Raw genomic sequence first — 115,343 nt, 5'->3', positions numbered from 1 at the left:
AACGTTGAAAAGAAAGAACTGAAAATAAAAGCAAACGGTAAGGAAATCATCCTGCCTATGCTGATCATCCCGGGTATGCACCCGGAAGTGATCGCGATCGCTGTAGGTTACGGACGTGGTAAAAACGTTGGTAGAGCTGCTGCCGGTATCGGTCAGAACGCTTATCCGCTGGTAAGCTTCAACGGTCAGACTTTCGACTACTTTGCTGCTGATGCTTCTGTAGAAGCTACCGGTAACAAATACCCTGTTGCTTTAACACAAACTCACAATAGCTACGAAGGTCGTCCTATCATCAAGGAAACTACCCTCGAAGAGTTCAAACATAATCCGAAAGAGGTTAACGAAGACAGACGCGAACTGGATAAATTCGGTAAGGATTTCCGCTCAGACGCTACCCTGTATTCCAGCCACCCTTACCCTGGTATCAAATGGGGTATGTCTATCGACCTGAACTCCTGCTTCGGTTGTGGTGCTTGTACCATTGCCTGCCAGGCGGAAAACAACGTTTCCGTAGTAGGTAAAGACGAAGTAGCAAAAGCGCACGAAATGCACTGGATCCGCATCGACCGTTACTTCAGCGGTGATGAGAACAATCCGGAAGTAGTGTTCCAGCCTATGCTGTGCCAGCACTGCGATAACGCGCCTTGCGAAAACGTTTGTCCGGTAGGTGCTACCAACCACAGCTCTGAAGGTATCAACCAGATGGCTTACAACCGTTGTATCGGTACCCGTTACTGCGCTAACAACTGTCCTTATAAAGTTCGTCGCCTCAACTGGAGAGACTGGAATGGTGCGGACAGCTTCGAAAACAACCTGTACGACGTAGCAGATATGAACGACAGCCTCACCCGCATGGTACTGAACCCAGACGTAGTGGTTCGTAGCCGTGGTGTGATGGAAAAATGCTCCTTCTGCGTTCAGCGTTTACAGGAAGCCAAACTGGATGCTAAAAAAGCTGGTCATCCGCTGAAAGATGGTGCTGCTAAAACAGCCTGTCAGCAAGCTTGCGGCGCCGATGCGATCGTATTCGGTAACGTAAACGACAAAAACAGCGAAATCTATAAGATCCGTAACGAAGAACAAACAGACAGGCTGTACTACGTGCTCGAAGAAACACACGTACTGCCTTCTATCAACTACCTGGCTAAGATCAGAAACAAGGATGCCGCTCCTAAAGCAGAAAAAGAATCTGCTCACAAAGAAGAAGCGCATCACGCATAAGATCTTTTAACAGGTAACGTTAAGGGAAAAAAATAGAAAGAAGTTACAGAATCTGAGATCATAACAAAAGACAAAGGGCTAGTAGCTAGAAGCTAGCAGCTAAAAGCTTATAGAATATGAGTTTAAAATACGAATCCACACTGAGAGAACCTTTAGTTGACGGGGTTAAGGATTATCACCAGGTAACGGAAGATATCATTAGTCCCATTGAAGGGAAGCCTGGTAAATTGTGGTATGTAGGCTTTTTTATATCACTGTTACTGTTGGGCTTCGGCGCATTTTCAGTGTTTTGGCAGATTTATTTCGGTGTGGGTGTTTGGAATCTGAACAAAACCATCGGTTGGGGTTGGGACATCACCAACTTCGTATGGTGGGTAGGGATTGGTCACGCCGGTACCCTGATTTCTGCGATCCTCCTGCTGTTCCGTCAGGGATGGCGTACAGGGGTGAACCGTGCTGCGGAAGCGATGACCATCTTCGCGGTAATGTGCGCCGGTCAGTTCCCGATTATTCACATGGGTCGTGTATGGATGGCGTTCTTCATCCTGCCTTACCCTAACACCCGCGGTCCGGTATGGGTTAACTTTAACTCCCCACTGCTGTGGGACGTATTCGCGATCTCCACTTATTTCACCGTTTCCCTGTTGTTCTGGTACTCCGGTCTGATTCCGGATTTCGCTACCATCCGCGACAGAGCTAAAACCAAACTGCGTAAACTGCTGTATGGTGTAGCTTCTTTCGGCTGGACTGGTTCTACCAAACACTGGCAACGTCATGAAGCACTGTCACTGGTACTGGCAGGTCTGTCCACTCCGCTGGTACTGTCTGTACACACCATCGTATCCTTTGACTTTGCTACTTCCGTAATTCCTGGTTGGCACACTACCATCTTCCCTCCTTACTTCGTGGCGGGTGCGATCTTCTCCGGATTCGCGATGGTACAAACACTGCTGATCATCACCCGTAAAATATTACACCTGGAAGAATACATTACCCTGGGCCACATGGAAGCCATGAACAAGGTAATTGTACTGACCGGTTCCGTAGTAGGTTGCGCTTACCTTACTGAGCTCTTCATGGCATGGTACGGTGCTAACCCTTACGAGTTTGCTACTTTCTTCAAATACCGTGCTGCTGGTCCGCTGGGCTGGTCCTACTGGATCATGATGACCTGCAACGTTATCTCTCCGCAGGTATTCTGGTTCCGTAAAATGAGAAGAAGCGTAGCGGTGACTTTCGTAATGTCTATCATTGTAAACATCGGTATGTGGTTCGAACGTTTCGTGATCATCTGTACTTCCCTGTACCGTGACTATCTGCCATCCAGCTGGTCTTACTATCGTCCATCCTGGCCGGAAGTTGGTTTCTACATGGGTACATTCGGTCTGTTCTTTACCTGCTACTTCCTGTTTGCTAAATACTTCCCTGTAATCGCGGTAGCTGAGATCAAGTCTATCCTGAAAACTTCAGGTGAGAACTTCAAGGAAGGCATGGAGAAATACGAAGGCAAAACTGCAGAAGAGTTTTCTCACGCTGTTCATCACGAACACGCTCACTAATAGATGAATTGACAGAATTAATTAATTGGAATTTGAATTTTTAAATATATGGCTGTTAAAAATTTTGTTGTAGGCTTGTTTGATGATGAGGCAGTGTTATTCCCTGCGGTGAAGAAAGTACGTAATGCGGGCTACAAGTTGCACGATGTATATACTCCTTTTCCTGTTCACGGCCTGGATCATGCAATGGGTTTAAGAGAAACCAGTCTGCACACAGCCGGTTTCATATATGGTATCACTGGTACCACCACGGCTTTGGGTTTCATGAGCTGGGTTTTTAACGTAGACTGGCCGCTGAACATCGGTGGTAAGCCTCACTTCCCATTACCAGCATTCATACCTATCACTTTCGAGCTGACGGTATTATTCGCAGCCGTAGGGATGGTAATGACATTCTGCTACCTGTGCCAGTTAATGCCAGGCGTAAAGAAACATATCTTCCACCCAAGACAAACTGATGATAAGTTTGTAATGGCGATCGAACTGACTGAAAAAACCAACGCGGAAGAAGTAAAACGCTTCCTGAAAGATGCCGGCGCTCATGATATCAATGAGCAGAGAGCAGAAGCTGGCTGGTGGTATGGCAGATTCGATAAAGATGATGCGGATATCCACGCTTATCCGGCTAACGCTTAATAACATTAACAGCTAAAAAATACAGTTGCAACATTAGGATCTGGCAAGCAAAAGAACTAATGAAAGCTAGAATAAATAATTTCTGATGAAAAGGACTTCCAACATATTGATTGTAGCCGCATTGGCAACTGGAGCTTTCCTGGCAGCCTGTAACAAAGGGGAGCACAACAGAAAGCCCGGCAGGATTTATATGCCCGACATGTATGAATCCCGTGCGTATGAATTTTACAGTGCTCGTTTGTCAGGCCTGAAGCCAGTGGAAGGAACAGTAAAAAGAGGTGAACTTTTGCCTTACCATCTGAAAGAAGCAGATACGGCGCTGGCAAATCTGGTGAAGAATCCGCTGACCATCACACCTGAAGATCTGAAAGAAGGAGAACGTTTGTTTAATATCTACTGCGGTATCTGCCATGGTACTGCTCTGGATGGTAATGGTCCGCTGTATAAAGGAGGCGAAGGTCCTTACTCTGCAGCACCAGCCAACCTGGTTGCCGGTGCAAAAGCCGGTTATACCGAAGGCCGCCTGTTTCACGTAATGACCTATGGTTATAACATGATGGGTAGCTACGCCAGCCAGCTCGACAGAGCACAACGCTGGAAAATAGCCGCTTATATCAAGAGCAAACAGCCTGGTTCCGCCAAGCCCGCCGCTGAAGCCGCGCCTGCTAAAGACAGTGCAAAGGCTAAATAAGTGTAAGAAGAGTTAAAAAACAGCATTTCAAAAAGTATTTTAATATACAGTAATGAAAGACCAATTTGTAGTACCGGCAAGATTAAAAAAGACCAGCTTCGTGTTAATGGGCGTGGGCTTGCTGACTTTATTGATCGGATTAATTGCGTTTCAAGGTGAGAGCGCGACACGGTTCTGGGCCGGTCTGTTGCAAAACAGCAGCTTCTTTTTGCTGATTACATTGGCCAGCACCTTTTTTATTGCAGCCACAACACTGGCACACGGTGGTTGGCAGATCGCCTTCCGTCGCGTACCGGAGGCTATTTCAATGGCGGTAATGCCATTGGCTGCTATTTTGTTCATCATTGTAATGATTCTCGTTTTCGGTGGTAAAGAACACATCTACCACTGGGTAAACGCTCACCACGTAGCAGAAGATAAAGTCCTCACCTGGAAATCCGCTTTCCTGAACAAAGGATTTTATACTACTGCCACCATCCTGACACTCGGTCTGTGGATTTTCTTTACACGGAAACTCCGCAACATGTCTATAGAAGAAGACAGCTGGACCATGAATCCTGAAACCAGTCGTAAACTGATCTGGAGAAATACCGTTTGGTGCGGTGGCTTCCTGGTGATTTACGCCCTCAGCGTTGGCTCCACTACTCCATGGGTTTGGCTGATGAGCATCGATGCTCACTGGTTCTCTACCATGTACAGCTGGTACACTTTCGCCAGCAGCTGGGTATCCGGCCTCTCCCTGATCGCTCTGTTCGTAGTTTACCTGAAAAAGAACGGTTATCTGACTTATGTAAATGAAGAGCACCTGCACGATCTGGGTAAATTTATCTTTGCTTTCAGCATCTTCTGGACTTACCTCTGGTTCTCCCAGTACATGCTGATCTGGTACGCTAACATGCCGGAAGAAACTGAATACTTCCAGCCACGCGTATGGGGCGAATGGAGACCTATCTTCTTCCTGAACCTCCTGATCAACTTTATTACTCCGTTGTTGTTCCTGATGAAACGGGACACTAAACGTAACTATACTGCGGTAGCATTCATCGCTGTAGTGGTGATCTGTGGCCACTGGCTGGATTTCTGGCAGATGGTAGGCCCCGGTACTTACAAACACCTGGTATTCCCTTGGTATGAACTGGGTCTGGGAGTTGGTTTCGTAGGTCTGATCATTTTCCTGGTTGCCAACCAACTTGCTAAAGTTCCGCTGGTACCTAAAAATCATCCTTACCTGAAAGAAAGTATTGTTCACCACACCTAATATGGGTGATAACGGAGATTAAGCAATAGAAAAGCATTAGATAACTTAATTATTTCATATAGCAATGTCAGGATTTTTAGCAGTCTTAGTTATTGTTCTCATATTCATAGTCATCTTCCAGATTGCGAAGGCGAGCGAATATGTGTCCATATTGAAGGGAGAAAAGAAAGCGCGCCAGCAAAGTAACCGTATCAATGGTTTCCTGCTGATAGCATTCCTGGTGCTGGGGCTCATCGGCGTGTATTACTGTAATAATCTGCTGAAAGGCAAGATCCTGGGCGAATCTGCATCTGTGCAGGGTGAAGGTGTAGATACCCTCATCTATGTAACCCTGGCCATCACCGGTGTTGTATTTATCGGTACCCAGATCCTCCTGTTCTGGTTCGCATTTAAATACCAGGAAAAAGAAGGCCGTAAGGCATTTTATTTCCCGCATAATAATAAACTGGAAGTGATCTGGACCGTTATCCCGGCCATCGCACTGACAGTACTGGTGGCTTTCGGTCTGAAACACTGGTTCCAACTGACTTCCGACGCTCCAAAAGATGCGGCGATAGTGGAAATCACTGGTAAACAATTCAACTGGCTCATCCGTTACCCAGGTAAAGATGGTCAGCTCGGCCGTCGCGACTTCAAGAAAATTGATGAAGCTGCCAGCAACCCGCTGGGTATGGATTGGGAAGATCAACTGGGCAAAGACGACTTCATGGCAACAGAAGTTCACCTGGTGGTAGGTAAACCCGTAAAATTCATAATCGGTTCCCGTGATGTTATTCACGACGTAGGTTTACCTCAGTTCCGTATGAAAATGGATGCTGTACCTGGTATTCCTACTACCCTGTGGTTCACTCCTAAGTTTACCACTAAACAAATGAAGGAAAAAACCGGTAACCCGGACTTCACCTACGAAATTTCCTGCGATCAGATGTGTGGTTCCGGTCACTACTCTATGAGAGGTGTGATTGTTGTGGAAACACAGGAAGAATACGATGCCTGGGTAGCTAAACAGCCATTACAGTATAGCCTGGCTCACCCTGCGGCCGCTCCTGCTGAAGCGCCAAAGGCTGATAGCACGCAAAAAACTGTGGCTGCGAATATCCGGTAAGCCGTAATTTTGTGAAGAAGAATTTTTTGACGCAGAACTTAAAAAACTAAAAAAGACAAACTGACAAACGAAGATACTTCCCGGGCGTTAGTTTATTAATAAACCGAACCGATTATGAGTAACGAAGCAACATTGCACAGTCAACAGGAGGTAATGCACGGAGCGCATGATCATCACGATCATGAGCACCATCATGAAGACAATTTCATCTCGAAATATGTGTTCAGCCTGGATCATAAAATGATCGCCAAACAATTCCTGATCACTGGTATCGTTTGGGCTATCATTGGTGCTTTCTTTTCTGTGGTGTTCCGTTTGCAACTGGGTTTTCCCGATGCTACTTTCCCCTGGCTGGAAAGCATTATGGGTCACTGGGCAAAAGGTGGCCGTATCTCTCCTGAAGCTTACTATGCATTGGTAACAATGCACGGTACTATCCTCGTATTCTTTGTATTGACCGCTGGTTTAAGTGGTACCTTCTCCAACCTGCTCATTCCGCTGCAGGTAGGTGCCCGCGATATGGCTTCTCCTTTCATGAACTGCCTCAGCTACTGGTTCTTCTTCCTGGCCAGCCTCGTAATGATGGCTTCCCTGTTTGTTCAAACAGGCCCGGCTTCCGGAGGTTGGACAATGTATCCTCCGCTGAGCGCCCTCGGAGATGCTTCCATCGGTTCTAAAATAGGTGTTGACCTGTGGTTGACCAGCATGGCACTGTTCGTTGTTTCTCAGCTGCTCGGTGGTCTGAACTACATCTCTACCCTCCTGAACATGCGTACCAAAGGTATGAGCATGACCAAAATGCCTTTAACCATCTGGTCATTCTTCTTTACCGCTGTACTGGGCGTACTGTCTTTCCCTGTACTGCTGTCCGGCTTCATCCTCCTGCTGATGGACCGTCACGCTGGTACCAGCTTCTATCTCTCTGATATCTTCATCGCAGGTAAAGCCCTGGCTAACGAAGGTGGTAGCGCCATCCTCTACCAGCACTTGTTCTGGTTCCTCGGTCACCCTGAAGTATATATCATTATCCTCCCTGCCATGGGTATGGTATCTGAAGTACTGGCAGTTAGCTCCCGTAAACCTATCTTCGGTTATCTGGCCATGATCGGTTCTCTGTTCGCTATCTGTATCCTGGCCTTCCTGGTATGGGCTCACCACATGTTCGTAACTGGTCTGAACCCATTCCTCGGCGCCTTCTTCGTACTCCTGACACTGCTCATCGCGGTTCCATCTGCCATCAAGGTGTTTAACTGGCTTACCACCATCTGGAAAGGTAACATCCGCTTTACACCGGCTTCCCTGTTCTCTATCGGTTTCGTGAGCACCTTTATCTCCGGTGGTCTGACTGGTATCTGGCTGGGTAACTCCTCTATCGACATTCACCTGCATGATACCTACTTTGTAATCGCACACTTCCACATTGTAATGGGTGTGTCCGCATTCTTCGGTATGTTTGCCGGTATCTACCACTGGTTCCCTAAAATGTATGGCCGTTTCATGAACAATACTATCGGCTATATCCACTTCTGGGTAACCCTGATCGGTGCTTATCTGATCTTCTGGCCAATGCACTACGAAGGTATGGCCGGTATGCCAAGAAGATATTTCGACTACTCCAGCTGGACTTCCTTTAACCAGTTTGGTGGTCTGAACCAGTTCATCAGCATCGTGGTAATCCTCGTATTTGCTACTCAGCTGCTGTTCGTGTTCAACTTCTTCTATAGCATCTTCAAAGGAAGAAAACTCACCGAACAGAACCCTTGGAAAGCTACTTCCCTGGAATGGACTACTCCAATCAATCCTGGTCACGGCAACTGGCCTGGTGAAATTCCTGAAGTACACCGCTGGGCTTACGACTACAGCAAGGATGGAAGAGATTTCATCCCGCAAACCGAGCCCATCGGCCCTAACGAGTCAGCTCACTAATGTAATAAAGAGATTCCGGAGGGCAGAAAATAACTGCTTTCCGGAATCTTGTTCACCGTGATGTTTGTAAATTTGTTCCGGATTTAAATACCGGAATGTGGAAAGAAATAAAATGTTGCAAGAAAACTCCATAAAATTGTCGTCGTCGTATGCAGTAGCGAGCAAGGTGAAGGATTATTCTCAGCTGATGAAGTTTAATCTCACCTTCATGGTGGTATTTTCATCAGTGGTAGCTTATCTGCTGGTACCGGGCGTGGAGTTTAATCTCATCAAAGTTCTTTTGTTATTTGCTGGTGGTTTGCTGGTTTCCGGATCAGCCAATACCATCAACCAGATATGGGAAAAAAATACGGACAAACTGATGGCCCGTACCGCTACCCGTCCCCTGCCCTCCGGCAGGATGAGTGAAGGGGAAGCGATCACCGTAGCCATCGTAACCGGGGTAGCAGGTTTCCTGATCATGGGATACTGCTTTAACTGGCTGAGTGCTGCATTGAGCCTCTTCTCCCTGGTGATGTACGGATTTGTATATACTCCCTGGAAAAAATGGAATTCACTGGCCGTACTGGTAGGTGGAATTCCAGGAGCAATGCCGCTGCTCATAGGCTGGGCTGCAGGTGCCAATAACCTCTCCGAAGGTGGCTGGTCACTGTTTGCTATCCAGTTCCTGTGGCAGTTTCCGCACTTCTGGGCTATCGCCTGGATTGCGCACAAAGACTATACCCGTGCTGGGTTTAAACTGCTGCCGGCTAACGGCGAGCCCAACCGGTTTACCGCCCTGCAGGCTGTTATGTACACCCTGCTGCTGATTCCCGCAGGTGTAATACCTTACCTGCTGAAAATCACCGGTGGTATTTCCGCAATCGTGGCTATCGTAGCAGGCTTGTTTTTCCTGTACCGTGCCATTAACCTGTATAGAAAAAATGATGTCCCTGCAGCACGTAAACTGATGTTCGGTTCATACATTTACCTGACCATTGTTCAGCTGGCACAACTGCTGGACAAGGCCTAAAAGCAATAGGAGGAGTGATGCATACAATGAGCATACAACGTAAGAAAATTCATCCGCACAAGTACTCCCTATGGATAGCAATGGGTAGCATTACCATGATGTTCATCGGATTTACCAGTGCTTACGTTGTGAAGAGATCGCAGGCCAACTGGCTGGCATTTGAACTGCCGCATATTTTCTGGTTATCCACTGCTTTGATTTTACTCAGCAGTCTGACCATCCACCTGGCACTGAAACAGTTCAGGGAAAGAAATATGCTGCGCTATAAACAGCTGATCACCGTTACCGCCGTATTAGGCGTAGCTTTCGCTGCCTGTCAGTGGATTGGCTTTTCTCAGATGAAAAACAGCGGACTCCCCCTCAGCGGGCCCGTTTCCGCTTCCTTTATTTATGTTATTGTAGGCGTGCACATGCTGCACGTACTGGGTGGTGTGGTAGCACTGCTCGTAATGTTTGCCAGGGCCTACCGGACCCGCATTCGTACCTACTCCGCAGTACCAATCGAAGTTGCCGCCACTTACTGGCATTTCGTAGACGTTTTGTGGATCTACCTGTTGATTTTTTTAAGTATCGCGAGATAAACTTTGTAAAATTTTATAAAACAAACAATGGACACAGCAGTTACAGCGAAGAAAAAATGGTGGGCCGGCGGACATTCTCCCTTTAATGTGAGCTATGGCAAGTTGATGATGTGGTACTTCCTGGTATCAGATGCCTTCACTTTCGGTGCATTACTGATATCATACGGAACTATCCGCTTTTCCAGCACATCCTGGCCTGATCCGAATGAGGTTTTCCGTTCTTTCCCGGGTATGGGACATGCCAACTTACCGCTGGTATTCGTGAGCTTGATGACCTTCATCCTCATCATGAGTTCTGTAACCATGGTACTGGCCGTTCACGCCGGTCACATGAGAGATAAAAAAGCTGTCGCCAAATGGCTGACCTGGACTATCATCGGAGGTATCTGCTTCCTGAGCTGCCAGGCATGGGAATGGACACACCTGTTCCACGAAGGTGCATGGTGGGGTCGCAATCCTTTCCACAACGTTGATGGCACAATGGCGTCTACCAACTTCACCAACTTCTTCTTTACCATCACCGGTTTCCACGGCTTGCACGTAACTTCCGGCGTTGTACTGAACATCGTAATCCTCGCTAACGTACTGAAAGGTACCTACGAAGAAAGAGGTCACTACGAAATGGTGGAAAAAGTAGGTCTCTACTGGCACTTTGTAGATCTGGTTTGGGTATTCGTATTCACCTGCTTCTACCTGCTCTAAGCATCAAAAGCAATCAAAAACGAATACAAGGTTTGTAATTTGATTAATAGAATCTGATATTAAGAACTTATTCAATTTAAATAGGAATGGAGCATACGCATACTGCAGAAGGACATGAACATGCACACGATTCATCTACCAAAAAGATCTGGAGAACATTCTGGATCCTCCTGGGTGTAACCATGGTAGAAGTTGGTCTGGCGTTTTTACACCTCGAAACAGGTGTTCCCAACAGGGTACTGCTGAACGCCGTGTTCATCGGTCTGACCGTAGTGAAGGCATTTTATATCGTAGCTGAATTTATGCACCTCGGCAGCGAAATCAAAAACCTGATCTACACCATCCTGCTTCCGTTACTGTTCTTCGTTTGGTTCATCATCGCTTTCCTCTATGAAGGTAACTCCTGGAAAAACCTGAACAAGGATCTGAGACCAGGAACTCCTGTAGAAGCGGTAAAAGCTGCACCAGCTGAAGGTCACGGAGCACATCACTAATTTTTTGATCATTTAAATTTCAGCGTCATTTCTCGCAGGGCTTTATTAGGAGTTGCATTGGCTATATTGGTACCGCTGACTGGTTACCTGATTGTAGATCACTATGGGAAAAATGTAGTACCCATTCCAAAGTACTATATTCCCGAAGGTGTAGACACCATCGTTCATAACGGAAAAGTTACCTACGATACTGTCTACCACCAGATCAAGGACTTTCAGATGACCAACCAGCTGGGACAGAAAGTGAGCCTGAAAGACATGGAAGGTAAAGTTATCCTGGTAGATTTCTTTTTCACTTCCTGCCCTTCTATATGCCCTACGTTGACAAAGAACCTGAGAAAGATCCAGCAGGCTTACGGTAAAACAGATACCCTGCTCCAGATCCTTTCATTTTCGGTAGACCCTGTCAGAGATTCAGTAGCCAGATTACGGAAATACGGATACGATTATCAGGTAAATCCGGACAACTGGTGGCTCCTGACCGGCGATAAAAAGGAAATCTACGATCTCGCCAGACACCAATTCTTCGTTTCGGTGACAGAAGGTGACGGCGGACCAGACGATTTCGTTCATACCGAAAAACTGGTACTGATCGATAAAAACAGACATATCAGAGGATATTACAACGGGCTCGATTCCAGCGCCATCAAACAATGTGCTACCGACATCGCTACCCTGTACCTCGAAAAAGACAGGCATCGCCCGGGATTCTGGCAGTTCCTGAAAGGTTTGTTCAAGAATCTGAGCTGATCAATTAAAAAATAATTTTCACGGAAGGTGGATAAAGGAAAGGACTTAACTTTCTTTTTCCACCTTTCCCATATACGGAACATATTATGGAACTAAAAAATAAAAATCTTAACACACCTATCGCCATCGTTTCTGTAGTTATCCCGGTACTGGTGGCACTGTTGTTTTTCCTTCCCAAGCCCGACTTCCATCCCGGCTTCGATGTCAGGATTCTTCCGCTGTTCCATGCCATCCTCAACTCTGCTACTGCTGTACTGCTGGTTACCAGTCTGTACTTCATCAAAAACAAGCAGGTAAAGGCGCATAAGATCACTAACCTGATAGCTGTTGGGCTGTCTGTTGTTTTCCTGTTGTCTTACGTTACTTATCACGCTTTGGCGCCGGAAACACGTTTTGGTGACTTAGACCACAACGGTATGCTGGATGCTGCTGAAAAAGCTGCGCTGGGTGGTATCCGTTATGTATATTATTTCCTGTTGCTCACCCACATCGTGCTGGCCGGTATCATTGTACCACTGGTCCTTTTCACGCTGCTGCGCGGCTTCCAGTATGATATTCCCCGTCACCGTAAAATAGCTCGTATCACCTGGCCTATCTGGTTCTATGTGGCTGTTACCGGGGTGATTGTGTATATTATGATTTCCCCATATTACCATTGATATATTTTCGGGAGATTTTTTTGGGGTAGATGACCTAATTTTGCTGGATCAAAATAGATTGAAATGAATAAGCTGTGTTTGTTTTTGCTGACAATAATGCTGACGATGATGAGTGCTCCTTTGATGGCGCAGTGTTCTCTTTGTACAAAAACAGCACAGCAGCTGGGTGAAGGCCCTGCTAAAGGATTGAACAATGGTATCCTGATGCTGGCATTTACCCCGCTGTTAATCATCGGCCTCCTTGCTTTCCGCTGGTGGAAGAGCAACCGGGAAGCCTCCTGAGCCCCTGTTTTTTAACCCTTTATTATGATAACCTATAGAAAAGCGGATATCCCTGATATTCCACAGGTTGTCAGGTTACGTCTGCAGTTTCTGAAAGAAGTGTACCCCCAGGCAGATGTTTCCCGCGATGACCTGCTATCCAAGCAGATTGCCCGCTACCTCACAGAACACCTTTCCAAAGGAGACTTTGTAAACCTCTTCGCCGAACATCATGGAAATGTAGTTGCCAGCGTTGGTATTGTTTTTTATAACCAGCCGCCGCTCTATCACAATCTGGATGGCAAAGTGGCTTATATACTGAATGTATATACGCTTCCGGCCTACCGCCGGCAGGGAATTGCACAGATACTGATGGAAAAACTGATTGGGGAAGCAAAGGAACGGAATACCGGTAAATTGAGTCTGCATGCCAGTTTGGAAGGACGCCGGTTATATGAAAGGCTGGGATTTGCTGCAGGAGATAACGAAATGACATTACAACTTCCGCGTATGCAACCCTGACAGGCTCCGGAGGAGCGTTTTGCGGGAATAGCAAAAAAGGAAAGTTACCTTCCCTGAACATTCGACAAAACACTCACACCGGACAATCTGTAAAAAGATGTAGCCTAGTCTTCCCTTGTTTCAAACGAGGGGCAGTCTACCCGCAGGTTGGCCTGCTTCAACGAGATCTTGAGCAGGGTGCAGTAATTACCTTTCTTTTCGGTGTAATGCTGGCAATTAAAGCACATCGGTTGGTGAGTAATCACCTCCTCCTGGTTCAGCTGGTAAATCAGCTGCATCAGCTGATCCAGCAGCACGCCCTGTTCTTTCAGGGGGCTGGTGGCCACTGCATCCTGTAGTGGAGCAGCAAAATGCTCTACTTTTTTAGCGATGGCACGACCTTCCTTCAGCAAATGCAGGGAATGGCTCCTGGTGTCCGTTTCGCTCGGTTTTCTCACCAGGTAATTTTTTTGTTCCAGCGATTTCACAGCGTCGCTGATGGTGGCTTTTGTCATGTTGAAATACAACGCTAACGAGGTCACTGTACGTTTTTCTTCCGGGTAATGGAGTAAAAAAGTCAGCACCTGAATTTGTATGGGACTCAACCCATATTGTGTGGCCTCCTGCCAAAGGAGTACCCTGAAAGCCTCTGATAAGCGCTCAAGAGCAACCACGATTTTGCTCGATGTGTTTTCTGCCTGCTGCGCGGGGCTGAATGTGGAAACTTTCCCCATATTTACTACTGTCCTTAATTAGCGGGGCAAGGTACAATAATAAAGCCTGCTTGTAAATAGCATATTAGTGACATCCTTGTGATTCGTGTATATAGTAACCTTGTTGGGCTATCTTCATCTCCCAGCGGGGAATGATCTCCGTTGTATAACAAAAGCGACAGTCTTTCCGTGTTACGGACTGATCTTCCTGCAGCCGGCCCAGTAAAAATTCGCTTCCGAAGGCTAACACGGCTGTGAAAGCTGTTTCCTGGGGGACAATAATATCAAAGTGTAGGAAACCTCCTGCTTTCTTTTTCGCATATGCCTTATACACGGCTACTTCCATAAACATATTTTGAGGGTGGAAAATGAATATCAGAACGGGGCTGTTTGTCCTCCGGGGTAAACCCACAACAGGGCACTGAGGCTGACGGCTTTGAACCAGGCCTGATGCATGGCTTCTATTTCTTCCGGACTATATCCGGTATCATTGAGAAAATGGCGGCCGGCTTCACTCACTGGAAAAACAAAAGTGGTCATATACCGCAGAAACACTGGTGACAGCGGATGCAAATCATCCAGCGGCACTTTCCTTAATTGCAGCTGTCGTGCAATCTTCTCTTCAAATTCCCACCAACGGCTGCTTTCACTGCGCCTGCACAAACCGGTGATCCATTCCCGGAAGTGCGGACGAATGGAATGCAGGTACGACAGGTCCGGCGCACCACTACTGGTGAAATAATGCGCCAGATAATTGTTTTTCACAATACGCTCGTACCAGCGATTTAAAATTTCTTCTGCATGCGGTGCCAGGATCTCCCCTGCCAGGGTCAGGTATTGCTCATCTTCGTGCGTAAAAAGCATCATGCGTTTGATCTTTATCAACACCTGTGCATCAATGGGAGTGGTTTTGGGTTCAGGAATCATAGATGACCGCTCTGCTGCGTTAATCATATCATATATACGTTTTGAGCTGCTGCAATTAGAAAATGGTCATGTGCAAATATAGTAAGGAATCCTATTCATTTGCAACTTGTTGTAAAAGCAATACCACTTTTATTAAATGTTCCCTTTTCTGAATTGACGAGATATGCTACTTTGAATTAATTTGAGATTTTCGGATGAACTGTATAGTTTTGATTTCCTGTTAACCAGGTCTTTAGTTACAATAATGAAGAACATACAGCCACTTTTATATAGAAACGGTCTTGGTATCCACTCTGTACTATCCGAAGACAAAGAAAATTTTAAAATCGCTCTCCGCGAGGGGCATTTGCGACGTACATTTTACCTGTCGGCGCTGGGCGCCGGAGCTGGGTTGCTTACGGTGGGCGCCGGAATGCTGCTCTCATGGCTGGTCCGGATGCTGACAGGCCTGGCTTTTTTCGGAAAGCTGAGCACGGATGCGGGTATACCCGCCGATAGCGAAGCCGGCATTTGGCTTTTGCTGATCCCGGTAGCCGGAGCGTTTGTATCGCTGTTTCTCTTCGGGTCCCGTTATCCTACCTGGAAACTGCCAGCCCTGGCCATCTGTATTGGCACCGGTGCACCTGTTGGTACGGAAGGGCCCGTGATGGTGGCCGCTGGGGCATTTGTATTGCAGGACCGCCAACGGCTGCGTATTTCGGAAGCGGAAGCGCGCCTGCTACTGGTGGCCGGTGCAGCTGCCGGCGTGGCCTGGTATTTCGGAGCACCAGTATCGGCATTGGTGCTGGCACTGGAATTATGGCTGGGTACCTGGTCTTTGATATTGTTGTTGCCGGTGTTGTCTGGTGTGATAGTCGGTGGCGTAGCTCATTATTGTCTGTCTGACATGAATCCTTTTTTTACGATGGAGAGTAGTCCGGCATTGAATGCTGGTGCTCTGCTGGTTTATATTGTTTTGGGGCTGATTATCGGGCTGATAGCGGCCCTGATGATAAGAGCCTCCCGCGGCCTTGCCCGGTTATTTAACCGGCTGAAATACCATAGTCCCTGGTGGCTGCTGCTGGCGGCCGTACCTGTGGGCATTGCGGGCTACCTGGCCCCCGAAAGCCTGGGTAGTGGCGAAGTATATGGCAACAACCTGCTGCAGGCGCATGTAACGTTGCAATTAGTATTTGTAGTGGGAGTGGTGAAGCTGATCACCTGGTTGTTTTTTACTTCGGGTTACAATACGGGTACTACCATAACACCGCTTCTGATGATAGGTGGAGCACTGGGACTGTTGCTGGCAGTAGTGGCGCAGTTCGTATGTCCTTCTATTGTGATTAATCCGGCGGTGGCAGCACTGATAGGGATGAGCGCTATGTTTGCCGGAATTAGCCGGGCATGGTTGACAGCTATTATACTGGCACTGGAGCTAACACATTGCCTGCCTGCTGTATTGCCCGTGGCCTGTGCGGCCATTGCTGCATTTGTTATCTCTTTCCCGCTTATCAAAACAAAACAGCATACGGCAGAAAACAAGGTGCAGAACTGATGTTCTGCACCTTGCAAAAAAATTATTCTCCGCCGGAAACGGCTTTCAGGCCAGCAATAGAGCCAATCAGCATAATCAGAAAGAAGATCCTCCACATGGCCGCCGGTTCTTTAAAGAAGATCATACCTGCAATGGCAGTGCCGGCAGCACCGATACCAGTCCATACAGCATAGGAGGTGCCGATTGGCAGCCCGCTGTTGATAGCCTTGTTCAGAAAAAGGAAACTGAGCGTAATACAGATAAAAAAGCTGACAGAAGGCCACAGCTTTGAAAAGTTCTCAGAATACTTCAGCGAAATAGTAAAGCCCACTTCAAATAGTCCGCCAATAAGCAGGAATAACCAAGCCATAATAACCAGATTTATTAGTGAAAAATAAGATTTGAATTGAAATATAGGTCTGGGCATGAGAAGCCCGCAGCCTGTGGATCAGAGGCCGTAATTAAACACTGCGTAAGCGATGGATATGCCAAATGAGGTAGTACGCATGCCGCAAAGATACTAAAATTTAGCGACCTGCTTTATCGGCTACGTAACGGTAGAGGTTAAATGATTGTTGCGAGATGTGTTCCTGTATTTCCGTCTGAAGATTTTTTTTGCTGATATCATGCATGCGCCGGTGTTGTATCAGCTGGTAGGCTTTTTCTGCAAGTAACAGCGATCTGCGCTGATGCTGGTGCATAATGGATTCCTGATGCCGGCCAATGGCGGTTGCAATTTCGTGTATGCCTTCCTGTTGGGTAGCCACTGATTTGATGACGGGAATTTCCCAGGATGCCTGTTGTTTGCTGTGGGCCAGCAGTCGCAGGTTTTTTACGAAGATGTCTGCATTATCGCGGTCGGCCTTATTGACTACAAAAATATCGGCGATCTCCATCAATCCGGCTTTCATGGTCTGTATTTCATCGCCTGCTTCCGGTACTACCACTACGATGGTGGTATCTGCAATGCCGGCAATCTCTACTTCGCTTTGCCCTACTCCTACTGTTTCGATAAAGAGATAATCGAAGCCGGCAGCTTTGATAAGGTCACTCACCTCGATGATTTTCGGACTGAGACCTCCCAATGCGCCACGGCTGGCCATAGACCGGATAAACACGCCGGGATGCCCGAAATGTTGTCCCATACGGATACGGTCGCCCAGTAAAGCGCCGAAATTAAACGGTGAAGAGGGATCTACGGCAATGATGGCTACTTTTTTATCTTCTGCCAGCAGGTGGGTGATCAGGGCGTTAACCAGGGTACTTTTGCCCGCTCCGGGAGGACCGGTGATACCTACTACACGGGTAGGACTGTTGGCCGGTAACTGTTCCAGCAAGGAGGTATAACCAGATGCTTCATTTTCAACCAGAGAAATACACCGGGCCAGCGCTTTTATTTCTCCCCGCAGAAGCCCCTCCAAATATTGCTGGTACATGTACAAAATATTAGTTGATCAGGTATTCCAGTATGCCCTTGTCTGCTTTGATTTTTTTGCTGCTCACAGCGGCTTTTACAAGGATACTGTTTTCCTGGTGCTTGCCACGGGAGTTCTCACGATGGTAAAGGTGGAAAGCCACGCCTCCCATTTTAATGAATTTTTTCTGAACGCCGGCATTCAGCAGTCTTACAGCGATATCATTGTCTTCCATCCCCCAGCCGGTAAAATTTTCATCATAACCATTAACGGTAAGAAGATCTTTTTTCCAGAAAGACATATTACAGCCTTTTACATAGTATTTGTGACGGCCACCTATCTTGTATCGTTTGGAAAGGAAGCGGCTTAATGATGGAAAACGTAACGCATTCAGAATGTGGCTGAAAGGGGTAGACCGGAAATCCACATTAATATCGTGGGCCTGTAAAAGTTTATTGGAGATACGGGAAGATAACAGAGCCCGGCTGCCAGTGATAAAATAGCCCGGTTCCGCCAGGCGCATATGATCTTCTACAAAGTGTTTATCCAGGATCAGGTCTCCGTCTATCTGGATAATATAGTCGGACGTAGACTGAGCGATCCCCTTGTTTCTGATTTGTGCAAGCCTGAAACCTTTATCCTCCTGCCATACATGAATAAGCGGTACAGGGAAATCTTTCCGGATACTGTTGATCAGTTCCCGGGTATCTTCCCTGGAGCCGTCGTCGGCGATGATGACTTCTGTTGGTAAGATAGTTTGTGATTTAATACTATTCAGGCATAAGGCTAGAGCTGCAGGCCAGTTATATGTAGAAATCAACAACGATATCGTGGATGTGGTTGCTAGCATGTTTGCGAATGAGTAATAATGTTAATTATAAAGGTATTCCTTTTATTTAATATATACATTAGAGTGAGCTTAATTAGCAGATTCTGCGCCCCTTATGCGGGGCGTTTTTTTTACCTTTAGCCTAAACACTGATCATTAAGATGACAAATTTTATTTCCATATTTCCGCTTGGTATTGTGGTGTATCCGGGAGAACAACTAAATCTCCACGTTTTTGAGCCCAGGTATAAACAACTGGCCCGGGAATGCGTGGCCGAAAATAAGCCTTTTGGCATTCCTGCGGTAATTGACAAAAAAATAATGGAATATGGAACATTGGTAACCATAGAAAAAGTAGAAAAATTATACGATAACGGTGAGATGGATATCATCACCCGGGGAGCCAGTGTATTCCGTACACTGGAACGTATCAACGTGATCCCGGATAAGTTATATGCCGGCGCTATTGTCAATTATCCTGAAAACCATGAAGCCAGCAATGTCCGTCTGTTGGATGAGGTGTTGCATGGTATCCGGGAGCTGCATGCCATCCTCCAGGTACATAAAAGTTTCAGGAAGGAAGATGGCCGGCTCACTGCTTACGACCTGGCCCACCACGCCGGATTATCGCTGGAGGAAGAGTATGAAGTGCTACATCTTTTTTATGAGGTGCAACGACTGGAATATCTCAAACGGCATCTGCATAAAGTAATACCGATGATGGCCGAAATGGAAAGACTGAAAGAAAGAGTGAAACTCAACGGTCATTTCAGAAATCTCTCTGCCGGTGATCTGTAAATTTTTAAACTGGATATTTTCCGCTGAAGATATTGCCGAAAAAACATATTTTTGAGGTGAAATGGTTGTCTGGCAAGGATTTCAGCTTTCGGGAATGTCAACTTTAACGCGCTTTTAACAGGGCCGAATTTGGTTTTTTTTGCTTCCCGCCTTAAAAAGTAGATATTTGCAGACCCATAATTTTCACTGGACAAGGGTTTAAACTCAATTCTGATACGAAATGCATTGGACTAAAGTCAGTATTCTTTGCTTCCTGGTTGGACTGTTCCTGGTGGCAAATAATGCTACAGCACAGGATAATTCACCCTATTCACGATATGGATTAGGCGATCTGAATAACAACCAGAATACGGTAAATCGCGGTATGGGTGGCGTGTCCCAGGCATACGGGGATCCACAATCCGTTAACTTCTTAAATCCGGCCAGCTATTCCAACCTTATGCTCACCACTTTTGATGTGGGCATAGAAGGAGGCTCCCGGTCTATCACCGACAAAACTGCCAGCTTCAACTCTGGCTTTGGTACCCTTTCTTATCTGCAGATTGGTATTCCCATCAAGAAGAAATGGGGGCTCAACCTGGGTTTGCGTCCGGTGACCAGAGTTTCCTACAACATCCAGGAATCTAAAGACCAGATCTTTTATGATACCCTGAAGATGCCGGTGGCCAACCGCTACCAGGGCAGTGGTGGTCTATACCAGCTGTATGCAGGTACCGGTGTTGGTATTGGCAACTTCAGCATTGGTGTCAACGTGGGTTATCTCTTCGGTAATATTGAAAACAATACCCGTGTGATCTATCCGGTGAGTGATATCAACGCTTCCCGGCATATGACCCGTATCAGCTACGGCAGCTTCTTTTATAAATTAGGGGTACAGTACAGGGCCAAACTGAACAAGGAAATGGACCTGACACTGGGTGCTTCCGGAAGCCTGCAGCAGAATATGACGGTTCGCCAGGAAACCCTGAGCGAGACGCTCATGTATAACTCGTCTACCAACGACTTTACTTCCCTCGACACTGTTCAGTATGCAAAAGGACCTAAAGGAACTGTTGTGTATCCTCAGGACTTCGGCGCCGGCTTTATGCTGCGTAAACTGGACAAATGGATGGTAGGTATGGATTTTAATACTACTCAGTGGAGTAAGTTCTCCAAATTTGGTCAGGCAGATTCTCTCCAGAACAGCTGGAAGGTGTCGCTGGGTGGCCAGTTTGTACCGAATGCTATGGCACTCAGTGGTTACTGGAACAGGGTGGCTTACCGCCTTGGCGCCTACTATGGACTGGATTACCTGAAGCTGAACGACCAGAATATGAACACGCTGGGCTTTACAGTAGGTGCAGGATTACCGGTACGCCGTATGCCTTACTCCAACCAGTATAGTATGGTCAACGTTGCCTTTGATGTGGCACATCGTGGCAATAACAATACTGCCCTGAAAGAAAATGTTTACCGGGTATCACTTGGTTTCACGCTGAGTGACAGATGGTTTATTAAGAAGAAATACGATTAAGGCCTGGCCAGGATGATCAGGAAAAAACTCATATATCTGTTGATTGCGCTGACAGCGGTCGCCTGTGAAAATGATATACAGGCGGTGATGGAATTTGATTCCAAAAAAGCTGCTGTGGAAAATGGAACGGATATCCTGCTTATCTATAGTCAGGGAGGCAGGGTAAACGCCAAACTGACCGCGCCTACCATGGAAAGAAGTCTCGACAAGCCTTCTTATGTGAAGTTCAAACAAGGCCTTAAACTGCTGATGTTTAACGATACCCTGGGCCTGGAAAGTACACTTGTTGCCGACACTGGCCGTTATCTGGAAGACGAAGGAGCAGTGTTCCTTTCCAAAAACGTAGTGGTAGTGAATAAAAGAGGCGACCGGCTCAATACCGATGAACTGAACTGGGACCCTAAAAGGAAAGTTTTCTACTCTACCAAAGAGGTCTTCATTAAAACCCCCACCGATTCCTTACATGGCTGGGGCCTGATCGCCAATGAAGATTTTACCGACAGAAAGATTATTAATGTAAGCGGGCCTATCACCATGCAGGACAGCCTGTCTATGCAATAAGCTCCGTTATAAACGCATAAACGAAAGAACCCCACCTCTGCAGGTGGGGTTCTTTCGCTTTAACCTATTTTTTAACCTAAAATTTGTAATATTAAAAACAATAACTATGCCAGTTTGGGCATAATAAATTTATTTCAACACATTCCCTGACCGTTCTTCACAAAGTATGATCCGGCTGTTGCTTATTTGCCGCAAGACCTTTATATTTAGTAAAACGACTGAAATGGAATTGATCAACTGGCAGGATTTTGAAAAAATTGAAATGAGAACAGGGACTATTATTGAAGCCAATGATTTTCCTAAGGCCCGTAACCCGGCTTACCAGCTTACAATTGACTTTGGGCCTGAATTGGGAATTAAACGTTCTTCCGCCCAAATTACCCGTTTGTATCAGAAAGAAGAACTGGTGGGCAAACAAATAATTGCAGTCGTCAATTTCCCTCCCAAACAAATCGCCAATTTTATATCCGAGTGCCTGGTGCTGGGCGTATTAGGGGAGGATAAGGAGGTGACATTGCTGCAACCCGGACAATCCGTAAAAAACGGGCAACGTATTGCATAAAATGTAATGTGAAAATTAAAGGCCCAACGTCAGGATAAAGACGGGGAACGTGCTTTTTGGGACGGTTATCGCAGGAACTTATCAGGTTCATCTCTTCCCAAACCACAAAAAAAATTAATTAATAAGCATTAAATCTTCATTTCTTATTGATTATAAATATGCTATGTATATTTATAATCAATAATTCTATATATTTATAATATTGCAAATTATCTAATATAATAAGATATTTACCATTATCCTCTTTTCACGAACAATATTAAAGCGTTCACGGAAATGGGGCCCTATGACTAAAAACCTAAGTATATCTTTGTTTTAGGTTTTTCATAGGATATGGTTAAAATTATTACAAGGGCGGTATTCTTACCACCCTTTTTTATTTTTTGTACCCTTTAATCGTTTTCATTTACCCCCTGTTTTACTACGTTCACCTGCAATAATATCTCAGTGAGCCAGACTTATCAGATCCTTACAGGACAACAAAACGGTCAGTTTTTTAGCCTATTGTACTGATAATCAATTTTATATGTTGAAAAACAACATATTGTTGATTAATATAAAATGTTTAGATGCTATATACGTTCACCGTCCCTTTTGCCGCGTTCCCCGAATAAAATGCATCGTTCACAAAAATGGAATAACACCTAATGAGAAAAACGCCCACCTTTGGGATAGGTTTTTCAATAAAGATATGGTTAAAATTTTTCGGGGCTGTAGTCTTGCAGCCCTGTTTTTTTTCTCCCTAAACCAATCATCTCCCACTTATTTATTTCCTTTTACCTGATAATCAATTAATTACATCCCTTGTGTAAGGTTTTTTGGTCCTATTTTACCTGGTCCTGTTTATTCCTTATCACCTGTGTGTGATGATTGTTTACGCTCCTACTATTGATTTTCAAATACTTATAGTTATAAAAACGAACGAGTCCCGGAAAAATACCTGTTGGTACTTCTCCGGGACTCATTTATTAAGATCGGGTATGTTGTTTATTTATTGGTGAACATAGCTGGAAACGGTTTGTCCAGCAGGTTGTTATAAATAAACCTGGACATCTCCTGGCTGGCATGTGCGTTTTTAGACCTCCATCCATGGCGCTCGCCGGGATAAAGGATAAACTCAAAGTGTTTGTTCAGGTTTTCGAATTTATCGATCAGCTGAATAGAGTTCTGCATATGCACATTATCATCCATAGTGCCATGCGCAATGCGAAGCAGGCCTTTATATTTATCGGCATAGGTCATCACGGAAGTGATTTTATAACCTTCCGGATTTTCAGCCGGTGTATCCATGTAGCGTTCAGTATAGTGGCTGTCATACAGTTGCCAGTCAGTAACGGCAAAATTGGCCATCCCATATGTAAATACATCCGCGCCATAAGTGAGGGCCATACAGGTCATATAACCTCCAAAACTGCCGCCTGTCATACATATTTTAGCAGGATCGGCCCAGGGTTGGGAGCGTAACCAGGTGGCTGCGTCCATATAGTCTTCAATTTCATATTTACCCAGCTGGCGATGGATATAATTCATCCCCGTTTTACCCAGCTGTCCGCTGCTGCGGTTGTCGATAGTTACGAGCACCACTCCTTCCTGTGCCCACCATTGGTTCCCAGGATCAGCTTTCCAGGTGTCGTATACAGTACCGGCATTAGGACCGCCATAGATACTGATGAGTATCGGATATTTTTTACCAGGCTGCATATGCACCGGCATGGTGATGGTCATAGGCAGTACAAGGCCGTCGCGGGTTTTGTAGGTGGTCAGTGTCGGTTTGGCCAGGTTATACTGGTCAAACTTGCTGCCTTTGCTATCTCCCAGCTCGCGGATGATCTTACCGTTGTTGTCCAGCAGCGCCATTTTGGAAGGCGTTTGCAGGTTGGAATAAGTGGTAATGAAGTATTTACCGTCTGGCGACATACTGATGTTGTGATTGTAGTTGCCGAAGGTGAGGCGGGTGATAACGCCTGTTTTCATATGCACTTTATAGAGATCGAAACGGGTAGACGCTTCTTTACGGGCAGTGAAATAGATAACCTGGTTTTTTTCGTCTGTCAGGATTACATCTTTTACGGTCCAGTTACCGCTGGTCAGCTGTTTTTTCAGAGAGCCGTCCATGTTATGGAGGTAAAGATGTGACCAGCCGGTTTTATCGCTGTGCAGGAGGAAGCCCTGATTATTTTGCAGGAAAGGCACGGCATCAAACCAGCTGACCCAGGTTTTTTGTACCTCATTGTAGATCTCTTTTTTGGTGCCGGTCTGTGGGTTGATGCTGTATATTTTCAGGTTGTCCTGGCTGCGGGGCATCCATTGTATCCACAGCTGTTTGCTATCGGCTGACCAGAAAGGGGTACCGAAGTATTGATCGTCTTGTTCATTGAAGTCGGCCCAAACGGTATTACCACCGCCAACGGGCACTACTCCTACTTTTACAGTAGGGTTAGGATCGCCGGCTTTGGGATAACGGGTGTTTTCCAGGTAGCCATGTTGTCCTTTTTCGCTGTAGATGGGGAATACCGGCACTTTGCGGTCGTCAAAGTGCATATAGGCGATCTGTTTACTGTCGGGGCTCCACCAGAAGGCGCGGTAGCGGGTAGGGCGGCCAAGGATTTCTTCATAATATACCCAGGAAGCCCATCCGTTGTAGATGACATCTGTACCGTCGTTGGTGTAGCGTGTTTCCTTTTTGGTGGCCACTTCTACACTGTACAGGTCGTTTTTGCGGGTAAAGGCCACTACTTTGCCATCGGGCGACAGGGTGGGGTTCTTTTCCTCCAGGGTGTCGTTGGTCAAGCGAATGCTGTTGCCTTCAGCACTTTTATAATAAATATCGTTGTCACGTACTTCTACGCTGGGACCATCTACCGGTGCAGTATATATTTCCGCTTTCCCGGTGCGGGCATCCACTTTCATGGCTTGTACATGACCAGTGGCGGCATCAGGGCGCATTTCCAGATAGTGTTCTGCATCTGCCCAGCCTTTTAGTACAGGCAAAGGTTTGCTGATATCAGTTGGTTTGCCTCTGAAGGCCTGTTCAAATGTAATGTCCTGCTTTTCCTGGGCCTGCACACGGGGCATGGCAGCCAGTAAAAGGGCGGTTCCGCCCAGGCAGGCTGGTTTCAACCATTGTAAGCTTCTCATAAAAATGTGTAAATCAGTGAGTTTTTGCTGTATAGCTGGCGAAAATAAGCATAACTAAAAAATAGCCCCAACAAATTCCATAAGCGGGCAGCAAAGGTCCGCCAGCCACCAGCTGAAAGGTGCCAGTTACCCGATAAATTAAGGCATTCACGAAGTCTGGCTATATATAGCAGTGGAAGCGCCTACCTTTAACGCGGTTTTCATAGGATATGGTCAAAAAATAAGAGGGCTGTAGTCTTGCAGCCCTTTTACATAAGATTCTCCCCATAATCAGTTATTTTTGCACTCCAATTGGCATTTACAAATAATCACATGACACAATTATCTGAGCAAGAGATTATACGCCGGGAGAAATTACAGGAGCTGCATAAACTGGGCATCGACCCCTACCCTGCGGCAGAGTACCCGGTTAATGATACTTCCGTTAACATAAAAACCAACTTTTCGGAAGCCACCAAAGAGCAATTCCAGGATGTATGCCTGGCAGGTCGTATTATGAGTGTCCGCGATATGGGCAAGGCTGCTTTTGTGGAACTGCAGGACAAGGCTGGCCGTATCCAGCTGTATGTACGTCGCGACGATATCTGTCCCGGTGAGGATAAGTCTGCCTACGACACCGTCTTCAAAAAACTGATGGACATCGGTGATATCATCGGCGTAAAAGGCTATGCGTTCATTACCAAAACAGGCGCTACCTCCATCCACACCAGGGAACTGACTATGCTGTCTAAAGCCCTGCGCCCGCTGCCAATCGTGAAATCCGTTGAAGGACAGGTATTTGACGAAGTAACCGATGCGGAATTCAAATACCGCCAACGGTATGTTGACCTGGTAATCAACCCGGAAGTGAAAGATGTGTTTGTAAAACGTACCAAAATACTCCAGACCATCCGCGACTTTTATAATAACCTGGGCTATCTGGAAGTGGAAACACCCATCCTCCAGCCTATCCCCGGTGGCGCCACCGCCCGTCCGTTCGTTACACACCATAATGCGCTGGACATTCCGTTATACCTCCGTATTGCCAACGAGCTTTACCTGAAACGCCTGATCGTAGGTGGTTTTGAAGGGGTTTACGAATTTGCGAAAGACTTCCGCAACGAAGGCATGGACCGTACCCACAACCCGGAATTTACCGTGATGGAAATGTACGCCGCCTACAAGGATTATGAGTGGATGATGAACACCACCGAAACCCTGCTCGAAAAAGTAGCCCTGGCCCTCCATGGCACTACACAGGTACAGGTAGGTGATAAAACCATCGACTTCAAAGCTCCTTTCCGCCGTGTACCCATGTACGAAGCCATCCAGGAACATACCGGCTTCGATATCTCCGGTATGGACGAGGCACAGCTCCGCGATGTGTGCAAACAGCTGGGCATTCACGTAGATGCCAAATTCGGTAAAGCCAAACTGATCGACGAAATCTTCGGCGAAAAATGCGAAGGCCACTACGTTCAGCCTACCTTTATCACCGATTATCCGGTGGAAATGAGCCCGCTGACCAAAAAACACCGCAGCAAACCCGGACTGGTAGAGCGTTTTGAACTGATCGTTAACGGTAAGGAAATCGCCAACGCCTATAGTGAGCTGAACGATCCTATCGATCAGCGCGAACGTTTCGAAGATCAGGTAAAACTGATGGAACGCGGCGATGATGAAGCCATGTACATCGATTACGACTTCCTCCGTGCCCTGGAATACGGTATGCCTCCTACTTCCGGTATCGGAATCGGTATAGACCGCCTCACCATGCTGATGACCAACCAGCCTTCTATTCAGGATGTGTTGTTCTTCCCGCAGATGAGACCAGAACATTAACCGCTGATTAATTCTGATGCCGCTGATACTCCTGATAAACGGAGATATAAGCGAATATAAAAGCAAAGGGCTTTTTGATATTATGTCAAAGAGCCCTTTGCTTTTATCGCTATAAAAAAATGATCACCAAAACTCTTCCCTCGCTCTTATCTCCCCTATCAGAAGCATCAGTAATATCAAAATAAATCAGGGTTGGCATTATATTTTCTATATCCTCCCGGAAGCGCTCATATACCGTTTCCAATCGTAACTTTAAGTAATACTTCCAGTATCACTTTCTGTATCCTAAAATTAGTCATATGAAAACTATACTCGTACCTACTGATTTTTCTGATACCGCCTACAATGCTGCTACCTATGCGCTTGCGCTGGCCGGACAACTGGGTGCGGACCGCATTGTGTTGTATCATGCATATGAACTGATTGTACCCATACCGGATGTGCCTACCTCTATTCCGATGGTCAATCCTGACGACCTGAGGATCGCAGCTGTGGAAGGATTGGAAAAGATGCAGAAAGAATTAACCGTTGTGGCCGGAACTGATGTCAGCATTGTGACACGCGCTGATAATACCCTGCTGGCCGCTACTATCAACGATGTGGTAAAACAAGAAGAAGCAACGCTTATTGTGATGGGTATTACCGGAGGCAGCAAGATGGAGGAAATCTTTGTAGGCTCTAATACCATCGATGTAGTAAAACATACCACCTGTCCGGTGTTGATCATTCCCGGTGAGGCAAAATTCAAGGGGATACAAAAAGTGGTTTTTGCCTGCGACCTCTGTAAAGTAGCAGACACAACACCTATAGCACCATTGAAGAAGCTGCTGACCGTGTTTAAGGCTGAACTGCATGTGATCAATATCGACCATGAAAATAAGCGCTTTACCACCGATACGCCTTTTGAAACCTTGATGCTGGATACTTTGCTGGAAGGCTTTCAGCCACAGTACCACTTCATTGATAATCCAAATATTATACAGGGGATTGTGACTTTTTCAGAGAGTATTCAAGCCGACCTGGTGATCACTATTCCTAAAAAGCACGGGTTGTTTGACAGTATCTTCAAACGGAGCAATACCGCCAAACTAGCCTACCGGACACATATTCCGCTTTTAGCGATACACGAATAAATTTTTATATTTGAAACATTAATACTTATCATCACAACATTATGCTGAAAAAAACACTGTTAGTATTGCTGGGCGTTTGCAGCCTGCAAGCCAGCCAGGCACAATTACTGAACAAACTTAAAAAACTCAGTAAGTCCAACACCTCCACTACAACCACCACCAGCAACACTACCGGCACTACAGGCGCCAGCGTAACGGAATCCGAAGCTGGTTCCGCTATCAAGGAAGCACTCCTGAAAGGCGTGACCAACGGTATTGCCAATCTGAATAAAACAGACGGTTTCTTCGGCAACGAACTGTATAAACTGCTCCTGCCTCCCGATGCTGTTAAAATTGGTAATACGCTGAGAGCTATCGGCCTTGGCCCACAGGTAGACCAGGCTATCCTCCAGATCAACCGCTCTGCGGAAAAGGCAGTAGGATTTGCCGCTCCGATCTTTGTAAACGCAGTGAAACAAATGACACTCACGGATGCACTTAATCTGATCAAAGGAGGTAACAACTCCGCTACTGAGTATTTCAAAGGCAAAACCACTGATCAGCTGAAATCCGCTTTCTCTCCGGTGATAAAAAAATCACTGGATAGCACCAGCGCCACCCGCTTTTATGGTGATATCGTTAATTCATACAATAAACTGCCTACTACTTTCAATAAAGTAAATCCTGACTTACAGGACTACGTGACCACTATGGCCGTGAATGCCCTGTTTGACCAGATCGGTAAGGAAGAAGCAGCCATCCGTGCTAATCCTGCCGCCAGAACAACTGACCTTCTGAAGAAAGTGTTCGGAAACGTTTTGAAATAATATCAATAGCAATAAAGAAAAAGGCGCAAAGGAATTGATAAAATCCTTTGCGCCTTTTGTTATTGGATAAGCTTTGTTATGCACTCAGCAACACTTGCCAGGCTTCCTTAACTTTGTCTGCTTCCAGCAGCTTTTTAGCATACTGGTGCAGTTCCCGTTCCATCTCCTCTGGTGTAATGCTGTAATACTGGATGATGTTTTTGAGATGATCATCTTCGAAGGCAGCATCTACAAAAGGCATTTCATGCACATTGCCCAGTTTGCCAAGGTCGTTACCACTCAGAATACGGCTGTTTCGTATACCTAACGGTAACGCATCTACGCCTATCCCAAGTTGTGTGTTGGGTTTGGGTACTTCGAATACGGCGCTGCCGGAGGCACGGCAATAATAGTCGCCGCCCATGCGGGCTACCAGATCTATTTTATGTGGATCTATTTTGCCTTTGGCATCGAGGATACGCTCATTGATATGGATCAGTACGGGCTCACAGATAATGAGGTTGCCGGCGCCGCCCTGGGTACCGGTTTCAATGATCTGTTTTACCACACATTCCATTTGTACAGGGCTTTCCTTTACACGGAGTGGTTTTACCCTTTCGGAAGGCTCAGGTGTGAAACCGGCTTTCACAAATTCATCTACTCCTTCGGGATATTCGCAACTGGCCAGGGAGGCTTGTTGTACCATGTCGTAGGTGACTACGTTGATCACTACTTCCCGGGTGATGTAAATATTCTCCAGTGTATGTTTGGTTGTGTTGTCCCTGACCCTTCGTGATGGTGAAAATATCAGCGTAGGTGGATTGGTTCCGAAGACGTTAAAAAAGCTGAAGGGCGAAAGATTGGGACGTCCGTCCACATCGACGGTGCTGGCAAAGCAGATGGGCCGTGGCGCCACAGCTCCCTGTAAATAAGCCTGCAGCTCAGTTGTCTTTATTTCAGCAGGAATAACCTTCATGACTATACGTTTTTCTTGAGTGCCAGTATAGAGAAATCGGTATCTTCCTGAACGATCGTATTGGTAAGGGTTCCCAGTCCATCGATCTCCATTTCCACGACGTCGCCGGGTTGCAGCCACTGTTCGGTATAGTTGGGATCGTTGAGTTTACCGGTGCCATTGAGCTCCAGGAAACAGCCGGTGCCAACAGTACCGCTGCCGATGATATCACCAGGCAGGATATTGACGCCATAGGCGCAGCGTTCCACGATCTCAGCAAAGGTCCAGTCCATATCGCCCATATTACCTTCACTCACCTGGATACCATTTACTTTACAGGTCATTTTCAGGTTGTAGTTGTTGCCGGTATGACCTGGTTTAGCGGGGATCAGGAACGATTCCAGTTCATCGGGTGTAACCAGCATAGGGCCTACTACAGTGCTGAAGTCTTTTCCTTTGGCGGGGCCGAGGTTAAGCTTCATCTCTTCCATCTGCAGGGTGCGGGCGCTCATATCGTTCATGATCATAAAACCGCCGATATAATCATCGGCTTCCGCTGCGGTAATATTGCGGCCTGCTTTACAGATTACGATGGCTGCTTCGAGTTCGAAATCGAGTTTATCGAAGTGATCAGGCATACAGTGGATATCACCAGGGCCTTGTATGGCGTTGTGGTTGGTAAAATAGAAAATAGGATACTGATCGAATTCAGGTATCATATCTACTTTACGGTTTCTTCTGGCAGCGGCCACATGCTGACGGAAGGCGTAACCATCACGGCAGGACGTTGGAAATGGTACAGGTGACAGCAGCTGTACACTTTCTACGGATATGCCTTTGGCACTACCGGGATGTTTGCCTGCTTTCAGGTCGGCATCTGCCTTTATGGCTATATCGATTACATCTTCCCACATCATCAGAAACATACCCATATTATTGGGCAGGTCAGGATGCAGTTCCTGTGTGTTGTACAACTGCCCTTCTACGAGTATGGCCAGCTGGTCGGATTCTTCCCTTAAATAACTAACGAGTTTCATGATTTGTATTGTTCTGGTTGTATGAATGGCCAAATATAAGGATGCTCCTGCTGTTTTTTACATAAATTAGGTAGATTAAAAAACCCTTTGCATGAGATCCCTGCTCCTGCCCTTTTTAGCGCTGCTGGCCATGCCGGTGAGTGTTGCTGCACAGTATTCCCGTTTTACCGTTTCCCCGCTGGCTGTACTGCCGGCAGATAGTCTGCTGAAAACAAGAATGTTGGTAAGTTTGGATGGTTTCCTCAGAGACAAAAATCATCCGGAGCAACCTTCCCTTTATACCGACAGTGCGTACCTGAAGCACTATGCGATGGGTTTTGATGAAATTGTACAGATAGAGAACAGTAAAAAATACAGCGACAGCAACTTTTTCCGGCCTCAGTTGCTGAATGTGATCCGGCTGAAGCAGCCAGGTGAATACCTGATAAAGCTGGGATTCATGGGGATGGTCAACGGGCAACCTATTATCCGGAAAATATACAGCATGGTAGGCAAAGACAGGCAGGACAAGATCGTCTTTTATCCGGCTATTGATTGGGTAGTCCGCGATTGGAACCGGCAGCAGGTGGGCAATATTCACTACGTATATCCACATACGCTGGATATGGGTGCTGCCAGGCGTTTTGATCGCTTTAATACGGAACTGGCCGGCTGGTTTGGTATGAAGCCGGTCGAACTGCTGTATTATGATTGCAGTAATGCGCAGGAGTTACTGCGTATCAAGGGTGTAGACTATGATGCCAGTGCTAACTATCTGCGCCGGGGTGACTCGGATGAGGACAATAATATTTTTATGAGTGGTGTGGGCAGTTCCTGGTATGCGCACGACCTGGTACATTTTTACTGTGCTAAATTTCTTCCAAGGCCTGTGAACAGAGCTGCAGAAGAAGGATTGGCCTATTATGCTGATGGCGCCTGGGGAGAGTCTTTTGAAGCCTGTCTGGTAGTGCTGAAGAAATATGTGGCGGATCATCCCGGAGAGGATTTATATCAGACTTTTAAAAAAGCAGTCATGGTAGGTGATATCAGCCTGAAGTATACTATTAACGCCTTGTTGCTGAAGGATAAGATCCGTCGGGAGGGCATCCGGCAGGCGCTGGAGGTGCTTAAAACCGAAAATACCGACGAGGGATTGGATAAGTCTTTACAGACACATTTTGGCCTTACATCAGGCAACTTTAACGAAAAGATCAGAAAGCTCTTAGCAGCCAGCTGATAATTTTATATTTTGGTGATCAGAACCACTATTGACTATGCGAAATTGTTTGCTGATGCTGCTTTGTTGCTGCAGTCTGTTTGTTGTGCAGGCGCAGCCCCGTACCGATACCTTACTGAAGAATATGTTTGATCGCCAGGCTACGCCTTCCTTGCGGCATATCCTGCAGTACCCTGACTCCTTCCGGTATCAGTTGATCTATACACAGATTGACCGGGATGCAAACAACAAGCCTCATTTTAAAAACTACTATCTGGAGGTAGATGCCAACCAGTACTTTAATCCGGCCAGCACGGTGAAGCTGCCTATTGCAGTGCTGGCGCTGGAAAAGCTGCGGGAGCTGAAAGTACGTGGCCTGGATGGTAATACGCCTATGCTGACAGACAGCAGCTGGAGCGGACAGGTGACTGTACATACAGATAGTTCCGCTGCTAATGGCCTTCCTTCCATCCATCACTATATCAAAAAGATTTTTCTGGTGAGTGACAACGATGCATACAATCGTCTCTATGAGTTCATCGGTCAGCAGTCTATCCATGAAAGGCTGTGGAAAAAAGGATATAGCCGTGCCCGTATAGTGCGCCGTTTTATGCCGCTGTCTGAAGAAGAAAACAGACATACCAATGCTATTCGTTTTGTGGATAACGGCAAGACGCTATACGAACAAGCGCCCGCAGTCAGTAAACTGCAGTATGATTTCGGTAAAACCGTGAAAATTGGCCATGGATATATGGATAAGAACGATAACGTAGTGCCGGAGCCGATGGATTTTACCCGACATAACAATCTTCCGCTTGAAGATCTTCAGCGGATGTTGCAGACTGTTATATTTCCGCAGTCAGTGCCTGCTTCACAACGTTTCAGGCTGATCCCGCAGGATTATCGGTTCCTGTACCGTTATATGTCTCAGTATCCTTCTGAAACGGATTACCCGGCTTATGACACATCGGAATACTTTGACAGTTATACGAAGTTTTTTCTTTTTAAGGGGGCGGGGCATAGCATTCCGTCTAATATACGTGTATTCAATAAGACGGGATGGTCGTACGGTTTCCTGACGGACGCCGCTTATATCGTTGATTTTGAGCATAATGTAGAATTCATGTTGACGGGTACGATCTATGTAAACCGCGATGGTATTTTGAATGACAATAAATATGAATATGAAGAGGATGGCTATCCATTCTTCCGTGATGCCGGAAAAATCATTTATGATTACGAATTGCAGCGAAAGCGTGCATACCAGCCGGATTTACAGGATTTCCGGATCGATTACAAACAACGGTAGTGTTACGGCTGAAAATTTTTTGACGGATAAATAAAAGATTCCAATTAATACGAAGGTTGTACTTTTGTACCTGAAATCGGCGGGACACAGAACGTAATCCACCGGTTTATAAGAGTGGTTTTAATTCATTTTCCCGTAACTGTTGCGCGTTAAAACTGGGATTCATGAAATTTGAAAAGATTAAGAACAAAGGACAGGCAAGATTATTTGAAAGCCAGTACCTGGAGATGCTGACGAAAACGCATCCTCTGGTTATCTGGGGAATGTATTTGCCCATCATCGGCTATATGCTTTATTATAGCCACGACACACTTGGTTTTAAAGTGGGAACGGTTGCCCTGATATTCTTCGGAGCTATGTTATTTTGGTCGTTTTTTGAGTATATCATGCACCGGTTTATGTTCCACTTTGCCAGCGATAGCCCCAGGGTGCAGCGTTTTATCTATGTGATGCATGGTAACCATCACGAGTATCCGCGAGACAAACAACGTTTATTTATGCCTCCGGTGCCGAGTCTGATCCTCGCTTCCGCGATTTTCGGTTCGCAGTATATTTTTCTGCGGCAGTATACATTTATGTTTTTCCCTGGTTTCTTGTTGGGTTACCTGATATATGGCAGTATGCACTACGCCATCCATGCCTGGAACCCACCGTTTAGGTTTATGAAACCATTGTGGCGCAATCACCATTTGCATCACTATAAGAGCGAAGAAAAAGGGTTTGGTGTAAGTTCTGCTTTCTGGGACAGGGTATTCGGTACTTTCTTCGATCTGGAGAAAGAAAAGGAAGACAAGGAGAAAGTGAAGGAACTGATGTTCTGATGTGTGTATCTTCAACCATAAAAAAGCAGCAGGGATTTTATCTCTGCTGCTTTTTTATGTAGGTATCCCGGTGTTTACCATCTCTCTTCATCATCCGGCAGATGATCCTGCCGGAAAGCTTCGCGGGATGCTATTTTTTGTAGTTGTCTTTCAATGATCAGTGCAGCGATGGGACGATAAGGGTCTAAGCCTGTTGCGGCGGCGGCTTCCAGGATTAGTTTTACTTTTTTCTCGGCCACGTCTATACGATACAGCAAGAAGATGAACTGCTGGAAGTCATTACTGATCAGATATTCCAGTCTTCTGCCCAGCATTTCCTCCAGTTGTTCGTAGCTGATATTTCCCGGGGGCAGGCTTACCGCGAAGGTTTGCTGCGCCCAGGCAACTGTTTCCTGTAGATATGGAGCAGGGACGGGATGCATTATTTCATTTGTTTTATTTTATAGGAAGCGTTGGTAACTACTTTCACCGGTACTTTCAGATCGTGTTTGATGCGTTTGGCTTTATTGACCTTATAGGTGTAGTTACCGTTCATTTCGGTGGTTTGCACGCAGATGCTGGGCAGGCCGCTGCTGCGCGCTATCAGGTAATTGGAAGAGGTAGAGCCGCTGATTTCGGCAGTGGCTTTTATATCATCTTCCAGGGTGAGGGTTTGAACCTTGTCTGTTTGTATTTTGGCAGTCCCACCGATTTTAGCGGTTTGGGAGTCCCAGGTCTGGAGGTTCCAGTAGAGGTCTACACGACCTACCAGGCCACCGCGAAGGGGAACGCTTTCCTCCCATTGGGTGCCGGTTTTGATGCCGTGTACCGGATACATGATCAGCAGTTGTTCGAGCCAGCTGCGGAAGGCATCAGTACCAAACTGGTCTTTCATTAGTTTTTTATAGGCTTCCTGTTCATCTTTTTTGAGGTTGCTGAAAGCTGCAGCAGCGTTGTCGAGCAGGTTATCCAAACCATCTATTTTAGTGATAATGCCAGTGCTTTGTAATTCCACGGTGAAAGGCTGGTTCAGCAATTTTTTGAGGCCTTCCTGGAAGGGTTCGTCCGGTTTGCTGACCTTGGCATCCACAAAGATGTTCTGGTTTTTAGCGTTGAAATTGAATTTCAGCTCTTTGTAACGGAAGGTCAGCTGGGCTCTGCCAGGTTGTACATCTGTTATTTCGATGCTGATGATGTTGTTGTAGTCGCGGGTGGTGCGTTGTACTACTTCGTTTACGGTCATGTAAGTTTCACTGCGGCTTTTCTGCTCCAGTTCAAATAATTCCCCTTTGTTGAAGTTGTAGTTTACTGACATGTAATCCTGCGCGTTGGCGGAGATGGACAGTGTCAGCATAGCTGTAATGGCGCCCAATAATCTTTTCATTACCGTAATTTATTTTAATCAAACATATTTTTCGATTACCCCCAGTCCAAACAGGGCGAAGTCGAATTTGGCCGGGTCTTCGGGGTCCAGCTTTTTGAGCTCGTGGGTGAGCGCTACTGCTGTTTTCCAGTCTGACTTCGCATCTGATATAAGTCCCAGTCTGGCAGCCACGCGGCTTACATGAACATCCATGGGGCATATCAGTTGTGATGGTGATATGTTTTGCCATAGCCCAAAATCCACGCCATTTTCATCTTTCCTGACCATCCAGCGCAAATACATGTTCAATCGTTTGCATGCAGAATGTTTGGCCGGGGTGGAAATATGTTTTTCCGTTCGGGTAGGATGTTCCAGTGAGAAAAACATTTTATGGAAGCCGATGAGTGCTTTTTCGATATTGTCGTCCTGTGGGCTAAGATGGCCACTGAAAGCAAATTCGAGGGAGGTGATATTGGTATAGTAATGTTGGAGGAACTCCACGAAATACATCAGGTCCAGTCCATTGAAGGTACGGTGACAGAAGGCCATGAGTTTCATGCGCTCTCTGGGCTCGTGGTGCCGGATATAGTCATAGGGGGCATTGTCCATATGGCGCATGAGCTCCGTGCATTTGTTGATAATGCTGGTACGGTTGCCCCAGGCCAGTATAGCAGCAAAGAGGCCGGCTATTTCTATGTCCTGTAATTCGGAGAAGCGGTGCGGAATGCAAATGGGGTCATTTGCAATAAAGTCCGGATGATTGTAATATGCCGCTTTCGTATTCAGGAAGTCCCTCAGTTGTTGGATCTTCATAGTTTGTCACATGTACATCTGCAGCCGGCAAAGGCCATAACCACCTGCAGCAGTACCGCAGGTACCGTTGCAGGTGGTTAATTCATCCAGTGTGGATAAAGGCTGTGGATATGGTTCTGGTAAAATAATATACCAGGTAAAGATAATTTTTACCCCGAAAGAATTAAAATCTGATTGATGAGCGCGTTATCCGATGGCTTTGTTCAGGTCTTCTATCAGGTCGGTGGCGTCTTCGATGCCTACGCTAAGGCGTATCAGGGAGTCTGCCAGTCCGTTTTTTATTCTTTCTTCCCGGGGGATGGAGGCATGGGTCATGCTGGCGGGATGGCCTATCAGTGACTCTACGCCGCCCAGTGATTCGGCCAGGGAGAACAGATGGGTGTTGCTCAGTACGCGGTTGGCTGCTTCTATGTTATCATCCTTCAGCGTAAAGGACATCATCCCACCAAAGCCGCGCATCTGTTGTTTAGCGATGTCATGATTGGGATGATCGGTAAATCCGGGCCAGTATACCTTGTCCACTTTAGAGTGGTTACGCAGGAAATGGGCGATGGTTTCACCGTTTTCACAGTGACGCTGCATACGTACATGTAAGGTTTTGATGCCGCGTAATACCAGGAAACAGTCTTGCGGACCAGGAACGGCACCGCAGCTGTTTTGAATGAAATACAGCTGTTTGGCCAGCTCCTCGTTTTTAACGATCACAGCACCATGTACCACGTCGCTATGGCCGCCGAGGTATTTGGTGGCAGAATGTAATACGATATCAGCGCCCAGGTCCAGCGGATTTTGCAGGTAAGGAGAAGCAAACGTATTATCTACGCATAATAATACATTGTTCTTTTGGGCGATGCGGGCTACGGCTGCTATATCAATGATGTTCAGGAGCGGATTGGTGGGCGTTTCCAGCCATATCATCCTGGTTTTGGGAGTAATGTGTGCTGCAATGCTTTCAGCGTCGCGCATGCTTACAAAAGAGAATTTAATGCCGTAGCGCTCGAAAACCTTTGTGAAGATACGGTAGGTGCCACCATAAAGATCGTTGGTAGCCACTACTTCGTCGCCAGGTGACAGCAGTTTCATGACCCCGTCAGTAGCTGCAAGGCCGCTGCCAAAGGAAATACCGTGTGTCCCGTTTTCGATGGCTGCCAGGGCATTTTGCAAGGCATCGCGGGTGGGGTTCTGGGTACGGGCATATTCGTACCCTTTATGTACACCTGGCGCGCTCTGCACATAGGTGGAAGTTTGAAAGATAGGAGTCATAATGGCTCCGGTGGAAGGATCGGGAGCTACACCTGCGTGTATGAGTTTTGTACCCAGCTTCATGTCTTAATATTTTATAATGAACAATTTTTGGTGGTTTTTCCAAATATACTTCAGTTTTTGCGATTGGAACCGCCTGACAGGCCCTACAATAATTTGTCCATTTTAGCTTTTTTTATTTTACTGAAGTAAATATTTAGCACGCTCACGAACATTTTTATATCATTCACCAAATGAACCCTAACGGGTACGGATATTCGATATACATTCGTTCAGGTTTTTCATAGGATATGGTTAAAATTTTTAAGGCGGTATTCTTACCGCTTTTTTTATTGTGATGAGTTTTGATACTACTGTAACTGTGATGAATGCTGATGTTGTTGATGCTCCTGATGAGCGAAGATGACAGATGATTTGATCGAAGGATGTGATAATCAGTAGAATCATTCAAAATAAATAAAAAGGAATCGCCCATTGATAATAGTATCAATGGGCGATTCCTTTTTATCTTTCTGTTATCAAAACTGATCCCGCTTTAATCTATCACCTGTTCATCTTCACTCATCAGGAACATCAGTAGAATCAGTATTCATCACCGTTACCAGCGGATCGGCAGACTTACACTTACCTTATCCCAGGCGATGATCAGGTTGGCACCGGGCTCCCCTTTTTCAAATACCATAGTGAAGGCATCTATGGGGGTGTCGAGTGCTACTACCGGAAGCGCTGTTCTCACAACGTCTTTACGCTGATCGTATTTAAAAGCGCCCCAGATATCTGTTTCTTTATTGATGATGATGGTCCATGTTTTTTCTGTTGGGATGGCGTACATGGTGTAACGGCCTTTCGGAATACTTTTTCCGGCGATGGTCACAGGTCTGAAGAATTCTATTTCAGTGGCTTCGTTGGCGCCGAGTCGCCATATTTTTCCGTATTCTTCCAGGTTACCGAAGATTTCTCTTCCTTTTGTTTGCGGACGGCTATATATCACCCTGGCAACGAGGGTGCCGGGTTCTCCTTTTACTTTTACCACATAAGGGTACATGGGAGGGTAATAAGCCATGTCCATTGGGCTGGCATCCAGTGGCGGCAGTTTTTTATCCTGTGCTCCTGCGTTGGCGGCAAATAATCCCAGTGCAAAGGCAAAGATGATTGCTTTTTTAAACATCCTTTGATACTTTATTTTCTTTTAAAACAGATAAATTGCGGCCCCAAACCTAGCCTTTTTTATGGAATCAGGAAAGTGGGTGGCAAGGCTTTAACATGCTGTTAGCGGTTTTCGTTTTGTAACAAATTTTCCACATAAGCCTGCAGCTCAGGGAAAAAAGCCTGATAACAACCACGTAATGCTTCATAGTGTTCCAGGAAAACTGCAAATACAATGGCAGGGCTGCTTTTCAGATGTTGAGCCCTTGAGCTGAGTCCGCGGAATGCTCTTTCGATACCGTCGTTGTGTCTATAATTAAATAACCAGTTGAATTCCTTCATATAAGAAAACATCCGCAGAAAATCTGCCGGCAATGTATCACTCTGACCGGTAATCACATCATATACTTCTGCTGCAAAATCGTACAGGCTGTCTTCTGAAAAGCGGGTTGTGTCGGTCGCCAGAAAATGGTCGTAGACAACGTCTGTGAACACGCCGCTGTAAAGACCGCAGGAAGCACGGAAAAAAGTCTTGGCCTGACTGGTGACAGGGTGCTGATCGGTAAAGGCGTCAATAGCCCGGTGTATCCGGATACCCTGTTGTATACCCGGACTGTATTGTTCCAGTTGATGTTGTCCTTTCACATAATCAGCGATCAGATTGCCAGTGATCAGTTCTGGCTGATGAAACGACAAATATGCATGTGCCAGATAATTCATTGAATAAAGCCTCCCGGTTAATGTTTTGAATAACAAATGTAACAATCGTTTTAACCACTGATGTAGGAGCTCATGCCAGTTTTCACGTTGAACCATATTTCTCATCCACTTTAACAGAACCTTAACACACGCTCATGCAACATTGGCAAGGTGGCACCAACAGACAGGCCAGGGCTGCGGAAGATGCCCCGTTGTCCGCCACCGGTCAGGCGGACGTCCGTTAGCGGATACCTGAACTTATCATGTACCTCCATCAGTAAAGTATGCCTTGACCGATGGTCCATTCCCGCCGTAGCTTTGACTCATCGAAAACAAAAAACCAACTCAAAAAAATTATTAACACCATAAAATTTTTACGACATGAAAAAGTTTTTCTTCTTAATGAGCGCTGCCTTCCTGCTGAGTACCGGAGCCCTCTTAGCTAACACATACGAAACTACTGTTAGTAACAAAATCCAGCACAATTTCACCGAAGCTTTCGCTGGAGCCAGTGAAGTAAAATGGTATACAGACGATAACAAAACGTTCACTGCCAAATTCACTATGAGCAACTCCAAAGTGACTGCCTTCTTCGATGATGCTGGTACCCTGCTGGCCACTTCCCGCTACCTGCAGCCCGAACAGCTGCCGCTGCCCCTGGCCACACGGATCAACAAAAGATATCCGAAAGACAGTATTTTCTGTGTGGTAGAATATTCCTCTAATGAAAATGTGGTGTATTTTGTTACGCTCGAAGGAAAGGACACCTGGACAGTATTAAAGGCCGATGGCACTGGCTCCACAACTGTTTATAGCCACCTCAAAAAAGCTTAGTTTTTAGTTGTGCTACCTTTTGATTGAATGAAGGCCGACCATTCCCTGGTTGGCCTTTTTTATTATTATCCATCTCACTGTTCCCCCTTGGAAAATTATCTTAACTTTGCCAGCTGTTAAGGCTTTATGAGCCAGGCTGTTAATGTATAAATGATTAAATGACATGAACAAGGGACCCGTTTCTCAATTTATCCAGCACCATTACCGCCACTTTAATGCCGCTGCATTGGTGGATGCTGCCAAAGGATATGAAACACATTTACTGGAAGGTGGTAAAATGATGGTGACATTGGCCGGTGCGATGAGTACGGCTGAGCTGGGCATTTCTTTCGCGGAAATGATCCGTCAGGGTAAAGTGGATATTATCTCCTGTACTGGTGCTAACCTGGAAGAAGATATCATGAATCTGGTTGCGCATACTCATTACAAAAGAGTTCCCAACTACCGCGACCTGAGCCCACAGGAAGAATGGGACCTGCTGGAACAAGGCTTTAACCGTGTAACTGACACCTGTATCCCGGAAGAAGAAGCTTTCCGCCGTATCCAGCAACATATCTACAAATTATGGAAAGATGCTGATGATAAAGGCGAACGCTATTTCCCGCACGAGTATATGTACAAACTGCTGCTGAGCGGTGTAATGAAAGAAAATTACGAGATCGATCCAAAAAACAGCTGGATGATCGCCGCCGCAGAAAGAAATATTCCGATCATCGTACCAGGATGGGAAGACAGCACTATGGGCAACATCTTCGCTTCCTACTGCATCAAAGGAGATCTGAAAACTTCTACCATGAAAAGTGGTATCGAGTACATGATCTTCCTGTCTGAGTGGTACCGCAGCAACTCCGCTGGTAAAGGCGTTGGCTTCTTCCAGATTGGTGGTGGTATCGCCGGCGACTTCCCTATCTGCGTTGTACCGATGATGTACCAGGATCTGGAATGGACAGATGTTCCTTTCTGGAGCTATTTCTGCCAGATCTCCGACTCTACTACTTCTTATGGCTCCTATTCCGGTGCTGTTCCCAACGAGAAAATCACCTGGGGCAAACTGGATATCCATACACCGAAGTTCATCGTAGAATCAGACGCGACTATCGTAGCGCCACTGATCTTCGCTTATGTGCTGGGTTGGTAATATCTTTTTACATTGAATTATTAGTAAGAAAGGAGATCACTTGTGTGATCTCCTTTCTTTTTTATAGAAAGCGATGTGACGCTTTTATAATAAAAACAGCTCTGCTGCAATTCCATCTGCAAACAATCTGCCGGCCCTGGTGAGCCGCAGATACTTACCTTCCTGTATCATCCAGCCTTTGCTGATAAACTGCCGGCTTTCCTTCTCCAGATGTTGCATACTGGCGGCATCAAATTTTCCGCTTACCCATTCCAGGTCACATCCTGCGGAGGTGCGCAGGGAAGTCATGATGTATTCATTGAACTGCATGGCTGTGGTAAGGTTTTCTATTTCTGCCGGTATCTGGCCGGCAGCAATGCTTTTCATGTAGATCGCATTGTTGGCCACATTCCATTGCCGGGAATGGCCGTTAAAGGAATGGGCGGAGGGCCCCAGACCAAGATAGGAACGGCCCTGCCAGTAGCTGCTGTTGTGCCGGGAATACCAGCCAGGCAGTGCGAAATTGGATATCTCGTAATGCTCATAGCCGGCTGCTTCCAGCCATTGCATCAGCTGCTCAAAATGACGGGCTGCCTTATCCGGATCGGTGGCAGCCATTTTTTTCTTGCGGATGAAATGGTCCAGTGCCGTTCCGGGTTCTACCGTCAGCGCATAACAAGACAGGTGTGGGACGCCCAGTGCAATGGCCTGCCGTACGTTTTGTTCCCAGCCTTCATCGCTGAGGGTAGGACCGCCATAGATCAGGTCTATCGTAATATTCCGGAAACCCAGCTGCTGGGCATTGGTGATACATTCCAGCGCCTGCTGACTGTTGTGGGCCCGGTTCATCCAGCGAAGATCAGTTTCGTGGAAGGACTGCACACCAATGCTGAGGCGGTTGATACCGGCATCCCGAAGTGCCTCCAGTTTAGGAATATCGAGGTCGTCAGGATTGGCTTCCAGTGTGATTTCCGCATCAGGAGCCACTTCAAATGTGTTATACAGGTGGGATAACAGTTGCTTCAGCTCTGCTGTACTGAGCAGGCTGGGGGTGCCTCCGCCAAAATAAATGGTCTGTACCTGCTCACCGGAGAGGTAGTTACGCTGCAGGTCGATTTCCTGCAAAAGGCTCTCCACCATCTTTTCTTTTCCGGCCAGGGAAGTAGAGAAATAGAAGTTGCAGTAATAACAAGCCTGCTTACAAAAGGGAATATGTAAATAAATTCCAGCCATTCGTGTTTTTTATAATAGCCTGCTGTTGCCGTTTTACCGGCCAACTATGGACTATTTTAATATCTTTGCAAACAGCAAAATTACGTTTCAGTTTTGTTATGTGAGCAGGACACTGTTAATTGCCCTCTGGTTGGTGTGATGAGGGCAAACGTTGAAATTGGAAAACCGATTATAAAGACATTGCAAAATATTTTCCTGGTGCGCAACTGGTTATTGTTTCTATTAATTTTCAGCTACTTACCGCTTATGGCGCAAACAGCAGACAGTACTGCTGCGCCTGCTCCCGTTGTTAAAAAGAAGAAGCCTGCTGCTACGCATGTGGTGGCGGATTCACTTCGTCCCAAACCACGGCCTGCTACGGTGGCTGTCAGGAAGGATACAGCCCGGATTGCCGTTAGAAAAGATACAGCAGGTATCGCTGTAAGAAGGGATACAGCTGGCAAAGCGGCCCTGCCCGTTACATTCCTGCCGGTAGACACCAGTGCACATAAAACAGACAGTAGCGCTGTGGCAGCGGCTCCCAAGCCTCAGCCGGTATCAGCATATGATCTGTACCTGAAAAAGCTGGCGGCTGAGAATATTTTGCTGAAACCAGGAAGACCGGTATTTTATGATACCAACCCATTGCGGCCCTACCGTAACCTGGACTGGCTGGTATATGTGGTGGCTGGTATTGTGTTGTTGCTGAGTATTATCCGGCTGTCTTATACCAAGTATTTTACAGACCTTTTCCGGGCATTTCTTAATCCCACGCTGAGTCAGCGGCAGCTGAAAGATCAGCTGTCTCAGGCGCCGTTCCCGAATATGCTGCTCAATGTATTTTTTGCGATATCGCTGGGAGTATATCTGTATCTGGTATTGTACCGGCAACAGGTGTTTCCGCAGGCAGAACCCTGGTTGTTGATTCCGGGGCTGGTTGTTCTGGTGGCGGTTGTATACGGTATTAAATATGTAATGCTGCGCTTCTGTGGGTGGTTGTTTGGTAATAGCGAGCTGGCTGATGCCTACATCTTTATCTTATATCTGATCAACAAGATATTGGGGGTATTATTGGTGCCTTTTCTGGTCGTGTTAGCTTTTTGTGATGCAGAAATTGCCCGTACTTTCCTATATATTTCAATATTCTTCATTTCATTACTTGTTGTATATCGGTATATTAGATCTTATTCTCTAGTAAAGCAGTACCTATCCTTCAGTAAATTGCATTTTTTTCTTTACCTTTGCGCATTCGAAGTAGCGCCGGTACTAATATTGACAAAGGTGTTACTGAATATCTGGTTAACTGGTAATCCCTGATTACTGCCTATTGTTAACACAAGAGCAAAATAAAGTATGATTAAAGGCGGGCCAAAAAAAGATTTGCAAGGTAAACAAATTCAGTCAATCCTAATTTCTCAACCTAAGCCTGAAACAGAAAAGTCTCCCTATTTTGATCTGGCAAAGAAGTTCAATGTAAAACTGGACTTTTATCCATTCATCAGGGTGGAAGGCTTACCCGCTAAGGAGTTTCGGAAACAGAAAATTGATATACTGACTTTTACGGCGGTTATTTTCACCAGTCGCAATGCAGTGGATCACTTCTTCCGGATCTGTGAGGAAATGAAGATTAAAGTATCGCAGGACTGCAAGTACTTTTGTATTACAGAAGCAGTTGCTTTATATCTGCAGAAGTTTATCCTCTATCGTAAGCGGAAAGTGTTTTACGGAGCTGACGGTTCTACCAAAGGTGTGCTGGAAGTGATGAACAAACACCGGGATAATGAGAAGTTTCTCTTTCCCAGCTCAGACAGTCAGAAAAAGGATATCGAAGAATGGTTGAAAGCGAACAAATGTGAGTATGCTACTGCTACCCTTTACAAAACCGTTTCCAACGATGTAAAGGAGATACTGGCAAAGACAAGCTACGACATGATCGTTTTCTTCAGTCCTTCCGGTGTGAAATCACTGTTTGAGAACGTACCATCTTTTGAACAGAATGGTACCCGTATCGGGGCCTTCGGGCCTACTACTTCCGCAGCAGTGGAAGAGGCGGGATTAAGACTGGATGTCAAGGCTCCTGCTCCACAGGCTCCCTCCATGGCGGCCGCATTGGACCAGTACCTGGCAACTGTTAACAAGAAATAAGCGAATAGTGTCGCATAAATAGTTTTCCAGGGATGGCATTTGCCATCCCTGGTTTTTTTACTGCAGAGCCAGCGCAGTAGGGCCTCATCTACTATCATTGGCCTTCTCTCCTCCCCTCCCTTTCTCATCAATTCCCTGAAAAATCTTTCCGCCGGTAAAGGAAATCTGTCAAAATCTTTTTTAATCTTGGCCAAAAATAAATTTCTTTGTACCGTATATTTTAGCAAATCAACTGTTCCAATTCAACCATTTAAGCGGATTCCATGAATAAACTTGCAGGTGAAACCAGTCCCTATCTATTGCAGCATGCGCATAACCCTGTGGAATGGTATCCGTGGGGAGAAGAGGCACTGGAACGAGCCAGGGCAGAAGACAAACCTATCCTGGTGAGCATTGGGTACGCCGCCTGTCACTGGTGTCATGTGATGGAGCGGGAAAGTTTTGAGGATGCGGCTACCGCCGGCATCATGAACCAACATTTTATCAATATCAAGATTGATCGGGAAGAAAGGCCCGATCTGGATCATATTTATATGGATGCCGTGCAGGCGATGACCGGCGCAGGAGGATGGCCCCTCAACGTGTTTCTCACCCCTGATAAAAAACCTTTTTATGGCGGTACTTATTTCCCACCGGTAAAAGCCTATAACCGGCCTTCCTGGCAGGATGTACTGCTGGCGCTGGCCGATGCGTTTGCCAACAAAAGGGAAGAGATCGAAACACAGGCCGACAATCTCACCCAGCATATAGACCAGTCGAGCCAGTTTGGCCAGCAATCCGGCATTAATATCAATATTCCCCGCGAAGAGCTGTTTACCCGTCAGCAGTGTGATACCATTTGTGAAAATATCCTGAAGCAGGCAGATACAGTATGGGGTGGCTTTGGGAGGGCTCCCAAGTTTCCGCAGACTTTTACCATTGGCTGGCTGCTGCGTTATCACCATGCTTTCAGGCATCCTGCTGCGTTGCAACAGGCGCTGCTGTCGCTCGACAAAATGTTGCAAGGAGGCCTCTATGACCAGCTGGGCGGTGGTTTTGCCCGTTATTCCACTGATGAAAAATGGCTGGCCCCGCACTTTGAGAAGATGTTGTACGACAATGCCTTGCTGATAGATGTGTTGTGTGATGCCTGGCAGTTGACCCGTAATAACGTTTACGCACAAACGGTGAAAGATACCCTGACCTTCATCACCCGAGAGATGACAGCTCCGGAAGGTGGCTTTTATGCCGCGCTGGATGCGGACTCTGAAGGAGTGGAAGGTAAATTTTATACCTGGAGCAAGGGAGAGATACATCATATTCTGGGAGAACAGGCTGGTCCTTTCTGTGAGTTTTATGATGTGACTGAACATGGTAATTGGGAAGAACAGAATATATTATGGATACAGCCGCCGCTGGAGCAGTTTGCCGCTGAAAAGGGCTATGATCCGGCAGTGCTGGGCGCCATGCTGAAAGGCTGCCGGGAAAAACTGCTGGCAGTGCGGGATAGCAGGGTGCGTCCGGGGCTGGACGATAAGATACTGTTGGGCTGGAATGCCATGATGGTACATGCCTGTTGCAGGGCTTATGCTGCGCTGGGGGATGAATCCTACCGGGAGATGGCTGTCCGCAATATGGATTTTCTGCTGACGAATTTCCGCCAGCAGGATGGTTCGCAGGCGTTTTATCATACCTGGAAAAACGGCCAGGCCAAGTATCCTGCTTTCCTCGACGATTATGCTTGCCTGATACGGGCTTTGATTGCGCTGCAGGAGGTGACCGGTGATACCCGTTACCTGCACCAGGCGCATGATATCACGGCTTTTGTAAACGATCATTTTGGTGATGGTGGTCATCTTTTTTACTATACTATTGAAGGACAGGACGATGTGATTGTGCGTAAAAAAGAAGTGTATGATGGGGCTGTACCCAGTGGCAATGCACTGATGGCGCAAAACCTTTGGTACCTTTCCGTTGTTTTCGATAATAAAGACTGGGGAAATAAAGCGGTAGCCGCGTTATCCGGTATTTCCCAGACGATTGTAAGATATCCAACCTCCTTCGGCGTGTGGGCGAGCCAGTTACTCCAGTTTGTAAAAGGGACCCCGGAAATAGCAGTTGTAGGAAAAGATTTCAAGGCCAGAATGAATGAGGCGGGTAACTGGTTTATCCCGTTCAGAATTTTAATCGGATCTGAAAAAGATCAGCCGGATATTCCGCTCTTACAGGATAGATACCGGGAAAACGACACATTAGTTTATTTATGCAAGGATTATCATTGTATTAAGCCGGTTTTTTATATACAAGAAATTATTAATTTAATAGAATAATTATGTAACTTGCCCGTTATAAGGGTAGGTAAAGGGAAATAAATGTTGGACCGGTGATATAATAAAATGTTAAAAAATACGTTTAAATTAGTTACCGAACCAAGGTATGTGGAATTGAAAAAGTTGGATAAAAAGTGACTACAAATTAAATTTTATTATTACATTTGCTATCTTTCATATAAACAAAGCGGGTGATAGTATGAGAAATGTGTTCCCTTGCATTCAGGCAAAAAGCACCAGGCTGGTTAATAGAAAAACATATTCTGATGAAAGCTACCCTTATGAAGCTTAACTATTTAAGAGGTCTGTTGGCAGTTCTGCTGGTTTCCCTGCTGGCCAGCTGTGGCGGTAGTAAAGGCCCCAAAAACGCACAAGGGCAACTGATCGGCGTAAGCCCCAGACCAAAGTACACCCCCCCTGTACCTTACGGGATGGTCTATGTTCCCGCGGGAACTTTTCACATGGGCCCCAGCGATGAGGATGTGAACTATGCCTACACAGCGCGTAACAAGTCTATTTCAATTTCCGGCTTCTACATGGACGCCACGGAGATTACAAATAACGAGTACCGCCAGTTTGTACAATGGGTTCAGGATTCTATTGCGCACATTCTGCTTGGCCACGTAAAGCATGACGACGGGCAGGATATCATTGACTGGAAACAGAAGATCAACTGGCGCGATAAAGCGACTGTAGAGAAACTGGACGCGATGATCTATTCTGAAGCCGACAGGCTGTACGGCCGTAAAGACGTAGACGTTGGAAAACTGATCTACCACCAGGAAACCTTTAACTGGGACAAGGCCAAACTGAGGGAAAACTTCGGCAAGCCCCGTTCTACGTTTATCGTAAAGAAAGACGTTCCCATCTATCCGGACACCCTGTGCTGGATCAGAGACTTCTCATACGCCTACAACGAGCCGATGACCCGTATGTACTTCTGGCACCCGGCTTTCGACAACTATCCGGTGGTTGGGGTTAACTGGCACCAGGCTACTGCCTTCTGCGAATGGAGAAGTAAATTCTGGGAAGATTACAGAAACTCTAAAAAATTATTCACGGAAGACAAATTCCAGCTGCCTTCAGAAGCACAGTGGGAATATGCCGCCCGTGGCGGAAGAGAGCAAACACCTTATCCCTGGGGTGGTTATTATATCCGCAATAAAAAAGGCTGTCTGCTGGCCAACTTCAAACCTGGCCGCGGTAACTATCCGGAAGACGGCGGTTTCTATACCGTACGCGCAGATGCTTACTGGCCTAATGACTACGGTCTTTACTGTATGGCAGGTAACGTTGCTGAATGGACTGCCGACATCTTCTATGAAAACGCCTATTCCTTTACCTCTGATATGAACCCTTATCTGAGAATGGATGTTCCTGATGATGCTCCGTTGAAAATGAAACGTAAAGCCATCAGAGGCGGTTCCTGGAAAGACGTAGGATACTTCCTGCAGACAGGTACCAGAACTTATGAATACCAGGATAGTGCAAAATCATATGTTGGTTTCCGTTGTACGATAGCGCTGAGCAGAAGAAACAAACACAAATAGTAATAGCTGATAACCGGTATTGTTTAACCAGTAAAGCCATTATTTATGCACACCGTAAGCAAATCAGTGAGTAATAACTATTCCATACAGAGAACTTTAACACTAAACACTTTAACCAGTAAATTTTAACCTATGGCTATGAATCCTAACAAAGCTAAATGGCTGAACTTTTTCGTATGTATTGCGGCTTCCGTTGTAATTATCGGAGCATTATTTAAACTGCAACACTGGAGGGGTGCTGATATCGCTTTGATCTTAGGTCTGAGCACAGAAGCGCTCATCTTTTTCGTATACGCATTTGTACCTGATTCCGGTGCCTCCCATGCAGAAGGCCAGGTAGTAGCGGTTGCAGGTAGCCCCGCAGTAGCCGGCCTCGACAAAATGCTGCAGGAAGCAGACATCACTCCTGCTAATCTGCAACGCCTCAGCGAAAACTTCCAGAAACTGGGAACTACCGTTGATAAAATGAGAGATATCAGCGACGTAGTAGCTGCTACCGGTGACTACACTCAGAAAACAAGAGAAGCTGCTGCTGCAATCGGTAACGTAGCTAACGCCTACACTACTGCTGCTTCCGCTGTATCTTCCTTCAATAGTGCATCTGAGTCTACCAGAAGTTTCCACGAGCAAATGCAGGGCATGACCAAAAATCTGGCTTCCCTGAATACCATCTACGAGCTCGAACTGCAGGATACCAACAACCACCTCAAACAGATGAACGCTTTCTACAGCAACCTGTCAAAAGCTTCTTCTGCAATGAGCGGCAGCATCGAAGATGCAAAGAAAACTCAGGAACAAATTACCCTGCTGGCAAAAAATCTGAGCAACCTCAATGCTATCTATGGCAACATGTTGACTGCCATGCACGGAAACAGATAATGTACTGCTTATAGTTTAACCAATCATCAATTAAATCTGAAAGAAAACTATGGCACTACCTAAAGATCCTAGGCAGAAGATGATCAACATCATGTACCTGGTCTTAACGGCCATGCTTGCGTTGAACGTCTCTGCTGAAATATTGAACGCTTTTAACATCGTCAATAACTCTATCGTTACTTCCAACGGTTCCCTTACCGATAAAAACAACCTGATTTATCAGCAGTTTGCGGAACAGATGAAGGATAACGCTGAGAAAGTGGCTCCCCTGAAAGCAAAAGCTGAACAGGTGAAAAAACTCTCTGACGATGCTTATAAATACATTGAGTCACTGAAAGACCTCATCATCACTGAAAGCGGTGGTAAGGACGAACACGGTGATATCAAAGACAAAGCTGGTCTGGACGCTCCTACCCGCGTGATGGAGAACATGAAAAAAGGTCCTGAACTGGAAGCTAAACTGGTTGCCCTGCGTGGCCAGCTGCTCGCCTTCGTTGAAGCTAAAGACAAAGCGAAATTTGAAAAAACTTTACCACTGAAAATTGAAGTGGGTAAATCCACCGGTGACGATCATACCGGTGCTGGTCCTAAAACATGGACTACTTACCACTTCAACATGGTACCTACCATTGCTGCGGTTACCATCCTGGGTAAATTCCAGAATGATATCAAAAACTCTGAGTCTGCTATTATCGATGACCTCTATCGCCAGATTGATGCGAAGAACTTCAAATTCGATAAAATCAGACCCTTTATCTCCCTTAATTCTAAAAACCTGATGGCTGGACAGACCCTCACTGCTCAAATCGCAGTAGGTGCTTACAGCAGCACGGTTAATCCAACTATCACCGTTAATGGTCAGAGCATTACCGCTTCTGAAGGTTTAGCTACCTACTCCCTCCCTGTGAGTGGCCTGGGTGAAAAAACCATCTCCGGTACTATCTCTCTGCCTAACCCAACTGGTGGTGATCCTATCACTCAGTCTTTCACAGAAACTTACAACGTAGGTGCTTCTACCACCTCCATTTCTGCCGATAAGATGAACGTGCTCTATATCGGTCTGCAGAACCCAATCTCTATCTCTGCTGCCGGTGTACCTGCTGAAGCCGTTTCTGCTTCCATCAATGGTGGAAACATTACCAAACGCGGCTCCGGTGAATACACTGTAACCGTTAGCCAGCCTGGTAAAGCGGTGATCAACGTAGTAGCCAACATCGACGGTAAAGTGAAAAGCCTGGGTCAGAAAGAATTCCGCGTAAAAAGAGTACCGGATCCGGTGCTGAAAGTGGGATTCAACAAAGGTGGCAGCATGAAAGCAGCTGACTTTAAAGTTCAGATGGGTCTTGCTGCTGCACTGGAAGACTTCGAATTTGAAGGCGTAAAATACGACGTAGTAGGTTACCGTATCGGTGTATCTGCTAAAGGTAAGGACTACCTGGAAGGTGAAGCTAACTCCGCTTATTTCCCAAGCAACGTTGCTGCTTCCATTCGTTCCCTGCGTCCGGGTGATGAAGTTTACTTCGAAAACGTAAAAGTAAAAGGCCCGGATGGTGTTGTTCGTACAATGCCAAGCACAATATTTAAATTAAATTAACAGGTCATAATTTACTGAAATATGCGAGCAGTAATATTTAACAGAATCGGTTGGTGCACCATGTTGCTGGTGATGATGGCAACAGCTGCAGAGGCGCAAAGACGTGGCGGTACAACCCGTCGCAGAACTGCTTCAGAAGCAACTCAGCAAGACCCGAATGCGCCGGTAGTAAACCCCGCAACAGGTAATGCAGTTGCGCCACCTCCTGCTCAGCCTGCATCTCAACGGCCGGATGGTATCACTGCCCCGGTAGTAGACACTCCACGCAAATCACTGCGTGTCGACGGTGTAGTGGAAAGAAACCTTGCCAGAGAACGCGTTCCCATCGTATACGACTATATCCGCGAGGATGACCGTTTCTGGGAAAAAAGAGTATGGCAGGTGATCGACGTAAGGGAGAAAATAAACCTCCCCTTCCAATACAACGTTGACGATGAGAGTGGTAACAACCAGCTGTTTATCAATATTCTGCTGACCGCTATCAAAAATAAAGAGATAGAGGCCTTCAACCCTATCGATGACCGTTTCACCACTGTAATGCCTTATTCTGAGATCCTTACCAAGATCTCCGGTGAAGAAAGGACCGTACGCAGTATCGACCCGGTAACCGGCGAAGAAAAAATGGTGACCACCCGCGACGACTTCGATCCACGTACCATCAAACAGTACAAAATCAAAGAAGTATGGGTATTCGACAAAGAAGCTTCTGCCCTTAAAGTCCGTATCCTCGGTATTGCTCCCATGGTATCCCGTATGAACGAAGATGGTAGCGTCCGCGCTTCTATCCCCCTGTTCTGGGCTTATTATCCTGACCTGCGTCCTACCCTGGCCAAATACGATGTATATAACCAGAATAACGATGCTTCCACTATTAGCTGGGAAGACCTTTTCGAAATGCGCTTCTTCGGTAGTTACATAGTGAAGGAAAATAACACCTACAACCGCGAGATCAAAGACTACATTAAAGACGGTGTGATGAGACTCCTCGAAGGACAATCCATCAAAGACCGTATCTTTAACAAAGAACAGGATCTCTGGCAATACTAATATCATTACAAACACATAATAGCACGAAGGTCTGGGTGATTACCACCCGGACCTTCGTGCTTTATTCGTATTTTGTATACAGCATATGATTTCTTCCGCACTGCATAAAACCGCCTTCAGCATCATGCCACTTCCCGATATCGAATGGGAAGCACTCGCAGCCTGCTGGACTCCGGTGAAGTATAAACGAAAAGATATGATCACCGCCGCGGGTGAAGTGGAGAAGTATATCTATTTCGTGGAAGACGGTGTACAACGATTGTTCAGCCTCGAGGGAGACAAGGAAGTGACCATTCTTTTTTCTTATACCGGCTCCTTTTCCGGTGTGGTAGACTCGTTTCAGTTGCAGAAACCTTCACCCTGGTACCTGGAAGCGCTGACACCCAGCCGTATGCTGCGGTTATCATGGACAGACTTCGACCGCCTTACACGCCAGTATCCGCTGATTGACAGATGGGTACGGATTGGTACTGCGGCTGCGCTGGCCGGCATCCTCGAAAGACATAAGGAAATACTCTCCTATAGCGCAGAACAGAAGTTCAGGACCCTGCTCACCCGCAGCCCGCATGTATTACAGCTGATACCCCAGAAATACCTGGCCTCCTACCTGGGCATAGACCCGGCCACTTTCAGCAAACTCCTGCGATCTGTAAAATTGTAAAATCTTGATCTGCACCAACATTTTCTGTGGGCACTATAGGTAGTTTTGTGGTAAATCTTATGGATATGACCCCCGTCAACACAATAGCATTACTGCAAGACCTGCGCAAACAGATAGTCGCGGCGCAATACAAGGCTGAAAGCCGCTTTGGTGAAAAGTCTTCAGCCATGCTGCAGCATCAGCCCCAGCCCGGTAAATGGAGCGCACTGCAATGTCTGGAACATCTGAATACTTACGGCCGTTTTTACCTGCCGGCACTCGACAAAGCCATCACTGAAGCAGAACAGAAAGGCAGTCAGCCAACACCTGTTTTCCGCAGCAGTTGGCTGGGCGCCTGGTTTACGAAACAAATGCAACCCCAGCCTGACGGACAATTGCGCTCCCGCATGAAGTCTCCCAAAGGACATCTGCCCGCTGTACAACCTGATGAGGAAACAGTCATCAATGAGTTTGTTCAGCAACAACAAATGATGGAAGCCCTGATGTTGAGAGCGGAAAAAATCAATCTGCAGCAGGCTAAAGTCGCCACCTCACTGTCCCGGTTTATTCGCCTCTCAGTAGGGGATACTTTCGGTTTTATGACAGCACATATCAACCGGCATGTGCTGCAGGCCGAAAAGGCGATCAGCACCTGTCAGCAACAGGTGAAAAAAACGGTATAGATCAGCTTTTCTGATGGAAATGGTTCCACACCAGCTTTGCCTTGGCGGCGCCTACTTCATTGGTAAGATCTTCTTCGGAAAGCTGTTTGATTTTGGCTACAGATCTGAATGTTTTTAACAGCTGGGTAGCCGTTTGCTGCCCTATGCCCTTAATGTTTTCCAGCTCATTTTTAAAGGTGCCCTTGCTGCGTTTCTGCCGGTGGAAGGTAATACCAAAGCGGTGCACTTCATCACGAACACGACGTATGAGTTTCAGGCTTTCACTGTTGAAGGGCAATTTGATACTTTCTGAATCGCCGGGGAAAAATATTTCTTCTTCATTTTTGGCCAGACCTACCACGGTCATACTGCCTATGAGGCCCAGCTCGCGGATACTCTCCATGGCCGACCCGAGCTGGCCTTTACCACCGTCGATGATCACCAGCTGTGGCAATGGCTGCTGCTCTGCCAGCAAACGGGCATAACGACGGTATACCACTTCCTTCATAGAAGCAAAGTCGTTGATACCCTCTACAGTTTTGATGTTAAAGTGACGGTAATCTTTTTTGGATGCTACGCCGTCTTTAAACACCACACAGGCGGATACAGGATAACTGCCCTGGAAGTTGGAGTTATCGAAACACTCAATATGTTCAGGTAAGGCTGGCAGCTCAAGATCGGCCTGGAGCTGGTACAGTACCTGTTTTCTTTCCATATCGCTTTTGCCTTCCAGGTGGAGTATTTTCTTGCGGTATAATTCGTCCTTGAAGTAATTGACGTTTTTCTCGGACAGTTCCAGCAGTTTCTTTTTGTCTCCTCCTTTGGGTACGGTAATAGTCACATTGCTTTCCGGGTATTCTAACGGGAAAGGCACTACGATTTCTGTAGTGATACTTTTAAACACATCCCTCAGATAGGCGATGGCGTAGGTGAGTACTTCTTCATCTCCTTCTTCCAGTTGTTTCTCCAGTGTTACGGTTTTGGTATCGGAGATGGTGCCATTCAGGATCCGGAGGTAGTTTACGTAAGCGTGGTTGCCATCACTGATGATAGAGAAGACATCCACATTGCCCATGCGGGTATTGACGATAGTGGATTTAGCGGAATAGTTTTCCAGGCTTTCGATCTTTTTGCGCATGATCTCGGCCTTTTCAAACTCCATAGCAGCGGCGTACTGCATCATTTGTTCCTTGAAGAGGTTGACCACCGGTGCGAGGTTGCCTTTCAACACGTTTTTAACCTGCATCAGTCCTTCGCGGTAATCTTCTTCGGTCTGCAGTCCTTCGCAGGGGCCTTTACAGTTGCCCAGATGGTATTCGAGGCATACCTTGAACTTACCTTTTTTGATGTTCTGATCAGACAGGTTCAGGTTGCACGTACGCAGGGGGATATTGTATTTGATCACTTCCAGTATTTCCCGGACGCGGCCAACAGAGGTGAAGGGGCCGAGGTAATCGGAACCGTCTTTTATCACATTGCGCGTAAAAAACACGCGTGGAAAAGGTTCATGTTTGATAACGATATACGGGTAGGTCTTATCGTCTTTCAGGTTGATATTGTACCGTGGCTGGAATTGTTTGATGAGGGAGTTTTCCAGCAGAAAGGCGTCCTGTTCTGAATCCACGATGGTAAACTCGATGTGGTGGATATGTTCCACCAGTTTACGGGTTTTGAAGCTGTCGTGATATTTAACAAAATAGGAACTTACCCGTTTACGCAGGCTTTTGGCCTTGCCTACATAGAGTAGGGTGCCTGCCTGGTCGTAGTATTTGTAGATACCGGCATCGAGCGGTATGGTATGTGATATTTGTTGAAACTCGGCTGCTGTCATGTGTTTACATCCTGTTTTTAGGGGTGATCGCTACGCTGACTTCCGTTTCTTTCGGTGTCAGAAAAGCTATCTTCTGGAAGGTAGCGATCCTAATGGTTTTATCCTGCTGGTAAAACAGGTCCTGCCGGTACTCATACACCATATTGCTGGTGTAGGAGTGGATGTTCACCTGTTGTATATTCCCATTCTTATCGAGTTCCATTGTGATTTCAGACGGGAAGGTTTGTTTCCCTTTTGACTGATAGATGATGGATCTCCGGCCGGAGAAGGGATCATACAGACTGGAGGTATCATATTCATCCCGGAGGGAAGGTTTGTTAAGATCTATGTCAGTGAAAGGTTTAAGCAGATCCTGAACGGCAGTGCTGTCTGTTCCGGAGATGTTGGTGGTTATTTTGGCACCGTTGAGCATGACAGTTTTCTGCAGGTTAAAATTGCCGGCACGGATGCGTGCTTTTTCTCCGTTGAAGTAAGCTGGCAGTGGCTCAAATTTGGCCCCGGAGGCCGTTTTTGTTGTTATATTATCCTGGTGGCAGGCTATAAAACCGAATATGGTCAATAGTACCGTTGCGTAGCGGTAGTGTTTCATACAACAAAATTAGCACTTAAATATGGGTCAGAAAAAATGCGCCGTAAAAACGGCGCATCGATGCATGAGCAAATCTGTCGAGAGCACTAAAAATATGAAAATCAGTCAGTCAGACTGAGATTATGTCAAAACGGTTTTAGTTAAACGGGAGAAGTGAACGAAAAGTTACATGACGGGGATATTTTTTTTCACACAAAGATGTGAAAGCGGGAAGATGTAGAATGACAAAGGCGCCGGGCGGGAAAAAATTTTTCTTCCTGTTGCCCGGCGCCTTTGCGTGAATTTTTTATGTCGATCCTATACCAGCAGATTGCCTGTCATTTCCTTCGGAATGGGCAGACCCATGAAGTGTAGGATGGTAGGTGCGATATCGCCCAGTTTACCATCTTTTACTTTACCCTGGAAGTCGTTGCTGATGATAAAGAAAGGAACGAGGTTGAGGGTGTGAGCAGTGTTGGGAGTACCATCTGCATTGATCATGTAGTCAGCGTTGCCATGATCTGCAGTGAGAAACACGGTGTAGTTGCTGGCCAGAGCGGCGGTTACCACTTTGCTTACACAATGGTCTACTGTTTCCACGGCTTTCACTGCGGCGGAGAATACACCGGTATGGCCAACCATGTCGGCATTGGCGAAGTTGAGGCAGACAAAGTCGGCGGATTTCTCCTGCAGTACAGGCACGATGACATCCGTTACTTCATTTGCGCTCATTTCCGGTTTGAGATCATAGGTCGCTACTTTAGGAGAAGGAACGATGATCCTGCGTTCACCATCAAATTCTTTTTCTCTTCCGCCGGAGAAGAAGAAAGATACGTGCGGATATTTTTCAGTTTCCGCGATGCGCACCTGTGTACAGTTTTCCTGCGCCAGTACTTCACCGATGGTCATGTTCAGGTTATCGTTTTCGAAGATAACATGAACGTTTTTATAGGTCTTGTCGTATTCTGTCATGGTGGTGAAGTACAGCTGCAGCGGCTTCATACCGAAATCAGGGAATGCTTCCTGGGTGAGTACCTGGGAGATTTCGCGGCAACGGTCGGTGCGGAAGTTAAAGCAGAGTACTGCATCACCTTCCTGGATGGTGGCCAGGGGGTTGTTCTGCTCATCCTGAACGATGATCGGTTTAATGAATTCATCTGTTACGCCTTCTGCATAGGATGCTTTGATGGCGGTAAGCAGATCGTGGGTACCGGTACCGATGCCATTTACCATGGCGTCGTAGGCCAGTTTCACGCGTTCCCAGCGTTTATCTCTGTCCATGGCATAATACCGGCCGGTAACGGAGGCTATTTTACCTGTTGCCTGCTGCAGGTGGGCCTGGAGGTCTTCCAGGAAGCCCAATCCGCTTTTAGGGTCGGTATCACGGCCATCGGTGAAGGCATGTATATATACTTTTTCCAGGCCATTGGCTTTGGCGATGGAGGTAATTGCTTTCAGGTGTTCGATATGGGAGTGTACGCCGCCATTGCTTACGAGGCCCAGCAGGTGTAGGGCTTTGTTGTTGTTTTTGGCGTGGGCCATGGTTTCCAGCAGTACAGGATTGCTGGCCAGTTCTCCTTCGCGGACAGCTACGTTGATTCTCTGCAGCTCCTGATAAACGATCCTTCCGGCGCCGATGTTGAGGTGGCCTACTTCAGAGTTGCCCATTTGCCCATCCGGCAGCCCTACTGCTTCTCCGCAGGTTACGAGGTGGCTGTGTGGGTATTTGTTATATAAGCTGCTTACAAAAGGTGTCTGTGCTTGTGCAATGGCATCGGCCGTAGGAACTTTACCTTCGCCCCATCCGTCCATAATTACGAGAATGGCTCTTTTCTTTTCCATACCTGTCTGGTTAAGGTTAATACTATTAATTCAAGGGAGGTGAAAGTACTGATAATGATGCTGAATACTTTCTAAATTTTTTACAAAAATAAAGTTAATCGAAAAATTATCTATACCTCTTAATCTGATTACATTTTGATAACCAGTTATTCGAATATATTTACATATTAAATTGCTGTTATGATTTAATGCTTCATTGCTACCACGATGGTGTGATTTTATTGATTTGCAGTGGGTTTGGCATAGTTTTCGCATTTAATTTGTGTTGATTTAAAGTTACTTTCTAATAAAAAAACTGACAATGAAGAAGCTATTGATTGTGCTGGTGGTGTTGTTGGGAGGAATTATTTCGGCATTTGCGCTGTCGGCAAACTCACATGAAGATAATTCGGTAGCCGGACCATTTGAAGATGTAGTGGGCGCTATCAAACAAGGTGATGTAAGTGGTTTATCCCGTTACCTGGACAACAATGTGGAAATCAATATTGGCGGTAAAGCCAATTCCTATAGTAAAGCACAGGCAGAAATCATTCTAAAGGATTTCTTTTCTAAAAACCAGGTGAAGTCATTTGAGCTGGTACATCAGGGAGGTGAAACCTCCAGGTTTGGTATTGGTAATCTGGCCACCTCCGGCGGAAATTACAGGCTTTCCTTCTTCCTCCAAAAGAAAGGAGGATCAATGGTCCTGAATGAGCTGAGATTCGAAAGTAAGTAAAATAAGACCACATAAATTGATTGAAAAGGCCTGTGCCCCGCGATTAATTGCGGGGCACTTTTTATTTTTGCAGCGGTTTTACGGAAAGAAACAATGGAGGCAATAATACAAAGACACTGCAGACTTTGTTTCTTACGGGTATCATTCATTGTAAAGGTATGGGGCAGCAATTTGCTACCTTTATTCTTTGCGAGCTAAAATTCACGCACATATGTTAGATGAAACAGCGCTGAACGCGTTTATCAGGAGTGCCCTGGCAGAAGATATCGGAAATGGCGACCACTCTACGTTGGCTTGTATCCCTCCTACTGCCAAAGGAAAAGCTTTGCTGAAGATCAAGGAAAACGGTATCCTGGCAGGTATGGAAGTGGCAGAAGCCATATTTAAATGGCTGGATATGTATGCGGTGTTCAAGCCGTTAAAAAAAGATGGTGATGCGATGGTGGCCGGTGAGGCTGCTTTTGAAATAGAGGCAGCCGTACATACGCTGCTGATGGGTGAAAGACTGGTGCTCAACTGTATGCAGCGCATGAGTGGCATCGCTACCCTCACCCGTCAATACGTAGACAGGCTGCAGGGATATCATACCCGCATCCTCGATACCCGCAAAACCACACCCAACTTCCGTATGCTGGAAAAAGAAGCCGTTCGTATAGGCGGTGGCGTTAATCACCGGATGGGGCTTTATGATATGGTGATGCTGAAAGATAATCATATCGATTTTGTCGGTGGTATTACTGCTGCGGTCAACAAAACCGTGGACTACCTCGCAGAAAAAAAACTGCCACTGAAAATAGAGGTGGAAACGCGTAACCTCGACGATGTTAAGGAAGCGCTGGCTGTGGGACATGTAGATCGTATCATGCTGGACAACTTCACCCCTGAACAAATTACAGCCGCCATGGCGATCATCAACGGAAAGGTGGAAACAGAAGCCTCCGGCGGGATCACCATCGATACTTTACAGGATTATGCAAAAACGGGCGTAGACTTTATCTCCGTTGGTGCTATCATACATCATGCTGTAAGCCTGGACCTGAGCCTGAAAGCGATTATACCTTAAAACAGTTTTTTTGAAGAAGATCCTTTTTATCATAAACCGCAAGGCGGGCACTGATCGTGAAAAACGGCTGGAAGGTGCTATTAACAGGCATTTCCCTGCAAGCAAGTACGATGTGCATATCACGCATCTTGCTTATCTGGGTCACGGCGCCGACCTGGCCCGGGAAGCTGTTGTCAACGGCGTAGATACTGTTGTGGCTGTTGGTGGCGATGGCTCCATTAATGAGATCGCCCAGGGGCTCGTAGACTCAAACACGGCAATGGCGATACTGCCACTAGGCAGCGGCAACGGCCTGGCCCGTGCGCTTAAAATACCACTCGATGTAGACAAAGCATTGCGCCTGATCGTAGCCAACAAACAACGTCCTATCGATGTCGGATATGCAAATGAACATCTGTTCCTCAGTAATGCCGGTGTAGGTTTCGATGCGCTGATAGCTGAACAGTTCAAGCATACCAAAAAACGCGGGTTGCTGGGATATGCTAAACTGGTATTAAAAAGTTTCAGCAGCTACAATCCGGAAGCTTATCATATCAGCATCGATGGCCGCAAGCTCGACGAAAAGGCATTCCTGCTGACAGTAGCCAATGGCAACCAGTTTGGTTATGAATTCAAACTGGCGCCTGGCGCCAGCGTATTCGACGGGCAACTGGACCTCTGTATCATGCCTCCGGTACGCTTTTATCACCTGTTGCCGGTAAGCATCTATTCCTTACTGGGCAATATCGATAAAACACGCTATCTTAAACATCTCACCGGTAAAGAAATCATCATCCACAGCAATTCCCTGCAATATCTGCAGGTAGACGGTGATGCAGTACCAGTAGGTGGTGATGGCAGCGTAAAGCTTACCATAAAACCCGCCGCCATCAAGGTAGTAGTGAATGAATAAACATTAAATGATTTGAGTTATGTCCAAGAAGAAAAATACCTCCGGCGGGATTGTGTATTCTACTGATCCCAACTTCTCCCTCGAACCGGAACATACAGAAGAACAGGAAACCCTCGCCCCTGCCATGCAACAGCTGAGGGTGAAACTGGATACCAAACAGAGAGCCGGTAAAGTGGTAACGCTGATAGATGGCTTTGTTGGAAAAGAAGAAGACGTCGAAAAACTGGGCAAGGAACTGAAAACCAAATGCGGTACCGGCGGTAGCGTGAAAGATGGTCAAATCCTTATCCAGGGTGATTATAAAGAGAAAGTGATAAAGTGGCTGCTCGATTGGGGCTATAAGAAAACGAAATAAATTAAATAGCCATCAGTCGATGATGCCCGTATCGTCGACTGATGGCTATTAATGAAATCCTCCGTATTAGCGGTTCACCAGTTTCAGGGCTCCTTCTGAATACCGGGCGCCGGCAACGGTGCCAGCTTTGAGGATGGCATCTATTTTTTCAAGATCTGCGCTGTTCAGTTGTACATCTGCTGCTGCAGCGTTTTCCTGCAGATATTTTCTGCGTTTGGTGCCTGGTATTGGCACGATATCTTCTCCCTGCGCCAGCAACCATGCGAGTGACAGCTGTGCGGTAGTAATACCTTTTTCCTTCGCAAAATTTTCCAAAGCTGTAACCGTCTGCAGATTTTGTTCAAAGTTACCTTCCTGAAAGCGGGGCAGAGTTCTGCGGAAATCATCATTGCTCAGTGTAGCCGCATCCGTTATAGCACCGGTAGTCAGTCCTCTTCCCAGCGGGCTATAGGCCACCAGTGACATACCCAGTTCACGGGTGGTTTTCAGGATCTCGCCTTCCACATCCCTGGTAAACAAAGAATATTCACTTTGCAGGGCAGCGATAGGATGTACTGCGTTCGCTTTCCGGATAGAAGCTGCGCTGGCTTCAGACAGTCCGAGGTATCGCACCTTTCCTTCCTTTACCAGTTCGGCCATAGCGCCTACTGTATCTTCGATGGGCACGTTCTCGTCTACACGATGTGCGTAGTAGAGGTCAATCACATCTACCTTCAGTCTTTTCAGGCTGGCTTCACAGGCCTGTTTCAGATATTTGGGAGATCCATCGAAAAAGTAAGAACCATCTTCCTTGAATTTGAAACCGAATTTGGTGGCCAGGAAGATTTTGTCTCTTTTGGTAGCCAGTATTTTGGAGAGCAGGATTTCATTGGCGCCCTGCCCATACATGTCTGCTGTGTCCAGGAAGTTGATACCCAGTTCGAGTGCCAGCTCCAGTGTGTTGAGCGATTCCGCTTCGTTGAAGTCGGTAGCATTACCATAGGCAAATGACATACCCATGCAACCCAGTCCTATTGCGGAAATTGATTCCCCTGTTTTTCCAAGTTTTCTGTACTGCATATAGTTAAATTTTTAGAGTATCAAAATTAACCAGCGATGTAGGGATAACAATTGTAGCAGGCAAAGTATTAATTGTAATTATCAAAGATTACTGTAAACGATAGATATGTGGAGACTGCCCGCTATGATTTTTAAAGAAATGGGTGAAGTTGCCCGGATCTTCAAAGCCAAGACACCACGCGATCTCAGCGATCTGCCAGTCGGTATGGATGAGTAACAGCCGGGCTTCCAGCAGGAGCCGCATCCTTATATGCTCACTCACGGTGCGGCCTGTTGTCTGTTTTACGCAGGCGTTAAGATGATTGGGATGTGTGTTGAGCTGAACGGCAAATTCCTTGGCTGTTTTCAGTTTTACCTGATGGTGGTTGTATTCTATCGGGAACTGTTTTTCCAGCATGTCGGTGAAGCGGTGAGCCAGTATCTGTGCTGCCGTTTGTGCACGCTGCGGTGTATGAGCCTCTGAGGCCAGTCTTCTGCCTTCCAGCATGAGCAACCTCAGGTAGATCAGTATCGCTTCCTGTTTGAAAGCGGCATTTTCGTGATACTCCCTTAGCAGCTGCCGAAAAATGGATTCCAGATAATCACTTTGTTGTTGTGTCAGTTTGAATATAGCTCTGGCGCCAGGTTGCAGTAAAGGATGCTGCAGGATGTCTTCATGTGCTGCATGTATGGAGTCGAACAGCAGGTCTGTGAACAAACAGAAATAACCTTCCTGAATTTCTGAAGTGGCCCGCCAGGTTTTAATTTCATGAGGGTTGAGAAAGAATAATGTCGGTCCATCTATCTCATATCGGTCTTCTCCCATGGTGAATATACCCTGGCCGCGGCTGAAGAAACTGATCTTGTAATAGTCACGTCTGCTGGCTGTTACCTCATCCTGACATGGATAATCCGATCTGGAGTGTACCGCAAAGCTACCTTTGAGAGGAGCTTTGGGAACCATGATGTTGGATGAGTACAGTAACACTTTGTCAGTGAAATCCTCCATCCGTTGCAATTTGATGGTGGGGGTTTTGTGAATAGGCATAAACCAAATGTAGTTATTTCAGGATTAAATTATACCGCAGAGGTAACGCATTCATGTTAAGTTTTAGCGGGCAGTGATCGAATGAAATACGCTCCCATGGCGTATAATTTCATTTAATGCAACTGTGTTGCAAATTCATTTTTGATTTATTTCAGAAAATTTCACAATTTGTTAACGCCTTTATCAACCAAAATCTTGTTATCATCATTGCCTTGATGATCCCTTGTAAAGAGCGTCCTGCCTTATATAGCGGATAAGCAAGATACCAAAGAGATCTGCGGATGACTGTGCTTAACGAGGCAGTTTTCCGCTTTTTTTATGCAATGATTACTGTTCCCCCACCCTGATTAGTATTCAATCAAAACCATATTCCATACGCTGAAATATATCATTACACCTGGTACTCCTGGAGATCGGTTCCATCCTTTTTGGGGCATATGGAACAAACCGGTTCCCTGCAGGACACGTTGGCCCAGGAATATGATAATAAAGCAGGTGTGTAGCTGTTGTCCGGGGCTGTCACCATCGGGCCGGCCATGTTGAAAGCCGGCATAATGGATAAACAGCGGAGTTACCGCAGGCAGCAATAACGTGGCATTTTCAGCCAGTCTGCGTTAATGGGTCAGGATAAACTCTACTTCACCAAAACCCAGTTGTAATATGGTACCGTCTCTTTCGAGGCAGAGGTGACCATCAGGCAGTATGTCACGGATGATGCCCTGGAAGATCTCTCCGTCTTTCCGGTAGAGGGCAGGCTGCTGCCAGCGGAAAAGTTTCGTTTTATATTCGGACAGTAGTGTATCAATAGCGGACACATGGAGCTGTTTGATACGGTTATCGAGGTGGCGGCAAAGGTCTTTCGCCAGCGAGGCTGCATCCCAGTTTTTGCCGGTGATTTGTTTGAGCGAAACAGCGTTGGTGAGAGCGTCCGGAAATTTGCCCTGATTAATGTTGAGGCCGATACCAATAATGGCATAATGCCACATACTGCCGCGTAAGACATTTTCTATGAGGATACCTCCTGCCTTTCTGTCACGCCAATAAATATCATTAGGCCATTTTATGATGGTTTCATCGCCGGCATAGGCCGACAAAAAATCGTGGGTAGCGAGGGCTACGGCCATGCTCAGCATGAACTGGCGGGAAAGCGGTAACATGGCTGGTTGCAGGGCTATAGAGAGCGCGATGATATCCCCGGGCCGGGCTAACCACTGTTTGCCACGGGTACCTTTCCCCGCGGTTTGGTTGCTGGTAAACCAGGCTGTGCCGGATGTCACCTGGCCTGAATTCACCTGCTCCATGGCATAGTTATTGGTGCTGTCAATTTCGTCTAGAGTATAAAACGGGTGTCCTACCACATGAACCTTTTTTAGTCTGAAAACAGCCGGAAAAGTAATTCATTTTATTATTTTCTTAACAATTGTAGGCCCCTGAGCATGATATTTCTGCATGTTATATTAGTGCTTGTTTAGTAACTTTGACAATTAAAGTTTATTTTTAACAAAAACGAGATTTATTGGCACCCTTAACCGTTCTGAGCACGAGAAAAAAGGCCCAAACGCGCCTGACCAGAGAAAGTGAAATTTTTACCACCATCATAAAAGCCATACAGGAAAAGAAGGGGGAAAATATCGTGTCCCTGGATCTACGCCAGATTCCTGAAGCTGTGGCCGATTTCTTCGTATTATGTGAAGCCAATTCCAATACCCAGGTAAGAGCAATTGCTGATTTTGTATCGCATGAGGTAGAGTTGAAAGTAGGTGAAGCTCCCTATAGACATGAAGGGTTTACTGCTCAACAGTGGATACTGGTAGACTATGTGAATATTGTAGTACATATTTTCCAGCCGGAAACAAGGAAGTTCTATAATCTCGAGGAAATGTGGAGTGACGCCGATAGGATGGACCACAACGATGACTGAACAAAACAGTCGCGAAAGTATTAATTATTATATAATTCTGATTGTAATAAACATCCGTAAAGGAGCGTAAGATTATGGAAAAAGGAGGCAATAACTTCAACAAGGGTTCAGAAAAAGCGCCTAAGAAAGGACCGAAGTTCAATATATACTGGGTGTATGCCTTTATAGGTCTTGCCCTGCTTGCAATGAACTTTTTTGATTTCAGATCCCCTACCAAAGAAATCAGCTTCCAGGAATTTCAGGTAAATTATTTGAAACCTGGGGACGTCGATAAATTGGTTGTTGTAAACAAGAAATATGTAGAAGTCTACATAAAACAGGACAGTCTTAAACTGCCAAAATTCACCGAGGTAGCCAAAAGCAAGTTTGGCGGTCTGAATCCCGGCCCTCATTACCGTTTCTCAATTGGTAGTGAAGAAAGTTTCAAGAAAGATATTGACAAGGCCCAGGAAGGCATCCCTATGGAAAGCCAGGTAAAAATCTCCTATGACGAGCGTCAAAGCTGGTTTGAGCCTATTTTCCAGTTGCTGCTGCCTATCATCCTGATCATTGGTCTGTGGATATTGCTGATGCGTAAAATGGGAGGCCCTGCCGGCGGTAGTGGCGGTCCCGGAGGCATCTTTAATATCGGTAAGTCCAAAGCTACCCTGTTTGATAAAGGCACCCGCGTAAACATTACGTTCAACGATGTGGCTGGTCTGGATGAAGCAAAGGTAGAAGTGATGGAAATCGTGGACTTCCTGAAAAATCCGAAAAAATACACCTCTCTGGGTGGTAAAATACCGAAAGGCGCATTGCTGGTAGGCCCTCCGGGCACCGGTAAAACCCTGCTGGCCAAAGCAATGGCTGGTGAGGCTCAGGTTCCTTTCTTCTCTATGTCCGGTTCCGACTTCGTGGAGCTGTTCGTAGGGGTAGGTGCCAGCCGTGTACGTGACCTGTTTAAACAGGCCCGCGAAAAAGCTCCCTGCATCATCTTCATCGATGAAATTGACGCAATCGGACGTGCCAGAGGTAAAAATGTCATGATGAGCAACGACGAAAGGGAAAACACCCTGAACCAGCTGCTCGTTGAAATGGACGGCTTCGGTACAGACAGCGGTATCATCATCCTGGCTGCCACCAACCGCCCCGACGTACTGGACAGCGCTTTACTGCGCCCCGGCCGTTTCGACCGTCAGATCTCCATCGACAAACCAGACCTGGCCGGAAGAGAAACCATCTTTGAAGTACACCTGAAGCCTATCAAAACATCTCCTAACCTGGATGTGAAGAAACTGGCCTCCATGACCCCCGGCTTCGCCGGCGCTGATATTGCCAACGTATGTAACGAAGCAGCCCTCATCGCTGCCCGTAAAGGCAAGACCCAGGTAGAAATGGAAGACTTCAACGACGCTATCGACCGCGTAATCGGTGGCCTGGAAAAGAAAAACAAAATCATCTCCCCGGAAGAAAAAGAAGTAATCGCTTATCACGAAGCCGGACACGCTATCTGCGGATGGTACCTGGAACATGCCAACCCATTGGTGAAAGTAACCATCGTACCCCGTGGTGTGGCTGCCCTCGGATACGCACAATATCTTCCGAAAGAACAATATCTCTACAACACCGAGCAACTGCTCGATGATATCTGCATGACCCTCGGCGGCCGTGCTGTAGAAGAACTCGTATTCGGTAAAATATCCACCGGCGCTCAAAACGACCTGCAGGTAATCACCCGCATGGCCTATGCAATGGTGACCGTATACGGTATGAATGATAAGATCGGTAATGTGTCTTTCTATGATCCTAACAGTGATCAGTCCTTCACCAAACCTTACTCTGAAGAAACATCCCGGATGATCGATGAAGAAGTAAGGAAACTGATCGATGCGGCTTATGTAAGAACCAAAAACCTGCTGACAGAAAGAATGGAACAGGTGCAGATTCTGGCGAAGGAACTGCTGCAGAAAGAAGTTTTATACCAGGCCGACCTGGAAAGACTCATCGGCAAACGTCCTTACGATGTGCCCAGAGAACATCACCTGGGAAAAGAAGGTATGACTACTGACGGTGTACACCCGGCAGATATCATCAACCCTTCTCCTTCACCTGCTAATGCGTAGTTTAGATATGAAGATTTCTCCTGCTAAGGAAAATATTCTGAAAAGAGTACGGAATGCGTTAAGCCAGCCGGTACAGTTGCCCTTCCCTAACTCGGAGGGCAACTCCACTGTTTTCAAAGTAGAGAATGAAGGGTTGGAATTGAAGTTTGCGGAGGAGTTTACCAAATTACAGGGGAAGTTCGTTTTCTGCACCAGCAAGGCTGAACTGATAGAGAACCTGCGGGCATTGTCCGAAAATAAGGAATGGCGCAATCTCTACTGTCAGACTCCTTCCGTCATGAAAATGTTGCGTGGAGAAGAGCTGCCGGTGCTTAACCAGAGCGATATGCACGAAGCAGATGCAGCCATCACCGATTGCGAATATCTGATTGCCCGCACCGGTACTGTTGTGCTGAGCGCAGCCCAACCCAGCGGAAGAGTGCTCCCGGTATATGCGCCGGTCCATATTATGGTGGCTTATACCCATCAGCTGGTGTTTGATCTGAAAGATGCTTTCAATAAACTGAAAGAAAAATACGGCAACGAATTGCCTTCTGCAGTATCATTCGCCACAGGACCCAGCCGTACGGCAGACATCGAGAAAACGCTGGTAGTGGGTATCCACGGTCCAAAAGAAGTATACGTTTTTTTAGTAGACGAATAAAATCATGCTGTTTAGCCTTCCGCTTTCAGATTTTAGTAGAATATCCTTTTACTAAAAGCTATTATGCGGAAGGCTAAATTTTTTTTTTAAGGGGTAACGCTAACTGTCATATGGAAATTTCTTTACCAGCCAATAAGAAAATATATTTTGCTTCAGACTTCCACCTGGGTGCTCCCAATCCTGCTGTCAGCAGGGAGCGCGAAAAATTGATCGTACAGTGGCTGGAAATGGTGGAAAAGGATGCGCAACATATCTTTCTGGTAGGAGATCTTTTTGATTTCTGGTTTGAATACAAACATGTGATCCCTAAAGGATACACCCGCCTGCTGGGCAAGCTCGCCGACCTTACCGATAAAGGCATCGGTATATCCGTATTTATCGGCAACCACGACATGTGGATGGATGGTTATTTTGAGTCAGAGCTGAATATCCCTGTTTATTACGAACCCCAGGTGTTTACATTGGGCACCAAAAAATTCTATATCGGCCATGGTGATGGGTTAGGCCCCGGCGACCATGGATATAAGTTCCTGAAAAAGATTTTCCGTAACCCCGTATGCCGCTGGTTGTTCTCCTGTATACATCCGGTAGTGGGCATCTCCATGGCTAATTATTTCAGCCGTAAGAGCAGGGCGTCCACCGGCCAGGAGCTGGAGAAATTCCTGGGAGAAGACCAGGAATGGCTGGCGATCTACAGCCGGGAAGTGCTGCAAAAGGAACATTTCGACTATTTTATTTTCGGCCATCGGCATTTGCCGCTCGACCTTACTGTAGGAAAAGACAGCCGTTACATCAACCTGGGAGAATGGTTGAACTATACCTCCTATGCCGTTTTTGATGGAAATGATACCAGGCTGGAATTTTTTACAGAAGCGGGTGCGAAACTGGGGCAGCAGTCAGGCGTCCAGGATCTCGTGCAGAATGGGCGGTGACTGTAGTTCCGTGAAATCCGGCATATGCAACCGGAGATAGTCGAGATAAGCGTACAACAGTTTCCTTCTTTTTTCTTTTGTCATACTGATACCAGCCAGGTGCTGTATTTCGCTGCACTGGAAAATACGGTCGGTCAGCTCACTGTTTTCCGGGTCCAGGTGGGCCGTATGGTGAGGTGGCAGATCGGAAAAGGTACCTTCCTGCAGATCGAGGTAGGGCGTGTATTCAGTGAAGCGTCCACTAAGACGGAAGCCGAAGTGTTCGGCCAGTTTGAGCGTGTAGTATAGTGGCAGGTTGGCGATGACCGGCGTGGCCGATCCATCCAGCAGCTGCAGGGTGTTTTCTGTAAAATAATACAGCTCAAGATGTTGCTCCGGTTGTTTCAGGCTTTTCTGCAATAGCTCTATCAGGAACAGGGCAATGGTATTTTTGACCACGCTGAAGTGCAGCGAGGTATAAATGTAGCACAGCTTGAATTCGGAGATACGTTGCAGGTTTTTGAGCTCATTGTGGTATACCACCAGCTCGAGGATATTACCAGGCTGCAACAGATTGCCTTTGGCGGCTTTAGGCTTGGATGAGCGCACACCATTGGCGATATATGACTGGAGGCCAAACAGCTCAGTGAAGATACTCACGATCACGCTGGTATCCCCATATTTTACTGTACGTAATACTATGCCGCGTGTTTTATGAAGCAATTCCCCGTTTTTAAAGTGATACCGGCAACTGCCGGAATAAAGCTGCAATTTAGGCCAAACAAATGTAATTCAGGGAGAGATGGCTGTTACCAGCTAATAGGGATTTTAACTTACCTTTACGCCATTTAACAAAATTGAAAAATCCTTTATGTGGCAACGTTTAGCCGGCTTTGTGCTAAAATTCCGATTACCGCTCCTACTGCTGTTACTGATCGCCACCGGCGTGATGGCGATTTTTGCAACCAGGGTGGAGATGTCCTACGACTATGTGGCTACCATACCGCATGATAATCCTAAATTTCTGGAGTACCAGAAGTTCAAGGAAAAGTTCGGAGGAGATGGTAATATGCTGGTGTTGGGGGTGCAAACCGACAAGTTTTTCCAGGAAGATTTTTTCCGGGACTATATGAAGCTCAACCAAGACCTGAAGAAAGTCAGCGCAGTGGAAAGCATTCTGAGCGTGCCGGTGGCCATCAACCTTGTGAAAAATGACAGTACACAGAAGCTGGAAGCGGGGTTGTTGTTTAAGGACAGCAGTTATACCCAGGCGCAGATTGATAGTCTGGCGGGCGTGTTCAGGACCTTGTTGTTTTATAAGGACCGCCTGTACAATGCCGAAACGGGTGCCTATATGATGGCCATCTATGTAAACAAGGATGTTTTCAATTCCCCCAAACGCACAGCTGTGGTAGCTGAAATTACCAAACTGGCCAAAGCTTTTGAAGAGAAACATCATACAGAGGTGCATTTAAGCGGTTTGCCACTTATTCGTACAGTCATGGCCGTTAAGGTAGCGGATGAACTGAAGCTTTTTCTGAAGATCTCTTTCCTGCTGACAGGATTGATCCTGTTCCTGTTTTTCCGGTCTTTTGGAGCAGTGTTGATGTCTATGGTGGTGGTAGCAATTGGTGTGATCTGGTCGGTAGCCACTATTGTGCTGATGGGCTATAAGATCACGTTGCTGACTGGTTTGATTCCTTCGCTGATCGTAGTGATCGGGATACCCAACTGTGTTTATTTTCTCAGTAAATATCATGCGGAATATGCCCGCCACGGTAATAAAACCAAGGCGTTGGTGCGGATGATACAGCGGATGGGCATCGTAACACTGTTTACCAACCTGACCGCCGCTATCGGTTTCGGGGTGTTCTGTTTCACCAACAGTGCTATTCTGAAAGAGTTTGGTGTGGTAGCGGGGTTAAATATCATGTTCATCTTCCTGATCTCTTTCATCTTCCTGCCTTCCGTGTTGAGTTTCCTGCCACCGCCGAAAACCAAACATATCAACTATCTGGAAAACGGTTTTCTGGGCAAGGTGCTGGATTTCCTCATTACGCTGGTATTTAAATACCGCAAACCTGTATATCTTTTTACAGGTATTGTGGTGATAGGAGCCCTGGTAGGTATGACCCGACTGAAGTCTGTAGGTTATATGCTGGATGATATTCCGAAGACCGACAAGCTGTATACCGATCTGAAATTTTTTGAGAATAACTTTAAAGGTGTGATGCCGCTGGAGATAGCGGTAGATACCAAACGTAAAAACGGAGTCGTTAGCCTGCAGACGTTGAACAAGCTGGATGAACTGACTAAGTTGATTGAATCCCAGTCAGACTTTGCGAGGCCTTTGTCGATTGTGGAGGGTATCAAGTTTGCCAAGCAGGCTTATTATAACGGCGACAGCTCCAACTATGCAGTGCCTAACCAGTTTGATCTGGGCTTTCTGGCGCCTTATCTGCGCATGAAACAGGCCAATACATCGGCGAATGGTTCGGCTACTAACTTTTCGAAGCTGCTATCTTCCTTTATGGACAGCACCAAACAGGTGGCGAGGGTAAGTGTGAATATGAAAGACGTGGGTTCCCAGCGGTTGCCGTTACTGATGGATTCACTGGCTCCCAAGGTGACTGCTATTTTTGACACAGCGCATTACAAGGTAACCTTTACCGGTACCAGTATTATATTCCAGGAGGGTACGCGGTTTATCATCAATGGTCTGACAGAAAGTATTCTGCTGGCTTTTGTGCTGATCATGGTTTGTATGTTGTATCTGTTCCGTTCCTGGCGGATGTTGCTCATTTCGCTGATCCCCAACATTATCCCGCTGATAGTGACTGCCGGTGTGATGGGATGGATAGGGGTAGCATTGAAACCATCTACGGTGTTGGTGTTTAGTGTGGCACTGGGTATAGCCATTGACGTTACTATTCGTTTCCTGGTGAACTTTAAGCAGGAGTTGCCGCGGCATGACCTGGATATTTCCGCTACGGTAAAGCAGACGATCCATGAAACTGGTTTGAGTATTATTTATACCTCGATGATCCTTTTTGCCGGGTTTATGATTTTCAGTTTCTCTGAGTTTGGTGGTACCAAGGCGTTAGGATGGCTGACTTCCCTGACACTGGTGGTGGCGATGATTACCAATCTTACGATTCTGCCGGCGTTGTTGTTATGGATGGAGAAGGCTTTGTTGAAGAAGGCACGGAGGAAAGAGTTGTGGACAGCGTTGGATGAAGAGCAGGACATTGAGATGTCTAAGCTGGGTGTTGATGACAGTGAATAGGATGAATTGAGTATTTAGATATCAGATAAAAAAAAGAAGCGAAGGCTATAGTTATGTGCTATGGTTTTCGCTTCTTCGTTTTCCTACCTATTGTAGAAACGGGGTTGTGGGATGCTAAACAGCCGCAATAATTTAGCTAAAATGGACAAAAAACGGTTATAAAATAATCTAGTGGGGAGCATTCAAATACCCTTATCGCCGCTTGTATAAAAGCTGTGTATATACCGAATAAAAAGTGAGAGGTTTATAATGCCATTCTAACCACACTAGTTCATGAAAAACAAATACTTAAAGGGCGCTCATTTATCTGAGCGCAAGTTTAAGGAGATCCTGCGGCTGTTTGCCGACGATCTTACTGCGACGCAGATCGCTGATATAAGCGGAGTAAGCAGAGTAACTATTAATAGTTATCTGAAGAAGCTTAGGAATCAGATAGCCCGTTTCTGCGAGACGCAGCATCCAGTACCGGTTCCGGTCGTAGCCTACGACAGCCGGTATGTTGAAACCCAGACGGATATTGACAGCGGCGATACGCTGGTCGCTGTTAAGCCTGAGGTTGACCGCATTGTAAAGCCGGTCATTTTTGGTATCTGCAAAATTGCAGACCGGTTGCACACCGAAATTTTACCTGATGTAACGAGGCCTATGATCCATGCCGCTACACGCGGCCGTTCCGTATTGGAGACGCTGGATACGACCGAACGTTTGCGTCGGTTTAACGGTGTTGTGGACCTGGGCCAGTATCGTTTGTACCGATTGGGTAATCCCCAGACGGATTCCGCTCATGGAGGTCCGTTGATGGATGATGTAGATGCTTTCTGGGGTTTGACCAAGCACCGCCTGGCCAAGTTCAAGGGGCTGAACCGTAATACGGCCTATCTGCATCTGAAAGAATGTGAGTACAGGTTCAATCATCGGAATGAAGACCTGTATGCGGTATTGCTGGAATTATTAAAAGCATATCCGCTTACCCTTTCTTGATAAATTTATTTGTCACGCCGTCAGGCGTGACAATATTAAATCTCGATTTAGATTTTGGTTGATAAGTGCAGGTGGTATTCTTGCCGCTTGTTTATTTACATCTATCTATATATTTATAATTAATTACATAAGTTAACGTCGTGTTAAAAAGATGTTATCGGCATGTTATAGCCAAGTTTTCCAGCTTAATTTTTTGTTAATAAAGATTATATTTACAGCTGGTTGAAAATTTGTCAAGGAAACTGCTTATGGGAAAGAAGTTAATAGCTTCTTCTGTTGATTTATTAAATAAATCGCAAGGATTGTCGTTGATTTTTAATTATCGTACTGTCATTACACCTGCCAGCTGAAAGTTCTCCACAAGAATTTTATCAACTTATTTTTTATTGCAATAACGGGAACCAAAATGAATTGAGGCATTAAGCCTTGATATTGATTATTATTTTTTTTTGAAGGTTAAAAACTAGGAAACAAAATCATGCTTATGAGGAAAGTATTATTTCTCCTCCTGGCCGTGCTATGCGTGGCTGGTCAGGCATTTGCGCAAAATCGCAATGTAATGGGGAAAGTTACCGACGGGAAAGACGGATCACCTATACCTGGGGTAACCATTCAGGTAAAGGGCACCTCCAAAGGTATTGCCACGAATCCGGACGGCACATTCAGCCTGCAGGCGTCCGGTCAAGATGTATTAGTAGTATCATTTATTGGCTACGAAACCAAAGAAGTACCTGTTGGTACTGCTGAAAAGCTCAACATCACACTGAAAACAGACTCCAAAAGTCTGGATGAAGTAGTGGTAACAGGGTATACCCTGGAAAAAAAGGCGAATTCCACTATCGCTGCCTCCACTATCACTGGTGCAAAAATCAACAACGTATCCCTGCCTGATGTAAACCAGATGCTGCAGGGTAATGCACCCGGTATTTCCGTATCTACCAACTCCGGTCAGCCTGGATCCAAAACAGAAGTAAGGATCCGTGGTATCGGTTCTATCTCTGCCAGCAACAGCCCTCTGTATGTACTGGACGGGGTGATCATGTCTTCAGGTGATTTCACGCAGAATACACCTTCTCAGGACATCATGTCCAGCCTGAACCCGGCAGATATCGAAAACATCACTATTCTGAAAGATGCCTCTGCCACTGCCCTCTATGGTGCCCGTGGTTCCAATGGTGTGGTGGTTATCACTACCAAAACCGGTAAAAAAGGACAGAGCAGAATCAATTTCAATGGCAAATTCGGTTTCCAGAACCTCGCTAAAAGTATTCCGATGATGAATGCTACAGAGCTGCTCGACTATCAGCGGGAAGCCCTGAGAAATGCAGGCAAATCTGAAGCGGATGTTATGAAATACCGTCCTGACCACCTGGCTAATGTTAACACAGACTGGATGGACCTGGCTTTCCGCACAGGTAAAACTCAGTCTTATGGTTTGAACGCCAGCGGTGGAAACGAAAAAACCACTTTCTATACTTCCGGTGACTACTTCAAACAGGATGGTATCCTGATCGGTAGTAACTTCAGCCGTTACTCCGGCCGTTTGAACGTAGACCATAAGTTCAATAACAAATTTGACCTGAGCGTAAAAATGAGCGGTACCTATACCGATCAGAGCAGCGCAGGTGCTGGTAACTCCTACTCTTCTCCGCTGATGGGTGCACTCACACAAGTGCCCTGGATTCCTGCAACAGATGAGAATGGCAAGCCATATGCAGGCCATGTGGATGGTCAACCTGGTTCTACTGGCTGGTCTGGTGTAGCTGATATTCCGCAGTCTTTCCGTCCTGTGCTGCAGGGTGGTAACTTCCTGAATACTGTTGCCAGCAACTACCGGAAAAACAATAATACGCAGACAATTTTCAACGCGGCACTGGGTTATAACATCATCGACGGCCTGCGTTTTGTTGTGAAAGGTAATGCTGAAATCACCGGCATCCGTGAAAAACAATGGACTTCTCCGACTTCTTATGATGGTCGTACTTCCGGCGGGTATCTGTACAATATCAACACCAACATGTCATTGTATACTACTCAACAGTTGCTGACCTACAACTTCTCCATCAACAAAGATCACAACTTTAACGTACTGGCAGGTAACGAGTACTCCTACCAGACAAGGATATATACTCTTGCGGGTAAAAACGGGTTCCCCGGCAACCAGCTGCAGGTGCCTGACGTAGGTGCCAGCCTGTATGATGGTGGTGGTAGCGAAAGAGCTTACGCTTTCCAGGGTCTGATCGGAAAAGTTGACTATGACTACCAGTCCAGATATTTCCTGAGCGCGAGCTTCAGAAGAGACGGTTCTTCCCGTTTCCCTAAAAACTCCCGCTATGGTAACTTCTACTCAGTAGGTGCTGCATGGCGTATTACTCAGGAGGAATTTGCTAAAAATATCTCCTGGCTGAACGACCTGAAACTGCGTTCCAGCTACGGTATCATGGGTAACGCTGAAGGTCTGGGTAGATACCCTGACTATCCTTACCAGGGTCTTTATAGCATGTCCGGTGCTTATCTGGGTGAAACAGCCGCTTTTGCCAGCCAACCAGGCAATCCTAACCTGAGCTGGGAAAAACAAAACCTGTTCGACATCGGTCTGGACTTCTCTGTACTGAATCGTCGTGTGTACGGTAACATTGGTTTCTATGATAAACGTTCTTCTGCCCTGCTGATGGAACTGCCGCTGTCTATGACTACCGGCTTTGAAGCAATCAACATGAACGTTGGTAAAATGCTGAACCAGGGTTTTGAAATCACTATCGGTGGTATTCCGGTTGCTACTAAAGATTTGACCTGGTCTTCTGATGTGAACTTTGCTACCCTGCGTAACAAAGTACTGGACCTGGGTGGCCAACAGGCTATTCCTAATGGATCCAGACAACGTATTGAAGTAGGCAGAGCATACGGTTCCTGGTATATGCCGGTTTGGTATGGTGTTAATCCGGATAACGGAGACCCACTGTGGGTTGGAAATGATGGTAAACCTACCAACAACTACAAAGAAGCACAGAACAACAGGCAATTCGTTGGCCAGATGCTGCCTAAGATCACTGGTGGCTGGACCAACAAAGTCAACTACAAAAACTTTGATCTGTCTATGCTGATCACTTTCAGCGCAGGTAACAAAGTATATAATTCCAACCGTGCTAACCTGGAAGCTGATGGTGCTAACGTTCGTAACCAGGCGAAAGACGCATTGGACCACTGGAAAAATGCCGGCGACATCTCCGACAGACCTAAAGTTATCTGGGGTGGTAGTGGTGCTAACCAGTCTTCTACCCGTTACCTGGAAGATGTGTCTTACGCAAGGATCAGAAACCTGACACTGGGTTATACCCTGCCTAAACACCTGTTGGGTGCCATGAAAATGCAGTCACTCCGTGTATATGCTCAGGCAGAAAACCTGTTCACCCTGACCAGCTACAAAGGATGGGATCCGGATATCAACATTAACCCGCTGCCTCCGACCAGTACTGCTTCTGTGGCTACAACCAACGCGGGAACTGATTTTTATCGTTATCCTACTTCTCGCGTGTTCACATTTGGTATCAGCGTAGGATTGTAATTGAAGAAGTTGCTTAACAAAAAATTTTAAGTTAATCATGAAATATCCAAAACTTTCTATACTTGCGTTATCAGCTGCTACAGCATTTGCTGCCTGCAATTCCAAGCTGGACCTCAGTCCTGCTGATGCGCTGGATGATAAAACTGCCGTTACTGAAGGAAACTCCCGTATCCTGGCCAATGGTTTGTATGAGCGCGCGCAGGAGATTGAGTATTATGGCCGCGACTTTACAGTAGTGAACGAGGTGACAGGTAATGATGTAAAGATTACTTCTATCAACTCCAACAGGTTTGTTCTGGAGTATCAGTACATGTTCACTCCCCTGAGTGCAGCTCAGAACAAAACATGGCTGAATGCTTACCGCGTTGCGAACCAGGCAAGCACCATGATCGATAAGCTGCCGGATACAGAGATGACATTGCCTTATAAAGGTGAGGCTCATTTCATGAGAGCATTGGCTCACCTGGACCTGGCCAGAAGGTATACGAAACCTTACTCCATCATGCTGGAAATTGGTGATGTGAATGCTGCTAACACTGGTCTGCCACTGGCGATGAAAGCTGTAGACGATCCGGCTAAGTTTAAGCCTTCCCGTTCTACGCTGAAAGAAACCTATGATGCCATCATTGGTGATCTGAAAGTGGCCCAGACAATGGCTCCGGACTCAAAACTCAAATCTGATGGAGCTTTCCGCGCTTCCAGAAATGCTGCCACTGCGCTGCTGACCCGCGTGTATCTTTATCAGAAAAACTGGGCTAATGTTATTACAGAAGCCAATAAGCTGATGAATGATTATGCCCTGTGGAGTAATCCCAACTATCTGGCTAACTTCACCTCCGATGCTGCTACCAGTGAAGAGATCTTCTCCCTGCGTTTTCTGACGCCGGAAAACAGAGGTTCTGATAACATCGGTGGCATCTATCTTCCTAATGACAATACTCCTACCAGCGGCTATGGCGACGTAAGACTCGCTGATGGTTTTATGGCCTTGCTGGACCCTGCCGATTACCGCAATACTATTGTTAAAAACTTTGCTGGTGGCTTCTACATGATGAAGTGGATTGGCAATGGTCAGGGTATCACAGGTATGACTAACATAAAAGTATTGAGAATTAGCGAAGTGCTGCTGAATCGCGCCGAAGCTTATGCACAGGACAATCAGCTGCAACTGGCTGTTAACGATATCAACAGCCTGCGTACTAAACGTGGTCTGACTGCCTTTGCAGGCGCTACTCAGGCAGAAATCCTGACAGAGATCTTTAAACAAAGAAGACTGGAACTGATCGGTGAAGGTTTTGGTGCTACTGACCTGTTCAGGACTCACGGTACCCGCCAAATCGTAGATGCAGACGGCTTTAAGTCTCCTAACACACCGGTAGTGCCTTTCAACAACAACCTCGTGGCATTCCCGATCCCACAGACAGAAATTGACGCTAACCCGAACATTGTACAGAATCCGGGTTACAATAAATAATTTTTGCAAACTGTAATTGAAAAGGACACCAGTATACTGGTGTCCTTTTTTCGTATAACCCTATCCATAACTTTAGTTCCCTTCTTCCTGCCCCGGCCCGCCATTTGTAAAAAAAATCTTTTATGCAGTTTTCTTTGTATTTGGTAAAAAAAAATATATTCCCTCTCCCATCACTTTGTCAACAATTCCAAATGTTTCCTGTTATCTAGCTGTTATTTAACAAATATTTATCTAGATTCATATAGCAAATTATCTGAAATTATCTGATATTATTTTAACCAATATTGATAATATATCAGCTTTTTTTGTTGTAATTTAACTGAGTTAACTTCTATTTAGTCAATCAAAACCAAGTCGCTTATGAAAAAAGAGCTACTACTATGGCTGTTCATGTGCAGCAGCGTTCTCAGCGCAGTAGCCCAGACACGAACGATCAGCGGAAAAGTTACGGATGCCAAAGATGGTTCTGCTCTTCCCGGTGTTACGGTGGTCATAAAGGGTACGACAAAAGGGGTGTTTACATCCGGTGATGGTACCTATAAAATGAATAACGTCCCTGCTAATGCTACGTTCGTGTTTTCTTTTGTAGGATATCTCACCAAAGAAGTGCCTGTAGGCCCGGGTAATGAAGTAGACGTGGCCCTGGAATCAGATAAAAAACAATTAGGCGAAGTAGTAGTAACAGCAGTAGGTTTAAAACGAAATGAGACCTCGCTGGGATACTCGGTGGCCACGGTAAAACCAGACCAGATCCAGCAGAAATCCGAACCGGATATGTTGAAGGGATTGCAGGGTAAAGTGGCCGGGGTGGACATCAGAAGCTCACAAGGTACACCTGGCGCCGCCACCCGTATCAATATCCGTGGTAATACCTCTTTTTATGGCAATAACGAACCGCTGATCATAGTAGATGGGATTCCTTACAATAATGATCAGGTAACTACCTCCAGCCAGACTTCCGGTGGTGGTGCCTACTCCAGCGGTCTTTCATCCCTCGACCCCAATGATATTGCCTCCATGACAGTTCTGAAAGGTGCAGCAGCAGCTGCGCTCTATGGTTCGAGGGCTTCTAATGGTGCGATCATCGTTACTACCAAATCCGGTAGTGCCAGCATGGGAAAACGGAAAACTGAAGTGACCTACTCCTCTTCTCTCTCCATGGAAACAGTAGCCAGCTATCCCAAATATCAAAACGATTTTGGTGCTGGTAGCCGGTTTGTTTATTCCAATTCAAATGGCTCCTGGGGCCCCAGATTTGGCACACTGGACTCTATTCCGGTATGGCAAAACTATCTGGATGCTTTCCCCAACCTGTTCCCTGCTTCCGGCAAAATCCCCTATCGTGCAGTTCCCAACAACGTGAGGGACCTGTTTCGTACAGGCTGGATCACTGAAAATTCAGTGGGCGTAAATGGTGGTAATGAAAAATCATCCATCAGTGCTACGGCTTCTTATCTGAGCCAGGATGGTTATGTGCCCCACTCTTTCTTCAACAGAGGCAACCTGTCTGTAGGTGGTGTAACCCGCCTGACCAACGGATTGACCGTTAACGCCAATTTCAGCTACAGCACCAGCAATCAGGGTGGTAGTATATTCGGGGAAAACCAGGTATCGGGTGCTACTTCATCCTTTGCCCGTAACCTATTCCTGGCCCGTAACTGGAATATTGCCGGACTACCTTTTGTGGACCCTCTTACCGGTAATCCGGTTTCTACCAATAATGCTCAATATGATAACCCCTTATGGGCTTTTGCACATAATACCGTGACCACCGCAACAGACCGTTATGTGGCAGGTCTGAAGTTTAACTATGAAGTGTTACCCTGGTTCAACCTGAGTTATCAGATTGGTACCAACATCAACTCTTTCCTGCGTAAGGAAGTGGTGGACGTAGGTTCCAGAGGTGCAGAAGGTAATGGTCAGGTTACACAACAGAGCTATCGCTTTACGGAAATCGAGTCCAACCTCATTGGTACCTTTACTCCCAAGCTTAAAAATGAAGACTTCGGACTGAAAGTGCTGGTAGGTCAGAACGTTAACGAGCGTACGACAAAATCACAGGTGAATATTGGTAAAAATATCATCGTACCCAGAAGTACCTGGGCGCTCACCAATACCAAGAGTGTACTGCCTTCGGAAGACCTCTTCATCCGGCGCAGATTGTGGGGGCTTTTCGGGGAAGTGGACTTAGACTATAAAAAATGGCTCTTCCTGGCCGTGACAGGCAGAAATGACTGGTCTTCCACCCTACCATCCAACAACCGTAGCTATTTTTATCCAAGCGTGGCGGTTTCCTGGGTGTTTACCGATGCGCTTAAACTGGAAAGCAAGGTGCTGACCTTTGGTAAACTCAGGGCCAGCTGGGCGAAAGTGGGCAGGGATGCAGATCCTTATCAACTTGCCAATATCTTCCGCCTCAACATACCTTTCCAGGGACAATCCGGTGTGATGCAAAACCCCAATGCAGGCAATCCTAACCTGAAGCCTGAGTTTACACAGGACTTTGAAGTAGGTACTACGCTGGAATTCTTTGACAGAAGGGCTGCCCTCGACTTTGCCTGGTATTCCCGTTTGTCTACCAATCAGATTGCACCATTGACCCTGCCACCTTCTTCCGGCTTCGGACAGGTGATCGACAACTTCGGGAAACTGACCAATAAAGGGATTGAGATAGATCTTAATGTGATACCGATCAAAAATAAGAATCTCACCTGGAGCATACACGGTGTATTCACCAAAAACAGAAGTATAGTAAAAGAGCTGAAACCCGGAGTGGTACGACTGCCGCTGGCAGGTGTGCTGGATGCGATCTCTCCTTTCCTGGAAGCAGGAAAACCATATGGCTACCTCCGTGGTACAGCTGATGCAAGAGATTCCGATGGTAAGCTGCTTATCGATCCTTCCAATGGTTTCCTGATTCCTGATCCCAATCAGCGCATGATCGGTAATCCCAATCCGGATTTCAAAACAGGTATCAGTACTACCCTCAACTACAAAGGTTTCTTCCTGAATGTATTGTTTGACCTTACCAGAGGTGGAGATATTTATTCTGTTACTACCAGCTCTCTGTTGGGCCGTGGTGTGACAAAAGACACGGGTCCCGCCCAACGTGACAATGTATATGTGATTCCGGGTGTATATGGTGATGTGAATTCTGCCACCGCCTTACTGGACAATAAAGGACAACGTATACCCAATACAACAGCCATCAGTCTTTTTGAAATGTTCTTTGGTGAAACTTTTGCCATCAACTCTGCTTCCGAATGGAATGTATATGACGCTACCGTGTATACCTTCCGTGAAGCGACGCTGGGCTATGATTTCCCTAAAAGCTGGTTCAGCAAAACGCCTATTGGCAGCTTAACCGTTACCCTGACAGGACGTAATCTCTGGTACTATGCTCCTTTTCTGCCTAAATACACACGCTTTAATCCGGAAGTGGGCAGCTTTGGTTCTACCAACGTACAGGGGATTGAATTGTCCGGTGCTCCTACCACCCGGCGTTTTGGCGTAAACGTTAAAGTGACGTTCTAGTTTATCATGAATAAAATTGAACTGATGAAAAAACTAAGCTATATTCTTTTGATTCTCTTTGTTGTTGTGGCGGCAGGATGTACGAAACATTTTCTGGATATCAACAATGACCCGAACAACCCGCAGCAGGCTTCGTTGAAACTGTTGTTGACCGGTGCGGAACATGGCCTGGCATATGATATGGGTTTTACCAATGATGCCCGTGGAGCCAGGGGGCTTACGGAAGTATTGTCTGTGTATGTGCATCAGGTCGTGGTGCGTGAATCCCAGGACCAGTATGGGGCCACCGGTTCGCAGTTTGATATTAACGGTGCGTGGACAGGTTTTTATAGTTCTGCCGTAGCTGCTAACGGTCCCGACTATATTGGTACCATGGAGAACGTCGAGGTACTGATAAGACAGGCCACAGCAGGGAATAATACCATCTATGCAGGTATCGGCAAACTGCTGAAAGCATATGGCTACAGTCAGTATGTGGATGCTTTTGCGGATGTGCCTTTTTCACAGGCCAACCAGTTTGCTACCAATGGTGTACGTTATCCGGTATTTGACAAGGGGGCAACTATTTATCCGAAGTTGCTTGCGCTGATCGATGAAGCGATTGGTAACCTTCAGAATACCAGTGGCAACGATTTGATACCGTCTACTGATGATGTTTTTTACAGTGGTGATGTGGCTGCCTGGATAAGGATGGCCAAAAGTCTGAAGCTGAAACTGTATAATCAGATAAGACTGGTGCAGGATGTATCCGGTCCGGTGAATCAGCTGGTTTCAGCAGGAGGCCTGATCGGCAGTACTGATCAGGGATTTATGATGCGGTATGGTTCGCTGGCTTCTCCGGACGACAGGAACCCGGGTTTCAGTGAGTATTATGCAACCCAGAAATCACACTATATGAGTCCCTGGTTTTATGAAATCATGAAAGGGTATAATACCCGGTTGTTTACCGGTATCAGGGACCCACGTATTCCCTATTATTTTTATAACCAGAATGGTCCGCTGGGCCCTTCCCAGCAGCTGACCGAATACCGTGATTCGGCCTTTATTTCCATCTATTTCGGCTCTACGGGCACTAACCGGAATGGTTCACAGGATAACAGTATGACGGTATTTGGTATTTATCCGGTGGGTGGTCGTTACGATATCGGAGATTCCACTACCGTAACTGCCAGCAGCGGTACCGGTGCTGCGCCTTTAAGGCTGATCTCCTACGCTGATATATTATTTATTGAAGCAGAGCTGATGAATGCCGGTATTATTGCGGGGGATGCCCGTCAGAAATTGTCTGATGCGATAGATGAGTCTTTCCGCCAGGTTGACTTTGTAGTAGGGCTGGCGAAGGGAAACCAGTCGGTACCAGCCATCTTTGGGGGGCCTTCTACTGATTATCGCAACAAAATACTGGTGGCATATGATGCCCAGACTACGCCGGCTGGCCGGCTGGAAGTGATCATCACTCAGAAATGGATACAGGCCTTTGGCTTTAGTGGCGACCTGTATAGTGATTATCGCCGTACCGGTTTCCCCATTCTGTTTAATCCGAACGATCCTACGATGGCCCCAGGTGGTTTTGTACAGCCTCCCATCTTCGGTAATCCTACCCTGCCTCCTCCGCAGGCTAAGGTGCCGGTAGCCTTAGGCCGGAAATATCCGCTTTCCCTGCCATGGCCTGTTGTGGAGATGCAGGTAAACCCAAATGCACCACCACAAAAACAACCTGATATAACGCCTCCGTTCTGGCGTCCTTAACATTGGCATTTCTGGATAAAAAAAACTGTAAGTATGAAGAATAAGTTTCTCTATATAGTAACGTTGGTTGCATGGATGACTTTCATTTTTGCCTGCACCAAGAATGACAATGCTAAACTGCCGGACGGCATTGCCAAACGCGCATTGCCCCAGCTATCCAAAGATGCTACCAAAGACCAGTCTATTCTGGCAGCCAACCTGCCTGGCTTCAACGGTGCCATCAATGTGGCACTGTATTTCCCCGATGGCGAACAGCCTAAAACCACCGATGTGGTAGTGGCTATGAACGGTCAATTAAACAACATCAAAGTGCTGCAGGGCGGTCTTACATCACTGCCTGCTAACGTGCCGATTACCGGTCCGCAACTGATGCAGTTGTTTAGTTTACCAGCCAATGGTGTAAAAGCCGGAGACTTCTTTGATGTGGCTATCAATTTCAATATGAATGACGGCCGGCAACTGCACGGTTTTGGGGATACCATCACTTTGTCTGATGGTACCAAAAAATTTCTCAGACCTTACGGCAGTGATGTGGAAGGTTTTGCCAAACTTGTCAGGAAAGTGACCTTTACGGTGAAGTAAAAAGATAAGATTGAGAAGGTGGATAGATGCTAGATAAGAAAGTGAATCGGTTTATAGCAACAAAAACGGCTAACGGCTTCAGTATTTCGGACATGATGCCTCTGTAATACACTTATCGCATTCAATACTACGTCCATCGTGGAGGGAGACAGTTTGGGTGATTTAATAAAGACTTAATAGAAAACAGTAACGATACCTTACTGAATTTTAATATCAGAAAGCGCGCCATTTGCAGTATGGCGCGCTTTTTTGTTGGCTTTTACTACTACTTAACTTATCAAGAATTATTTATCGGCGAGAGGAATTATAGAATTACATTAACTTAGTGCGGTTAAAAAATATTTTTAACTTTTTTATACCTTGTGTAAGGTTTTAAAAAAGAATTAACAATTGAGTAATCAAAATCTGAAAGTGTGATGTTATAACCCGTTTTTTTACAGCCTTTGCTTATGTAGATGAGACGTGATGATTCCTATGCTGTGCGAGATGCCAGATGCCAACGTAGCTCCTCCGAACAGTATATCCATGTGAGTTTTTGATCCCGGTAATTAAAGTGCCCTGTAATTCAACGACCCTGACTTTAGGTTAACTGAAATATTTATCAAATCTAAATTGCTTATGAAAAGAGGACTACTCTTGTGGCTGCTCGTGGCCATAAGCGTCTTGCATTCCTATGCGCAGACGCGAACGATTACAGGTAGGGTTACCGATGCCAAAGATGGTGCCCCACTTCCAGGTGTTACCGTAGTGGTAAAAGGTTCCGGGAAAGGGGTGCTGACAGCCGCAGACGGTACTTATCAGTTCCCCAACGTAAAAGCTGGTGCTGTAATGATCTATTCCTTTGTAGGTTATGTTAGCAAAGATGTTGCTGCCAGTGGTGATGTGGTAAACGTTACCCTTGACCAGGACAAAAAACAGCTTGGAGAGATTGTAGTTACCGCTGCAGGTTTGAAGCGTAACGAGTCATCTCTGGGTTATTCTATTTCAACTGTTAAGCCGGACGTACTGGTACAGAAGTCTGAGCCCGACATGTTGAAAGGCCTGCAAGGTAAAGTTGCAGGTGTAGACATTAAAACTTCACAAGGTACTCCTGGTGCTGCCACCAAAATCAACATCCGTGGTAATACCTCTTTCTTCGGTAACAACGAACCGTTGATTGTAGTAGATGGAGTTCCTTACAACAACGACCAAGTTTCTACCTCCAGCCAGACATCTGGTGGTGGTGCTTATGCCAGCGGTCTGTCCTCTCTCGATCCTAATGATATCGCTTCCATGACCGTACTGAAAGGTGCAGCAGCAGCAGCATTGTACGGTTCACGTGCATCCAATGGTGCATTGATCATCACAACCAAATCCGGTAGTGCATCTCTCTCTAAAAGAAAACTGGAAGTAACCTATACTTCCTCTCTGGCGCTGGAAAGAGTAGCCAATCTGCCTAAATATCAGAACGACTATGGTACTGGTTCCCGCTTTGGTTATGCCAATGCTAATGGTTCCTGGGGAGCTAAATTTGGTACTATAGACTCAGTGGATGTATGGCCTGACTATCTGGCTGCATTCCCTGAGAAGTTTCCTGCATCAGGTAGGATTGCTTACAAAGCTGTTCCCAACAACGTTAAAGATCTGTTCAGAACCGGTACTATGACAGAGAACTCTGTTAGTGTTAATGGTGGATCTGAAAAATCAGCGCTGAGTGCCACTGCTTCCTATCTTAATCAGGATGGTTATGTTCCAAACTCCAGTTTTAACAGGGCTAACATGTCTGTAGGTGGTATCACACGCCTGACCAATGGTTTGAACGTAAGTGGAAACTTTAGCTACAGCAAGAGTAATCAGATGGGTAGTGTTTTTGGTGAAAACCAGGTAGATGGTGCTGCATCTTCTTTTGCCCGTAACCTCTTCCTGGGAAGAAACTGGGATATTGCAGGATTACCTTATGAAGATGTGAATGGTAAACCTGTTTCCACGATCAGCTCCCAATATGATAACCCGCTGTGGGCATTTAAACATAATACTGTAAATACTCAGACAGATCGTTATATCGCCAACCTGAAAATGAACTATGATGTACTGTCATGGTTTAATGTAAGTTATCAACTGGGTACCAACGTTAACTCTTTCCTGAGAAAAGAGGTTACAGACATCGCTTCCCGCGGCGCCCAGGGCGTAGGCCGTATCGCACAGCAGAACTACAGATTCTCTGAGATCGAGTCCAACCTCATTGGTACCTTTACTCCCAAAATCAATAATGATCTGGGTCTGCGTGTTACAGTAGGTCATAACGTTAACCAACGTACGACAAATTCTCAGATTACTACTGGTAATGGTATTGTGGTGCCTGGTATTTTCTCCATGTCTAATACCGCCAACGTATTACCTACAGAAGACGTGTTATATCAACGCAGACTGTGGGGTATTTTTGGTGAGGTAGCCCTGGATTATAAGAAGTACCTTTATCTGACCCTGACTGGCAGAAACGACTGGTCTTCTACCCTGCCTAAATCCAACCGTAGTTATTTCTATCCAAGTGTGGCAGCATCCTTTGTATTTACAGATGCCTTCAATATGCACAGCAATATCCTGAGTTATGGTAAGCTGCGTGCAAGCTGGGCTAAAGTAGGACGTGATGCAGATCCATATTCATTGGGTAATATCTTCCGTGTAAATAGCCAATACCTGGGTGTGTCCGGAGCTATTCAGGTTCCAACAGCAGGTAATCCTAATCTGAAGCCAGAGTTTACCCGGGATTATGAAGTAGGTGCAACACTGGAGTTCCTGAAAAGACTGGTAACATTGGATGTGGCTTACTATAACCGTTTGTCCACTAATCAGATTGCACCAATAGCAATTGCTCCTACTTCTGGTTTCACCAGAGTGTATGATAACTTCGGATCTCTGTCCAACAAAGGTGTTGAAATAGATCTGAATGTTACACCTATCAGAAACAAAGATTTGACCTGGTCTATCCATGGTGTATTCACCAAAAACAGAAGCGTGGTTGAATCCCTGAAAGAAGGTGTAGACCGCATACAGCTGGGTGGTGTATTGAACACTATCAGTCCGTACCTGGAAGTGGGTAAACCTTATGGTTATCTGCGTGGCACACTCAGTGCAAGAGACAGCGATGGTAATCTGCTGATAGATCCTGCCACCGGCCAAATGATCAGAGCAAAAGATCAGGGTATGATTGGAGATCCTAATGCTGATTTTAAAGCAGGTATCGGTACTACTGTTACCTATAAAGGTTTCTTCCTGAATGCGCTGTTTGATATGACCAGAGGCGGTGATATCTACTCTGTGACAGTGAGCTCCCTGCTGGGCCGTGGTGTAACATTGGATACCAGAGACCGTGAGAATATGTTCATCATTCCGGGTTACTATGGTAACATTAATAACCAGCAACCTATCCTGGATGCAAAAGGAGAAAAGATCCGCAATACTACAATGGTTAGTATGAACGAACTGTACTTTGGTGAGTCCTTTGGGATCAACTCTGCTACAGAATGGAATGTGTATGATGCTACATTGTATACCCTCCGTGAAGTAACCCTGGGATATGACTTTCCTAAGAAATGGTTCAACAAAGCACCCATTGGTGGTTTGACGCTGACACTGACTGGTCGTAACCTCTGGTACCTGGCACCTAACCTGCCTAAGTATACCAACTTTAATCCGGAAGTGGGAAGTTTTGGTAATACCAATATACAAGGTATTGAATTATCAGGCGCGCCAACTACCCGTCGTTTTGGGGTGAACCTGAAAGCAACCTTTTAATAATTGCGAAAACACTTGAACTGATGAAAAGAATAAAATTCAGATATATCATTTTAGGCATGCTGGTAACCAGCACTGCTTGTACCAAGGGGTTTCTGGACATCAACAAGGATCCCAACAATCCGGCTAAGGTGTCCTTGTCTCAATTGCTGCCTGCAACGGAAATGGGTCTGGCCTCCAGTTTGGGCTTTACCAATGATAATTCCGGCGCACGTGGTCTGACAGAAGTACTGGCTGTATATACTCACCAGGTAACAGTCCGTGAGGATCCTGATAAATATGGTGCTACCGGTAGTGATTTTAGTATCGATAACAGCTGGGTTAACTTCTGGGCTGGCGCTCCTGCTCAGGAAACTTCAGATGTATTTGGTACCATGCAGAACCTGGAAGTAATGATTAAGCAGGCAACTGATGGCAGAAACATGAGATATGCTGGTATTGGAAAGATCCTTAAAGCATATGGTGTAAGTCAGTTTATCGATGCATATGGTGATGTGCCTTATACTGAAGCTACTAAGTTTGGTGAAACTGGTAACAGGTATCCCAAATTTGACAAGGGCAGTGAAGTATATCCGAAATTGCTGGCCTTGCTGGACGAAGCGATTGTTGACCTGGGTGTGAAACTGGAGCCTACTACGTTGTATCCTGACAAGGATGATATTATGTATGGTGGTAATAAGGATTCCTGGATCAAGGTAGCCAATACCATCAAGCTGAAACTGTACAATCAGTTAAGACTGATACAGGATGTTTCTGGTCCGGTAAATGCTTTACTGGCAAATCCTGGTAAACTGATCAGCGCTACTGATGAAGGCTTTATGCTGAAGTATGGTACAGTCCCTTCTCCTGATAACCGTAACCCGGGCTTTAACGAGTATGTGGCTACACAAAAAAGTCACTACCAGAGCCCTTGGTTCTACGAGATCCTGAAAGGTTATAATGGTCAGATTTTTACCGGTATTGAAGATCCGCGTGTACCCTATTATTTCTTCAGACAGGCAGGTGCTGAAACTGAACCACAAAACGGTACCGAGTACCGCGATGGAGGATTTATCAGTATCTACTTTGCTTCTTCCGGACCTAACCGTGATAAAACAAATGACAAGGTAATTTCTGTATTTGGTATTTATCCGGTGGGTGGCCGTTATGATGATGGTAATCCGACTGCTGTTTCCTCAAAGAATGCAACCGGCGCAGCACCTTTAAGGTTATTGACCTATGCTGACCGTTTGTTCATTGAAGCAGAACTGATGAACGCCAAAGTTATTGCCGGTGATCCCAGGGCGAAGCTATCAGCAGCCATTGATGAATCTATGAAGCAGGTTGACTTTGTAGTAGGAATGGCCAGAGGAGCACAAAGTGTTCCTGTACTGGGTGGTACCGCAAGAGCAACTGCTTATCGTGATGCTGTACTGGCTGAGTATGATAAGGCTACTACCGATACCCGCCGTCTGGAATACATTATGACAGAAAAATGGATACAAAGTTTTGGCTTTAGCTGTGACCAGTATACTGACTATCGTCGTACAGGCTACCCCGTATTATTCGATCCGAATAATGCTGTGCAGGCACCTGGTGGTTTTGTACAACCTCCTATCAATGGTGACTTTAAGAATCCGGGAGCTCAGCCAAAGGTAAAAGTGTCAAACGGAAGAAAATATCCATTATCCCTGCCCTGGCCCGCGAGTGAAGCCAACGTAAATCCGAATACTCCGCCTGCCAAAAACCCGGACGCTGCACCGGTATTCTGGGATAAAAACTAGGTTTAATGTTATTTAAAAGAAAGTTTATGAAGAAGATACTCAGTTTTATCATACTGGCAGGAATGGCTGTTTCGTTTAATGCCTGCCGGAAAAACGATAATCCGAAATTGCCGGATATTGAAAAGGGAGTTTTGCCACAGCTGGTACAAGACCCAAAGCGTGACCTTCTGATCAAAGAGGTGGCTGACTTTAGTACCGCTTTTAATACTGACTTATATTTTAAGAATGGTGCTCAGCCCAAAAAAATGGACCTGATGGTTACCATGAATGGGGACTATTCAAATCCAAAGCTGCTGAAGGCGGATATTACTACCTTCCCGACCAAGCAGGAGGTTACCGGTACTCAATTGACAGGGCTTTTTGGAATACAGCCAACAACAGTTAAACCGGGCGATTATTTTGAAATAAGGCCAAGCATTACTCTGCAAAGCGGTGCTTTTCTGCCTGCTTTCAGACAGGCGATGATAAATGGTGAACTGACTAACCTGGAGCCTTATGGTGTTGATGCTGCCAATTTCCCGGATGCAAGTATGACACTCACTTATGAGAAAGTATGTCCTTATTTGAGGGCTGATTTCCTGAGTGCCAGTAACGTGCTTTACGTGGACGATAATAAGTTTACCGGAGCTTCCTATCCTGTAAACGTGGATATTAGCAGTGATGGTAATACCTGGACATTCACTAACTGGGCAGGTGTTCCAGGTGCTAAAGTAGTTATGACACTGGATCAGCAGACCTACAAGGTGACTATCGCCAAACAGATTTATGCTGTAACGGCTGACGAACTGGATCCTTCTGAGCATAACTGGACTATTGTTGGCAGTGGTAAAATCAACCCATGTTCGCTTTCCATATCGTTGACAGTTACCAACACTTCCAAAGAATCCAACTATGGCAGTGTTCCGATAAAAATTTATGTGAAAAGGTAATTATCAATATTCTTAAATAGGAACCGCCCTGGTAAAACCAGGGCGGTTTTTTTATGTCTGGGCGCTGTAATATTGTGTCAGGATATAGCACAAAGGTGGTATCTTCTTCCAAAGTGCTTTCATTATATTTGTGACCATCGAAATTGTTTCGAGTGCCAGAATCTGAGAAGGATAGACTAATCTAAATCTAAATCTAAAATTGCGAGTTCAAATAAAATCTAAATACTAGACGTAAGAAAGTTCGAAAATTGTTTTTGCTTATTTAATTTTCATAGGAAGGGTTCATTTGTTTATGGAGAAAAGTCTGACCAGCTTTTCATCAGTTCTGTTTATAATCGGTATCCAAAAGCTATTACGGGGGACATTCAACAGTAGCGTAGAGGGTTTTAAGGAATGTACCGTCATAGGTATGATTTCACTTTCCGGATTGTAAATTCATTTTGGTTTTTTGCTTATTGAATGCTGTTTTTCATTACTTAGAGAGGATTGACTGCAACAGTAGCATGACTTTGCGCCAGTGACTGCGTAAAGGGTTTTCATTTTAATTTTTAATGTTTGATAGAAGCATTTAATGCTTAATGGCATTACTATGCCTGAATGTATGTGTCAGTTACTTTTTATTTTCTCAAATCAAAATCGCTTATGAAGAAAGGATTGCTCCTCTGGCTGTTCGCGGCCATCAGTGCTTTACAGGCGCTGGGTCAAACACGAACAATCACTGGTAAGGTTACCGATGCGAAGGATGGGTCACCTTTACCTGGCGTTACGGTTAAAATTGTTAGCACTGCTAACGGAACTATGACCAATGCTACCGGTGAATTTCATTTAAACGTAGATGCCAAGTCATCTTCCCTGGAATTTTCTTTTGTGGGTTATGCTACACAGGTAGTGGGCATTGCCGGCAAAAATGCTGTTAACGTAAAACTTGCCCAGGATGAAAAAGGCCTGAGTGAAGTAGTGGTAGTGGGTTACGGCACAGTAGAAAGAAAAAATATCACTGCTTCCGTTGCCAGTATTAAAGGCGCTGCATTGAAAGATGTTGCTTCTCCCAGTATCGACCGCCAGCTCGCTGGTCAGGTAGCGGGTGTTCAGGCAACAGTATCCAGTGGTATGCTTGGTCAACCGGCCCGTATCCGTATCCGTGGTACAAACAGTATCAGTAGCGGTACCGATCCATTGTACGTAATCGATGGAGTACCTTATATCTCCGGTAACCAGAGTGGCATTACTCCAAACAATCCGCTGGGCGATATCAACCCTAATGACATTGAGAGCATGGAAGTACTGAAAGATGGTGCTGCTACTGCGATCTATGGTTCCCGCGCAACTAACGGTGTTATCCTGATCACTACCAAAAGAGGTAAGTCCGGTAAACCCCGTTTAACTTATGATGCATGGCTGGCTGCTGCTACTCCGTCCAAGCTTTATAAAGTACTGAATGCAGATGAGTTCATTACCATCGCGAATGAAAAACTGTCTAACGCAGATCCTTCCGACGCTACCAAATATGCAGTAGCTACACCTAATCCTGCTGGTGGTTTTTATGATACAGACTGGCAGAAACTGGTAACCAGAACAGGTTTCCAACAGAACCACGCACTGTCTATGAGCGGTGCCAATGACCAGACCAACTACTACGTGTCTGTAGGTTATTCTGACCTCACTGGTATCCTGGTAGGTAACAATCAGAAAAAATACCAGGCCCGCCTGAAAATCGAACAGAAAGCATTTGATGTGGTAACCGTAGGTGTGAATATGGGTGTTTCCCATATTACCAACAATGGTATGAACACCAGCCAGTCTGGTCTGTCCAGCAACCTGTCCAACGCCCTGCGCTCTTTACCTAACGTTCCTGCACAATGGAATGATGGTACCTACAACCTGAGCCCTACCAATACCCTGGGCAGTGGTTCCAACAAACTGACCATCAGCGACAACTATACCAACATTAAATATGTACTGGATAATAACATCTATCGCAACCAGAACCTGAACATCACAGGTAACACTTTTGCGAACGTTAAAATCCTGAAATCATTTGATCTGAGAACACAGATCGGTATCAACTACCTGAATGGTGAAGACTTCCAGTACTGGAATCCAATCCATGGTGATGGTAAAAGCCCTAATGGTATTGTTTTTCAGCAGTTCCTTCCGAGCTTCCGTTACAACTGGGTGAATACTTTGAGCTATAACAAAGTGATCGGTTCCCATAACGTGAATGCGGTGATTGGTATTGAAAATCAGAAAACCAGAGAAAGAAGCTTCTGGGGCAATGGTACTAACCTGACCAATCCTTTCTTCGGTGTAAACAACCTGATTGATGCGAGCATAGCTACTCAGACTGCTGGTGGTAATGTCATTGAACGTGCTTTCCAGTCATATTTTGGCCGTGCTACTTACGGTTACAAAGATCGTTACCTGTTGTCTGCTACTTTGCGCCGGGATGCGATTTCTTCCCTGCCTATCGGTAAGCAGAATGTTACACTGCCAGGTGCATCTGTTGCCTGGAGAGTTTCTCAGGAAGATTTCTTCAAGAATGCCAATATCAACTTCATCAGCAACCTGAAACTCCGTGGCGGTTATGCTAAAGTGGGTAACGTGGACATCGGCGCTTATCCTTATGCCGGTACTTACAAACCTGTACTGTACGGACCATTGCTGGGTATCGCTTTTGGCCAGATGTACAATCCTGACCTGACTTTTGAAACCAGTAAAAAAATCAACGTAGGTCTTGACCTCGGTTTGCTTCAGGACAGAATTACTGTAACAGCAGACTACTTCAAGAATGATATTGATAACATGATCCTGGCTTCTCCTCTGCCTCCGTCTCTGGGTGTTCCCAGCACTGGCAAGCCTAACGTATTCTACTCCAACGTTGGTAAAATGTACAACAAAGGTGTGGAGCTGACTATCAACAGCACCAATATCCAGCGCAAAGATCTGACCTGGACAACATCCTTTAACCTGTCTTTTATCCAGAACAAAGTGACCGCACTGGTAAACAATGCTGATATCAGCTATGCTTACAACGTTACCCGTGTTGGCGAATCAATGGGTTCCTTCTATGGTTTTGAATCTGCCGGTGTAAACACTGCTAATGGTAATCCGCTGTGGAAAAGAGCAGATGGTTCTATCATCCAGGGCTACCAGGGTATCGACAACGATCCTAAAAACGGTAAATACTTTGCCTACGATCCTGCTAAACCAGAAGATGTCAGCACACAGGTGGCTTCTCTGTCTTCCGGTGATAAAAAGATCCTCGGCCGTGCACTGCCTACCTACTATGGTGGTTTGAACAACACTGTTACCTACAAAGGATTTGATTTTAACATCTTCCTGTCCTTCTCCGGTGGTAACAAAGTATATAACGTAACCCGTCAGGAGACACTCAACAACCAGAAGTTCCAGAACAACGGTAAAGAAGTGCTGAACAGATGGACTACACCTGGTCAGGTTACTGATGTACCTAAACTCTACTATGGTTCTGACAACTTCGTGTTACAGAGTGGTAACGTAAACAGCCGTTTCCTGGAAGATGGTAGCTTTATCCGTGCACAAAACATTGGTCTGGGTTATTCTCTGCCTAAATCAATGCTGGAAAGAGTCAGAATCAGCAACCTCCGTGTATATGCACAGGTACAGAATGCATTTGTGATTACCAAGTATAAAGGTCTGGATCCTGAGTTAAACACTTATACTGATTCCAGAGCTAACACTCAGCCTGGTCTGGACTACAACACCAACCCGGTTCCCCGTACCTATACTTTCGGTATTAACGTAGGATTATAAAAATATTGAGCATGAAAAATAAATTTGCATATACATATAACAGAAGCCTGAAAACGGCTATGGCAGGACTCCTGGCAATTGGTTTGGGTGTTGCATCCTGCTCAAAATATACAGAGCTGGCACCTAAAAATGCCATGCCTGCTGAAACGGTGTTTAATGATTCTGCTACCATTGAACTGGCACTGAACGGTATGTACAATACTGCGGCCATCGGTAGTTATAATGATGATTACTCAGCGGGTCGTGGTTATCCTTTTGGTGCTGCTTCTATTGAACAGGCTGAAATGCGTGGGGAAGATATGGTGAACCTGGCCACGTTTTATGAAATCACTTATAAAGCCACCTACAGCCCTACTTCCGCGAACAACGTGAACATGTGGGTGAATCTGTATGCATTGATCAACCAGGCGAATACCCTGATTGACGGTGTACGTAAAGCTGCTGGGAAAGGAGTTATTAGTCAGGCTAAAGCTGCACAGATAGAAGGTGAGGCGCGTTTTATGCGTGCATTGGCACATCATGAGGCGGTTATCAACTTCAGCCGTCCTTATGCTGACGGAGCCGGTTCTAAAGTAGGGGTACCTTACCGTGATCTTCCTGTAAGCACGCCGGAAGAAATTCAGGCGGCTATGAAGATTGGTCGTGGTACTGTTGCAGAAGACTACACCAAAATTCTGGCAGACCTTGACTATGCAGAAACAAACCTGCCTGCTACTCCTAAGGTGAAAGATATCGCCAGAGCTGGTAAAGGTGCTGCCATCGCACTGAAAACAAGGGTTAAACTGCATATGGGTGATTGGGCTGGCGTAATTGCAGAAGCCACTAAACTGGGTACAGCCTCCGCTGGTAACTTTGTAAGCCCTATCAACGGGTATAAATTACTGCCTAGTCCGGATGAGCCGTTTGTGAAATACGATAATAACAAGGAGTCTATTTTCTCTGTTGCACAATCTGCTGCTACCAATCCTAATACCAATGCTGCGCTGGCTTCTATGTTCGGTCCTGCCGATAAATCCGGCCGTGGCCTGGTAGCTACCAGCCCTAACCTGTACAATGCTTCTTTCTGGGTAAGCGATGACTTACGTCGTAGCATGCTGCAGGTGAAACAATTGACTGTTAAAAGCGGCAAACCCAGCCAGAACTTTTACTTTAACTACAAATACCGCGATTACCTGAACAAAGCAGACTGGGCTCCAATTATCAGATATGCTGAGGTAATACTGAACGCTGCAGAGGCTTATGCCCGTACAGGAAATACAGCACAGGCTTTCCTGTTGTTCAATGCTGTACGTAACCGTGCATTGCCTCCTACAAGTACTAACTTCCTCACTACACCTCCTGCAGATATGGTACTGGCCATCCTGAATGAGCGTCGTATTGAGTTTGCTGGTGAAGGTCGTCGCTGGCCGGATATCACCCGCCTGGTTATGGACCCTGTATATGGCACCAGTGGTATTCCTGCTAAAATATTGCTGACAGACCTGAAAGATGATGGCAGCAATTACGATATCGTTAACAGACCAGTTACCAATTCCAAATTCGGTAAGATTGACTACAGCGATTTCAGATTTATCTGGCCGCTGCCATCTACTGAAATCCTGTCCAATCCTACACTGAAGGATGCACAGAATCCTGGTTACTAGTTTGCGATAGGCTATGTTTTTAGATAGATGATGAGTAACATATATTCAGTTAACAACGTCCCGGGATTACTCCCGGGACTTTTTATTGGGCATTGGCGGGCTATTAGGGCCTGTTTCCTGAGGTTTGGGCATTAACCTCTTTCTTAGGTGTCCAAACGTTAAAAACAGCGCTCAAAATGAAGAAAAACAAAACGGGCAGACCTGATTCAGGTCTGCCCGTTTATATTAGCAACTAATCTGTTTATTTCAGTACTTCCTGGAGTTTGGTAATCAGCGCATCGCCTCTAAGGTCAGAAGCAATCACTTTACCCTGCGGATCGAGCAGGAAGTTGGTAGGGATAGCGTTGATACCGTATAAAGGTACTACGGAAGAATCCCAGAACTTCAGGTCGCTCACATGGTTCCAGGTGAGGCCATCTTTGGAGATGGCAGCCAGCCATTGTTCCTTGGTTTTATCCAGTGATACACCCAGGATGGTGAAGTTTTTGTTTTTGAACTGCTGGAAAGCTCTTACCACATTGGGGTTTTCTTCCCGGCAGGGACCACACCAGCTGGCCCAGAAGTCGAGCAGTACATATTTACCGCGCAGTGACTTCAGGCTGATCAATTTGCCGTTTGGATCAGGCAGGGAGAAATCGGGAGCTTCCATTCCTACTTTTACTGCAGCTGTAGGCTCTTCGCCACCGGCTGCATCGCTGCCTGTTTGATTGCTTTTTTCGAGTTGCGCAATCCTGTCGGTCATGCTTTTTACCAGGGTGTTTTTAGGGAAGCGGGTGGTTAATCCGGTGATCACCTGTTTATGGGAGATGATTTCTTCGGGATTTCTTACCTGGCTGATAGCAAATACTGCGTTGGCAGGATTTTTTGTTTTTTCTGCCATGTCAAAAAAGCCCTGTTCAAAATCCTTCTCTTTTTTCTGAATAGCGGTCAGCTGTGGCTGGAACACACTGTCCGGTACTTTGGCGCCATGGAGACTATCTACCTTACGCATTTCTTCGGTGAGCGCGATAGATTGTTTGCTGATGTCCTGGAGGAACTGATGCAGTTCTGATGTAGCTTCAGAGCCAGACACTTTCATGTTTTCCAGGTTGCTGACATCACCTTCCAGTTTCATGTCACCGGCATCCAGAGAGAGGAGGATGAATTTACCGTTTTCAAAACGGATACGGTACAGACCCTGCTCAGGTACCATGCCTTTAAGTGTGAATTTACCGCTGGCATCCTTTACGTTGGTAGAGTCTACCACTTTCAGGTTGTCGAGCGTAAGCTCTTCCAGTACAACGGGGCCGAGCGGCAGGTTGGTAAAGTGCCCTTCTATCTTGAACTCACCTTTTTCCTGCTGTTGTCCGGTACATCCGGCCAGGAAAGCTGCTACGGACATCCACAATAAGTATTTTTTCATGCTGCTGTTTTTTATCGTTTTTCTGAGCCTTACAACTGTCAATATTAGCTAAATAAATGCAAAGCGTCTTAGCCTTTCAGCTTTTCTGCCAGTAATTCGTTGGTCAACCGGGGATCTGCCTTGCCTTTCGACAGTTTCATCACTTCTCCCACAAACAAAGACATCAATCCTTTTTTACCACTCCGGAAGGCGGCCACTTTATCCGGATATTTAGCCAGCACCTCATCGATGATGGGGCTGATGTTGTCTGCATTGTTGTCTTGCAGGAGATTGAGGCGGGTAGCGATGGCCAACGGGTTTTCCGCCACCTGTGTCATTTCCGGCAGTATCCGGGAGGAAGCGATGGAGAAACTTACCTTGCCGCTGTCGGTAAGGCTGATGAGTGCTGCCAGCGCTCCAGGTGTCACCGGAAACCGGGATATATCTTCCGAATGTTCGTTGAGCCAGGATTTCACAGGCCCCAGCATCCAATTGGCAGCAGCCTTGTAATGGGTGGTGATGGCGGTGAGACTTTCAAAATAATCGGCTGTGGCTTTGTCATCGCAGATTACACGGGCATCATATTCGGGCAGGCCGTACACGGCGGTGTATTTCTGCACCAGTTCTTCCGGCAGTGCGGGCAGCGTGGCACGGATACCGGCTATAAACTCGTCAGTAAGCCTGAAGGGCGCCAGGTCAGGCTCCGGAAAGTAACGGTAGTCGTTGGCCTCTTCTTTGGAGCGCAGCGGAAAAGAGCTGCCATTAGAGGCGTCGAAGCTGCGGGTTTCCTGCACCAGTGTGCCGCCGGCTTCAATCAGGTCGATCTGCCGTTTTACTTCATTATCAATAGCCCGTTTTACGTTACGGATAGAATTCATGTTTTTTACTTCCACCTTGGTGCCCAGTGTGGTAGTGCCTTTGAGGCGTACGGATATATTGGCGTCGCAGCGCATGCTGCCTTCTTCCATGTTGCCGTCACATACACCGAGGTAGCGAACAAGGCGTCGCAGTTCGGTGAGATAAACGTAGGCTTCATCGCTGGTGTGCATATCCGGTTCACTGACGATTTCCACGAGGGGTACACCAGCGCGGTTATAGTCCACGTAGCTGTTGGCCGGGTCCTGATCGTGCAGGAGTTTGCCGGCATCTTCTTCCAGATGGATACGGTTGAGCTTTATCTGCCGGCTGCCGGCATCGGTTACCACTGTAACATAACCGCCCTTACAGATAGGTGCGGTATGCTGTGATATCTGGTAACCTTTGGGCAGGTCGGGATAGAAATAGTTTTTACGGGCGAAATAGTTATCTTTTTCAATCTCGCAATGGCAGGCCAGGCCCAGTTTGATGGCATATTCTGCGGCTTTACGGTTCATCCGGGGCAGGGTGCCGGGATGGGCCAGCGAAATAGCGCTGATATGGGTATTGGGTGCGCCCCCGAAAGCTGCGCTGTCGCTGCAGAATAATTTACTTTCTGTAAGCAGCTGGGCATGTACTTCAAGCCCTATCACTGTTTCGTATTTACTGTAGATATCGCTCATGATCCGTACTGATTCCCACAAATATATTCAAATAATGCTGTGATTTCGGCCTATTTCATCCGGGGAATGACTAACTTGAGGTTAAGCAACATACTAAATTTACACCTATGATCAGCAATGCCCGGATAAGTCAGCTTTATAAGGCCCAGCATGATTATTTCGACTCAGGAGCAACCCTTCCCTACGCCTTCAGAAAGGCTATGCTAAAGCGTCTGAAAAAGGGTGTCAGTCAATATGAATCCCGTATCCTGGAAGCTTTGCACCAGGACCTTCATAAACACCCGCTGGAAGCCTATAGCAGCGAAGTAGGATTTCTGTATGAAGAAATCGCCTTTACACTGGCTAACCTGAAACAGTGGATGGAGCCCGAAGTGGTGACATCACCATTTGTGACCTATCCCAGCAGCAGCCGTGTTTACCGCGAGCCACTGGGACTCACACTCATCATCGCTCCCTGGAATTACCCGTTTATGCTGCAGTTAAGCCCTTTGATAGGTGCTATCGCCGGCGGTAACTGTGCCATCCTGAAACCATCGGAACTGGCGCCGCATACAGCCGCCGTAATTGCCGCCATGATAAAGGAAACATTCGACCCTGCTTACGTCACAGTGGTGGAAGGTGATGGTGCCACTATCATCCCTGCCCTTATGGCCTATCGGTTCGACCATGTCTTCTTCACCGGCAGCATCCCGGTAGGAAAAAAGATCATGGAGATGGCCGTACCGCATCTTACTCCCGTAACCCTGGAGCTGGGCGGAAAATCACCTTGTGTGGTAGATGATAAAGTGAATATAAAGGTGGCGGCTAAACGAATTATATGGGCCAAGTTCTGGAATGCAGGCCAGACCTGTGTGGCGCCTGATTATCTGCTGGTACACCACCGCGTGAAGGAAGAGATGGTAGACGCGATGAAAGAAGCCATTGTGGATTTCTTCGGACAAAACCCTGTCAATAGCGATGACTACGCCCGAATGATCAACTCCCGTCGTTTTGATACGGTGGCTGCTTACCTGAAAGAAGGACATATATTGCATGGTGGTCAGACAGATCGTGACAAGCTCTATATCGCCCCTACCTTGCTGGATGATGTAGAGTGGGATGATCCGGTGATGCAGGAAGAAATTTTTGGTCCGGTATTGCCTATCCTGACTTTTGAAGAGCTGCCACAGGCTATCCAGGCTATCAAGAAAAATCCGTATCCGTTGGCGTTATACGTTTTCACCAAAAGTAAAAAAACAGAAAAAGCGCTCATCGAGCAGGTGCGTTTCGGTGGCGGATGTGTCAACAATGCGCTGGTACATCTTACCAATCCGGAGCTTCCTTTTGGCGGTGCGGGCTACAGCGGTATGGGCCAGTATCACGGGCGCTACAGCTTTGAAACATTTACACACGCTAAAGGCATGCTGAAAACCGGTACCTGGCTGGACGTGCCGGTAAAATACCCGCCCTTTAAAAACAAGCTCGGACTCATGAAGAGAATTATGAAGTAAGGTATACTAACCATAAAACAAAAGGCGCAAAGAGTAAAATCCTTTGCGCCTTTGCGTTTTAAACCCAAAATAAAATGTAGTAAGAAGGTATTAAAGATCTGCTTTACGCAGTCTCTTAGGAATTTTTATATCAATGGTCTGTATTTGTCCGTTTCGTTTAACCGTCGCCGTTATAGACCCTTTGTCGCGGTTGTTACGGTAAATCGCTGCCACGTCTCCCGCTGATTTTACAGGTGATCCGGCCATTTCAGTGATCAGGTCGTCTACTTTGAAACCTGCTTTTTCTGCCGGAGAACCGGGTGCCATATTAATCACCTGTGCGCCGTCGCCATTTTCGGTGTCCTGTACCTGAATACCGAGTTTTACACCTTCATCGGGTATGCCGAATAAATTGCCAAATCCTTGTCCACCGCGGGGAAGTGGCATGGCGAATAGCTCTCCTCTCCTGCGGGGCATATTATGCATGCCAAAAGATTCTTCTTTTCTTTCATCGAGCGTAACCGGTACTTTGGTTTCTTTCTTATTGCGTATATACGTGATCGTTATTTTGTCGCCAGGTTGGAACTTACCGATGGTTTCATATAACTCTTTCGGTTCTTTGATGGCATCCTTGTTTATTTGGGTGATCACATCACCGATTTTGATACCGGCTTTTTCGGCAGGGCTGCCAGGGGCCACAGTTTTTACAGTAGCACCGGCGGCAACGGTTTTTTCGGTGATCACGCCCAGCATAGCTTTGGGAACAGGGATGTCGGTTTCATCACCATCATTAAAAAGCTGAATCTGGTCAGGGGAACCATTTTCAAAGCTGAAGTTGTTGCCATTTATTGGGGTGATGTTCCTGCGGAAAACGGAGATATCGGGGTTGCTGTACTGGTCCAGTTTTTTACCGTCCACCAGGATATTGCCGTCTTTGATTTCCACGGTGACTTTTCCACCTTTGTCACCTTTGCTTTTAATGATGATCTCATCATACTCGCCCATTTTATCTCTGGATGAACCCGGGTTTTGTGCTGAGGCCACGCTCAGGGCCAGGCAACCAAAGCCTGCAAGGGTAAAATTTCTGAGTACGTTTTTCATAATTACCTGTTTTCTTTTTGGAATGTTACAAAATTAGCCGCCGTATAAGGTAAGGAAAAGTTAAAACTACTGAAATGATGACGTACGTCACCAGATGGTTTGTTAAAATTTTTCTCCGGGAGATGACCAACAGGGATTAAAAAGGCGAAAAGCGAAACATTTGTTTCGCTTTTCGCCTTTTAGTTATGTTTTCCGGCAATGCCGGGATGATTAGAATTATCCCAGGATGGCTTTTACAGCGGCTACTACCTGGTCCAGTTTGTCTGTTTCCTGGCCGCCGGCTGTAGCAAAGGTTTTTTGGCCGCCGCCGCCGCCTTTGATCAGGGGTGCTACTTTTTCCTTGATGATCTTAGGAGCTTCCCAACCTTTGGCTGCTACCAGTTCATCAGCGATGCTGAGGGCTACGCTGGCTTTGCCGCCGATGTTTGCTACGAACAGCAGAACATGATTAGGGATATCGCCTTTCAGCTGCAGGGCCAGTTGTTTGAGGCCTTCTGCATTATTAACATTCACCACCTGTCCGAGGAAGTTCACTCCGTTGATGTCCTGGGCCTGGTTGCGCAGATCGGCAGCCAGCTGGCGTACTTTCTCCAGTTCCAGGGCTTCCACCTGTTTTTCCAGGGAGGATTTGTCCTGGGCCAGTGTTTCTACAGCTTTCACGATTTCCTTGGGATTTTTCAGGGTGTTCCTGATTTCCTTCAGCAGTTGCAGCTGTTCGTTGATGAAGGCTTCCGCTTTGGCGCCGGTAACGGCTTCCACGCGGCGAACGCCGGCAGCAACAGCACCTTCGGATAAAAACTTAAAGAGACCGAGTTCTCCGGTAGCGCCTATGTGAGTACCACCGCACAGCTCTACGCTGTAAGCAGGGTCCATAATTACCACACGTACCACGTCGCCGTATTTTTCACCAAAAAGTGCCATGGCACCCAGTTGCAGGGCTTCTTCTTTAGGCAGTTCCTTTATGATCACCGGGATGTTCTGGCGGATCTTTTCGTTAACGATGGCTTCAATCTGCGCTAATTCTTCATCGGTCACTTTAGCGAAGTGGGAGAAGTCGAAGCGGAGGTTTTCTGCATTCACCAGGGAGCCTTTCTGTGCCACGTGTGTACCCAGTACCTGACGCAGTGCAGCATGCAGGAGGTGGGTAGCGGAGTGGTGACGGGCAATGCTGCGGCGTTTGTCTTTCGCCACTGTTGCTTTTACATGGGCAGCAGGGTTAGCAGGCAGTTTATCCGCAAAGTGAATGATCAGGTTGTTTTCCTTTTTGGTGTCGGTAACATGGATCACTTCCTCGTCGAAGTGCAGGATACCGGTATCACCTACCTGTCCGCCGCTTTCAGCATAGAAAGGTGTTTGTCCCAGTACGAGCTGGAACTGTTCTTTGCCTTTGGCTTTTACGGTACGGTATTTCAGCAGTTTGGTACTGCTTTCCAGCTGTTCGTAGCCGATGAAAACGGAATCAGGTGTTTCGTCCAGGATTACCCAGTCGCCGGCATCCACTTCTGTGGCGGCGCGGGAGCGGTCTTTCTGCTGTTGCATGGCGGCATCAAAGCCGGCTTTGTCTACAGTGAAACCGTTTTCTGACGCGATGAGGGTGGTCAGGTCGTATGGGAAACCGTAGGTATCGTATAATTCAAAGGCTGTCTGGCCATCGATGGCTTTGGAGGCAGCCTGTTGCATAAAGTCCTCTATACGGCGGATACCACTGTCCAGGGTGCGGAGGAAGTTGTTTTCTTCTTCAAACACTACTTTTTTCACGAAATCCACCTGCTGTTGCAGTTCAGGGAATACGTGGGAGAACTGGGCTGCCAGTACAGGCACCAGGTCGTGGAGGAGAGGTTTCCTAACATCGAGGAAGGAGAAATAGTAACGTACCGCTCTGCGGAGAATACGGCGGATTACATAACCGGCACCGGTGTTGGATGGCAGCTGGCCATCGGCGATGGTGAAGGAGATGGCGCGTATATGGTCGGCAATTACACGGAAGGCGACGTCTTTTCTGGTGTCGGTGCCTTCGTATTTTTTACCGGTAAAGCTTTCTGTGGTGTGGATGGTGCCCATGAACAGGTCGGTGTCGTAGTTGGAGGTTTTACCCTGCAGTACGCGTACCAGGCGTTCGAGGCCCATGCCGGTGTCTACGTGTTTGGCAGGCAGTGGCTCCAGCGATTTATCTTTCAGGCGGTTGAACTGCATGAATACGTTGTTCCATATTTCAATCACCTGAGGATGGTCGGCGTTAACGAGCGTTTTACCGTCTACCTGTTTCCTTTCGGCATCCGGACGGCAGTCCACATGTATTTCGGAGCAGGGACCACAAGGGCCGGTATCGCCCATTTCCCAGAAGTTATCTTTTTTGTTGCCCAGCAGAATTCTGTCTTCTGCAATATGTTCTTTCCAGTAGTTGTATGCTTCTTCGTCTTTGGGCAGGTTTTCACTCGCATCTCCTTCAAAGACAGTAACATAGAGTTTGTCTTTCGGGATTTTATAGACTTCAGTGAGCAGTTCCCAGCTCCAGGCGATGGCTTCTTTTTTAAAGTAGTCGCCAAAGCTCCAGTTACCGAGCATTTCAAACATGGTATGGTGGTAAGTATCAATACCTACTTCTTCCAGGTCGTTGTGTTTACCGCTTACGCGCAGACATTTCTGGGTGTCCGCGACCCGGGTGCTGGCAGGTACCTTGTTACCCAGGAAGAAGTCTTTAAACTGGTTCATGCCCGCGTTGGTGAACATCAAAGTCGGGTCGTTTTTGATGACTATGGGAGCAGAAGGAACGATCTGGTGCCCTTTCGACGCAAAAAAATCCAGGAATTGCTGTCTTATCTCAGATGCTGTCATAAATATTGATACGAGTTAATATGTATTTTTGTTGTTATGTAACACGCGGTAACAGGCAATTTTACATTGTTTTTCAAGCCATTATAAAGTAGTTAGAAAATTGACATTCAAAAGGTTGATGTTTTAATCTAATTACATTAGGTTTGTGCGCCTTATTTTCCGACGAGTTACAGGGAGTGCAAAAATATCGAAAACCTGTATGATTATTCAAAACAGGTCGTGTTACCCGGCAAAAAAGTTAATGTGGACAGAAAATAATGCTAACTACCGCCATCCAGCTTGTTTGTACCTCATGAAATAAATCTGCTGTTATAGCGTTCAACGCTGTAAATCAGCGTAAAGTACACCCGGTGCATGAAGAAGGTTAAATATTTTTACAACACCCAAACATTAAAATATGAGAAACTCGTAGTATCGCTGCGGGTGAAGATCCTGAGAATACTCGGGTTTTTGTCGGCTGCCATAGTTACCGGGGCTATTTTTCTGTCCGTGGCCTACAGGGTGGTGGATTCTCCCAAGGAGAAGTCGTTGCGCCGCGATCTGGAAGGAATGAAGGAGAAATACGACGCGTTGCAGGGTCGTATGCGGGAAGTGAAGGGTAAGCTGGCCCAGTTGGAAGAGCGCGACAATGAAATTTACCGCGTCATCTTTGAAGCCTCCCCTATCCCCGACAGTACCCGTCTGGGTAAGATCAACCGGGATGAGGAAGCTGCCCAGCTGCAGTCTTTTGCCAGCAGTGAGATCATTGCTTCTACCAGTGTCCTGCTGAAAGAAATCACCAACCGTATTAAGGCTCAGGAAAAATCATACGAAGAAATCGATAACCTGGTGAAGAACAAGCAGCAGATGCTTGCTTCCATCCCCGCCATTCAACCGGTGGCCAACAAAGACCTGAAACATGTCGCTTCCGGTTTCGGCTACCGTATCGATCCGATCTATAAAACGATGAAATTCCATGCGGGCCTCGACTTTGCGGCGCCCAGCGGCACCCCTATCTACGCAACCGGTAACGGAGTGGTGGAAGAGGCCAGCCTGAGCGACGTTGGCTATGGTAACCACGTGATCGTACGACATGGATATGGTTATAAAACATTATATGGCCACATGTTCCGCATGAAGGTGAAGGCCGGCCAGACCGTAAAACGCGGTGATGTAGTGGGATGGGTAGGCAGTACCGGTAAATCCACCGGCCCGCACTGTCACTATGAGGTTATCAAAAACGGAGAAAAAGTTGACCCGGTGTATTTCTTCTTTAATGACCTCACAGCCGACCAGTTTGACCGTATGCTGAAGATGGCCAGGTCCGGCAACCAGTCTTTTGACTAATAGCCGGCCACCAGTAGATTGAACTGGCTTTTAAGATGTTGCAACAGGGGAAATGATATTTTTCCGGGGAAGAAAAAGCGGAATGCTTGCCATGAAAAGCTTAACTTCATTCCCGTAAAAAATATTTTTTCACCGTTTTTTACCATCATGCAACAGTTAAACCTCTTTTCCTCACCTGGAACTCCCCACCCGGTAACGGAGATTGTGGGAGGTGCTGTAAAAGCAAAAGTGAAAAAGACCATAGCTGCTCCCATACAGCCTGGTAAAAAACGGGGACGTAAATCATTGAAAGAAGCATCAGAGGAGCCAGACTTGATTATGGAGCTGGATAAATTAGTACTAGACAAACAATATTATTCTATCAGTGAAGTAGCTGCTATGTTCAAAGTAAATACTTCCCTGATACGCTATTGGGAAAACGAATTCGATATTCTTCAACCCAAAAAGAACAGAAAAGGAGACCGGCTTTTCCGTCAGGAAGATATCCATCACCTGAAACTGATCTACCACCTCCTGCGTGAAAGAAAGTACACCATTGAAGGCGCCAAACAAAAACTGAAGGAAGATCTGAAACTGGCCGCCCGTAATTTCGAAATGGTACAAGCTTTGCTTAAAGTACGGGGTTTTTTGACCGAATTGAAAGATCAATTATAAAAACATGATTATGCGATTGAAAACATTACTCCTGGGAGGTGGCCTGCTTTTTTCAACAATGGCCTGGGCACAGAATGGTAACGATAAAGTGATGAAAGGCAAAATCGAAATGAAAGCACTGATGCAGGACCCGTCTACCGACTGGTTTTACAAAGGTGTCAACAAGTACCAGCCCAACGATAATATGCTCAACTACATCAAAGCTAACCGCAGCAATTATAACCTGGTAGTAGTGATGGGCACCTGGGACGAAACCAGCCGCAAGGTGGTTCCCGAACTGTTCAAAGTAATGATCACCGCCGGCAGCCCGGAAGATCAGGTACTCATGTTTGGCGCTGATCAAAGACTTCAGACAGATGCTCCTACTGACTATAGAGTAAAAAAGCTGCCTACCGTGATCGTTTTCAGGGATGGTGCTGAAGTAGGTCGTATCTCCGGCGCTCCTAAAGAGTCTATCGAAGGTGATCTCTCCCGCATTTTGCTGGATAGCTCCAAGAAAGAACAATGATTCATTTGATGAATGCTGATTCTCCTGATGAGCGAAGATTGAGGTAGAGTCATTACTGAGTAAGATATAAAAGCAAAGAACCCATTGATTTTTGAATCAATGGGTTCTTTGCTTTTATATCTTATATACGCCCTAATCTCTATTTATCAGGAGAACCAGCATTCATCAAATGAATCAGTGGTTCAGGGTGACGTTTGTTGACGTCGTTGGCAGTTTTACATCATGGTCGGCCAGCAGTTTTACGATAGAGAGGTTGACATTTTCTCTCAGTGCCGCATATTGGCTGCCGTCGATGATATAGGTGTTGAAGATGATCTGGATGATATAGGTGTCTTTGGTGAAGTCGTTGAGGTTGACCGTAAAGCCAGGCAATATGTTGGTATTGCTTTTCAGCAGGCTGCGGATATTGTCCAGTATTTTGATGAGTTTATCGGGTGGTGTCTCTGATCCCAGTTCCAGGCGCATGGCCACTCTTTGTTGGGTACGGAGAGACAGGTTGTCCAGAATGCTGTCTACCATCTTTTTGTTGGGCACGGTGACAAAGGTTTTTTCCAGGGTACGGATACGGGTACTGCGCAGACCGATCTTTTCCACAGTGCCCTGGTAAGCATCTACCTTAACGCTGTCGCCTACACGGAAGGGCTTGTCGAAGAAGATGATAAAAGAGCCGATCAGGTTTTCGATGCTCTCTTTGGCAGCGAGGGCGAGGGCTGCCGCACCGATACCGAGACCAGCGATGATCTTTTCTACCAGAGAGGGTCCGAAGAGGATCCTGATAAAGGCAATGGCCCCCATGATAAATACGATGGCTTTGAAGAAGTCCCGGAAAAAGATGATAAACTGCTTGTCAGTCCTATCTTCCGTGAGTTCGGCCTTTTTCTCCAGTACCAGGGCGATGAAGTCTATCAGACGGAGCATGATCCAGATAATGCTCATGCTGAAAGCCAGGCTGAGCAGCGTATCTGTAATGTCCTGCAGGGTGGCTTTGTTGTAAATATGCACATTGAGCACCTGTGGGAAGGTAAACCGGTCGATGGTCAGCATAAAAGTGACCAGCAGCAGGAAATACTCCAGTGGACGCAGTAACAGGTTAGTAAAGTCCTTTTCTTCAATCTGTGGCGACCAGTGGCGGACGAGGCGGAACAGGACGGCGGCTACTCCCTTTGACACATAACGTTTGATAAAGGATACAAACAGCAGCACGCCTATCAAAATAAGATAGTCCCTAACGGAATTGTCCAGGATGACCTGGTTCAGGAAATCATTCATATGGTTAAATCTAGATAATTCGTTTACTTTCTTCGTTGTTGATCAGTACTACACCGGGTTGGGTTCCTTCCCGGAAACTACCGTAGCGGCTTTCGATGCCGAGTGCTCTGGCACCGTTGGCTGTGCCCCACTGCAGGAGCTCTTCCAGCGGTATTTCAGGATAATGTGCCCGGATGGTTTTTATTTCCTCCCAGACAGACAGCTGATGGTTGGACGCCAGGCTGTCGGTGCCCAGTGTGATATTACATCCTGCTTCCCGGAAGAGGGGAATGTTCGGCAACCGGTCTTCTATATACAGGTTGGCCTGCGGACAGAAGCACCACCATATTTCCAGGGGCTGCTGTTGGGCAAACCGGATATCGCTGGCGCTGGTATAGGTATTATGTACGAGTAATATTTTGTTATGGGAGAAGTAGGGCAGATAGGCTTCGAGGCTGTTGACGCCTGGAGCCTGGAATCCGCTGGTATCCATACCGAAGTGGCTGAAGAAGCGGAGGAAGTCGCCAGTTTTGCTGTTATACAGCTCGTTTTCCGCCTGGCATTCCTGGTTGTGGATGGTCAGGGGGGTATTGTGTGGTGTTTGGGCCAGAAGGCCGAATAAGGTTTTGCTGACAGAATAAGGAGCATGTGGCACGATGGAGGCGCTGTGTCCCGGTCCGCTAATCTCACGGAAGGCCTGTAATACTTCCAGGCTGTAGTTGTAACGGGTTGGGGCGGCGTGGTCCACAAATCCCATACATTCCACGAAGGTATGGTAATAGAGGCGCTGGTGGCGTTTTTGCGGGATGGTGGCCGGGCTGTTGCAGATATCTCCCACTGCCGCGATGCCGGATTCCCACATGGCCTCTTCGGCCGCAGCGATGGCATCGGTCTGGTTGTGGCCGTTGTTGCGGCCTTCCATTACCCGGGTGAGGAAAGAAGGAAGTCCTGTTTTTTCGGGGACTGCGCCTTTCATATGTGACAGCTCCAGGTGGCAGTGGGAATTTACGAATCCCGGGCATAGGATGCCGTCCAGCTCCCGGACGTCTTCGCCGGCGGCATTTTCGGCTACAATGCCGGTCACCACGCCGTTTTCATCCATGATCAGCACCTTGCCGGGGCCTAGAAAACGGCTGCCGTCGAAGAGGTCCTTTCCTTTTAATTTGATCTGTTTCAACAACCTGATATTTAATTAAGTTAATGGTGTTAATTTTGCAACCCGATTAGCAGTATCCCGACCCTTTCAGGTGGGTACTCAAAAGTCAAAGATAATTATGATAGACAAACTGGAAGCTATAAAAGGCCGTTTTGAACAGGTAGCGCTGGCCCTTACCAACCCTGAGGTGGTAAGTGACAACAAAAAGTTTGGCCAGCTGAGTAAGGAATACCGCCAGCTGGAAAAGATCGTGAAGGCTTACGACGCCTACCGGAATCTGCTGGACAATATCGACTTTAACAAGGAGGTACTGGACAGTGGTGACGAGGAGATGCGGGAGCTGGCCAAGGCTGAGACCGAAGCCCTGCAGGAGCAGAAAGTGGCGCAGGAAGAAACGATTCGTAACCTGCTGATACCAAAAGATCCACAGGATGAGAAAAACGCCATCCTTGAAATACGTGCCGGTACCGGTGGTGATGAGGCCAGCCTCTTTGCCGGCGACCTGATGCGTATGTACCTGCGTTTCTGTGAGCTGAAAGGCTGGAGCACCAACCTGCTGAATGAAAACGCTGGTTCTGCCGGCGGTTTTAAAGAGGTGGTGATAGAAGTGAGCGGTGATGATGTATACGGTACCCTGAAGTTTGAATCAGGCGTACACCGTGTACAGCGTGTACCTGCTACAGAAGCCTCCGGCCGTGTGCATACCTCTGCTGCTACTGTAGCGGTACTGCCTGAAGCCGAAGAGGTAGACGTAGACGTAAGAGAGGCTGATATTAAAATGGACACCTTCCGGTCTTCCGGTGCAGGTGGTCAGCACGTAAACAAAACCGAATCTGCCGTAAGGCTTACCCACATTCCTACCGGTGTAGTAGTGGAATGTCAGGAAGGCCGTAGCCAGCACTCCAACCGGGAAATCGCCATGAAAATGCTGCGTACCCGTATCTATGAGGCGGCAGTACGTAAACATGAAGATGCTATCGCTTCCCAGCGTAAGAGCCTTGTGTCTACCGGCGACCGTTCCGCAAAAATCCGTACTTATAACTATCCGCAGGGCCGTGTAACAGATCACCGTATAGGCATGACCGTTTATAACCTCGATGCCTTCATGAACGGAGAGATCAAAGACATGGTAGATGCGCTGCAGTTTGCTGAAAACGCAGAGAAACTGAAGCAGGGTAATTAATATTTTTCGATACAGTAATAAAGTGAGCAGAGGCGCAAAGTGTGCAACACAACCGTTTTGCGCCTCTGCTCACTTTGTTTTTGATAAGACCTTCCTATGGTGTTAAATCCTGTTTAAATCGTGTTAATCCTTTGCAAATCGCACTAATCCTAAGTAAATAATCTTACATTTATTTACATCGACCACTACGTTTTTCTTCCACAAAAATCCATATTCAGATGTTAGAGCAATTAATGGAACTCGTTCGGGAACATGCACAGAGCACTGTTGTCAACAATCCCGCTGTGCCCAATGAACACAATGAGGCAGTAATGAGCGCTGCCACTGCGTCCATTACAGATGGTCTGCAACAGGAGTTGGCCAATGGCAATACAGAAGGGGTATTATCCCTGTTGGGTGGTCAGTCGGCTACAGCTCAGGATAATCCTGTAGTGGGCAATATCTCCAATAACTTTATTGGTACCCTGTTGGAGAAGTTTAACCTGGACAAAGGTGCCGCTACCCAGCTGGCTGCTTCTCTGATCCCTACCGTGTTGGGGTCGCTGGTACACAAGACCAATGATCCGTCCAACAACAATTTCAGCCTCAATGGTATCCTTAACTCCCTGACTGGTGGCGCTGCCGGTGGTATCGACCTGCAGGGTGTGCTGGGTAAACTGTCGGGCGGACTGGATAAAAATGGTGATGGTAAGGTAGACCTCAGCGACCTGACAAGCCTGTTTTCAAATGGTGCGAGCCAGCAACAGCAAGGCCAGCAAGGTAATGAAGGTGGTATCGGCGGTATGCTGAAAAACCTTTTGGGGTAGTCCGTTGTTTTTTTTTGCGGATGTATTCATAACGGTAAAAACACAAGCGCTTCGTATATAATTATTTGATTATAAATAAGTTGCTTGTGTTTTTTTTGACGTTTGTTCACCATTATTAATCAGCCGGTTATATGTTTTTAAAAGAAACTGGCAAAGTATTTGTTTTCCACTTTTCGATTACATTTGTTATCCTGAATTATATATATAATAACCTTCATGTTTAAAATTACTAAGATGAAAAGATTGAATGCCCTTGTAGCTGTGGCTTTATCCGTAACCATGTTGTTTAGCTGTTCAACCTGGCAGAACATGGACAATACAAAAAAAGGAGCTGCAATAGGTGTTGGCGGCGGTGCTGCTGCTGGTGCGGTAATAGGTAAAGTGGCAGGGAATACTGCATTAGGTGCTATTATCGGTGCTGCGCTTGGTGGTGCTGGCGGTGCTTTGATCGGTAAAAAAATGGACAAACAGGCACAGGAAATTAAAAACGAAGTGCCAAATGCAACAGTAGAACGTGTAGGTGAAGGTATCAATGTTACATTTGATGCAGGCGTGCTTTTCGGTTTCGACAAATCAGATTTGTCTCCGGCTGCACAAACCAGTGTAAAACAACTGGCTGATATCCTGAACAAATATCCTGATACTAACGTGCGTGTTGAAGGTCATACAGACGACAAAGGTACTGATGCTTACAACATGGGCCTGTCTGAAAGAAGAACTAACACGGTAGTAAATTATCTGAAATCTCAGGGTGTTGCTGCTAACCGTATCCAGGGCTTCTGGTATGGTAAGAGCCAGCCTAAAGTTCCCAACGATTCAGACGCTAACCGCGCTAAAAACCGCCGTGTAGAATTCTCCATCTTCGCTAACGACAAAATGAAACAGGACGCGAAGAAAGAAGTTGGTCAGTAATAGAAGATTTTAAAAATACATATTTCTCATAAGCAGATATATATTCCCCCCTGGTTCCAGGGGGGATTTTTTATGACTTCTGTTTATAAAAAAGACGAAGTACAATTTTGAATACAATCACCCCGGCCGCTGCTCCCAGCGTATCAGCCAATACATCATACAAGTCAAAACTGCGGCCTACCGCCCAGTATTTCTGTATCAGTTCAATTACAAATCCGTAAACGGCTGCTACCACTACAAACAGCAGCAGCGTAAAGGCAGAGATGTGTTTTTTATGCCAGTACACACCCATGCTTAAAAACAACACAATACCACCAAAGAGGCCGAAATGAACGAACTTATCGAAATGTATCCGTTCTAAAAAAGAGTTAGTGGGGATGTCTTTACCCGGCAGGGTACATAAAATAAGGATCAGGATGATCCATAAAGTGGCAGGGAGGAAATATTTCCAGGCTTTCATCTTCTATGCGTCGATTATATGGTCCCGTTAAAAAACAACAGGCATGCGGTGTCGCAGGCCTGTTGTGTACTCTATGTAAAAATATCAGTTGGCTAATTATTCAGCTACCAGCGCCTTGTATTGATCTGCAGTCAGCAGCGCAGCTACGTCAGCAGCGTTTTTTACGGTCATTTTAACCATCCAGCCTTCGCCGTATGGGTCAGAGTTAACCAGTTCAGGCTCAGATTCCAGTTCAGCATTAAACTGATTGAGGGTGCCTGCAACAGGCAGGAAAAGATCAGAAACAGTTTTTACCGCTTCTACAGTTCCGAAAACTTCTTCAGCGCCTAAGGTCTTACCAATTGTAGGAATGTCAACGAATACGATATCTCCTAATTCGCGTTGTGCAAACTCAGTAATACCAACAGTAGCTACGTTGCCTTCTAATAAAACCCATTCGTGATCTTTAGTGTAACGAAGGTTTGACGGAAAATTCATATTAAGTCAGGTTTTGAATTGTAAAAATACAAATCATTTAGAGATTTATGATTTTTTGATTTCTAACAAGATGGCTAACCGGATTGTTGTCGTGTCAGAAAAAAAGCCACTTTCTGATAACGCGCACTTTCATGGGGACGTCCTGCAGTGGTCTGTTCAGGCTGTCTGTTTTCACTGCTGCGATCTTGTCTATCACATCCAGGCCTTTGATCACCTGGCCAAAAACGGTGTAGTTTTGGTCAAGATGTGGTGAGCCTCCTTGTGTTTTGTATATCTCACGCTGGTCTACCGGGATCTTGCGACCACCCAGTCTTGTTTTCTCCAGCTGGTCCAGCTGCTCATCGGTGAACACCTTACCTTGTACGATATAAAACTGGCAACCGGAAGAAGCCTTGGCAGGGTTGTTGTCGCGGGCCGCTGCCAGCGCGCCTTTGCGATGAAAGAGGTCCAGCTGGAACTCCGCCGGGATGGTATACCCTACATCTCCGTTACCCAATGCTGCGCCGGGTTTGGCGTGTTTGGAATCCGGATCGCCACCCTGAATCATAAACTGTTTGATCACCCGGTGAAACAGTGTACTATCGTAAAAGTGCTGCCGGCTTAACTTCAGGAAGTTGTTCCGGTGTTTAGGCGTCTGGTCATACAGGCGTACCACCATGGTGCCATAGGGAGTGATCACTTTTACCTTCCTGTTTTTGGCCATGGCAAAGGTGGCAAAGGTTAGCAGCAAGGTACAGAGGAGTAGCGTTTTTTTCATACCAGATGTTTAATCTTCTTCGTGCTCAGAAAAATAGGTGATGATATGTTCTTTCAGAAAGTGCTCCTGTTCTTCCAGATTAAATTTGGGAACAGGCTGTAGTTCCTTGAAATGAGGCCATCCGTCTGCATCGTAGCCTTCCAGCTCGAAGTAGCCGCTCTGGCTGAGCAGTGTGCATACTGCTACGTGCATCAGGTCCTGTTTCTGTTCTTTACTATATTTCGTCTTCAGGTTGTTGAGCTCATTGATGCCGATCAGGAACAAGATAGCCTCCATATTGGGCTTTTTCCCGAACCTGGCTGTCAGCATATCTTCTATTGGTTTCCAACGCTTCTCAAAATCTTCCATCTTATTGCTGTTTTTTGGGTCAGTGTTTGCTGTTAAGTGGCTCATAGCCATGGCAAATGTACGTTATACGGAAAAATATTATATAAATATGCGGCAGCTTTATTAATTTGGGCATCCCCGTTAGGCTGACTTTCATGGGAATGCGCCACAGTGGCAAGTTTAACAGCACTTTAACGGGCATTTCACATAGTGATAAGTTTTATTTGACAAGAGAATGTTTATTTTAGCACACTTGAAAAATTAACAGCATGGAAAATACAACGTCCGATATCCGGCAACTAAATGAAAAAATTCACCAGGCGAGTGCTTTTGTGGACCTCCTGAATATGGAGCTGGGCAAGGTAATCGTGGGACAGCGCTATATGGTGGAGAGATTGCTCATCGGCTTGCTGGCACAGGGACACGTACTGCTTGAAGGTGTGCCTGGTCTTGCAAAAACCTTGTCTATAAAATCGCTGTCATCCGCTATCAACGCTAAATTCAGCCGTATTCAGTTTACGCCTGACCTGTTGCCCGCGGACGTGATCGGTACTATGATCTACAATCAGCAGAAGAACGAGTTTGTAGTACGTAAAGGACCTATCTTCGCCAACTTCATCCTGGCAGATGAGATCAACCGCGCCCCTGCCAAAGTACAGAGCGCCCTGCTGGAAGCCATGCAGGAAAGGCAGATCACCATCGGTGACACTACTTTCAAACTGGACGATCCTTTCCTGGTACTGGCCACCCAGAACCCGATAGAACAGGAAGGTACCTATACCCTGCCTGAAGCTCAGGTAGACCGTTTCATGCTGAAAGTAGTGATCGGATATCCTACCAAGGAAGAAGAAAGACATATCATCCGCCAGAACCTCAACCCGGAAGCCACCACACCTATCCGTGCGGTGATACAGCCCTCCGATATCCTGGAAGCACGCAGACTGGTGAGGGAAGTGTATATGGATGAAAAAATCGAAAAATATATCATCGATATCGTTTTTGCTACCCGTAACCCGGAAGAATATAAGCTGCAGAAGCTGAAGCCATTGATTTCCTACGGAGGATCTCCAAGAGCCAGCATCAACCTGGCGCTGGCCGCCAAAGCCTATGCCTTCATGAAACGCAGAGGTTATGTGATTCCGGAAGACGTACGCAACATCTGCTTCGACGTAATGCGCCACCGTGTGGGACTGACTTATGAAGCAGAAGCAGAAAACGTTACCAGCGAAAACATCCTGAGCGAAATTCTTAACGCAGTAGAAGTGCCATAAGCCAATTTTTATGATATTGGAGACTGCCGAAATATTAAAGAAGGTAAGACAGATCGAAATCAAGACCAAAGGGCTTACCAACCATATTTTCGCAGGCGAATACCATTCCGCCTTCAAAGGCCGTGGTATGTCGTTCAGCGAAGTAAGGGACTATCACTTTGGAGATGACGTACGGTCTATCGACTGGAACGTGACAGCGCGTTTTAATCACCCGTTTGTAAAGGTCTTCGAAGAAGAACGGGAGCTGACAGTGATGCTGCTGGTAGATATGAGTGAAAGCTCTTCCTTCGGTACCCAAAAA

At 46.4% G+C, this 115,343-nt stretch carries 100 protein-coding genes (2 of these 100 running past the window's edge); 66 read left to right on the top strand and 34 right to left on the bottom strand.

Features of this window, described 5'->3' with window-relative positions:
- From DF182_RS12015 to DF182_RS11945, 15 genes are all read left to right on the top strand, one after another.
- Positions 1–1,221: the 3' end of a TAT-variant-translocated molybdopterin oxidoreductase gene (locus DF182_RS12015; protein ID WP_113615858.1), read on the top strand. It extends 1,842 nt beyond the left edge of the window; 1,221 of the gene's 3,063 nt are visible here — the last part of the coding sequence; its start codon lies off the left edge, out of view; the stop codon is at positions 1,219–1,221.
- 116 nt (positions 1,222–1,337) lie between these two features.
- On the top strand, positions 1,338–2,780 hold the full coding sequence (nrfD, locus tag DF182_RS12010) for an NrfD/PsrC family molybdoenzyme membrane anchor subunit (RefSeq protein WP_113615857.1): 1,443 nt from the start codon (positions 1,338–1,340) through the stop codon (positions 2,778–2,780).
- Positions 2,781–2,828: 48 nt separating this feature from the next.
- Positions 2,829–3,416 (top strand): DUF3341 domain-containing protein, encoded by a 588-nt coding sequence (locus tag DF182_RS12005; RefSeq protein ID WP_113615856.1) that lies wholly within the window; start codon positions 2,829–2,831, stop codon positions 3,414–3,416.
- An 85-nt stretch (positions 3,417–3,501) separates the two neighbouring features.
- Positions 3,502–4,107: a c-type cytochrome gene (locus tag DF182_RS12000; RefSeq protein WP_113615855.1), complete on the top strand. Its 606-nt coding sequence runs from the start codon at positions 3,502–3,504 to the stop codon at positions 4,105–4,107.
- A 52-nt stretch (positions 4,108–4,159) separates the two neighbouring features.
- On the top strand, positions 4,160–5,365 hold the full coding sequence (locus DF182_RS11995) for a quinol:cytochrome C oxidoreductase (RefSeq protein ID WP_113615854.1): 1,206 nt from the start codon (positions 4,160–4,162) through the stop codon (positions 5,363–5,365).
- A gap of 64 nt (positions 5,366–5,429) precedes the next feature.
- A complete protein-coding gene (locus tag DF182_RS11990; protein WP_113615853.1) occupies positions 5,430–6,470 on the top strand; it encodes a cytochrome c oxidase subunit II in 1,041 nt (346 codons plus the stop codon).
- A 114-nt stretch (positions 6,471–6,584) separates the two neighbouring features.
- Positions 6,585–8,396, top strand: a complete 1,812-nt coding sequence (locus tag DF182_RS11985) for a cytochrome c oxidase subunit I (protein ID WP_113615852.1) — start codon at positions 6,585–6,587, stop codon at positions 8,394–8,396.
- Positions 8,397–8,493: 97 nt separating this feature from the next.
- Positions 8,494–9,408, top strand: a complete 915-nt coding sequence (gene cyoE, locus DF182_RS11980) for a heme o synthase (RefSeq protein ID WP_245957419.1) — start codon at positions 8,494–8,496, stop codon at positions 9,406–9,408.
- A gap of 17 nt (positions 9,409–9,425) precedes the next feature.
- Positions 9,426–9,989 (top strand): cytochrome c oxidase subunit 3, encoded by a 564-nt coding sequence (locus DF182_RS11975; RefSeq protein WP_113615850.1) that lies wholly within the window; start codon positions 9,426–9,428, stop codon positions 9,987–9,989.
- Between the two features lie 27 nt (positions 9,990–10,016).
- Positions 10,017–10,691, top strand: coding sequence for a cytochrome c oxidase subunit 3 (locus tag DF182_RS11970; RefSeq protein ID WP_113615849.1), 675 nt, complete (start codon positions 10,017–10,019; stop codon positions 10,689–10,691).
- Between the two features lie 86 nt (positions 10,692–10,777).
- On the top strand, positions 10,778–11,185 hold the full coding sequence (locus DF182_RS11965) for a cytochrome C oxidase subunit IV family protein (protein WP_113615848.1): 408 nt from the start codon (positions 10,778–10,780) through the stop codon (positions 11,183–11,185).
- 57 nt (positions 11,186–11,242) lie between these two features.
- Positions 11,243–11,935: an SCO family protein gene (locus DF182_RS11960; RefSeq protein ID WP_113615847.1), complete on the top strand. Its 693-nt coding sequence runs from the start codon at positions 11,243–11,245 to the stop codon at positions 11,933–11,935.
- An 86-nt stretch (positions 11,936–12,021) separates the two neighbouring features.
- Positions 12,022–12,594: a DUF420 domain-containing protein gene (locus DF182_RS11955; protein ID WP_113615846.1), complete on the top strand. Its 573-nt coding sequence runs from the start codon at positions 12,022–12,024 to the stop codon at positions 12,592–12,594.
- Positions 12,595–12,657: 63 nt separating this feature from the next.
- The gene (locus tag DF182_RS11950; protein WP_245957418.1) at positions 12,658–12,876 is read left to right on the top strand and encodes a hypothetical protein; all 219 of its coding nucleotides are present in this window, start codon (positions 12,658–12,660) and stop codon (positions 12,874–12,876) included.
- A gap of 24 nt (positions 12,877–12,900) precedes the next feature.
- The gene (locus DF182_RS11945) at positions 12,901–13,377 is read left to right on the top strand and encodes a GNAT family N-acetyltransferase (protein WP_113615845.1); all 477 of its coding nucleotides are present in this window, start codon (positions 12,901–12,903) and stop codon (positions 13,375–13,377) included.
- Between the two features lie 104 nt (positions 13,378–13,481).
- On the opposite strand, the gene DF182_RS11940 is transcribed toward DF182_RS11945, so the two are convergent.
- The 3 genes from DF182_RS11940 to DF182_RS11930 form a co-directional block, all read right to left on the bottom strand.
- Positions 13,482–14,090 (bottom strand): MarR family winged helix-turn-helix transcriptional regulator, encoded by a 609-nt coding sequence (locus DF182_RS11940; protein ID WP_113615844.1) that lies wholly within the window; start codon positions 14,088–14,090, stop codon positions 13,482–13,484.
- A gap of 64 nt (positions 14,091–14,154) precedes the next feature.
- Complete coding sequence (locus DF182_RS11935) at positions 14,155–14,415, bottom strand: DUF2024 family protein (RefSeq protein WP_161964127.1); 261 nt, start codon at positions 14,413–14,415, stop codon at positions 14,155–14,157.
- Positions 14,416–14,444: 29 nt separating this feature from the next.
- Positions 14,445–15,023: a protoglobin domain-containing protein gene (locus tag DF182_RS11930; protein WP_113615842.1), complete on the bottom strand. Its 579-nt coding sequence runs from the start codon at positions 15,021–15,023 to the stop codon at positions 14,445–14,447.
- A gap of 217 nt (positions 15,024–15,240) precedes the next feature.
- Between DF182_RS11930 and DF182_RS11925 the strand changes: the two genes are divergently transcribed.
- The gene (locus tag DF182_RS11925) at positions 15,241–16,530 is read left to right on the top strand and encodes a chloride channel protein (RefSeq protein ID WP_113615841.1); all 1,290 of its coding nucleotides are present in this window, start codon (positions 15,241–15,243) and stop codon (positions 16,528–16,530) included.
- Between the two features lie 22 nt (positions 16,531–16,552).
- On the opposite strand, the gene DF182_RS11920 is transcribed toward DF182_RS11925, so the two are convergent.
- The 3 genes from DF182_RS11920 to DF182_RS11910 all read right to left on the bottom strand — a co-directional run bounded on the left by DF182_RS11920 (position 16,553) and on the right by DF182_RS11910 (position 18,774).
- The gene (locus DF182_RS11920) at positions 16,553–16,879 is read right to left on the bottom strand and encodes a DMT family transporter (RefSeq protein WP_113615840.1); all 327 of its coding nucleotides are present in this window, start codon (positions 16,877–16,879) and stop codon (positions 16,553–16,555) included.
- Between the two features lie 157 nt (positions 16,880–17,036).
- Complete coding sequence (gene meaB / locus DF182_RS11915) at positions 17,037–17,945, bottom strand: methylmalonyl Co-A mutase-associated GTPase MeaB (protein ID WP_113615839.1); 909 nt, start codon at positions 17,943–17,945, stop codon at positions 17,037–17,039.
- Between the two features lie 10 nt (positions 17,946–17,955).
- Entirely contained in the window at positions 17,956–18,774 is an 819-nt protein-coding gene (locus DF182_RS11910; protein ID WP_113615838.1) for a glycosyltransferase family 2 protein, read from the bottom strand.
- 140 nt (positions 18,775–18,914) lie between these two features.
- Between DF182_RS11910 and DF182_RS11905 the strand changes: the two genes are divergently transcribed.
- From DF182_RS11905 to DF182_RS11890, 4 genes are all read left to right on the top strand, one after another.
- Positions 18,915–19,550 (top strand): LON peptidase substrate-binding domain-containing protein, encoded by a 636-nt coding sequence (locus tag DF182_RS11905; protein WP_113615837.1) that lies wholly within the window; start codon positions 18,915–18,917, stop codon positions 19,548–19,550.
- A gap of 220 nt (positions 19,551–19,770) precedes the next feature.
- Positions 19,771–21,063, top strand: coding sequence for a hypothetical protein (locus DF182_RS11900; RefSeq protein ID WP_113615836.1), 1,293 nt, complete (start codon positions 19,771–19,773; stop codon positions 21,061–21,063).
- Positions 21,064–21,075: 12 nt separating this feature from the next.
- Positions 21,076–21,624, top strand: a complete 549-nt coding sequence (gene lptC / locus DF182_RS11895) for an LPS export ABC transporter periplasmic protein LptC (protein ID WP_113615835.1) — start codon at positions 21,076–21,078, stop codon at positions 21,622–21,624.
- 223 nt (positions 21,625–21,847) lie between these two features.
- Complete coding sequence (locus tag DF182_RS11890) at positions 21,848–22,186, top strand: tRNA-binding protein (RefSeq protein ID WP_113615834.1); 339 nt, start codon at positions 21,848–21,850, stop codon at positions 22,184–22,186.
- Positions 22,187–23,173: 987 nt separating this feature from the next.
- On the opposite strand, the gene DF182_RS11885 is transcribed toward DF182_RS11890, so the two are convergent.
- Positions 23,174–25,324: a S9 family peptidase gene (locus DF182_RS11885; RefSeq protein ID WP_211327099.1), complete on the bottom strand. Its 2,151-nt coding sequence runs from the start codon at positions 25,322–25,324 to the stop codon at positions 23,174–23,176.
- 312 nt (positions 25,325–25,636) lie between these two features.
- Between DF182_RS11885 and lysS the strand changes: the two genes are divergently transcribed.
- From lysS to DF182_RS11870, 3 genes are all read left to right on the top strand, one after another.
- Positions 25,637–27,145, top strand: a complete 1,509-nt coding sequence (gene lysS / locus DF182_RS11880) for a lysine--tRNA ligase (protein ID WP_113615833.1) — start codon at positions 25,637–25,639, stop codon at positions 27,143–27,145.
- A 299-nt stretch (positions 27,146–27,444) separates the two neighbouring features.
- Positions 27,445–28,278, top strand: a complete 834-nt coding sequence (locus tag DF182_RS11875) for a universal stress protein (protein ID WP_113615832.1) — start codon at positions 27,445–27,447, stop codon at positions 28,276–28,278.
- A gap of 41 nt (positions 28,279–28,319) precedes the next feature.
- Positions 28,320–29,084: a DUF4197 domain-containing protein gene (locus DF182_RS11870; protein ID WP_113615831.1), complete on the top strand. Its 765-nt coding sequence runs from the start codon at positions 28,320–28,322 to the stop codon at positions 29,082–29,084.
- A 76-nt stretch (positions 29,085–29,160) separates the two neighbouring features.
- Here the strand turns inward: DF182_RS11870 and DF182_RS11865 are convergent, their stop codons facing one another.
- Both DF182_RS11865 and DF182_RS11860 read right to left on the bottom strand, forming a co-directional pair.
- Entirely contained in the window at positions 29,161–30,039 is an 879-nt protein-coding gene (locus tag DF182_RS11865; protein ID WP_113615830.1) for a flavin reductase family protein, read from the bottom strand.
- A gap of 2 nt (positions 30,040–30,041) precedes the next feature.
- Positions 30,042–31,055, bottom strand: a complete 1,014-nt coding sequence (locus DF182_RS11860; protein WP_113615829.1) for a fumarylacetoacetate hydrolase family protein — start codon at positions 31,053–31,055, stop codon at positions 30,042–30,044.
- A 91-nt stretch (positions 31,056–31,146) separates the two neighbouring features.
- Here DF182_RS11860 and DF182_RS11855 point away from each other — a divergent pair, with 91 nt between their 5' ends.
- From DF182_RS11855 to DF182_RS11845, 3 genes are all read left to right on the top strand, one after another.
- Positions 31,147–32,271: a hypothetical protein gene (locus DF182_RS11855; protein WP_113615828.1), complete on the top strand. Its 1,125-nt coding sequence runs from the start codon at positions 31,147–31,149 to the stop codon at positions 32,269–32,271.
- A 37-nt stretch (positions 32,272–32,308) separates the two neighbouring features.
- The gene (locus DF182_RS11850) at positions 32,309–33,559 is read left to right on the top strand and encodes a serine hydrolase (protein ID WP_113615827.1); all 1,251 of its coding nucleotides are present in this window, start codon (positions 32,309–32,311) and stop codon (positions 33,557–33,559) included.
- Positions 33,560–33,723: 164 nt separating this feature from the next.
- On the top strand, positions 33,724–34,380 hold the full coding sequence (locus DF182_RS11845) for a sterol desaturase family protein (RefSeq protein WP_113615826.1): 657 nt from the start codon (positions 33,724–33,726) through the stop codon (positions 34,378–34,380).
- Positions 34,381–34,454: 74 nt separating this feature from the next.
- On the opposite strand, the gene DF182_RS11840 is transcribed toward DF182_RS11845, so the two are convergent.
- The 6 genes from DF182_RS11840 to DF182_RS11815 all read right to left on the bottom strand — a co-directional run bounded on the left by DF182_RS11840 (position 34,455) and on the right by DF182_RS11815 (position 39,664).
- A complete protein-coding gene (locus DF182_RS11840) occupies positions 34,455–34,802 on the bottom strand; it encodes a hypothetical protein (RefSeq protein ID WP_113615825.1) in 348 nt (115 codons plus the stop codon).
- A complete protein-coding gene (locus DF182_RS11835) occupies positions 34,802–35,743 on the bottom strand; it encodes a DUF6263 family protein (protein ID WP_113615824.1) in 942 nt (313 codons plus the stop codon). The genes DF182_RS11840 and DF182_RS11835 overlap by 1 nt, the downstream gene beginning before the upstream one ends.
- 18 nt (positions 35,744–35,761) lie before the next feature.
- Entirely contained in the window at positions 35,762–36,535 is a 774-nt protein-coding gene (locus DF182_RS11830; protein ID WP_113615823.1) for a TIGR02757 family protein, read from the bottom strand.
- 186 nt (positions 36,536–36,721) lie between these two features.
- The gene (locus tag DF182_RS11825) at positions 36,722–37,861 is read right to left on the bottom strand and encodes a cystathionine gamma-synthase (protein WP_113615822.1); all 1,140 of its coding nucleotides are present in this window, start codon (positions 37,859–37,861) and stop codon (positions 36,722–36,724) included.
- A 535-nt stretch (positions 37,862–38,396) separates the two neighbouring features.
- A complete protein-coding gene (locus DF182_RS11820) occupies positions 38,397–38,966 on the bottom strand; it encodes a DUF2911 domain-containing protein (RefSeq protein ID WP_113615821.1) in 570 nt (189 codons plus the stop codon).
- A 101-nt stretch (positions 38,967–39,067) separates the two neighbouring features.
- Positions 39,068–39,664, bottom strand: coding sequence for an acyl carrier protein phosphodiesterase (locus tag DF182_RS11815; protein ID WP_113615820.1), 597 nt, complete (start codon positions 39,662–39,664; stop codon positions 39,068–39,070).
- A gap of 360 nt (positions 39,665–40,024) precedes the next feature.
- Between DF182_RS11815 and DF182_RS11810 the strand changes: the two genes are divergently transcribed.
- The gene (locus DF182_RS11810) at positions 40,025–40,477 is read left to right on the top strand and encodes a hypothetical protein (protein WP_113615819.1); all 453 of its coding nucleotides are present in this window, start codon (positions 40,025–40,027) and stop codon (positions 40,475–40,477) included.
- A 163-nt stretch (positions 40,478–40,640) separates the two neighbouring features.
- Complete coding sequence (locus DF182_RS11805; RefSeq protein ID WP_113615818.1) at positions 40,641–41,615, top strand: deoxyhypusine synthase family protein; 975 nt, start codon at positions 40,641–40,643, stop codon at positions 41,613–41,615.
- Positions 41,616–41,699: 84 nt separating this feature from the next.
- On the opposite strand, the gene hemW is transcribed toward DF182_RS11805, so the two are convergent.
- Positions 41,700–42,827, bottom strand: a complete 1,128-nt coding sequence (gene hemW, locus DF182_RS11800) for a radical SAM family heme chaperone HemW (protein WP_113615817.1) — start codon at positions 42,825–42,827, stop codon at positions 41,700–41,702.
- 246 nt (positions 42,828–43,073) lie between these two features.
- Between hemW and DF182_RS11795 the strand changes: the two genes are divergently transcribed.
- From DF182_RS11795 to DF182_RS11755, 9 genes are all read left to right on the top strand, one after another.
- Complete coding sequence (locus tag DF182_RS11795) at positions 43,074–44,123, top strand: DUF4271 domain-containing protein (protein ID WP_161964126.1); 1,050 nt, start codon at positions 43,074–43,076, stop codon at positions 44,121–44,123.
- Between the two features lie 63 nt (positions 44,124–44,186).
- The gene (locus tag DF182_RS11790; RefSeq protein ID WP_245957417.1) at positions 44,187–44,951 is read left to right on the top strand and encodes a uroporphyrinogen-III synthase; all 765 of its coding nucleotides are present in this window, start codon (positions 44,187–44,189) and stop codon (positions 44,949–44,951) included.
- A gap of 263 nt (positions 44,952–45,214) precedes the next feature.
- Positions 45,215–47,260 carry a thioredoxin domain-containing protein gene (locus DF182_RS11785; protein ID WP_113615814.1) on the top strand — a complete coding sequence of 682 codons (2,046 nt, stop codon included), beginning with the start codon at positions 45,215–45,217 and terminating at the stop codon, positions 47,258–47,260.
- A 266-nt stretch (positions 47,261–47,526) separates the two neighbouring features.
- Entirely contained in the window at positions 47,527–48,810 is a 1,284-nt protein-coding gene (gene porK / locus DF182_RS11780; protein WP_245957416.1) for a T9SS ring complex lipoprotein PorK/GldK, read from the top strand.
- A 138-nt stretch (positions 48,811–48,948) separates the two neighbouring features.
- A complete protein-coding gene (porL, locus tag DF182_RS11775) occupies positions 48,949–49,689 on the top strand; it encodes a type IX secretion system motor protein PorL/GldL (protein ID WP_245957415.1) in 741 nt (246 codons plus the stop codon).
- A gap of 49 nt (positions 49,690–49,738) precedes the next feature.
- Positions 49,739–51,283, top strand: coding sequence for a type IX secretion system motor protein PorM/GldM (gene porM, locus DF182_RS11770; protein ID WP_113615812.1), 1,545 nt, complete (start codon positions 49,739–49,741; stop codon positions 51,281–51,283).
- 21 nt (positions 51,284–51,304) lie between these two features.
- Positions 51,305–52,330: a type IX secretion system ring subunit PorN/GldN gene (gene porN / locus DF182_RS11765; protein ID WP_113615811.1), complete on the top strand. Its 1,026-nt coding sequence runs from the start codon at positions 51,305–51,307 to the stop codon at positions 52,328–52,330.
- Between the two features lie 85 nt (positions 52,331–52,415).
- A complete protein-coding gene (locus DF182_RS11760; protein WP_113615810.1) occupies positions 52,416–52,991 on the top strand; it encodes a Crp/Fnr family transcriptional regulator in 576 nt (191 codons plus the stop codon).
- A gap of 65 nt (positions 52,992–53,056) precedes the next feature.
- Positions 53,057–53,653, top strand: coding sequence for a DinB family protein (locus DF182_RS11755; RefSeq protein ID WP_161964125.1), 597 nt, complete (start codon positions 53,057–53,059; stop codon positions 53,651–53,653).
- 1 nt (position 53,654) lies between these two features.
- On the opposite strand, the gene uvrC is transcribed toward DF182_RS11755, so the two are convergent.
- From uvrC to gpmI, 3 genes are all read right to left on the bottom strand, one after another.
- Complete coding sequence (gene uvrC / locus DF182_RS11750) at positions 53,655–55,463, bottom strand: excinuclease ABC subunit UvrC (RefSeq protein WP_113615808.1); 1,809 nt, start codon at positions 55,461–55,463, stop codon at positions 53,655–53,657.
- 4 nt (positions 55,464–55,467) lie between these two features.
- Positions 55,468–56,052, bottom strand: a complete 585-nt coding sequence (locus DF182_RS11745) for a hypothetical protein (protein ID WP_147243419.1) — start codon at positions 56,050–56,052, stop codon at positions 55,468–55,470.
- Between the two features lie 297 nt (positions 56,053–56,349).
- Positions 56,350–57,873 carry a 2,3-bisphosphoglycerate-independent phosphoglycerate mutase gene (gene gpmI / locus DF182_RS11740; protein WP_113615806.1) on the bottom strand — a complete coding sequence of 508 codons (1,524 nt, stop codon included), beginning with the start codon at positions 57,871–57,873 and terminating at the stop codon, positions 56,350–56,352.
- A 301-nt stretch (positions 57,874–58,174) separates the two neighbouring features.
- Between gpmI and DF182_RS11735 the strand changes: the two genes are divergently transcribed.
- The 4 genes from DF182_RS11735 to DF182_RS11720 all read left to right on the top strand — a co-directional run bounded on the left by DF182_RS11735 (position 58,175) and on the right by DF182_RS11720 (position 60,898).
- Positions 58,175–58,588 (top strand): DUF4783 domain-containing protein, encoded by a 414-nt coding sequence (locus DF182_RS11735; protein ID WP_113615805.1) that lies wholly within the window; start codon positions 58,175–58,177, stop codon positions 58,586–58,588.
- 211 nt (positions 58,589–58,799) lie between these two features.
- Complete coding sequence (gene nadC / locus DF182_RS11730; protein ID WP_113615804.1) at positions 58,800–59,651, top strand: carboxylating nicotinate-nucleotide diphosphorylase; 852 nt, start codon at positions 58,800–58,802, stop codon at positions 59,649–59,651.
- 10 nt (positions 59,652–59,661) lie between these two features.
- Complete coding sequence (locus DF182_RS11725; protein WP_113615803.1) at positions 59,662–60,543, top strand: diacylglycerol/lipid kinase family protein; 882 nt, start codon at positions 59,662–59,664, stop codon at positions 60,541–60,543.
- A gap of 19 nt (positions 60,544–60,562) precedes the next feature.
- Complete coding sequence (locus tag DF182_RS11720; RefSeq protein ID WP_113615802.1) at positions 60,563–60,898, top strand: translation initiation factor; 336 nt, start codon at positions 60,563–60,565, stop codon at positions 60,896–60,898.
- 66 nt (positions 60,899–60,964) lie between these two features.
- Here the strand turns inward: DF182_RS11720 and DF182_RS11715 are convergent, their stop codons facing one another.
- The 3 genes from DF182_RS11715 to DF182_RS11700 form a co-directional block, all read right to left on the bottom strand.
- The gene (locus DF182_RS11715) at positions 60,965–61,957 is read right to left on the bottom strand and encodes an aldo/keto reductase (RefSeq protein WP_113615801.1); all 993 of its coding nucleotides are present in this window, start codon (positions 61,955–61,957) and stop codon (positions 60,965–60,967) included.
- 88 nt (positions 61,958–62,045) lie between these two features.
- Positions 62,046–62,984 carry a helix-turn-helix domain-containing protein gene (locus DF182_RS11710; RefSeq protein WP_113615800.1) on the bottom strand — a complete coding sequence of 313 codons (939 nt, stop codon included), beginning with the start codon at positions 62,982–62,984 and terminating at the stop codon, positions 62,046–62,048.
- Between the two features lie 614 nt (positions 62,985–63,598).
- Positions 63,599–64,342: a biotin--[acetyl-CoA-carboxylase] ligase gene (locus DF182_RS11700; RefSeq protein WP_113615798.1), complete on the bottom strand. Its 744-nt coding sequence runs from the start codon at positions 64,340–64,342 to the stop codon at positions 63,599–63,601.
- Between the two features lie 158 nt (positions 64,343–64,500).
- On the opposite strand from DF182_RS11700, the gene rsfS reads away from it, so the two are divergent.
- The 4 genes from rsfS to DF182_RS11680 all read left to right on the top strand — a co-directional run bounded on the left by rsfS (position 64,501) and on the right by DF182_RS11680 (position 68,582).
- Positions 64,501–64,905 (top strand): ribosome silencing factor, encoded by a 405-nt coding sequence (rsfS, locus tag DF182_RS11695; RefSeq protein ID WP_113615797.1) that lies wholly within the window; start codon positions 64,501–64,503, stop codon positions 64,903–64,905.
- A 74-nt stretch (positions 64,906–64,979) separates the two neighbouring features.
- Positions 64,980–67,007: an ATP-dependent zinc metalloprotease FtsH gene (gene ftsH / locus DF182_RS11690; protein WP_113615796.1), complete on the top strand. Its 2,028-nt coding sequence runs from the start codon at positions 64,980–64,982 to the stop codon at positions 67,005–67,007.
- A 7-nt stretch (positions 67,008–67,014) separates the two neighbouring features.
- Positions 67,015–67,650, top strand: a complete 636-nt coding sequence (locus DF182_RS11685) for a LutC/YkgG family protein (protein ID WP_113616860.1) — start codon at positions 67,015–67,017, stop codon at positions 67,648–67,650.
- Between the two features lie 110 nt (positions 67,651–67,760).
- Positions 67,761–68,582: a UDP-2,3-diacylglucosamine diphosphatase gene (locus DF182_RS11680; RefSeq protein WP_113615795.1), complete on the top strand. Its 822-nt coding sequence runs from the start codon at positions 67,761–67,763 to the stop codon at positions 68,580–68,582.
- Here DF182_RS11680 and recO read toward each other — a convergent pair.
- Positions 68,547–69,284 (bottom strand): DNA repair protein RecO, encoded by a 738-nt coding sequence (recO, locus tag DF182_RS11675; RefSeq protein ID WP_113615794.1) that lies wholly within the window; start codon positions 69,282–69,284, stop codon positions 68,547–68,549. The genes DF182_RS11680 and recO overlap by 36 nt on opposite strands.
- A gap of 148 nt (positions 69,285–69,432) precedes the next feature.
- Here recO and DF182_RS11670 point away from each other — a divergent pair, with 148 nt between their 5' ends.
- Complete coding sequence (locus DF182_RS11670; RefSeq protein WP_113615793.1) at positions 69,433–71,847, top strand: efflux RND transporter permease subunit; 2,415 nt, start codon at positions 69,433–69,435, stop codon at positions 71,845–71,847.
- A 303-nt stretch (positions 71,848–72,150) separates the two neighbouring features.
- Here DF182_RS11670 and DF182_RS32655 read toward each other — a convergent pair whose 3' ends face one another.
- Positions 72,151–72,462 (bottom strand): hypothetical protein, encoded by a 312-nt coding sequence (locus tag DF182_RS32655; protein WP_245957414.1) that lies wholly within the window; start codon positions 72,460–72,462, stop codon positions 72,151–72,153.
- Here DF182_RS32655 and DF182_RS32650 point away from each other — a divergent pair.
- The 11 genes from DF182_RS32650 to DF182_RS11615 all read left to right on the top strand — a co-directional run bounded on the left by DF182_RS32650 (position 72,457) and on the right by DF182_RS11615 (position 95,633).
- The gene (locus DF182_RS32650) at positions 72,457–72,828 is read left to right on the top strand and encodes a hypothetical protein (RefSeq protein WP_245957413.1); all 372 of its coding nucleotides are present in this window, start codon (positions 72,457–72,459) and stop codon (positions 72,826–72,828) included. The genes DF182_RS32655 and DF182_RS32650 overlap by 6 nt on opposite strands.
- 484 nt (positions 72,829–73,312) lie before the next feature.
- Complete coding sequence (locus DF182_RS11660; protein ID WP_161964124.1) at positions 73,313–76,393, top strand: SusC/RagA family TonB-linked outer membrane protein; 3,081 nt, start codon at positions 73,313–73,315, stop codon at positions 76,391–76,393.
- Positions 76,394–76,430: 37 nt separating this feature from the next.
- Positions 76,431–77,867: a RagB/SusD family nutrient uptake outer membrane protein gene (locus tag DF182_RS11655; protein WP_113615790.1), complete on the top strand. Its 1,437-nt coding sequence runs from the start codon at positions 76,431–76,433 to the stop codon at positions 77,865–77,867.
- A 360-nt stretch (positions 77,868–78,227) separates the two neighbouring features.
- Positions 78,228–81,401 carry a SusC/RagA family TonB-linked outer membrane protein gene (locus DF182_RS11650; RefSeq protein ID WP_113615789.1) on the top strand — a complete coding sequence of 1,058 codons (3,174 nt, stop codon included), beginning with the start codon at positions 78,228–78,230 and terminating at the stop codon, positions 81,399–81,401.
- Between the two features lie 24 nt (positions 81,402–81,425).
- Positions 81,426–83,150 carry a SusD/RagB family nutrient-binding outer membrane lipoprotein gene (locus DF182_RS11645; RefSeq protein ID WP_161964123.1) on the top strand — a complete coding sequence of 575 codons (1,725 nt, stop codon included), beginning with the start codon at positions 81,426–81,428 and terminating at the stop codon, positions 83,148–83,150.
- A 33-nt stretch (positions 83,151–83,183) separates the two neighbouring features.
- On the top strand, positions 83,184–83,732 hold the full coding sequence (locus DF182_RS11640; RefSeq protein WP_113615787.1) for a hypothetical protein: 549 nt from the start codon (positions 83,184–83,186) through the stop codon (positions 83,730–83,732).
- A 618-nt stretch (positions 83,733–84,350) separates the two neighbouring features.
- Positions 84,351–87,506, top strand: coding sequence for a SusC/RagA family TonB-linked outer membrane protein (locus DF182_RS11635; protein ID WP_113615786.1), 3,156 nt, complete (start codon positions 84,351–84,353; stop codon positions 87,504–87,506).
- Positions 87,507–87,529: 23 nt separating this feature from the next.
- The gene (locus tag DF182_RS11630; RefSeq protein ID WP_113615785.1) at positions 87,530–89,269 is read left to right on the top strand and encodes a SusD/RagB family nutrient-binding outer membrane lipoprotein; all 1,740 of its coding nucleotides are present in this window, start codon (positions 87,530–87,532) and stop codon (positions 89,267–89,269) included.
- A gap of 26 nt (positions 89,270–89,295) precedes the next feature.
- Positions 89,296–90,198: a hypothetical protein gene (locus DF182_RS11625; RefSeq protein WP_147243418.1), complete on the top strand. Its 903-nt coding sequence runs from the start codon at positions 89,296–89,298 to the stop codon at positions 90,196–90,198.
- Between the two features lie 642 nt (positions 90,199–90,840).
- Positions 90,841–93,990: a SusC/RagA family TonB-linked outer membrane protein gene (locus tag DF182_RS11620; protein WP_161964122.1), complete on the top strand. Its 3,150-nt coding sequence runs from the start codon at positions 90,841–90,843 to the stop codon at positions 93,988–93,990.
- Between the two features lie 11 nt (positions 93,991–94,001).
- Positions 94,002–95,633 carry a RagB/SusD family nutrient uptake outer membrane protein gene (locus DF182_RS11615; protein ID WP_211327098.1) on the top strand — a complete coding sequence of 544 codons (1,632 nt, stop codon included), beginning with the start codon at positions 94,002–94,004 and terminating at the stop codon, positions 95,631–95,633.
- Positions 95,634–95,874: 241 nt separating this feature from the next.
- Here DF182_RS11615 and DF182_RS11610 read toward each other — a convergent pair whose 3' ends face one another.
- A complete protein-coding gene (locus tag DF182_RS11610) occupies positions 95,875–97,035 on the bottom strand; it encodes a TlpA disulfide reductase family protein (protein ID WP_113615782.1) in 1,161 nt (386 codons plus the stop codon).
- Positions 97,036–97,103: 68 nt separating this feature from the next.
- Entirely contained in the window at positions 97,104–98,552 is a 1,449-nt protein-coding gene (gene gatB / locus DF182_RS11605) for an Asp-tRNA(Asn)/Glu-tRNA(Gln) amidotransferase subunit GatB (protein WP_113615781.1), read from the bottom strand.
- A 107-nt stretch (positions 98,553–98,659) separates the two neighbouring features.
- Between gatB and DF182_RS11600 the strand changes: the two genes are divergently transcribed.
- The gene (locus DF182_RS11600; RefSeq protein ID WP_113615780.1) at positions 98,660–100,042 is read left to right on the top strand and encodes an aldehyde dehydrogenase; all 1,383 of its coding nucleotides are present in this window, start codon (positions 98,660–98,662) and stop codon (positions 100,040–100,042) included.
- Positions 100,043–100,132: 90 nt separating this feature from the next.
- Here the strand turns inward: DF182_RS11600 and DF182_RS11595 are convergent, their stop codons facing one another.
- The gene (locus DF182_RS11595; RefSeq protein WP_113615779.1) at positions 100,133–101,122 is read right to left on the bottom strand and encodes a PDZ domain-containing protein; all 990 of its coding nucleotides are present in this window, start codon (positions 101,120–101,122) and stop codon (positions 100,133–100,135) included.
- Between the two features lie 216 nt (positions 101,123–101,338).
- The gene (gene alaS, locus DF182_RS11590) at positions 101,339–103,957 is read right to left on the bottom strand and encodes an alanine--tRNA ligase (protein ID WP_113615778.1); all 2,619 of its coding nucleotides are present in this window, start codon (positions 103,955–103,957) and stop codon (positions 101,339–101,341) included.
- A 354-nt stretch (positions 103,958–104,311) separates the two neighbouring features.
- On the opposite strand from alaS, the gene DF182_RS11585 reads away from it, so the two are divergent.
- The 3 genes from DF182_RS11585 (at position 104,312) to DF182_RS11575 (ending at position 106,445) form a co-directional block, all read left to right on the top strand.
- On the top strand, positions 104,312–105,283 hold the full coding sequence (locus DF182_RS11585; protein ID WP_113615777.1) for a peptidoglycan DD-metalloendopeptidase family protein: 972 nt from the start codon (positions 104,312–104,314) through the stop codon (positions 105,281–105,283).
- A gap of 147 nt (positions 105,284–105,430) precedes the next feature.
- Positions 105,431–105,937 (top strand): MerR family transcriptional regulator, encoded by a 507-nt coding sequence (locus DF182_RS11580; protein WP_245957412.1) that lies wholly within the window; start codon positions 105,431–105,433, stop codon positions 105,935–105,937.
- 10 nt (positions 105,938–105,947) lie between these two features.
- Positions 105,948–106,445, top strand: a complete 498-nt coding sequence (locus tag DF182_RS11575) for a thioredoxin family protein (protein ID WP_161964121.1) — start codon at positions 105,948–105,950, stop codon at positions 106,443–106,445.
- 174 nt (positions 106,446–106,619) lie between these two features.
- Here DF182_RS11575 and DF182_RS11570 read toward each other — a convergent pair whose 3' ends face one another.
- Complete coding sequence (locus tag DF182_RS11570; protein ID WP_113615775.1) at positions 106,620–107,714, bottom strand: mechanosensitive ion channel family protein; 1,095 nt, start codon at positions 107,712–107,714, stop codon at positions 106,620–106,622.
- A gap of 10 nt (positions 107,715–107,724) precedes the next feature.
- Positions 107,725–108,870, bottom strand: a complete 1,146-nt coding sequence (locus tag DF182_RS11565; RefSeq protein ID WP_113615774.1) for an amidohydrolase family protein — start codon at positions 108,868–108,870, stop codon at positions 107,725–107,727.
- 97 nt (positions 108,871–108,967) lie between these two features.
- Between DF182_RS11565 and prfA the strand changes: the two genes are divergently transcribed.
- The 3 genes from prfA (at position 108,968) to DF182_RS11550 (ending at position 111,750) form a co-directional block, all read left to right on the top strand.
- Positions 108,968–110,032 carry a peptide chain release factor 1 gene (gene prfA, locus DF182_RS11560; RefSeq protein ID WP_113615773.1) on the top strand — a complete coding sequence of 355 codons (1,065 nt, stop codon included), beginning with the start codon at positions 108,968–108,970 and terminating at the stop codon, positions 110,030–110,032.
- 218 nt (positions 110,033–110,250) lie between these two features.
- Positions 110,251–110,838 carry a hypothetical protein gene (locus DF182_RS11555; RefSeq protein ID WP_147243417.1) on the top strand — a complete coding sequence of 196 codons (588 nt, stop codon included), beginning with the start codon at positions 110,251–110,253 and terminating at the stop codon, positions 110,836–110,838.
- 234 nt (positions 110,839–111,072) lie between these two features.
- Positions 111,073–111,750 carry an OmpA family protein gene (locus DF182_RS11550; protein WP_113615771.1) on the top strand — a complete coding sequence of 226 codons (678 nt, stop codon included), beginning with the start codon at positions 111,073–111,075 and terminating at the stop codon, positions 111,748–111,750.
- Positions 111,751–111,820: 70 nt separating this feature from the next.
- Here the strand turns inward: DF182_RS11550 and DF182_RS11545 are convergent, their stop codons facing one another.
- The 4 genes from DF182_RS11545 to DF182_RS11530 form a co-directional block, all read right to left on the bottom strand.
- On the bottom strand, positions 111,821–112,210 hold the full coding sequence (locus DF182_RS11545) for a VanZ family protein (protein ID WP_113615770.1): 390 nt from the start codon (positions 112,208–112,210) through the stop codon (positions 111,821–111,823).
- A gap of 96 nt (positions 112,211–112,306) precedes the next feature.
- Positions 112,307–112,687: a glycine cleavage system protein GcvH gene (gene gcvH / locus DF182_RS11540; protein ID WP_113615769.1), complete on the bottom strand. Its 381-nt coding sequence runs from the start codon at positions 112,685–112,687 to the stop codon at positions 112,307–112,309.
- A 94-nt stretch (positions 112,688–112,781) separates the two neighbouring features.
- Positions 112,782–113,444: a peptidylprolyl isomerase gene (locus DF182_RS11535; RefSeq protein ID WP_113615768.1), complete on the bottom strand. Its 663-nt coding sequence runs from the start codon at positions 113,442–113,444 to the stop codon at positions 112,782–112,784.
- Positions 113,445–113,453: 9 nt separating this feature from the next.
- Positions 113,454–113,792: a hypothetical protein gene (locus tag DF182_RS11530; protein WP_113615767.1), complete on the bottom strand. Its 339-nt coding sequence runs from the start codon at positions 113,790–113,792 to the stop codon at positions 113,454–113,456.
- Between the two features lie 248 nt (positions 113,793–114,040).
- On the opposite strand from DF182_RS11530, the gene DF182_RS11525 reads away from it, so the two are divergent.
- Together DF182_RS11525 and DF182_RS11520 are read left to right on the top strand one after the other, a co-directional pair.
- The gene (locus DF182_RS11525; RefSeq protein WP_113615766.1) at positions 114,041–115,042 is read left to right on the top strand and encodes an AAA family ATPase; all 1,002 of its coding nucleotides are present in this window, start codon (positions 114,041–114,043) and stop codon (positions 115,040–115,042) included.
- A 10-nt stretch (positions 115,043–115,052) separates the two neighbouring features.
- Positions 115,053–115,343: the 5' end (the start) of a DUF58 domain-containing protein gene (locus tag DF182_RS11520; protein ID WP_245957411.1), read on the top strand. It continues 582 nt past the right edge of the window; the window shows 291 of its 873 coding nt (coding positions 1–291); its start codon is at positions 115,053–115,055; its stop codon lies off the right edge, out of view.

Origin of the sequence: Chitinophaga flava, assembly GCF_003308995.1 — a bacterium.
Taxonomy (GTDB): domain Bacteria; phylum Bacteroidota; class Bacteroidia; order Chitinophagales; family Chitinophagaceae; genus Chitinophaga; species Chitinophaga flava.
Note: the sequence above shows the minus strand (reverse complement) of the source record. Positions and strands in the feature narration are given on the sequence as shown.

What these genes read in the sequence shown, in the direction of transcription:
- nrfD (WP_113615857.1), top strand. Translation starts at nt 1,338, where the DNA reads ATGAGTTTAAAATACGAATCCACACTGAGAGAACCTTTAGTTGACGGG.
- DF182_RS12005 (WP_113615856.1), top strand. Translation starts at nt 2,829, where the DNA reads ATGGCTGTTAAAAATTTTGTTGTAGGCTTGTTTGATGATGAGGCAGTG.
- DF182_RS12000 (WP_113615855.1), top strand. Translation starts at nt 3,502, where the DNA reads ATGAAAAGGACTTCCAACATATTGATTGTAGCCGCATTGGCAACTGGA.
- DF182_RS11995 (WP_113615854.1), top strand. Translation starts at nt 4,160, where the DNA reads ATGAAAGACCAATTTGTAGTACCGGCAAGATTAAAAAAGACCAGCTTC.
- DF182_RS11990 (WP_113615853.1), top strand. Translation starts at nt 5,430, where the DNA reads ATGTCAGGATTTTTAGCAGTCTTAGTTATTGTTCTCATATTCATAGTC.
- DF182_RS11985 (WP_113615852.1), top strand. Translation starts at nt 6,585, where the DNA reads ATGAGTAACGAAGCAACATTGCACAGTCAACAGGAGGTAATGCACGGA.
- DF182_RS11975 (WP_113615850.1), top strand. Translation starts at nt 9,426, where the DNA reads ATGCATACAATGAGCATACAACGTAAGAAAATTCATCCGCACAAGTAC.
- DF182_RS11970 (WP_113615849.1), top strand. Translation starts at nt 10,017, where the DNA reads ATGGACACAGCAGTTACAGCGAAGAAAAAATGGTGGGCCGGCGGACAT.
- DF182_RS11965 (WP_113615848.1), top strand. Translation starts at nt 10,778, where the DNA reads ATGGAGCATACGCATACTGCAGAAGGACATGAACATGCACACGATTCA.
- DF182_RS11955 (WP_113615846.1), top strand. Translation starts at nt 12,022, where the DNA reads ATGGAACTAAAAAATAAAAATCTTAACACACCTATCGCCATCGTTTCT.
- DF182_RS11950 (WP_245957418.1), top strand. Translation starts at nt 12,658, where the DNA reads ATGAATAAGCTGTGTTTGTTTTTGCTGACAATAATGCTGACGATGATG.
- DF182_RS11945 (WP_113615845.1), top strand. Translation starts at nt 12,901, where the DNA reads ATGATAACCTATAGAAAAGCGGATATCCCTGATATTCCACAGGTTGTC.
- DF182_RS11940 (WP_113615844.1), bottom strand. Translation starts at nt 14,090, where the DNA reads ATGGGGAAAGTTTCCACATTCAGCCCCGCGCAGCAGGCAGAAAACACA.
- DF182_RS11935 (WP_161964127.1), bottom strand. Translation starts at nt 14,415, where the DNA reads ATGGAAGTAGCCGTGTATAAGGCATATGCGAAAAAGAAAGCAGGAGGT.
- DF182_RS11930 (WP_113615842.1), bottom strand. Translation starts at nt 15,023, where the DNA reads ATGATTAACGCAGCAGAGCGGTCATCTATGATTCCTGAACCCAAAACC.
- DF182_RS11925 (WP_113615841.1), top strand. Translation starts at nt 15,241, where the DNA reads ATGAAGAACATACAGCCACTTTTATATAGAAACGGTCTTGGTATCCAC.
- DF182_RS11920 (WP_113615840.1), bottom strand. Translation starts at nt 16,879, where the DNA reads ATGGCTTGGTTATTCCTGCTTATTGGCGGACTATTTGAAGTGGGCTTT.
- meaB (WP_113615839.1), bottom strand. Translation starts at nt 17,945, where the DNA reads ATGTACCAGCAATATTTGGAGGGGCTTCTGCGGGGAGAAATAAAAGCG.
- DF182_RS11910 (WP_113615838.1), bottom strand. Translation starts at nt 18,774, where the DNA reads ATGCTAGCAACCACATCCACGATATCGTTGTTGATTTCTACATATAAC.
- DF182_RS11905 (WP_113615837.1), top strand. Translation starts at nt 18,915, where the DNA reads ATGACAAATTTTATTTCCATATTTCCGCTTGGTATTGTGGTGTATCCG.
- DF182_RS11900 (WP_113615836.1), top strand. Translation starts at nt 19,771, where the DNA reads ATGCATTGGACTAAAGTCAGTATTCTTTGCTTCCTGGTTGGACTGTTC.
- lptC (WP_113615835.1), top strand. Translation starts at nt 21,076, where the DNA reads ATGATCAGGAAAAAACTCATATATCTGTTGATTGCGCTGACAGCGGTC.
- DF182_RS11890 (WP_113615834.1), top strand. Translation starts at nt 21,848, where the DNA reads ATGGAATTGATCAACTGGCAGGATTTTGAAAAAATTGAAATGAGAACA.
- DF182_RS11885 (WP_211327099.1), bottom strand. Translation starts at nt 25,324, where the DNA reads ATGAGAAGCTTACAATGGTTGAAACCAGCCTGCCTGGGCGGAACCGCC.
- lysS (WP_113615833.1), top strand. Translation starts at nt 25,637, where the DNA reads ATGACACAATTATCTGAGCAAGAGATTATACGCCGGGAGAAATTACAG.
- DF182_RS11875 (WP_113615832.1), top strand. Translation starts at nt 27,445, where the DNA reads ATGAAAACTATACTCGTACCTACTGATTTTTCTGATACCGCCTACAAT.
- DF182_RS11870 (WP_113615831.1), top strand. Translation starts at nt 28,320, where the DNA reads ATGCTGAAAAAAACACTGTTAGTATTGCTGGGCGTTTGCAGCCTGCAA.
- DF182_RS11865 (WP_113615830.1), bottom strand. Translation starts at nt 30,039, where the DNA reads ATGAAGGTTATTCCTGCTGAAATAAAGACAACTGAGCTGCAGGCTTAT.
- DF182_RS11860 (WP_113615829.1), bottom strand. Translation starts at nt 31,055, where the DNA reads ATGAAACTCGTTAGTTATTTAAGGGAAGAATCCGACCAGCTGGCCATA.
- DF182_RS11855 (WP_113615828.1), top strand. Translation starts at nt 31,147, where the DNA reads ATGAGATCCCTGCTCCTGCCCTTTTTAGCGCTGCTGGCCATGCCGGTG.
- DF182_RS11850 (WP_113615827.1), top strand. Translation starts at nt 32,309, where the DNA reads ATGCGAAATTGTTTGCTGATGCTGCTTTGTTGCTGCAGTCTGTTTGTT.
- DF182_RS11845 (WP_113615826.1), top strand. Translation starts at nt 33,724, where the DNA reads ATGAAATTTGAAAAGATTAAGAACAAAGGACAGGCAAGATTATTTGAA.
- DF182_RS11840 (WP_113615825.1), bottom strand. Translation starts at nt 34,802, where the DNA reads ATGCATCCCGTCCCTGCTCCATATCTACAGGAAACAGTTGCCTGGGCG.
- DF182_RS11835 (WP_113615824.1), bottom strand. Translation starts at nt 35,743, where the DNA reads ATGAAAAGATTATTGGGCGCCATTACAGCTATGCTGACACTGTCCATC.
- DF182_RS11830 (WP_113615823.1), bottom strand. Translation starts at nt 36,535, where the DNA reads ATGAAGATCCAACAACTGAGGGACTTCCTGAATACGAAAGCGGCATAT.
- DF182_RS11825 (WP_113615822.1), bottom strand. Translation starts at nt 37,861, where the DNA reads ATGAAGCTGGGTACAAAACTCATACACGCAGGTGTAGCTCCCGATCCT.
- DF182_RS11820 (WP_113615821.1), bottom strand. Translation starts at nt 38,966, where the DNA reads ATGTTTAAAAAAGCAATCATCTTTGCCTTTGCACTGGGATTATTTGCC.
- DF182_RS11815 (WP_113615820.1), bottom strand. Translation starts at nt 39,664, where the DNA reads ATGAATTATCTGGCACATGCATATTTGTCGTTTCATCAGCCAGAACTG.
- DF182_RS11810 (WP_113615819.1), top strand. Translation starts at nt 40,025, where the DNA reads ATGAAAAAGTTTTTCTTCTTAATGAGCGCTGCCTTCCTGCTGAGTACC.
- DF182_RS11805 (WP_113615818.1), top strand. Translation starts at nt 40,641, where the DNA reads ATGAACAAGGGACCCGTTTCTCAATTTATCCAGCACCATTACCGCCAC.
- hemW (WP_113615817.1), bottom strand. Translation starts at nt 42,827, where the DNA reads ATGGCTGGAATTTATTTACATATTCCCTTTTGTAAGCAGGCTTGTTAT.
- DF182_RS11795 (WP_161964126.1), top strand. Translation starts at nt 43,074, where the DNA reads ATGGCGCAAACAGCAGACAGTACTGCTGCGCCTGCTCCCGTTGTTAAA.
- DF182_RS11785 (WP_113615814.1), top strand. Translation starts at nt 45,215, where the DNA reads ATGAATAAACTTGCAGGTGAAACCAGTCCCTATCTATTGCAGCATGCG.
- porK (WP_245957416.1), top strand. Translation starts at nt 47,527, where the DNA reads ATGAAAGCTACCCTTATGAAGCTTAACTATTTAAGAGGTCTGTTGGCA.
- porL (WP_245957415.1), top strand. Translation starts at nt 48,949, where the DNA reads ATGAATCCTAACAAAGCTAAATGGCTGAACTTTTTCGTATGTATTGCG.
- porM (WP_113615812.1), top strand. Translation starts at nt 49,739, where the DNA reads ATGGCACTACCTAAAGATCCTAGGCAGAAGATGATCAACATCATGTAC.
- porN (WP_113615811.1), top strand. Translation starts at nt 51,305, where the DNA reads ATGCGAGCAGTAATATTTAACAGAATCGGTTGGTGCACCATGTTGCTG.
- DF182_RS11760 (WP_113615810.1), top strand. Translation starts at nt 52,416, where the DNA reads ATGATTTCTTCCGCACTGCATAAAACCGCCTTCAGCATCATGCCACTT.
- DF182_RS11755 (WP_161964125.1), top strand. Translation starts at nt 53,057, where the DNA reads ATGACCCCCGTCAACACAATAGCATTACTGCAAGACCTGCGCAAACAG.
- uvrC (WP_113615808.1), bottom strand. Translation starts at nt 55,463, where the DNA reads ATGACAGCAGCCGAGTTTCAACAAATATCACATACCATACCGCTCGAT.
- DF182_RS11745 (WP_147243419.1), bottom strand. Translation starts at nt 56,052, where the DNA reads ATGAAACACTACCGCTACGCAACGGTACTATTGACCATATTCGGTTTT.
- gpmI (WP_113615806.1), bottom strand. Translation starts at nt 57,873, where the DNA reads ATGGAAAAGAAAAGAGCCATTCTCGTAATTATGGACGGATGGGGCGAA.
- DF182_RS11735 (WP_113615805.1), top strand. Translation starts at nt 58,175, where the DNA reads ATGAAGAAGCTATTGATTGTGCTGGTGGTGTTGTTGGGAGGAATTATT.
- nadC (WP_113615804.1), top strand. Translation starts at nt 58,800, where the DNA reads ATGTTAGATGAAACAGCGCTGAACGCGTTTATCAGGAGTGCCCTGGCA.
- DF182_RS11720 (WP_113615802.1), top strand. Translation starts at nt 60,563, where the DNA reads ATGTCCAAGAAGAAAAATACCTCCGGCGGGATTGTGTATTCTACTGAT.
- DF182_RS11715 (WP_113615801.1), bottom strand. Translation starts at nt 61,957, where the DNA reads ATGCAGTACAGAAAACTTGGAAAAACAGGGGAATCAATTTCCGCAATA.
- DF182_RS11710 (WP_113615800.1), bottom strand. Translation starts at nt 62,984, where the DNA reads ATGCCTATTCACAAAACCCCCACCATCAAATTGCAACGGATGGAGGAT.
- ftsH (WP_113615796.1), top strand. Translation starts at nt 64,980, where the DNA reads ATGGAAAAAGGAGGCAATAACTTCAACAAGGGTTCAGAAAAAGCGCCT.
- DF182_RS11685 (WP_113616860.1), top strand. Translation starts at nt 67,015, where the DNA reads ATGAAGATTTCTCCTGCTAAGGAAAATATTCTGAAAAGAGTACGGAAT.
- DF182_RS11680 (WP_113615795.1), top strand. Translation starts at nt 67,761, where the DNA reads ATGGAAATTTCTTTACCAGCCAATAAGAAAATATATTTTGCTTCAGAC.
- DF182_RS11670 (WP_113615793.1), top strand. Translation starts at nt 69,433, where the DNA reads ATGTGGCAACGTTTAGCCGGCTTTGTGCTAAAATTCCGATTACCGCTC.
- DF182_RS11660 (WP_161964124.1), top strand. Translation starts at nt 73,313, where the DNA reads ATGAGGAAAGTATTATTTCTCCTCCTGGCCGTGCTATGCGTGGCTGGT.
- DF182_RS11655 (WP_113615790.1), top strand. Translation starts at nt 76,431, where the DNA reads ATGAAATATCCAAAACTTTCTATACTTGCGTTATCAGCTGCTACAGCA.
- DF182_RS11650 (WP_113615789.1), top strand. Translation starts at nt 78,228, where the DNA reads ATGAAAAAAGAGCTACTACTATGGCTGTTCATGTGCAGCAGCGTTCTC.
- DF182_RS11645 (WP_161964123.1), top strand. Translation starts at nt 81,426, where the DNA reads ATGAAAAAACTAAGCTATATTCTTTTGATTCTCTTTGTTGTTGTGGCG.
- DF182_RS11640 (WP_113615787.1), top strand. Translation starts at nt 83,184, where the DNA reads ATGAAGAATAAGTTTCTCTATATAGTAACGTTGGTTGCATGGATGACT.
- DF182_RS11635 (WP_113615786.1), top strand. Translation starts at nt 84,351, where the DNA reads ATGAAAAGAGGACTACTCTTGTGGCTGCTCGTGGCCATAAGCGTCTTG.
- DF182_RS11630 (WP_113615785.1), top strand. Translation starts at nt 87,530, where the DNA reads ATGAAAAGAATAAAATTCAGATATATCATTTTAGGCATGCTGGTAACC.
- DF182_RS11625 (WP_147243418.1), top strand. Translation starts at nt 89,296, where the DNA reads ATGAAGAAGATACTCAGTTTTATCATACTGGCAGGAATGGCTGTTTCG.
- DF182_RS11620 (WP_161964122.1), top strand. Translation starts at nt 90,841, where the DNA reads ATGAAGAAAGGATTGCTCCTCTGGCTGTTCGCGGCCATCAGTGCTTTA.
- DF182_RS11615 (WP_211327098.1), top strand. Translation starts at nt 94,002, where the DNA reads ATGAAAAATAAATTTGCATATACATATAACAGAAGCCTGAAAACGGCT.
- DF182_RS11610 (WP_113615782.1), bottom strand. Translation starts at nt 97,035, where the DNA reads ATGAAAAAATACTTATTGTGGATGTCCGTAGCAGCTTTCCTGGCCGGA.
- gatB (WP_113615781.1), bottom strand. Translation starts at nt 98,552, where the DNA reads ATGAGCGATATCTACAGTAAATACGAAACAGTGATAGGGCTTGAAGTA.
- DF182_RS11600 (WP_113615780.1), top strand. Translation starts at nt 98,660, where the DNA reads ATGATCAGCAATGCCCGGATAAGTCAGCTTTATAAGGCCCAGCATGAT.
- DF182_RS11595 (WP_113615779.1), bottom strand. Translation starts at nt 101,122, where the DNA reads ATGAAAAACGTACTCAGAAATTTTACCCTTGCAGGCTTTGGTTGCCTG.
- alaS (WP_113615778.1), bottom strand. Translation starts at nt 103,957, where the DNA reads ATGACAGCATCTGAGATAAGACAGCAATTCCTGGATTTTTTTGCGTCG.
- DF182_RS11585 (WP_113615777.1), top strand. Translation starts at nt 104,312, where the DNA reads ATGAAGAAGGTTAAATATTTTTACAACACCCAAACATTAAAATATGAG.
- DF182_RS11580 (WP_245957412.1), top strand. Translation starts at nt 105,431, where the DNA reads ATGCAACAGTTAAACCTCTTTTCCTCACCTGGAACTCCCCACCCGGTA.
- DF182_RS11575 (WP_161964121.1), top strand. Translation starts at nt 105,948, where the DNA reads ATGCGATTGAAAACATTACTCCTGGGAGGTGGCCTGCTTTTTTCAACA.
- DF182_RS11570 (WP_113615775.1), bottom strand. Translation starts at nt 107,714, where the DNA reads ATGAATGATTTCCTGAACCAGGTCATCCTGGACAATTCCGTTAGGGAC.
- prfA (WP_113615773.1), top strand. Translation starts at nt 108,968, where the DNA reads ATGATAGACAAACTGGAAGCTATAAAAGGCCGTTTTGAACAGGTAGCG.
- DF182_RS11555 (WP_147243417.1), top strand. Translation starts at nt 110,251, where the DNA reads ATGTTAGAGCAATTAATGGAACTCGTTCGGGAACATGCACAGAGCACT.
- DF182_RS11550 (WP_113615771.1), top strand. Translation starts at nt 111,073, where the DNA reads ATGAAAAGATTGAATGCCCTTGTAGCTGTGGCTTTATCCGTAACCATG.
- DF182_RS11545 (WP_113615770.1), bottom strand. Translation starts at nt 112,210, where the DNA reads ATGAAAGCCTGGAAATATTTCCTCCCTGCCACTTTATGGATCATCCTG.
- gcvH (WP_113615769.1), bottom strand. Translation starts at nt 112,687, where the DNA reads ATGAATTTTCCGTCAAACCTTCGTTACACTAAAGATCACGAATGGGTT.
- DF182_RS11535 (WP_113615768.1), bottom strand. Translation starts at nt 113,444, where the DNA reads ATGAAAAAAACGCTACTCCTCTGTACCTTGCTGCTAACCTTTGCCACC.
- DF182_RS11530 (WP_113615767.1), bottom strand. Translation starts at nt 113,792, where the DNA reads ATGGAAGATTTTGAGAAGCGTTGGAAACCAATAGAAGATATGCTGACA.
- DF182_RS11525 (WP_113615766.1), top strand. Translation starts at nt 114,041, where the DNA reads ATGGAAAATACAACGTCCGATATCCGGCAACTAAATGAAAAAATTCAC.